The sequence below is a fragment of the Micromonospora sp. NPDC127501 genome, from assembly GCF_040302185.1.
Taxonomy (GTDB): domain Bacteria; phylum Actinomycetota; class Actinomycetes; order Mycobacteriales; family Micromonosporaceae; genus Micromonospora.
In genome coordinates this window covers 113,601-224,857 of sequence record NZ_JBEORJ010000010.1, presented here as the reverse complement: position 1 = coordinate 224,857, position 111,257 = coordinate 113,601, and the positions used below count along the sequence as shown (strand labels likewise).

At 70.8% G+C, this 111,257-nt stretch carries 112 protein-coding genes, 1 tRNA gene and 1 pseudogene (2 of these 114 cut by a window edge); 43 read left to right on the top strand and 71 right to left on the bottom strand.

Going from position 1 to position 111,257, the window contains the following annotated elements:
- Nucleotides 1–2,091: the 5' portion of a diguanylate cyclase gene (locus ABTW72_RS23105; protein ID WP_350861729.1), read on the bottom strand. 264 nt of this gene lie to the left of the window's left edge; only the first 2,091 of its 2,355 coding nucleotides appear in the window; the start codon lies at nt 2,089–2,091; the stop codon falls past the left edge of the window.
- Nucleotides 2,092–2,176: 85 nt separating this feature from the next.
- Here ABTW72_RS23105 and ABTW72_RS23100 point away from each other — a divergent pair, with 85 nt between their 5' ends.
- Both ABTW72_RS23100 and ABTW72_RS23095 read left to right on the top strand, forming a co-directional pair.
- Nucleotides 2,177–2,854, top strand: coding sequence for a 5-formyltetrahydrofolate cyclo-ligase (locus ABTW72_RS23100; protein ID WP_350861727.1), 678 nt, complete (start codon nt 2,177–2,179; stop codon nt 2,852–2,854).
- Nucleotides 2,851–3,057 (top strand): annotated as a pseudogene (locus ABTW72_RS23095) (FmdB family zinc ribbon protein); the annotation flags it as partial. The gene ABTW72_RS23100 and the pseudogene ABTW72_RS23095, both read left to right, overlap by 4 nt.
- Nucleotides 3,058–3,071: 14 nt before the next feature.
- Here the strand turns inward: ABTW72_RS23095 and ABTW72_RS23090 are convergent.
- Nucleotides 3,072–3,299 (bottom strand): hypothetical protein, encoded by a 228-nt coding sequence (locus ABTW72_RS23090; protein ID WP_350861846.1) that lies wholly within the window; start codon nt 3,297–3,299, stop codon nt 3,072–3,074.
- 364 nt (nt 3,300–3,663) lie between these two features.
- On the opposite strand from ABTW72_RS23090, the gene ABTW72_RS23085 reads away from it, so the two are divergent.
- Complete coding sequence (locus ABTW72_RS23085; RefSeq protein WP_350861725.1) at nt 3,664–3,897, top strand: hypothetical protein; 234 nt, start codon at nt 3,664–3,666, stop codon at nt 3,895–3,897.
- A 120-nt stretch (nt 3,898–4,017) separates the two neighbouring features.
- Here ABTW72_RS23085 and ABTW72_RS23080 read toward each other — a convergent pair whose 3' ends face one another.
- Nucleotides 4,018–4,200: a hypothetical protein gene (locus ABTW72_RS23080; RefSeq protein WP_124863025.1), complete on the bottom strand. Its 183-nt coding sequence runs from the start codon at nt 4,198–4,200 to the stop codon at nt 4,018–4,020.
- A gap of 143 nt (nt 4,201–4,343) precedes the next feature.
- On the opposite strand from ABTW72_RS23080, the gene ABTW72_RS23075 reads away from it, so the two are divergent.
- Entirely contained in the window at nt 4,344–4,865 is a 522-nt protein-coding gene (locus ABTW72_RS23075; protein ID WP_350861723.1) for a hypothetical protein, read from the top strand.
- A 31-nt stretch (nt 4,866–4,896) separates the two neighbouring features.
- Here ABTW72_RS23075 and ABTW72_RS23070 read toward each other — a convergent pair whose 3' ends face one another.
- Nucleotides 4,897–5,379: a DUF2231 domain-containing protein gene (locus tag ABTW72_RS23070; RefSeq protein ID WP_350861721.1), complete on the bottom strand. Its 483-nt coding sequence runs from the start codon at nt 5,377–5,379 to the stop codon at nt 4,897–4,899.
- Between the two features lie 202 nt (nt 5,380–5,581).
- Between ABTW72_RS23070 and ABTW72_RS23065 the strand changes: the two genes are divergently transcribed.
- Nucleotides 5,582–6,010, top strand: a complete 429-nt coding sequence (locus tag ABTW72_RS23065; protein WP_112581661.1) for a Fur family transcriptional regulator — start codon at nt 5,582–5,584, stop codon at nt 6,008–6,010.
- Nucleotides 6,011–6,069: 59 nt separating this feature from the next.
- Nucleotides 6,070–6,933: an oxygenase MpaB family protein gene (locus ABTW72_RS23060; RefSeq protein WP_350861719.1), complete on the top strand. Its 864-nt coding sequence runs from the start codon at nt 6,070–6,072 to the stop codon at nt 6,931–6,933.
- Nucleotides 6,934–6,954: 21 nt separating this feature from the next.
- Here ABTW72_RS23060 and ABTW72_RS23055 read toward each other — a convergent pair whose 3' ends face one another.
- From ABTW72_RS23055 to ABTW72_RS23005, 11 genes are all read right to left on the bottom strand, one after another.
- Nucleotides 6,955–7,905, bottom strand: coding sequence for a RecB family exonuclease (locus ABTW72_RS23055; protein WP_502892233.1), 951 nt, complete (start codon nt 7,903–7,905; stop codon nt 6,955–6,957).
- A gap of 13 nt (nt 7,906–7,918) precedes the next feature.
- On the bottom strand, nt 7,919–8,533 hold the full coding sequence (locus ABTW72_RS23050) for a MarC family protein (RefSeq protein WP_091394729.1): 615 nt from the start codon (nt 8,531–8,533) through the stop codon (nt 7,919–7,921).
- A 41-nt stretch (nt 8,534–8,574) separates the two neighbouring features.
- Entirely contained in the window at nt 8,575–9,447 is an 873-nt protein-coding gene (locus tag ABTW72_RS23045) for a PHP domain-containing protein (protein ID WP_350861715.1), read from the bottom strand.
- Nucleotides 9,448–9,500: 53 nt separating this feature from the next.
- Nucleotides 9,501–10,763 (bottom strand): hypothetical protein, encoded by a 1,263-nt coding sequence (locus tag ABTW72_RS23040; protein ID WP_350861713.1) that lies wholly within the window; start codon nt 10,761–10,763, stop codon nt 9,501–9,503.
- Nucleotides 10,760–11,542: a SigE family RNA polymerase sigma factor gene (locus ABTW72_RS23035; protein WP_350861711.1), complete on the bottom strand. Its 783-nt coding sequence runs from the start codon at nt 11,540–11,542 to the stop codon at nt 10,760–10,762. Before ABTW72_RS23035 ends, ABTW72_RS23040 begins: the two co-directional genes overlap by 4 nt.
- Before the next feature lie 103 nt (nt 11,543–11,645).
- Complete coding sequence (locus tag ABTW72_RS23030; protein ID WP_350861709.1) at nt 11,646–12,521, bottom strand: PH domain-containing protein; 876 nt, start codon at nt 12,519–12,521, stop codon at nt 11,646–11,648.
- 6 nt (nt 12,522–12,527) lie between these two features.
- Nucleotides 12,528–12,686 carry a hypothetical protein gene (locus ABTW72_RS23025; RefSeq protein ID WP_007455302.1) on the bottom strand — a complete coding sequence of 53 codons (159 nt, stop codon included), beginning with the start codon at nt 12,684–12,686 and terminating at the stop codon, nt 12,528–12,530.
- 116 nt (nt 12,687–12,802) lie between these two features.
- A complete protein-coding gene (locus ABTW72_RS23020; RefSeq protein WP_341866340.1) occupies nt 12,803–13,480 on the bottom strand; it encodes a DUF6758 family protein in 678 nt (225 codons plus the stop codon).
- 79 nt (nt 13,481–13,559) lie between these two features.
- Nucleotides 13,560–14,183 (bottom strand): TrmH family RNA methyltransferase, encoded by a 624-nt coding sequence (locus ABTW72_RS23015; RefSeq protein ID WP_350861839.1) that lies wholly within the window; start codon nt 14,181–14,183, stop codon nt 13,560–13,562.
- A 51-nt stretch (nt 14,184–14,234) separates the two neighbouring features.
- Entirely contained in the window at nt 14,235–14,771 is a 537-nt protein-coding gene (locus ABTW72_RS23010; protein ID WP_350861707.1) for a hypothetical protein, read from the bottom strand.
- 92 nt (nt 14,772–14,863) lie between these two features.
- Nucleotides 14,864–15,379, bottom strand: coding sequence for a MaoC family dehydratase (locus ABTW72_RS23005; protein ID WP_030486570.1), 516 nt, complete (start codon nt 15,377–15,379; stop codon nt 14,864–14,866).
- 548 nt (nt 15,380–15,927) lie between these two features.
- Here ABTW72_RS23005 and trxA point away from each other — a divergent pair.
- The 3 genes from trxA to ABTW72_RS22990 all read left to right on the top strand — a co-directional run bounded on the left by trxA (nt 15,928) and on the right by ABTW72_RS22990 (nt 17,853).
- Entirely contained in the window at nt 15,928–16,290 is a 363-nt protein-coding gene (gene trxA / locus ABTW72_RS23000) for a thioredoxin (protein WP_030329190.1), read from the top strand.
- 154 nt (nt 16,291–16,444) lie between these two features.
- Complete coding sequence (locus ABTW72_RS22995) at nt 16,445–16,885, top strand: hypothetical protein (protein ID WP_112673919.1); 441 nt, start codon at nt 16,445–16,447, stop codon at nt 16,883–16,885.
- Nucleotides 16,882–17,853, top strand: coding sequence for an HTTM domain-containing protein (locus ABTW72_RS22990; RefSeq protein WP_350861704.1), 972 nt, complete (start codon nt 16,882–16,884; stop codon nt 17,851–17,853). Before ABTW72_RS22995 ends, ABTW72_RS22990 begins: the two co-directional genes overlap by 4 nt.
- Here ABTW72_RS22990 and ABTW72_RS22985 read toward each other — a convergent pair.
- Entirely contained in the window at nt 17,817–18,236 is a 420-nt protein-coding gene (locus ABTW72_RS22985) for a thiol-disulfide oxidoreductase DCC family protein (protein ID WP_350861702.1), read from the bottom strand. The genes ABTW72_RS22990 and ABTW72_RS22985 overlap by 37 nt on opposite strands.
- Before the next feature lie 92 nt (nt 18,237–18,328).
- On the opposite strand from ABTW72_RS22985, the gene ABTW72_RS22980 reads away from it, so the two are divergent.
- Together ABTW72_RS22980 and ABTW72_RS22975 are read left to right on the top strand one after the other, a co-directional pair.
- A complete protein-coding gene (locus tag ABTW72_RS22980; protein ID WP_350861700.1) occupies nt 18,329–19,372 on the top strand; it encodes an Rv2578c family radical SAM protein in 1,044 nt (347 codons plus the stop codon).
- Nucleotides 19,373–19,391: 19 nt separating this feature from the next.
- Nucleotides 19,392–19,799 carry a CoA-binding protein gene (locus tag ABTW72_RS22975; RefSeq protein WP_151489547.1) on the top strand — a complete coding sequence of 136 codons (408 nt, stop codon included), beginning with the start codon at nt 19,392–19,394 and terminating at the stop codon, nt 19,797–19,799.
- Nucleotides 19,800–19,995: 196 nt separating this feature from the next.
- Here ABTW72_RS22975 and ABTW72_RS22970 read toward each other — a convergent pair whose 3' ends face one another.
- The gene (locus ABTW72_RS22970; protein ID WP_091394755.1) at nt 19,996–21,192 is read right to left on the bottom strand and encodes an acyl-CoA dehydrogenase family protein; all 1,197 of its coding nucleotides are present in this window, start codon (nt 21,190–21,192) and stop codon (nt 19,996–19,998) included.
- A 177-nt stretch (nt 21,193–21,369) separates the two neighbouring features.
- Between ABTW72_RS22970 and ABTW72_RS22965 the strand changes: the two genes are divergently transcribed.
- Nucleotides 21,370–21,909, top strand: coding sequence for a DUF4190 domain-containing protein (locus ABTW72_RS22965; protein ID WP_350861697.1), 540 nt, complete (start codon nt 21,370–21,372; stop codon nt 21,907–21,909).
- Nucleotides 21,910–21,936: 27 nt separating this feature from the next.
- Here the strand turns inward: ABTW72_RS22965 and ABTW72_RS22960 are convergent, their stop codons facing one another.
- Nucleotides 21,937–22,842, bottom strand: a complete 906-nt coding sequence (locus tag ABTW72_RS22960) for an SDR family NAD(P)-dependent oxidoreductase (RefSeq protein WP_091394758.1) — start codon at nt 22,840–22,842, stop codon at nt 21,937–21,939.
- A 117-nt stretch (nt 22,843–22,959) separates the two neighbouring features.
- On the opposite strand from ABTW72_RS22960, the gene ABTW72_RS22955 reads away from it, so the two are divergent.
- On the top strand, nt 22,960–23,505 hold the full coding sequence (locus tag ABTW72_RS22955; protein WP_350861695.1) for a DUF4190 domain-containing protein: 546 nt from the start codon (nt 22,960–22,962) through the stop codon (nt 23,503–23,505).
- A gap of 79 nt (nt 23,506–23,584) precedes the next feature.
- Here ABTW72_RS22955 and ABTW72_RS22950 read toward each other — a convergent pair whose 3' ends face one another.
- Nucleotides 23,585–24,541, bottom strand: coding sequence for an HpcH/HpaI aldolase/citrate lyase family protein (locus tag ABTW72_RS22950; protein WP_350861693.1), 957 nt, complete (start codon nt 24,539–24,541; stop codon nt 23,585–23,587).
- Nucleotides 24,542–24,671: 130 nt separating this feature from the next.
- On the opposite strand from ABTW72_RS22950, the gene ABTW72_RS22945 reads away from it, so the two are divergent.
- Together ABTW72_RS22945 and ABTW72_RS22940 are read left to right on the top strand one after the other, a co-directional pair.
- The gene (locus ABTW72_RS22945) at nt 24,672–25,496 is read left to right on the top strand and encodes an SDR family NAD(P)-dependent oxidoreductase (RefSeq protein WP_350861837.1); all 825 of its coding nucleotides are present in this window, start codon (nt 24,672–24,674) and stop codon (nt 25,494–25,496) included.
- Nucleotides 25,489–25,782: a DUF1330 domain-containing protein gene (locus ABTW72_RS22940; protein ID WP_350861691.1), complete on the top strand. Its 294-nt coding sequence runs from the start codon at nt 25,489–25,491 to the stop codon at nt 25,780–25,782. Before ABTW72_RS22945 ends, ABTW72_RS22940 begins: the two co-directional genes overlap by 8 nt.
- Before the next feature lie 42 nt (nt 25,783–25,824).
- On the opposite strand, the gene ABTW72_RS22935 is transcribed toward ABTW72_RS22940, so the two are convergent.
- The gene (locus ABTW72_RS22935) at nt 25,825–26,781 is read right to left on the bottom strand and encodes a DMT family transporter (protein WP_350861689.1); all 957 of its coding nucleotides are present in this window, start codon (nt 26,779–26,781) and stop codon (nt 25,825–25,827) included.
- Between the two features lie 106 nt (nt 26,782–26,887).
- On the opposite strand from ABTW72_RS22935, the gene ABTW72_RS22930 reads away from it, so the two are divergent.
- A complete protein-coding gene (locus ABTW72_RS22930) occupies nt 26,888–27,607 on the top strand; it encodes an HAD family hydrolase (protein WP_350861687.1) in 720 nt (239 codons plus the stop codon).
- Nucleotides 27,608–27,615: 8 nt separating this feature from the next.
- Here the strand turns inward: ABTW72_RS22930 and ABTW72_RS22925 are convergent, their stop codons facing one another.
- Complete coding sequence (locus tag ABTW72_RS22925; RefSeq protein WP_350861685.1) at nt 27,616–28,146, bottom strand: hypothetical protein; 531 nt, start codon at nt 28,144–28,146, stop codon at nt 27,616–27,618.
- A 12-nt stretch (nt 28,147–28,158) separates the two neighbouring features.
- Nucleotides 28,159–29,028, bottom strand: coding sequence for a PhzF family phenazine biosynthesis protein (locus ABTW72_RS22920; protein WP_350861683.1), 870 nt, complete (start codon nt 29,026–29,028; stop codon nt 28,159–28,161).
- Nucleotides 29,029–29,061: 33 nt separating this feature from the next.
- On the opposite strand from ABTW72_RS22920, the gene ABTW72_RS22915 reads away from it, so the two are divergent.
- The 3 genes from ABTW72_RS22915 to ABTW72_RS22905 all read left to right on the top strand — a co-directional run bounded on the left by ABTW72_RS22915 (nt 29,062) and on the right by ABTW72_RS22905 (nt 32,216).
- Nucleotides 29,062–30,348: a magnesium transporter MgtE N-terminal domain-containing protein gene (locus ABTW72_RS22915; RefSeq protein ID WP_091394782.1), complete on the top strand. Its 1,287-nt coding sequence runs from the start codon at nt 29,062–29,064 to the stop codon at nt 30,346–30,348.
- Nucleotides 30,341–30,991 carry a DUF1003 domain-containing protein gene (locus ABTW72_RS22910; protein ID WP_091394785.1) on the top strand — a complete coding sequence of 217 codons (651 nt, stop codon included), beginning with the start codon at nt 30,341–30,343 and terminating at the stop codon, nt 30,989–30,991. The genes ABTW72_RS22915 and ABTW72_RS22910 overlap by 8 nt, the downstream gene beginning before the upstream one ends.
- Before the next feature lie 76 nt (nt 30,992–31,067).
- Complete coding sequence (locus ABTW72_RS22905) at nt 31,068–32,216, top strand: Mrp/NBP35 family ATP-binding protein (RefSeq protein WP_145787534.1); 1,149 nt, start codon at nt 31,068–31,070, stop codon at nt 32,214–32,216.
- Nucleotides 32,217–32,310: 94 nt separating this feature from the next.
- Here the strand turns inward: ABTW72_RS22905 and ABTW72_RS22900 are convergent, their stop codons facing one another.
- Both ABTW72_RS22900 and ABTW72_RS22895 read right to left on the bottom strand, forming a co-directional pair.
- Nucleotides 32,311–32,733 carry a twin-arginine translocase TatA/TatE family subunit gene (locus ABTW72_RS22900; RefSeq protein ID WP_091394791.1) on the bottom strand — a complete coding sequence of 141 codons (423 nt, stop codon included), beginning with the start codon at nt 32,731–32,733 and terminating at the stop codon, nt 32,311–32,313.
- Nucleotides 32,734–32,830: 97 nt separating this feature from the next.
- Nucleotides 32,831–34,249, bottom strand: a complete 1,419-nt coding sequence (locus ABTW72_RS22895) for a S1C family serine protease (RefSeq protein WP_350861679.1) — start codon at nt 34,247–34,249, stop codon at nt 32,831–32,833.
- A gap of 332 nt (nt 34,250–34,581) precedes the next feature.
- On the opposite strand from ABTW72_RS22895, the gene ABTW72_RS22890 reads away from it, so the two are divergent.
- On the top strand, nt 34,582–35,133 hold the full coding sequence (locus ABTW72_RS22890) for an O-methyltransferase (protein ID WP_502892238.1): 552 nt from the start codon (nt 34,582–34,584) through the stop codon (nt 35,131–35,133).
- Between the two features lie 54 nt (nt 35,134–35,187).
- Here ABTW72_RS22890 and ABTW72_RS22885 read toward each other — a convergent pair whose 3' ends face one another.
- Together ABTW72_RS22885 and ABTW72_RS22880 are read right to left on the bottom strand one after the other, a co-directional pair.
- A complete protein-coding gene (locus ABTW72_RS22885) occupies nt 35,188–36,663 on the bottom strand; it encodes a leucyl aminopeptidase family protein (protein WP_350861675.1) in 1,476 nt (491 codons plus the stop codon).
- Nucleotides 36,664–36,809: 146 nt separating this feature from the next.
- Nucleotides 36,810–36,977 carry a DUF3117 domain-containing protein gene (locus ABTW72_RS22880; RefSeq protein WP_007455245.1) on the bottom strand — a complete coding sequence of 56 codons (168 nt, stop codon included), beginning with the start codon at nt 36,975–36,977 and terminating at the stop codon, nt 36,810–36,812.
- Nucleotides 36,978–37,167: 190 nt separating this feature from the next.
- Between ABTW72_RS22880 and ABTW72_RS22875 the strand changes: the two genes are divergently transcribed.
- From ABTW72_RS22875 to ABTW72_RS22860, 4 genes are read left to right on the top strand one after another with little or no spacing between them, the layout of a single operon-like run.
- Nucleotides 37,168–37,986 (top strand): PaaX family transcriptional regulator, encoded by an 819-nt coding sequence (locus ABTW72_RS22875; protein ID WP_091394799.1) that lies wholly within the window; start codon nt 37,168–37,170, stop codon nt 37,984–37,986.
- A gap of 4 nt (nt 37,987–37,990) precedes the next feature.
- Nucleotides 37,991–38,782, top strand: coding sequence for an enoyl-CoA hydratase-related protein (locus ABTW72_RS22870; RefSeq protein ID WP_350861673.1), 792 nt, complete (start codon nt 37,991–37,993; stop codon nt 38,780–38,782).
- A 59-nt stretch (nt 38,783–38,841) separates the two neighbouring features.
- The gene (locus ABTW72_RS22865; RefSeq protein WP_350861671.1) at nt 38,842–40,140 is read left to right on the top strand and encodes a DUF1800 domain-containing protein; all 1,299 of its coding nucleotides are present in this window, start codon (nt 38,842–38,844) and stop codon (nt 40,138–40,140) included.
- A 14-nt stretch (nt 40,141–40,154) separates the two neighbouring features.
- Entirely contained in the window at nt 40,155–41,396 is a 1,242-nt protein-coding gene (locus tag ABTW72_RS22860) for a DUF1501 domain-containing protein (RefSeq protein WP_350861669.1), read from the top strand.
- Here ABTW72_RS22860 and ABTW72_RS22855 read toward each other — a convergent pair.
- Together ABTW72_RS22855 and ABTW72_RS22850 are read right to left on the bottom strand one after the other, a co-directional pair.
- Entirely contained in the window at nt 41,393–42,016 is a 624-nt protein-coding gene (locus tag ABTW72_RS22855) for a hypothetical protein (protein WP_350861667.1), read from the bottom strand. The genes ABTW72_RS22860 and ABTW72_RS22855 overlap by 4 nt on opposite strands.
- Nucleotides 42,017–42,029: 13 nt before the next feature.
- Complete coding sequence (locus ABTW72_RS22850; RefSeq protein WP_350861665.1) at nt 42,030–42,611, bottom strand: DNA-3-methyladenine glycosylase I; 582 nt, start codon at nt 42,609–42,611, stop codon at nt 42,030–42,032.
- 113 nt (nt 42,612–42,724) lie between these two features.
- Between ABTW72_RS22850 and ABTW72_RS22845 the strand changes: the two genes are divergently transcribed.
- On the top strand, nt 42,725–43,645 hold the full coding sequence (locus ABTW72_RS22845; protein WP_350861663.1) for a sterol desaturase family protein: 921 nt from the start codon (nt 42,725–42,727) through the stop codon (nt 43,643–43,645).
- Here the strand turns inward: ABTW72_RS22845 and ABTW72_RS22840 are convergent.
- Together ABTW72_RS22840 and ABTW72_RS22835 are read right to left on the bottom strand one after the other, a co-directional pair.
- The gene (locus ABTW72_RS22840) at nt 43,590–44,087 is read right to left on the bottom strand and encodes an SRPBCC family protein (RefSeq protein ID WP_091394820.1); all 498 of its coding nucleotides are present in this window, start codon (nt 44,085–44,087) and stop codon (nt 43,590–43,592) included. The two genes, ABTW72_RS22845 and ABTW72_RS22840, sit on opposite strands and share 56 nt — an antisense overlap.
- A complete protein-coding gene (locus ABTW72_RS22835; protein WP_350861661.1) occupies nt 44,084–44,707 on the bottom strand; it encodes a DivIVA domain-containing protein in 624 nt (207 codons plus the stop codon). The genes ABTW72_RS22840 and ABTW72_RS22835 overlap by 4 nt, the downstream gene beginning before the upstream one ends.
- Before the next feature lie 156 nt (nt 44,708–44,863).
- Between ABTW72_RS22835 and folP the strand changes: the two genes are divergently transcribed.
- Nucleotides 44,864–45,733 (top strand): dihydropteroate synthase, encoded by an 870-nt coding sequence (folP, locus tag ABTW72_RS22830; RefSeq protein WP_350861659.1) that lies wholly within the window; start codon nt 44,864–44,866, stop codon nt 45,731–45,733.
- Between the two features lie 66 nt (nt 45,734–45,799).
- Here folP and ndhC read toward each other — a convergent pair whose 3' ends face one another.
- Complete coding sequence (ndhC, locus tag ABTW72_RS22825) at nt 45,800–46,177, bottom strand: NADH-quinone oxidoreductase subunit A (RefSeq protein ID WP_112673889.1); 378 nt, start codon at nt 46,175–46,177, stop codon at nt 45,800–45,802.
- A gap of 129 nt (nt 46,178–46,306) precedes the next feature.
- Here ndhC and ABTW72_RS22820 point away from each other — a divergent pair, with 129 nt between their 5' ends.
- From ABTW72_RS22820 to ABTW72_RS22810, 3 genes are all read left to right on the top strand, one after another.
- Nucleotides 46,307–47,785 (top strand): hypothetical protein, encoded by a 1,479-nt coding sequence (locus tag ABTW72_RS22820; protein WP_350861657.1) that lies wholly within the window; start codon nt 46,307–46,309, stop codon nt 47,783–47,785.
- 281 nt (nt 47,786–48,066) lie between these two features.
- Nucleotides 48,067–49,914, top strand: a complete 1,848-nt coding sequence (locus tag ABTW72_RS22815) for a 2-oxoacid:acceptor oxidoreductase subunit alpha (protein ID WP_112581690.1) — start codon at nt 48,067–48,069, stop codon at nt 49,912–49,914.
- Nucleotides 49,907–50,941, top strand: a complete 1,035-nt coding sequence (locus ABTW72_RS22810) for a 2-oxoacid:ferredoxin oxidoreductase subunit beta (RefSeq protein WP_124854264.1) — start codon at nt 49,907–49,909, stop codon at nt 50,939–50,941. The genes ABTW72_RS22815 and ABTW72_RS22810 overlap by 8 nt, the downstream gene beginning before the upstream one ends.
- 76 nt (nt 50,942–51,017) lie before the next feature.
- Here ABTW72_RS22810 and ABTW72_RS22805 read toward each other — a convergent pair whose 3' ends face one another.
- Both ABTW72_RS22805 and ABTW72_RS22800 read right to left on the bottom strand, forming a co-directional pair.
- Complete coding sequence (locus ABTW72_RS22805; RefSeq protein WP_350861655.1) at nt 51,018–52,775, bottom strand: trypsin-like serine protease; 1,758 nt, start codon at nt 52,773–52,775, stop codon at nt 51,018–51,020.
- A gap of 465 nt (nt 52,776–53,240) precedes the next feature.
- Nucleotides 53,241–53,885: an FMN-dependent NADH-azoreductase gene (locus ABTW72_RS22800; protein WP_350861653.1), complete on the bottom strand. Its 645-nt coding sequence runs from the start codon at nt 53,883–53,885 to the stop codon at nt 53,241–53,243.
- 82 nt (nt 53,886–53,967) lie between these two features.
- Here ABTW72_RS22800 and ABTW72_RS22795 point away from each other — a divergent pair, with 82 nt between their 5' ends.
- Nucleotides 53,968–54,447, top strand: a complete 480-nt coding sequence (locus ABTW72_RS22795; protein WP_350861651.1) for a MarR family winged helix-turn-helix transcriptional regulator — start codon at nt 53,968–53,970, stop codon at nt 54,445–54,447.
- A 69-nt stretch (nt 54,448–54,516) separates the two neighbouring features.
- On the opposite strand, the gene ABTW72_RS22790 is transcribed toward ABTW72_RS22795, so the two are convergent.
- Entirely contained in the window at nt 54,517–55,530 is a 1,014-nt protein-coding gene (locus tag ABTW72_RS22790) for a potassium channel family protein (protein WP_030329269.1), read from the bottom strand.
- Nucleotides 55,531–55,755: 225 nt separating this feature from the next.
- Here ABTW72_RS22790 and ABTW72_RS22785 point away from each other — a divergent pair, with 225 nt between their 5' ends.
- Nucleotides 55,756–56,253 carry a helix-turn-helix domain-containing protein gene (locus ABTW72_RS22785; RefSeq protein WP_350861649.1) on the top strand — a complete coding sequence of 166 codons (498 nt, stop codon included), beginning with the start codon at nt 55,756–55,758 and terminating at the stop codon, nt 56,251–56,253.
- Between the two features lie 137 nt (nt 56,254–56,390).
- Entirely contained in the window at nt 56,391–56,990 is a 600-nt protein-coding gene (locus ABTW72_RS22780; protein ID WP_350861647.1) for a ClpP family protease, read from the top strand.
- Nucleotides 56,991–57,055: 65 nt separating this feature from the next.
- Here ABTW72_RS22780 and ABTW72_RS22775 read toward each other — a convergent pair whose 3' ends face one another.
- Nucleotides 57,056–58,297, bottom strand: a complete 1,242-nt coding sequence (locus tag ABTW72_RS22775) for an MFS transporter (protein WP_350861645.1) — start codon at nt 58,295–58,297, stop codon at nt 57,056–57,058.
- 293 nt (nt 58,298–58,590) lie between these two features.
- A tRNA-Arg gene (locus ABTW72_RS22770) sits at nt 58,591–58,663 on the bottom strand.
- A gap of 308 nt (nt 58,664–58,971) precedes the next feature.
- Between ABTW72_RS22770 and ABTW72_RS22765 the strand changes: the two genes are divergently transcribed.
- Both ABTW72_RS22765 and ABTW72_RS22760 read left to right on the top strand, forming a co-directional pair.
- On the top strand, nt 58,972–59,541 hold the full coding sequence (locus ABTW72_RS22765) for an RNA polymerase sigma factor (RefSeq protein WP_350861643.1): 570 nt from the start codon (nt 58,972–58,974) through the stop codon (nt 59,539–59,541).
- Nucleotides 59,538–60,101 (top strand): hypothetical protein, encoded by a 564-nt coding sequence (locus ABTW72_RS22760; RefSeq protein WP_350861641.1) that lies wholly within the window; start codon nt 59,538–59,540, stop codon nt 60,099–60,101. Before ABTW72_RS22765 ends, ABTW72_RS22760 begins: the two co-directional genes overlap by 4 nt.
- 85 nt (nt 60,102–60,186) lie before the next feature.
- Here ABTW72_RS22760 and ABTW72_RS22755 read toward each other — a convergent pair whose 3' ends face one another.
- The gene (locus tag ABTW72_RS22755) at nt 60,187–60,885 is read right to left on the bottom strand and encodes a hypothetical protein (RefSeq protein ID WP_350861639.1); all 699 of its coding nucleotides are present in this window, start codon (nt 60,883–60,885) and stop codon (nt 60,187–60,189) included.
- 1,178 nt (nt 60,886–62,063) lie between these two features.
- Here ABTW72_RS22755 and ABTW72_RS22750 point away from each other — a divergent pair.
- Both ABTW72_RS22750 and ABTW72_RS22745 read left to right on the top strand, forming a co-directional pair.
- On the top strand, nt 62,064–62,597 hold the full coding sequence (locus ABTW72_RS22750; protein WP_244166043.1) for a hypothetical protein: 534 nt from the start codon (nt 62,064–62,066) through the stop codon (nt 62,595–62,597).
- Nucleotides 62,598–62,728: 131 nt separating this feature from the next.
- Nucleotides 62,729–63,331: a hypothetical protein gene (locus ABTW72_RS22745; RefSeq protein ID WP_350861638.1), complete on the top strand. Its 603-nt coding sequence runs from the start codon at nt 62,729–62,731 to the stop codon at nt 63,329–63,331.
- A gap of 148 nt (nt 63,332–63,479) precedes the next feature.
- On the opposite strand, the gene ABTW72_RS22740 is transcribed toward ABTW72_RS22745, so the two are convergent.
- The gene (locus tag ABTW72_RS22740) at nt 63,480–64,130 is read right to left on the bottom strand and encodes a CGNR zinc finger domain-containing protein (protein ID WP_350861636.1); all 651 of its coding nucleotides are present in this window, start codon (nt 64,128–64,130) and stop codon (nt 63,480–63,482) included.
- Between the two features lie 230 nt (nt 64,131–64,360).
- On the opposite strand from ABTW72_RS22740, the gene ABTW72_RS22735 reads away from it, so the two are divergent.
- Complete coding sequence (locus tag ABTW72_RS22735; protein WP_350861634.1) at nt 64,361–65,608, top strand: MFS transporter; 1,248 nt, start codon at nt 64,361–64,363, stop codon at nt 65,606–65,608.
- 109 nt (nt 65,609–65,717) lie between these two features.
- On the opposite strand, the gene ABTW72_RS22730 is transcribed toward ABTW72_RS22735, so the two are convergent.
- From ABTW72_RS22730 to ABTW72_RS22640, 19 genes are all read right to left on the bottom strand, one after another.
- Entirely contained in the window at nt 65,718–67,091 is a 1,374-nt protein-coding gene (locus ABTW72_RS22730) for a glycoside hydrolase family 6 protein (RefSeq protein WP_350861632.1), read from the bottom strand.
- A gap of 160 nt (nt 67,092–67,251) precedes the next feature.
- Nucleotides 67,252–70,131, bottom strand: a complete 2,880-nt coding sequence (locus tag ABTW72_RS22725) for an AfsR/SARP family transcriptional regulator (protein ID WP_350861630.1) — start codon at nt 70,129–70,131, stop codon at nt 67,252–67,254.
- 109 nt (nt 70,132–70,240) lie between these two features.
- Nucleotides 70,241–71,218, bottom strand: a complete 978-nt coding sequence (locus ABTW72_RS22720; protein ID WP_350861628.1) for a carbohydrate kinase family protein — start codon at nt 71,216–71,218, stop codon at nt 70,241–70,243.
- Nucleotides 71,219–71,232: 14 nt separating this feature from the next.
- Nucleotides 71,233–72,678, bottom strand: a complete 1,446-nt coding sequence (gene ahcY / locus ABTW72_RS22715; RefSeq protein WP_350861626.1) for an adenosylhomocysteinase — start codon at nt 72,676–72,678, stop codon at nt 71,233–71,235.
- Between the two features lie 116 nt (nt 72,679–72,794).
- Nucleotides 72,795–74,258, bottom strand: coding sequence for a peroxidase family protein (locus tag ABTW72_RS22710; protein WP_350861624.1), 1,464 nt, complete (start codon nt 74,256–74,258; stop codon nt 72,795–72,797).
- Between the two features lie 154 nt (nt 74,259–74,412).
- Nucleotides 74,413–75,798 (bottom strand): acetyl-CoA carboxylase biotin carboxylase subunit, encoded by a 1,386-nt coding sequence (locus tag ABTW72_RS22705; RefSeq protein ID WP_091394905.1) that lies wholly within the window; start codon nt 75,796–75,798, stop codon nt 74,413–74,415.
- Between the two features lie 4 nt (nt 75,799–75,802).
- A complete protein-coding gene (locus ABTW72_RS22700) occupies nt 75,803–76,240 on the bottom strand; it encodes an acetyl-CoA carboxylase biotin carboxyl carrier protein (protein WP_350861622.1) in 438 nt (145 codons plus the stop codon).
- Nucleotides 76,227–77,888 (bottom strand): acetyl-CoA carboxylase carboxyltransferase subunit alpha, encoded by a 1,662-nt coding sequence (locus ABTW72_RS22695; protein ID WP_350861620.1) that lies wholly within the window; start codon nt 77,886–77,888, stop codon nt 76,227–76,229. The genes ABTW72_RS22700 and ABTW72_RS22695 overlap by 14 nt, the downstream gene beginning before the upstream one ends.
- Entirely contained in the window at nt 77,885–78,355 is a 471-nt protein-coding gene (locus ABTW72_RS22690) for an SRPBCC family protein (RefSeq protein WP_210857530.1), read from the bottom strand. The genes ABTW72_RS22695 and ABTW72_RS22690 overlap by 4 nt, the downstream gene beginning before the upstream one ends.
- Nucleotides 78,356–78,359: 4 nt before the next feature.
- Nucleotides 78,360–78,617, bottom strand: a complete 258-nt coding sequence (locus ABTW72_RS22685) for an acyl carrier protein (protein WP_091394916.1) — start codon at nt 78,615–78,617, stop codon at nt 78,360–78,362.
- Nucleotides 78,614–79,075 (bottom strand): cupin domain-containing protein, encoded by a 462-nt coding sequence (locus ABTW72_RS22680; protein ID WP_350861618.1) that lies wholly within the window; start codon nt 79,073–79,075, stop codon nt 78,614–78,616. The genes ABTW72_RS22685 and ABTW72_RS22680 overlap by 4 nt, the downstream gene beginning before the upstream one ends.
- 2 nt (nt 79,076–79,077) lie before the next feature.
- The gene (locus ABTW72_RS22675) at nt 79,078–80,085 is read right to left on the bottom strand and encodes a class I SAM-dependent methyltransferase (RefSeq protein WP_350861616.1); all 1,008 of its coding nucleotides are present in this window, start codon (nt 80,083–80,085) and stop codon (nt 79,078–79,080) included.
- Complete coding sequence (locus tag ABTW72_RS22670; RefSeq protein WP_350861835.1) at nt 80,082–80,405, bottom strand: TcmI family type II polyketide cyclase; 324 nt, start codon at nt 80,403–80,405, stop codon at nt 80,082–80,084. Before ABTW72_RS22670 ends, ABTW72_RS22675 begins: the two co-directional genes overlap by 4 nt.
- 22 nt (nt 80,406–80,427) lie before the next feature.
- The gene (locus ABTW72_RS22665) at nt 80,428–82,050 is read right to left on the bottom strand and encodes an FAD-dependent oxidoreductase (RefSeq protein WP_350861614.1); all 1,623 of its coding nucleotides are present in this window, start codon (nt 82,048–82,050) and stop codon (nt 80,428–80,430) included.
- Nucleotides 82,043–82,369 (bottom strand): antibiotic biosynthesis monooxygenase family protein, encoded by a 327-nt coding sequence (locus ABTW72_RS22660; protein WP_210781784.1) that lies wholly within the window; start codon nt 82,367–82,369, stop codon nt 82,043–82,045. The genes ABTW72_RS22665 and ABTW72_RS22660 overlap by 8 nt, the downstream gene beginning before the upstream one ends.
- 15 nt (nt 82,370–82,384) lie before the next feature.
- Nucleotides 82,385–83,443, bottom strand: coding sequence for a methyltransferase (locus tag ABTW72_RS22655; protein ID WP_350861612.1), 1,059 nt, complete (start codon nt 83,441–83,443; stop codon nt 82,385–82,387).
- Entirely contained in the window at nt 83,440–84,660 is a 1,221-nt protein-coding gene (locus ABTW72_RS22650; RefSeq protein ID WP_350861610.1) for a ketosynthase chain-length factor, read from the bottom strand. The genes ABTW72_RS22655 and ABTW72_RS22650 overlap by 4 nt, the downstream gene beginning before the upstream one ends.
- Nucleotides 84,657–85,919: a beta-ketoacyl-[acyl-carrier-protein] synthase family protein gene (locus ABTW72_RS22645; RefSeq protein ID WP_350861608.1), complete on the bottom strand. Its 1,263-nt coding sequence runs from the start codon at nt 85,917–85,919 to the stop codon at nt 84,657–84,659. The genes ABTW72_RS22650 and ABTW72_RS22645 overlap by 4 nt, the downstream gene beginning before the upstream one ends.
- 81 nt (nt 85,920–86,000) lie before the next feature.
- Nucleotides 86,001–86,789, bottom strand: a complete 789-nt coding sequence (locus tag ABTW72_RS22640) for an AfsR/SARP family transcriptional regulator (protein WP_091397314.1) — start codon at nt 86,787–86,789, stop codon at nt 86,001–86,003.
- 232 nt (nt 86,790–87,021) lie between these two features.
- Between ABTW72_RS22640 and metK the strand changes: the two genes are divergently transcribed.
- A complete protein-coding gene (metK, locus tag ABTW72_RS22635; protein ID WP_091394940.1) occupies nt 87,022–88,209 on the top strand; it encodes a methionine adenosyltransferase in 1,188 nt (395 codons plus the stop codon).
- 16 nt (nt 88,210–88,225) lie between these two features.
- Here metK and ABTW72_RS22630 read toward each other — a convergent pair whose 3' ends face one another.
- The 6 genes from ABTW72_RS22630 to ABTW72_RS22605 form a co-directional block, all read right to left on the bottom strand.
- On the bottom strand, nt 88,226–88,924 hold the full coding sequence (locus ABTW72_RS22630) for a response regulator (protein ID WP_350861605.1): 699 nt from the start codon (nt 88,922–88,924) through the stop codon (nt 88,226–88,228).
- A gap of 129 nt (nt 88,925–89,053) precedes the next feature.
- Nucleotides 89,054–90,175: a ScyD/ScyE family protein gene (locus tag ABTW72_RS22625; protein ID WP_350861603.1), complete on the bottom strand. Its 1,122-nt coding sequence runs from the start codon at nt 90,173–90,175 to the stop codon at nt 89,054–89,056.
- Between the two features lie 88 nt (nt 90,176–90,263).
- On the bottom strand, nt 90,264–92,339 hold the full coding sequence (locus ABTW72_RS22620; RefSeq protein WP_350861601.1) for a multicopper oxidase family protein: 2,076 nt from the start codon (nt 92,337–92,339) through the stop codon (nt 90,264–90,266).
- 105 nt (nt 92,340–92,444) lie between these two features.
- Nucleotides 92,445–93,104, bottom strand: a complete 660-nt coding sequence (locus tag ABTW72_RS22615; protein ID WP_350861600.1) for a response regulator — start codon at nt 93,102–93,104, stop codon at nt 92,445–92,447.
- Complete coding sequence (locus tag ABTW72_RS22610; RefSeq protein WP_350861598.1) at nt 93,101–94,219, bottom strand: sensor histidine kinase; 1,119 nt, start codon at nt 94,217–94,219, stop codon at nt 93,101–93,103. The genes ABTW72_RS22615 and ABTW72_RS22610 overlap by 4 nt, the downstream gene beginning before the upstream one ends.
- Nucleotides 94,220–94,301: 82 nt before the next feature.
- Entirely contained in the window at nt 94,302–95,327 is a 1,026-nt protein-coding gene (locus tag ABTW72_RS22605) for a methyltransferase (RefSeq protein WP_350861596.1), read from the bottom strand.
- Nucleotides 95,328–95,454: 127 nt separating this feature from the next.
- Here ABTW72_RS22605 and ABTW72_RS22600 point away from each other — a divergent pair, with 127 nt between their 5' ends.
- Both ABTW72_RS22600 and ABTW72_RS22595 read left to right on the top strand, forming a co-directional pair.
- Nucleotides 95,455–96,993 carry an aminotransferase class III-fold pyridoxal phosphate-dependent enzyme gene (locus tag ABTW72_RS22600; protein ID WP_350861595.1) on the top strand — a complete coding sequence of 513 codons (1,539 nt, stop codon included), beginning with the start codon at nt 95,455–95,457 and terminating at the stop codon, nt 96,991–96,993.
- A 162-nt stretch (nt 96,994–97,155) separates the two neighbouring features.
- Complete coding sequence (locus tag ABTW72_RS22595) at nt 97,156–98,853, top strand: MFS transporter (RefSeq protein WP_112603701.1); 1,698 nt, start codon at nt 97,156–97,158, stop codon at nt 98,851–98,853.
- A 52-nt stretch (nt 98,854–98,905) separates the two neighbouring features.
- On the opposite strand, the gene ABTW72_RS22590 is transcribed toward ABTW72_RS22595, so the two are convergent.
- The 3 genes from ABTW72_RS22590 to ABTW72_RS22580 form a co-directional block, all read right to left on the bottom strand.
- On the bottom strand, nt 98,906–99,472 hold the full coding sequence (locus ABTW72_RS22590; protein WP_112581719.1) for a PadR family transcriptional regulator: 567 nt from the start codon (nt 99,470–99,472) through the stop codon (nt 98,906–98,908).
- A gap of 65 nt (nt 99,473–99,537) precedes the next feature.
- Nucleotides 99,538–100,215, bottom strand: coding sequence for a response regulator (locus tag ABTW72_RS22585; protein ID WP_350861592.1), 678 nt, complete (start codon nt 100,213–100,215; stop codon nt 99,538–99,540).
- Entirely contained in the window at nt 100,212–101,396 is a 1,185-nt protein-coding gene (locus ABTW72_RS22580) for a sensor histidine kinase (protein ID WP_350861590.1), read from the bottom strand. The genes ABTW72_RS22585 and ABTW72_RS22580 overlap by 4 nt, the downstream gene beginning before the upstream one ends.
- 224 nt (nt 101,397–101,620) lie before the next feature.
- On the opposite strand from ABTW72_RS22580, the gene ABTW72_RS22575 reads away from it, so the two are divergent.
- Together ABTW72_RS22575 and ABTW72_RS22570 are read left to right on the top strand one after the other, a co-directional pair.
- On the top strand, nt 101,621–103,084 hold the full coding sequence (locus ABTW72_RS22575) for a multicopper oxidase family protein (protein WP_350861588.1): 1,464 nt from the start codon (nt 101,621–101,623) through the stop codon (nt 103,082–103,084).
- A gap of 20 nt (nt 103,085–103,104) precedes the next feature.
- Nucleotides 103,105–103,539 carry an SRPBCC family protein gene (locus ABTW72_RS22570; RefSeq protein WP_350861586.1) on the top strand — a complete coding sequence of 145 codons (435 nt, stop codon included), beginning with the start codon at nt 103,105–103,107 and terminating at the stop codon, nt 103,537–103,539.
- Nucleotides 103,540–103,805: 266 nt separating this feature from the next.
- Here the strand turns inward: ABTW72_RS22570 and ABTW72_RS22565 are convergent, their stop codons facing one another.
- Nucleotides 103,806–104,792 carry an aldo/keto reductase gene (locus ABTW72_RS22565; RefSeq protein WP_350861584.1) on the bottom strand — a complete coding sequence of 329 codons (987 nt, stop codon included), beginning with the start codon at nt 104,790–104,792 and terminating at the stop codon, nt 103,806–103,808.
- Nucleotides 104,793–104,921: 129 nt separating this feature from the next.
- Here ABTW72_RS22565 and ABTW72_RS22560 point away from each other — a divergent pair, with 129 nt between their 5' ends.
- Nucleotides 104,922–105,770: a helix-turn-helix transcriptional regulator gene (locus ABTW72_RS22560; RefSeq protein ID WP_350861582.1), complete on the top strand. Its 849-nt coding sequence runs from the start codon at nt 104,922–104,924 to the stop codon at nt 105,768–105,770.
- A 51-nt stretch (nt 105,771–105,821) separates the two neighbouring features.
- Here the strand turns inward: ABTW72_RS22560 and ABTW72_RS22555 are convergent, their stop codons facing one another.
- From ABTW72_RS22555 to ABTW72_RS22540, 4 genes are all read right to left on the bottom strand, one after another.
- Nucleotides 105,822–107,126, bottom strand: coding sequence for a CE1 family esterase (locus ABTW72_RS22555; RefSeq protein WP_350861580.1), 1,305 nt, complete (start codon nt 107,124–107,126; stop codon nt 105,822–105,824).
- A gap of 211 nt (nt 107,127–107,337) precedes the next feature.
- Nucleotides 107,338–108,483, bottom strand: a complete 1,146-nt coding sequence (locus ABTW72_RS22550; protein WP_350861578.1) for an alanine racemase — start codon at nt 108,481–108,483, stop codon at nt 107,338–107,340.
- Nucleotides 108,480–110,078 (bottom strand): IucA/IucC family protein, encoded by a 1,599-nt coding sequence (locus ABTW72_RS22545; RefSeq protein WP_350861576.1) that lies wholly within the window; start codon nt 110,076–110,078, stop codon nt 108,480–108,482. Before ABTW72_RS22545 ends, ABTW72_RS22550 begins: the two co-directional genes overlap by 4 nt.
- Nucleotides 110,075–111,257, bottom strand: the 3' portion of a protein-coding gene (locus ABTW72_RS22540) for an IucA/IucC family protein (RefSeq protein ID WP_350861574.1). It continues 446 nt past the right edge of the window; the window shows 1,183 of its 1,629 coding nt (coding positions 447–1,629); its start codon lies beyond the right edge, outside the window; its stop codon occupies nt 110,075–110,077. Before ABTW72_RS22540 ends, ABTW72_RS22545 begins: the two co-directional genes overlap by 4 nt.

Genomic DNA, 111,257 nt, shown 5'->3' with positions numbered 1-111,257 from the left:
CGCACACGCGAGCACCGGAATCTCCCGGGTCGGCAGATCCGAGCGCACCTCGGCGACCCGGTACGTGTCGCGGCCCGCCGCCTTGGCCGCGTAGAGCGCGTCGTCGGCGGCCTCCAGCACCTCCCGCCCGGTGCTGCCGTGGTCCGGGAACACGGCGATGCCCACCGACACGGTCACCAGGACCGGCCCGGCGTACGCCTCGACGGCGATGGGTGTGTCGCGCACCGCCGCGCCGAGCCGCTCGGCCACGATCGCCGCGCCCCGCGCGTCGGTCTCCGGCAGCAGCAGCACGAACTCCTCACCACCCTGGCGGAAGGCCAGGTCGACCTCACGGATCTCCCCGCGCACCCGTCGGGCGAACTCGGCCAGGACGGTGTCCCCCGCGGCGTGCCCGTAGGTGTCGTTGACGTCCTTGAACCGGTCCAGGTCCAACGCGAGGACGCTGAGCATCCGCCCGAAGCGGCTGGCCCGTTCCACCTCCCGCCGAATCGACTCGCGCAGGTAGCGGTAGTTCCACAGCCCGGTGAGCGGGTCGGTGAGGGAGAGCCGCTGCGCCTCCTCGTGCACCCGCACGTTGTCCACCGCCACGGCCGCGTGGCCGGCGAAGGTGCGCAGGGTGGCCAGGTCGTCGTCGTCGAACTCGTCGGCGCCCAGCCGGTCGTAGAGGGCCAGCACGCCGAGCGCGGCCGCCGCGCCCGCCTCGTCGACCGATCCCGAGGGTCCGCCGAGGGTGGCCGTGGCACCGCCGGCCGGGGCGGCGAACGGAACCGCGACGTAGGTGCGGCAGCGTGGCTCACCCGTCGGCGCCTCGGTCGGCTCCGTCCTGCCCCGCTGCGGTTCCCCGGTGGCCGCGACCTCACCGACCACGCCCACGCCGACCGGCACCCGGAGCGTCTGCGACCCGTCCGCCTCCTCGGCCGGCCAGCGCCCGTCCAGCCCCTCGGTGCACTGCGCGACGAGCACCCCGCCGGTCTCCACCAGCAGCACGGCACCGGCACGCGCGCCGGTGGCCCCGATGGCACTGCGCAGGATCACCCGCAGGATGCGTTGCAGGTCGTGCGTGCTGGCCAGGGTGTCGCCGAGCACCGCGAGGTGCCCGCGCAGCTGGTCCCGGTTGCTGGTCAACGCCGCGACGTAGGAGCCGGTCTCCCGGGTCATCCGGTTGAACGCGGCGGCCAACCGTCCCAACTCGTCGCGACTGCGTACCGGCACCCGGGCGGTCAGGTCACCCTGGGCCACCCGGTCGACCGCACCGGCCAGCTCCGCCAGCGGCCGCGTGGTCACCCGGGCCAGCCGCCAGGCGGTCAGCACGGCGAGCAGCCCGGCCAGCACGACCACCCCGAGCAGCGTGGCGTGCAGCCCCGGTGGCCGTTCACTGGGCACGGAGAGCACCAGTGGCAGCGGCTGCGCGTCGGAGGGCCCGAGCCTGCGCACGTACCGGCCCTCGTTGGTCTCGGTGACCTGCTCGCCCCGTACGCCGACGGCGGCGGCCAGCACCGCGTCGCGGACGTCACGGGACTCGGTCGTGTGGGTGACCCGCGCGGCGCTCGCCCCACTGTCGAGCAGTGTGACCGCCACCCCGGTCACCGCCGCCAGTCGGGCCACGAAGGCCGGGTCGACCAGTTGCGCGGCGGTCACCGTGCCCAGCCGGGCGCCGGCGCGATCGTGCAGGTCGACCTGGGCGGCCAACGCACGGACCGGGCCGGCCGAGCCTGGGTTCGAGCCCCCGTTCGTGCCCGCGGTCGAGCCGGCGCAGTCCTGCCACGGGGTCGACGGAGCACCGGGCGAGATGTAGGTGACCTGGCCGGCCATGTCGGTGATCAGCACCGCGGCGGCCAGACCCCGGCCGACCAGTTGCGCGGCGGCGACGGCCGGATCGGCGGTGAGCGCCACCGCGTCGGCGGTGGCGCGTAGCTGCTGGCAGAGCGCGTCGACCGAGGTACGAACGGTGGACGCCGCCACCGCCAGGCGCTCGGTGGAGCGGCTGCGGTCGACCGCCGCGAGGGTGGAGGCGACGAAGAGCGCGCCGAGCAGGACCGGCCCGAGCACCACCACGAGGAAGGCTGCCGTCAACCGCCCGCGTAGCGTCACTCGGTCCCCCCGGAAGTTCCGCCTCCGTTGCTTGCGATGCTGACACAGTGCAACCGTGGGAGAGGCGTTGCGTCAGGAGTGTTGCGTGCCGGAATTTTCTGATGAAGCGGAAGTGACCCGGATGGCGAAGCGGGACACCCGCGTCGAGCTGCTCGCTCGCCGCCGGTCGCTGCCCGCCGCCACCCGGGCAGCCGCCGCCGGGCGCGTGCAGGCCGAGCTGGTCACCCTGGTACGCCGGCTGCGCCCACGCCGGGTGACGGCGTACGTGCCGGTCGGCTCCGAACCGGGCGGCGCCGACCTGCCCGAGGTGCTGCGGGCGGCGCTGCCGGCGGACGCCGAGTTGCTGCTGCCGGTGCTTCTCGCCGACCTGGATCTGGACTGGGCGGTGTATACCGGGCCGGATGCCTTGATCGCGGCGGGACGGGGTATCCGAGAGCCGGTCGGTGCCTGTCTCGGTGTGACCGCCGTGGCGCACGCGGAACTCGTGGTCGTACCGGCTCTCGCGGTCGACCGTCACGGACGGCGGCTCGGCCGCGGCGGCGGCTCGTACGACCGCGCACTCGCCCGGGTACCCGACGCGGCCCTGACGGTGGTACCACTGCACGACGGTGAGCTGGTCGAGGCGCTGCCGGCGGAGCCCCACGACCGTCGGGTGCGCGCGGTCGTCACTCCCGCCGACGGGATGCGTACGCTTGACGGCGACCCGGGAGCGGCGCACGGTGTCGCGCCCCACACGTCCGCTGGACGAACCCGGGGCGAATGACGCACCATTGGCACTCGAATAGGTCGAGTGCCAACTGGCTGAGCCCAGATCCGGAGGAGAACGTGCCCACGTACCAGTACGCCTGCACCACGTGCGGTCAGCAGCTCGAGGCGGTGCAGTCCTTCTCTGACGAGCCGCTGACCGAGTGCCCGGCGTGTCAGGGGCGGCTGCGCAAGGTCTTCAACTCGGTCGGCATCGTCTTCAAGGGTTCGGGCTTCTACCGCACCGACTCCCGGGCTTCCGGTTCCGAGACGACCGCCGGCGGTACGGCCACCAAGCCAGCGAAGTCCGAGTCGTCCTCCGGTGACAGCTCCTCGTCCTCGTCGTCCTCGTCGGGGTCCTCGTCCTCGTCCGGGTCGTCCTCGGGCTCGTCCTCCTCGGGGTCGTCTTCCGGGTCGTCCTCGGGTGGATCGAGCGGCGGCAAGGCGGCGGCGGCCAGTTCCACGTCCTGATCACCGAAGGCCCGACCCCACCACGGGTCGGGCCTCGATCAACTCGTGAGTCGGCCCCTCCTCACGGTGCCGACGACCCGACTTCCCACCGGACCCGACCGGTCGGCCGGTTGGGTCTTGATCCACTCGGGTTCCAGAGAGTCGGCCTGTCCCCGCCGCCCTGACCGCTCGGACTCCTTGATCTCGAGTCGATCAGGTCGGCTGCCATAGCAAATCGCGCCGACGGATGCGCGTTTTCCACAGGCCGGGCGGTTGTCCAAAGGCCTCGGCCGTGGGTCGGCCGAGGCGGCCGGAACTGCCTAGCCTCCCGGACGTGGGTGCCACTGCGGCGCTCGCGGACGGAAGGCGGCAGAGGCGATGGTCGATCCGGATTCCGCGCGGGCGTTGCGCCCGCTGCGCCAGCTCACTTCGCCCGGCGGGCGCACCCTGCTCCGGGCCGGTCTGGTCGCCGCGCTGCTCGGCCTGGCCGCCGCAGTCCTGCACACCCCGGCCGGATGCCCGCCGGCCGCCGTGCCCTCGGACGCACCATCGGTGGCAGACCGAACCCCGCCAGCACAGGCTCCACCGCCGTCAGCGGAGGCCCGGGGCTGACCCGCTCACCGACGGGTACGACCACGACGGGGCAGCTTCCGCTTCGAAGCCGTCCTGGCCGGTCATCGCGCGGTCGGCTGACGGATCGACGTCGTGGGGGTCTGGCCGAGCCACCCGGGGTCAGTCCCAGTGTGGGGGGCGTTCGGCGAGCAACCAGTCGTCGTTGCCGCCCGACCGCTCGCCCCAACCACGGTCGGTGTCGTCAGAGGTCTGCTCGGGCAACACCACGAAGTCTTCGCTCAGGTCGACGGCGCGGTCATCGTCTCCACGTGCGCCGTGCGTGCCAGGGTCCTCGGTGCTCACGAGCGGCAAGACTAGCGCAGCCGACGGCGGTGGACCGGGCCATCGGCGGTGGGCACGCCGGCCAGAGCCGGCCGGACCGCCGACCGTGGGCGCGCCGGCTAGAAGCGACCGAGCCGCCGGTGGCGTTGGTAGCGTCGGACGGCGTGACGACCCCCAGCGGTGGCAGCACCCCGGACGACTACTGGCGACGGCCCGACACCGGTGACGGCGCGGTGCCGGATGAACCTCCCGCCGCGCCCGCGGCCACACCACCGACCGGGCCTACCAACCCACCGCAGACCGGGCAGAGCGGTCCAGCGCCGACCGGCGGTACTGCCAGCGGACACCCCGGGCCGCCGCCGGCCGGGCAGACCGGTCCAGCGCCGACCGGCGGTACTGCCGGCGGACACCCCGGGCCGCCGCCGGCCGGGCGGACCGGTCCAGCGCCGACCGGCGGTACCGCCAGTGGGTACTCCGGCCCGCCGCCGAGCGTGCCGCCGCCGTCGGGTTGGCGTCCACCCGTACATCTGCAGCCGGCGCCGCCGCGACAGCTGCCACCGCAGGACATGGCCGACCTGGACGCGGCCGAGCAGCGCTCGCAGCGGGTCACCTACGGTTTCGGCGCTGCGGCCGGCGTGGTGCTTCTGGTACTGCTCTGTCTGCTCTGCTCACGAGTCATCTTCTGATGCCACCCCGGGTGCACCGAGCAGCACCAGCTCACAGGGTGGTGCCCCAAACCGTCTCGGCACCGGAGTGGCCGGTCAGGTAGACGTAGACCAGGGCGGCAATGGAAAGCCCCACGGCCGCTACCGCCAGCACCGGGATGACCAGCGCGGGCAGTTGCGGCACCCGGGGGTGCCCACTCGTCGCCACGAGCAGCAGGATGGCCACGATCCCGAGCGGCACCACGACGCGTAACAGGATGTCACCGTATCGGGAGTGCTCGAAGATCTGATCGAGGATCGGCCCCTGGAAGCCCCGGGCCACCAGCGCGTCGGTGAGTGCCTCGCCCGACTTGACCGCGACGTAGGCGGTCACCGGCGCGGCCACGGCGAGGAGGCCCAGGGCCCAGTCCAGCCGGTGCCGCCACCGCGGTAGCCCCACGTATCCGATGGCCAGCACCGCCAGCAGCGGCACGAACACGACGACCGCGTGGATTACCAGGACGTGCACCGGTAGACCCAGGATCTCCTCGAACATCGAACCCTCCAGGTGGATCATGGTCAGGGGTGGCCAGCCTATGGTCCGCCGATCGTCCCCAGGCTCTCGACCGGTGACACGCGCGCCGCGTCGATAGGGTTCATCCTCTGGGCCCGTACTCCCGATCTTGCCTGGCTGTGTCGGTGGCCACCCGGAGCGGGCGACGGTTGTCGATGCGGGTCGGGCGTGTTGTCATTGGCCAATGTCCGGTGCCGAGGAGCTGCTGCGGTCGAGGGGCCTGCGTGTCACGCGGCCACGCCTCGCGGTGCTCGACGTGCTGGCCGGCGGCGGCCACCTGGAGGTCGACGAGATCACCCGGCGGGTTCGCGAACGCCTCGACTCGGTCTCCACCCAGGCGGTCTACGACGTGCTGGGCGCGCTGTCCCGGGCCGGGCTGTCACGCCGGATCGAGCCGGCGGGTAGTCCCGCCCGCTATGAGGCGCGGGTGGGCGACAACCACCACCACGTGGTCTGCCGGGGCTGCGGCGAGATCGCCGACATCGACTGCGCGGTGGGCAGCGCCCCGTGCCTGGAGCCGAACAGCGCGCACGGGTTCGAGGTGGACGAGGCCGAGGTGACCTTCTGGGGTCTCTGCCCGGGCTGCCGGGCCCGCCGCTCCGCCGACGTCTGATCAGCGGCACCGGCGAGACGTGACCGGCGAGGCCGGCCCGACCGTGGCACTCTTGTGCGGTGGACTCCGATGACCTCGGCCTTTTCGGTCCGGGTTCGGTCACGTGGAAGGTGCACGAGGAGCCGATCCTGATCGTCGCCGGCCTGCGCTCGCTCTACCTCCAGGCGTTGCACCCCCGGGCCATGGCCGGGGTCGCGCAGAACAGCAACTACCGCACCGACGCCTGGGGTCGCCTGGTTCGCACGGCCACCTACGTGGCGACCACCGTCTATGGGACCACCGCCGAAGCGGAGGCCGCCGGGGCCCGGCTGCGTCGCCTGCACGACCGGCTGCGGGCCACCGACACGCTCACCGGTGAGCAGTTCCGGATCGACGAACCGGACCTGCTGCTCTGGGTGCACGTGACCGAGGTCGAGTCGTTCCTGAGCACGGCCCGACGCGCCGGGCTGCCGCTGAGCGACGACGAGGTGGACGGCTACTACACCGAGCAGCGCCGCGCCGCCGCCCTGGTCGGCCTGGACCAGGCCACCGTCCCGGGGACCGCCGCCGAGGTCGCGGACTACTACGAGGCAGTACGGCCACAGTTGCGGATGACCCGGGAGGCCGCCGAGACGGCGGTGTTCCTCACCGCCCCGCCGCTGCCGTGGAAGCTCAGCCTGCCGGTCCGGTTGGGGCTCACGCTGGGCCCGCCACGCTGGGCGTACCTGGGGATCGCCAGCACCGCGTTCGCGCTGCTGCCGACGTGGGCACGCCGGATGTACGGAGGCCTCGGTCTACCGACCACCGCGCTGTCGGCGGACCTGACCGTGCGCGCGCTGCGGCTCGCGTTCGCCGCCGTCCCCCGCCGCTACCTGGAGGGGCCGTTGATACAGGCAGCCAAGGAGCGGGCCGCGCGGCACGCCGCCGCCTCGCTGGCCGGCTGACCCGACCCTCGGCGGGGGCGATCAGCCGTCGGCGGGCCGGTCCATGGCCGCCCACGGCTCCTTGCCCGGGGCCTGCGCGCCCGTCGGGCAGTGCCGCCGGAAGTCGCACCAGCCACAGCGCGGGCCGGGTGCCACCGGGAAAGCCTCGTCCGCGTCGGCGCCGTCGGCGACTGCTCGCTCGGCGGCCATGATGTCGCGGGCTGTCTCTTCCGCGCGGGTCAGTTGTCGGGCCAGCGACTCGACGGTGTGGTCGTGGCCGGCGACCGTGCCGGTCGGCAGGTGGTGCAGCTCCACCCGGCGGCACGGCCGACGGAACACCCGCTCGGCGGCGTACGCGTAGAGCGCCAGCGCCTGCGAGCCCCGGGCGTCGTCGGTGTCCAGCCCGGTACGGCCGGTCTTGTAGTCGACGATGACCAGCTCCGGCCCCTCCGGGCCGGGCCGCGAGTCGATCCGGTCGGCGCGACCGTTGAACGCCAACACCGCGGTCTTGACCGCCACCACCCGCTCCACGCCGAGCGGGTCGGAATCCGGCTCCAGCGTCTCGACGTACGCCTCCAGCCATCCCAACGCCCGCCGGTAGGCGGCCCGCTCCTGCTCATCGTCGCGGTAGCCCTCGCGGACCCAGGTGCCCTTGAGCAGCGTGGCCAGCACCTCGGGACGCCGCCGGTCGGCGGGCAGCGCATACCAGTTCTTCAGTGCGGTGTGCACGCTGGCGCCGAGCGAGTTGTGCGCCCACGGCGGGCCCTTGGGTGGGGCGGGCCGGTCGACGTAGGAGTAGCGGTAGCGACGCGGGCAGTCCGCGTACGCGCCGAGCTTGCTCGGGGTGCAGACGAACAGCCGCTCCGGCATGCCCTCGAAGCCGAGCTGCTCGGCGTCGCCGGCGCGCTGCCGTGGGGCCCGGCCGCCAGCGGCCGGCCGCCCCGCTGATGAGGATCGTCGCACGCCTGCGATCCTGCCATCCACCTCCGACATCGCGCGCGTGCCGTCAGGCCATGTTCACGTACTGCGTGACGAAGGCGGCCACCGCGTCGGCGATGAGCTGCACGGCGATCGCGGCCAGCAGCAGGCCGGCGATCCGGGTCAGCACCTCGATCCCGCCCGGCCGGAGGATCTTCACGATGCCGCCGGAGAAGCGTAGGACGATCCAGACGGCGACCATCACGGCGAGGATCGCCACGGCGATGGCGCTGAACTCCCCCAGCCCGTCGGCCTGCTGGACGAAGAGCATGGTGGCCACGATGGCGCCCGGGCCGGCCAGCAACGGCGTGCCCAGCGGCACCAACGCGATGTTGGAGGTGACCTGCTGGCTCGGGTCGTCGGCCTTGCCGGTCAGCAGCTCCAGGGCGACGAGCACGAGCAGCAGCCCACCGGCCGCCTGCAACGCCGGCAGGTCCACGTGCAGGTAGTCGAGCAGTGTCTGCCCCGCCACCGCGAAGATCACGATGACGCCGAGCGCCAACGCGACGGCCTGCCAGGCTGCCCGGTTGCGGTCGCGGGCGGGCAGCGGGCCGGTCAGCGCCAGGAAGATCGGCATCATGCCCGGCGGGTCGGTGATCACCAGCAGGGTCACGAAAACCTCGCCGAACAGCTTCAGATCCACGTGATCAACCTAGCCGCGCCGGGATGGGCGAAATACCCGGATCAGCCCGAAGCGACCTCGGTCACCCCCTCGGCGATGATCCGCTCGTACGCCTCGACGCTGGTGCTGAAAGCACCGAGTTGGACGGTCTTGTGGGTGCCGTGAAAATCCGAGGAGCCGGTGACGAGCAGACCCAGCTCGGCGGCGAGCGCCCGCACGTGTTCCCGCTCGGCCGGGCTGTGGTCCTCGTGGTCCGTTTCGAGCCCGGCGAGCCCGGCGGCGGCCAGCTCGGCGATCAGCTCGTCGGGCACCACCCGGCCGCGTCGGGTGGCTCGCGGGTGGGCGAAGACCGGCACGCCTCCGGCCTCCCGGACCAGCCGAACGGCCCGGAACACGTCGATGTCCTCCTTGGGCAGCCGGTACCGCTCGCCCAACCAGTCCGGGCCGAACGCCTCCCGGACGCTGTCGACCAGGCCGGCGCGGATGAGTGCCTGCGCGATGTGCGGGCGTCCCACGGTGCCGCCACCCGCGCCGGCCAGGATGTCCGGCCAGTTCACGTCGATGCCGTCGGCCCGCAGGAGGCCGACCATCCGTTCGCCACGCTCTTCCCGGGCGGCCCGCACCCGCGCCAGCTCGGCCACCAGCTCAGGGTGGTCCGGGTCGAACAGGTACGCGAGCAGGTGCAGGGGCACCGCCGGCTGCGCACCGGACCAGCGACACGACAATTCCGCACCCCGGATCAGACGCAGACCTGGCCGGAGCGCGCCCACGGCCGGCGCCCAGCCGGCCGTGGTGTCGTGGTCGGTGATCGCCAGCACGTCCAGCCCGGCGTCGAAGGCCGCACCGACCAGCTCGGCCGGGGTCAGCGTGCCGTCGCTGGCCGTCGAGTGGGCGTGCAGGTCGATCCGGGGGGCGGAGCCGGTACGCGAGGTCACCGCCCGACGTTACCGAGGAAACAACGAGCCCGGCTCACATGGGCCACCCGGGGTCAGAAGCCCTGCACCAGGATCGGCCGCTCTCCGGCTGGCACGCCAGGCACCGCAGCGGGGCTGGCGGGCTTTCCCGCCCGCACCCTGCCGACGTCGACCCGGACCAGCTCGCCGGTGCCGTCGAGGTAGGAGGCCTGGGCCTCGTCGCTCCACACGACCGCCCCGGTCATCGGCGGCCCGGCCGCAACGGCTGTCGCACCCGGCCCGAGCCGTTGCAGGTCGACCAGCAGGGATCGACCGGCCGAGCCCCTCCCACCGTTGACCAGCAGCCACCGCCCGTCCGGCGAGACCCCACCGATGCCGTCCCGACTCAGGTCTGGGCCGCAGCCGGTGCGTACCGGGTCCAGGCGACGTGTCGGGGCGAGGATGGCGACGCAGGTCCGGCCCGGATCGGTAGTGGTGACCTGCCCGACGAGCCGCCCGTCGGGCAGCCGCCCGTAGACGTTGAGGCTCTTCTGGTCGAGAGCCTCGGGCAGTGGCCCCGCACCGGGCCGCCAGAGGGTGTGACCGGCGTTGGCCGGGTCCAGTCGGACCAGCACGCTGTCAGCGACGAACCGGACGGGCTCCGCCGCCGCCGGCACCGGGGTGCGCACCGCACCGATGAGTTGGGTGCCGACCACGCCCGCCACCAGGAGATCGTCCCCGTCGCGCCAGGCCACCTGGAGGCTGTCCGGGGCCAGGACGATCCCACCGGCACCGGCCAGCAGCACCTGCACCAGGCCGTCGTCCTGCACCACCCACAGGGAGCGTCCTGCGGTGCTCGGCGCGCCGACCACCAGCCAACCGCCGCCGCTGGGCAGCGGCTGGACGTGTTCGGCCGGCCCGACGTCGGGCAGCACCAGCCGCCGCCCTTCGGTGTTGACCAGCGTCTCGCTGTAGTGGAGGGAGGTCGACGTCCTGGGCGAGGGGGCCGAGCCGGGAACGCTGGCCGTCGGGAGCGGTCGGTTGGTCGGGTCCGGGTCGCCGATCACGACGATGGGTGAGCCGTCCCGCCTGGTCTCGGCACCGAGCTGGACCATGCCGGCGCTGAGCAGCACTGTGGTGACCGCCGCGAGGGCGAGGCCGACGGCGCTGCGTCGACGCCGGATGCGGTTCGCGCGGCGGATCGCCTGGCCGGCCGGATCGACGCTCAGTGGGCGGGCAAGGGCGACCTGGTGCGAGAGTGTCTCCCGCACCGCACCTTCCAACTCGTCAGGCCGCACCTGGTATGAACGCTGCGGGCCGTCCGTCAGGTTGTCGCGCCGGCCCGGGAACTGACTCACTGCTGTTCCCCGGAGCCCGTGCCGACGGGCACGGCCGCCGGGGCGGTGGGCAGCACGACCTGCGGGGTGATCGCACGCGGCACGGTGGGGCGCGGAGCGGCCGGGCGGGGCACTGCTCGGCCAGCCGCCCGTTCAGGACGGGGTGTGGCAGCGGCACCGGTGGCCGGGGTTCGCCCGGTCCGGGAACCCGAGCCCGCCGTCCGGCCGACGGCACCGGTCGCGGCCCCCGCACCGGCGGCAGCGGCCGGCCGGCCGGCGATGCCGGCGGCGGCTGCGAGCTCCGGTGCGTCCGCGCCCAGTCGCCGACGCAGCGTGGCGAGCGCCCGGGACGCCTGGCTCTTCACCGTGCCCGGTGAGATGTCCAGCATCGCGGCGGTCTGCGCCTCCGACATGTCCTCGTAGTAGCGCAGCACCAGCACCGCCCGCTGCCGGTTGGGCAACTCCCGGAGGTGCCGCCAGAGCAGGTCACGGTCAAGTTGCTGCTCGATCTCGTCGACGCCGGCCCGCTCGGGCAGGACCTCGGTCGGGCGTTCGCCGTGCCAGCGCCGCCGCCACCAACTGGTCGACGTGTTGACCATCACACGCCGGGCGTACGGCTCGACCGCCTCGATTCCGCCGAGCCGCTTCCACGCGAGGTAGGTCTTGGTCAGCGCCGTCTGGAGCAGGTCCTCGGCCGTGGCCCAGTCGCCGGTGAGCAGATAAGCGGTGCGTAGGAGCGCGGCGGAGCGGGCCGCGACGAACTCGCGGAACTGCTCCTCCAACGAGTCCTTGCTCGCCACCGCCCACCTCCACACCCCTGCCGTCCTGGCAGAGTGCCACGTCAGGGGCGCTCTGGTCCATGACGAAAGGTGCGCACTTGCTCCGATGTTCGGTCGAAAACCTTCACGCCCCGTCGTCGGCCTTGGCCTCGTCGGCCTCCTTGCCGAGCCGCGCCTCGACGGCCTGAGGCTCGTACATCTCCTCGACGACGCGCAGGTAGAGCTCGTTCGGGTTGGGCAGGTTCTTGATCTCGCGAAGCGCCTGCTCCTGGCCGGCGGACTCCAGCACGAAGGTGCCGTAGTTGAGCGCTCGGCCGGTCGGGGTCTGCTCGTACTTCATGTCGGTGACCCGGACCAGCGGCATCATCGCCACCTTGCGGGTGACGATGCCGTTGACCACCATGACCCGCTTGTTGGTCAGGATGAACCGGTCATACCACCAGTCGGCGACCTTCCACGCCACCCAGCCCATCACCGCGAACCACAGCAGCACGGCGATGGTGGTCAACGCGCCGACGTCCTGGCCGGCGAGGAAGCCGGAGAGGTAGCCGAGCACGAAGGTCGCCGCGACGCCGATCAACAGCGGGTTGGTGAGGTGGATCCAGTGTCGCTTCCACTCGCCCCGGTAGCGCTCGGTGGGGAAGAGGTAGCGAGCCACCAGCGAACTGGGCTCGTCTTCCAGGGGCAGCACCCGCCGAGGGGTCGAGCCGGCCGCGTCGGCGCGCAACCCGGCCAGCTCGTCCTCGGAGATCTGCGGCGGCTGGTAACTGGCCTCCGGATCACGGATCCACCCCCGGCCGGAACGACCCTGGCCGGCATAGCCGGGCCCGTCGCCGTAGCCGACGTCGTCCGAAAGGGACGGACCGTCGGACAGGCCGGGACCGGCCCCGTAGCCCGGGCCGTCATCAGGCCCGATCCGCGGGATCGGCTCGGTGTCTCGCTCGCGACGTTCCCGGTCGGGGTCGTCCGGGTCGAAGGGTGGACCGGAGGGGCTGCCCATCGGCGGCTAGGCGACGAGGCTGGTGAAGAAGTCGCCAAACCCCTGGGCGATATCCATGATCCCGCCGCCGAGCGACTTGAACACGTCCGCCGCAGAGTTTGGCCGGTAGGCGACGAAGAAGATCAAGAATGCGATTCCGGCCCAGGTGAGGACCTTCTTGACCATGGCGGGCCATCCTCTCGCGCGGCGCCGGGTCCCATTACCGCAGCGGCACCCAGAGTATCAGTGTGGTGTCGTACAGTGAATATCTGCGTCCGTTCTCCGTCAATCCGGAAGAGTTGTCAAGCTCTACCGGGTAGATACGGGGACGGTGCGCCGTACACGAGCTCGGGCGGAGTCCACTCGGTCAGGTCGTGCAGCACGACGTCTTCCGCGAGCAGGTGACCCGCACTCGCCGGCCAGGCTATCGCATGGAGCCACATTCCCCGAGCCTCGCCGGCGTACGCGCTTCGATCCGTCGGCGAATTCACCAACCACAGTGGAGTGGGGTGCCCGCCGACCTTGATCTTCGCCTGTCCGACGTGGTCGGGGTGACCCGAGCCCGGGTCGGTCAGTGCGTCCACCAACTCCGGTCCCGGATCAGGGCCGGTCAGACCGGCGAGCCGGGTGCCCAGGCCGACACCGGGTTCCTCGGCCACGAAGACCAGATCGGCCGGACCACCACCGAGCGGCGCCGGGCCCGCGCAGGCCACCACCGTCGCCCGTACGCCCGTCCGGTCGTCCCCGGCGTACGCCACGCCGGTGAGTGTCCAACCGGGCGGCAGCGGCCACGGGCACCACAACGGCGTCACCGGCGGATCGCCGGTCGCGGTGATCCGTTCCACCACGCTCGCCACGATGTCCGCTCCGATGTGCTCGGGCACGTGCAACGGCGGCACCGGGCCGCAGCGCACACACCTCGAGTCGGTGTTCATCAGATCCGGCGCCCTTACCGGGCCCCCGCATCTCGGACAACTCACCGCGACACTCACATCCCCACCGTCTCCCCGGACCGCCGGCACGTCAAGCCGGAACGTCCGATTCGGCACCGTACGTGGGTCAGTCCGGCGGCGTACCGGCGTGCGCACGGATCCAGGCGTGCATGGCGATTCCGCTGGCCACGCCCGCGTTGATCGACCTCGTCGAGCCGTACTGGGCGATGGAGTAGAGCTGGTCGCAGGCGGCACGGGCCGGCGCGGAGAGGCCGGGTCCCTCCTGGCCGAACAGCAGCACGCAGTCCCGCGGCAGGGTGCCGGTCTCCAGCGGACGCGACCCGGGCAGGTTGTCGATGCCGAACACCGGCAGCTGCCGCTCGGCGGCCCAGGCGACGAACTCCTCGATCGTCTCGTGGCGTCGTACGTGCTGGTACCGGTCGGTCACCATCGCGCCGCGCCGGTTCCACCGTCGCCGTCCGACGATGTGCACCTCGGCGGCGTTGAACGCGTTGGCGTTGCGCACCACAGTGCCGATGTTGAAGTCGTGCTGCCAGTTCTCGATCGCGACGTGGAAGCCGTGGCGGTGCCGGTCCAGGTCGGCGACGATCGCCTCGTGCCGCCAGTAGCGGTAGCGGTCGACGACGTTGCGCCGGTCCCCCTCCGCCAGCAGTTGCGGGTCGTAACGGGGGTCGTCCGGTGGGTCCCCCGGCCAGGGGCCCACGCCCACCTCGAGCTGCTCGTCGGTCACGGTCATCAGAGGGTACGGACCACGTCGGCGCCCGCCGCGACGACCTGCCGGTCAGCCCAGGTCGAGGGCGGCACCGAGCCGGTCCAGGAAGCGCAGGTCCGCCGGGCTGGCCGGTGGGTGCACCTGGCGCGCGCCGGTGCCGGGCACCGCGCGACAGACCCGGGCCGCGACCGACTGCACCCACTGGCGGTACGCGGCCGAGTCGGCGGGGTCGGCCCGTCGCCGGAGGACCCGGCTCGCCGCACGGCAGGCGGCCAGCAGGTCCACCAGGTCGGTGAGCCGCTCGGCGGGTTGCGGGGTGCCGTCGTGGCGGGCGTAGATCGTGGCGACCACCGCGCGGACCAGATCGCTGTCGGAGGCTCGGCCCGCGGCAACGGCATCCAGACCGGCCAGGCCGGCCATCACTCCACGCTCCGTCCGGCCAGGACCGGGTGCCGCGGCGGCCACGAGGACCCGACCGGGCAGGCCGGTGAGCAGATCCCACTCGGCTGCGGAGTAGACAGCGGTGGTCAAGGGTGCGGCTCGGCGGCCGGCAGAGGACGGCTCTCCCGCTACGGAGTGGCTCATCGGAACCTCCGGCGTCAGCATATGCCCCGCGACGGGAACAGGGCCCCTTCCCCAGCAGACCCGCGGTGGGGAAGGAGCCCGGTGTCCGTCGACGGTCGAGCCCGCCGCGACTGTCAGCGCGGCTCGGGGAAGCTGGGCCGCTCCGGATCCACTCCGTCGGGCACCGCAGCGGCCGCGTACTCCCGCTTCGGGACCATGACCTTGCGCCGGAAGACGCAGACCATCGTGCCGTCCTGGTTGTAGCCGCGAGTCTCCACCGACACCACACCCCGGTCGGGTTTCGAGCCTGACTCGCGCTTGTCCAGCACCGTGGTCTCGCCGTAGATCGTGTCGCCGTGGAAGGTCGGCGCGACGTGCCGCAGCGACTCGACCTCCAGGTTGGCGATCGCCTTGCCACTCACATCGGGCACGGACATGCCGAGCAGCAGCGAGTAGATGTAGTTGCCGACCACGACGTTGCGCTTGAACTGGCTCGCCGTCGCGGCGTAGTGCGCGTCCATGTGCAGCGGGTGGTGGTTCATGGTGAGCAGGCAGAAGAGGTGGTCGTCGTACTCGGTGACGGTCTTGCCCGGCCAGTGCCGGTAGACCGCGCCGACCTCGAACTCCTCGTAGTAGCGACCGAACTGCATGCTGGTCCCTTCGACGGGCGGCGATGGAGTTCGGCACAGCATGCCTTACCGATGGTTAAGGCGACCGGCGGGGCGCGACGGCGGCGGAAATGTCACACCGGTCACTCGCCTGGGGGGAGACGCAATGAGCGGCGGGGCCCTCCCCGGCACCCGCCGCCCACGCTCTGATGTGAGGAATTCTGCCCTACGCCTGCGTAGGTTCAACAGAGATCGCGGTCACATTTATCTTTTTGTAACACTACTGTGCGTGACGAAGCGCAGGTTGATCAGCGATCTCCGCAGGCCGGATACCTCCTTGTCAAGGCCCAAGTTACCGATTCGTAGTGCTCAATCGCGTGGATCTCCCTGGAAACGCTCCCATTACGGCAGGTCACGCAAGTGCGTCGTGCACTTGCGTTCCGCAGGTCAGGTGTGAACAGACGTGCATCGATGACCCGCAGCGCCCCCCGGCAGCCCCGGGCACGTTTCGTGCCCCACCCCCCGGGAATTCGATACGGTCAGCCCTGGTTCTACGGGACGTAGATAAACCGCGGTGATCGGAGAGTGCAATGGCAACCGTTGAGCTGACCTCGGCGAACTTCGACGAGGTGACCGGCAACGACGGCATCGTCCTGGTCGACTTCTGGGCCGACTGGTGTGGTCCGTGCAAGCGGTTCGCCCCGGTCTACGAGCGCTCCTCGGAGAAGCACCAGAACATCGTCTTCGGCAAGGTCGACACGGAGGCTCAGCAGGAGCTGGGCGCGAAGTTCGACATTCGCTCGATCCCGACGATCATGGCCATCCGTGACGGCGTCATCGTCTTCGCCCAGCCGGGCGCCCTTCCCGAGTCCGCGTTGGAGAACCTGATCGAGCAGGTCGAGGCGCTGGACATGGACGACGTCCGCAAGCAGCTGGCCGAGCACAACCACTGAGTCGTCCGCACGACGACACGCGAGGCCGGGCCCGATGCGGGCCCGGCCTTCGTCGTACCCCCACCAACTCCCGCATGATCACCTGCCTGGTCAGGCCGAACTGGCCGTCGGAGGGACCCGGGGCCGTCGGTACATCCCGTATCGTCACGACCCGATGGAGAACCTGACCACCCGCGGGCGCGTGACCCGGCTGGGCGCGACCGCACTCGGCCTCGTCCTGCTCGTCGTCGGCACCTTCTGGGGCAGCGACGACGACTTCCCGTTCGGCCCGTTCCGGATGTACTCCACCTCCAACCCGCCGAACGCACCCGCGCCCGACACCCGCGTCGAGGGGGTGAACAGCTCCGGGGCGGTGATCGACCTCGACCAGAACGCGACAGGCATCCGCCGCGCCGAGATCGAGGGGCAGCAGGCCCGATACGCCGCCGACCCGACACTGCTCACCGAGGTCGCCGACGCGTACGCCGAACGCCACCCGGACGCCCCCGCGCTGGTCGAGGTCCGCATCGTCATCCGCTGGCACGGCATCCGCGCCGGCCGACCGACCGGCCAGCACACCGACCAGACCGTCGTCCGCTGGCAGGCCACCCGATGAACCGCTGGCTGACCGAGGCCGTACCCCGGGGCCGGGTGGCCGCCTTCCGCACCCTGATCTACCTGTTCGTCGCCGCCGACCTGGTGATCTTCACCCCCTGGGTACGCACCCGGGTCAGCGTTCCCGGCGACCTGTACCAGCCACTCCTGATCGGCCGCGTGCTCCCACTGCCGACGCCAACCGAGACGCTGGTGACGGTGATCTTCTGGGCGTTGCTGCTGCTCGCCCTCCTCGCCGCCACCGGACGAGCGCCCCGGCTGCTCGGCTGGGCGGTGTGTGCGCTGTACCTCGAGTGGATGATCATCGCGATGAGCTACGGGAAGGTCGACCACGACCGGTTCGGGCTGCTCGTCGCACTGGCCGTGCTGCCCACCGCCGGTCGCGCCCGACACGGCGACACCGCCCGCACCGAGGCCGGTGGCTGGGCGCTACGCGTCACCCAGATCGCGGTGATCTGCACGTACTTCCTGGCCGCCTTCGCCAAGCTGCGCTTCGGCGGTCTGGACTGGCTGACCGGCTCGGTCCTGGCCCGCGCGATCATCCGGCGCGGCACCGACCTGGCGGACCTCATCGCCCAGGTGCCGTACCTGCTGATCGTCGCCCAGTTCGGCATCGTGGCGTTCGAGCTGCTGAGCCCGATGGTCTTCCTGCTGCCACCCCGCTGGCGACTCGCCATGGTCGGCTTCTTCTACTCGTTCCACGCGGTCACCATCGCGACCATCACGATCTCGTTCGCGCCGCACCTGGCCGCGATGACCAGCTTCCTACCGCTGGAGCGGGTGCGCCCGCTGGTCTGGGCACGCCGGCTGATCCGGCGTGACCCTTCCGAGGCGGCCACGACGGATGCGCCGGAACCGTGCCCGGACGACGTCGACCCGGTGCCGGCCGACCAGGGCCCGGTGGCAGCCGGCGCGGGGCCGGCGCTCGACGATCAGGCGTCGGTGGTCGGGCGACCGGCCGGCCCGTAGAGCCGCTCCCGGGCCTCCTGAGGCAGCGAGCAGGCCGCCGTGCCACCGGGAAGTCGGTGCCGGTTGCGCGCCACCCAGCGGTACAACGGCCAGGCGGCGAGGCGAACCGGAGGAATCCGCAGGCCGGCGCCGGCGATCCGCCAGAGCGGACCACTCGCGGCGAGCAGCTTCGCGATGGCGTCCGGACCGGCCGCGCGCGAGCCGTCCGCGCCGACCCACTGCACGGCCTCCTCGCACTCGGCCACGGTGAGGTCGAGCGCGTCCAGGTCGGCGAACTGCCAGGGCACCACCCGTGCGGCGGTCGGGATGCGGCGCTCGATGAACTCCGCACAGCTCGTGCAGAACGCGCAGTCCCCGTCGTAGACGAAGGTCGACGTCTCCATGGCGTCCATCCTCCCCTCTCCGACCACCCGGACGCCCACGGTGTACGGCGGGTCACTTGCGCTTACCTCGTACACGTGTTCGAATGATGGCCATGCGCTGGGACAACCTCACCGCTCCCCCGGTCGAGGGAGACCCCGAGCGGGCAGCGCCAGCGACGCCACCCCTGCCGCTGGCGCTGCCCGGCGCCGTCGCCCGCACCTTCGACACCCCCGAGTTCGCCGGGATGACCTTCTACGAGGTGCAGGCCAAGTCCATCCTCAACCGGGTGCCCGGGCAGTCCCGCGTCCCGTTCGAGTGGACGATCAACCCGTACCGGGGCTGCTCTCATGCCTGCACGTACTGTTTCGCGAGAAATACTCACACTTACCTCGATCTCGACGCCGGTGCGGACTTCGACCGGAAGGTGATCGTCAAGGTGAACGCCGGTGAGCTGGTCCGGCGGGAGTTGGCCGCGCCGCGCTGGCGGGGCGCGCACGTGGCGATGGGCACCAACGTGGACTGCTACCAGCGCGCCGAGGGTCGTTACCGGCTGATGCCGCAGATCATCGGCGCCCTGCGAGATTTCGCCAACCCGTTCTCGATCCTCACGAAGGGCACGCTGATCCTGCGCGATCTGCCGCTGCTACGCGAGGCCGCCGAGGTGACCACCGTGGGCATCTCCTTCTCGGTGGGGTTCGTCGACGAACACCTCTGGCGCACCGTCGAGGCGGGCACACCACACCCACGCCGCCGACTGGACGCCGTCCGGGCACTCGCCGACGCCGGCTTCTCCGTCGGGGTGCTGATGGCCCCGATCCTGCCCGGCCTCAGCGACAGCGACGAGTCGATCGACGCCACCGTCTCAGCCATCGCCGCCGCCGGCGCGACGAGCGTGACCGCCCTGCCCCTGCATCTGCGTCCGGGTGCCCGGGAGTGGTACGCGCACTGGCTCGCCCGCGAGCACCCACACCTCGTCCCCCGCTACCGCGAGCTCTACCGGGCCGGTGCGTACGCGCCGCAGGCGTACCAGCGGGAGTTGACCGCGCGGGTACGGATCGCCGCCCGCCGGCACGGGCTGCACCGCGGGGAGCGGGGCGACAACCGCAGCCTGCCCGAGCCGCAGCCGCCTACGGCCGAGCAGCTGACGCTGCTGTAGTCGGAGCTACAGTCGGCGGGTGCGTACCGCTCAGCAGATCCTCGCCGATTCCGCCGTGATCGCCGTCGTGGGCGCGTCCCGCGACCCGTTCAAGGCCGCGCACGGCGTGCCGTTGCAGATGCAGCAGTACGGCTGGCGCATCATCCCGGTCAACCCGACGGTCGACGAACTGTTCGGGGAACGGGCCTACAAGACCCTCGCCGACATTCCGCACCCCGTCGACCTGGTCGATGTGTTCCGACCGGCGGCCGACGCCGTGCAGGTGGTCCGGGACGCGGCGGCGATCGGCGCGCCCGCGGTCTGGCTGCAACTCGGCATCGTCTCGGCCGAGGCGCGGCAAATCGCCGAGGAGGCCGGCATGGACTACGTCGAAGACCGTTGCCTCATCGTCGAACGAGCCGCCGCCAACCTGACCCGCCTGACCTGACCTGCCTCGCCCTCGCCCTCGCCCCGCTCCCGCTCCCGCCCCGCTCCCGCGATCTTGCACTTACTGTCCCGGCATAGCCCACAAAAGGGTCAATCGGGCAACCGAAAGTGCAAGATCGCGGGGGCGGGGGCGGAGGGCGGGGGCGGAGCGGGGGGCGGAGCGGGGGGCGGAGCGGGGGGCGGAGCGGGGGGCGGGGTTAGAGCTTGTACTCCTTGAGGAGGCCTCGGCTGATGATGGTCTTCTGGATCTCCGAGGTGCCCTCGCCGATGAGCAGGAACGGGGCTTCCCGCATCAGCCGCTCGATCTCGTACTCCTTGGAGTAGCCGTAGCCGCCGTGGATGCGGAACGCCTCCTGGACGACCTCGGCGCAGTATTCCGAGGCGAGCAGCTTGGCCATCCCGGCCTCCACGTCGTTGCGCTGGCCGGCGTCCTTGAGCCGGGCGGCGTTGACCATGAGGGCGTGCGCGGCCTCGATCTTCGTGCCCATCTCGGCGAGCTTGAAGGCGATCGCCTGGTGCTTGGCGAGCGGCTGACCGAAGGTCTTGCGCTGCTGGGCGTAGCTCACGGCCAACTCGAAGGCGCGGATCGAGATGCCGCAGGCACGGGCGGCCACGTTGACCCGGCCCACCTCGATGCCGTCCATCATCTGGTAGAAGCCGCGGCCCACCTGGTCGGCGCCGCCGAGGATCGCGGAGTCCGGCACGGTCACGCCGTCGAGCACCATCTCGGTGGTCTCGACGCCCTTGTAACCCATCTTCTCGATCTTGCCGGGGATGGTGAGGCCGGGGGCGGTCTCGCCGAAGCCCGGCTCCTTCTCCAGCAGGAAGGTGCTCATGTTGCCGTAGACGGACTCCGCGCCGGTGTCGGTCTTGACCAGGGTGGCCACCACCGAGGAGTACGCCCCGTTGGTGAGCCACATCTTCTGCCCGTTGAGCACGTAGCGGTCGCCGTCGCGGACGGCCCGGGACTTGATCGCCGAGACGTCGGAGCCGGTCTCGGGCTCGGACATGGAGAACGCCCCGCGCACCTCGCCGGTGGCCATCTTCGGCAGCAGCCGGGCCTTCTGCTCGGCGGAGCCGTGCTGGGAGATCAGGTACGCCACGATGAAGTGGGTGTTGACGATGCCGGAGATCGACATCCAGCCTCGGGACAGTTGCTCCACCACCAGCGCGTAGGTGAGCAGCGATTCACCGAGGCCGCCGTACTCCTCGTCGATGGTGAGACCGAACAGCCCCATCTCGCGCATGCCGTCGAGGATGTCGGTGGGGTACTCGTCGGCGTGCTCCAGCCGCTGCGCGTGCGGGATGATCTCCTTGTCGGCGAAGTCCCGAACGGTCTCCAGGATCGACTGTTGCACATCGGTCAGGCCGGGCGTCTGGGCGAGTCGGGCCATCTCAGCCTCCGGGGATCCGCGCACTACTCATGGGTAACTGAACGCTGGGTCAGTATCGGCCCCTCGGGTCGACGAGGCCAAGGTGACCAGTCCACACAACCGCTGTGAAAAGGTTCACCGCTGCGGGTAGCGTCCGGCAAGAGGGACTTTTCCGGCACCGGCAGGAGGAGGACAGCTGTGAGCTACCCGCCGCCGTCGGGACCGCCCGAGGACGAGCCGCCGCCGTCACCCTACGAGCCACCGAAGGACCAGTCGCCGTACGCGCCACCGCCGGCCGGCCAGTCGCCGTACGCGCCGCAGCCGGACCAGCCGGCGTACGAGCTGCCGGCGGAACGCTCACCGTACGGGCCGCCGGCGGGTGAACCGTCGCCGTACGGCCACCAGGGGCCGCAGCAGTCGGCGCACTGGAGCCAGCAACCGCCGTACCCTCCGCAGGGCCCCTACGGTCAGTACGGCCCACCGCCGTCCGGGCCGGGTCGGGGCACCAACGTGCTGGCGATCCTGTCGCTGGTGTTCGCCTTCGTCTTTCCGCCGGCCGGCGCCGTCCTCGGCCACGTGGCCAAGCGGCAGATCCGCACCAGCGGCGAGGAGGGCGACCAACTCGCCACCTGGGGGCTGATCCTTGGCTACGTCTTCACCGGGCTCACCGTGCTGGCCTGCTGTGGTTGGCTGGCGCTGGTGGCCTTCGGCAACGCCGGCGACAGTGGCGGCTACTGACGAACGGGCCGGTGCGGGCCGGCACCGTCAGCGGAAGCGGGCTTCGCGCACGCTGTTGCCGCCGTCCACCACGAGCATCTGCCCGGTGATGTACGAGGCGGCCGGCGAGCAGAGGAAGCTGATCGCCGCGGCGACCTCGTCCGGAGTGCCCGGTCGCCCCACCGGGGTGCCCAACCCCTGCTTGATCTCGGCCATGGTGGACGCCGCGGTGTAGATGGTGCCGGGCGCCACCGCGTTGACGGTCACCCCGTCGGCGATCATCTCCATGGCGAGGGCCCGGGTCAGCCCGACGACCCCGGCCTTCGCCGCGGCGTACGCGGCCTCGGTGGGCAGGGCGTTGACCGGGCCGGCGGTGGCCGCCAGGTTGACGATCCGACCCCAACCCCGCTCGGCCATCCCCCCGATGAACGCCCGGCTGCACAGGAACGCGGTGGAGAGGTTGCGGTCGATCTCACCGCGCCACTCGTCGTAGGTCAGCTGCGCTACCGGTCGCAGCACCCCCTGGCTGGCGCGACTGGCCAGGCCTGCGTTGTTGACCAGCACCTCGACGTCACCCAACTGCTCGGCGACCGCATCGGCCAATGCGCCGACCTCGGACTCGTCGGTCAGGTCCGCGACGAAGCCGGTCACCCCCAACTCGGTCGCCCGCTCGTGGATGCGTCGGGTGGTGGAGACGATGGCCACCCGCGCGCCCAGGTCGGCGAGTCGCCGGGCGGTGGCGTACCCGATGCCGTCCGGGCTGCCCGCCCCGGTGACCAGGGCGACCCGCCCGTCGAGGCGCATGGTGACCGGGTCGGTCAGCGCGACCGGCTCGTCGGGGCCGGGGCTACCCGCCGGGGCGGCCGTCCGGGCGCGCCGGGCAGCGCCGGGGCGGCTGACGTCCCGTCGGGGTCGACTGCCGGAGCGGTCCGCGGCGCGCGCGTCGTATGCCATGTCAGGGATCCTGCCCGTTACGACCGGCCCGAGCAACGCGGCACCCGGAAGCAGGGGCGTCGGGTTTGGGCGGCGCTGGCTACCCTGTCTCCGCACCCAACCCGACGGAGAGTTCGCATGACCAATCCCCCGCCGCCCGGCAACTGGAGCGACCCCACGTGGTCGGCCCAGCCGTCGAGCCCCGCACCGGACCCGACCCTGGTGGCCGGTCAGCCGGTGCCCGCGCAACCTGGCCCGGTCGACCCGTACGCCCCCGGTCCGTACGCCCCGGACCCGTACGCCCCGGTCGACCCGTACGCCGGCGCGAAGCAGCCAGCGGCCCAGCCGATGCCCGGATACGCCCCGCCCGGTTACCCGCCGCAGTACCCCGGCTACGGCTACCCGCAGCCCCCGAAGACCAACGGGATGGCCATCGCCGCGTTCGTGCTGGCCCTGCTCGGTTTCACGTCCTGCATCACCGCGCCGATCGGCGCGATCCTCGGCCACGTGGCGCAGAAGCAGATCCGGCTCAGCGGCGAGGGCGGGGCGGGGATGGCGAAGGCGGCCATCATCGTCGGCTGGATTCTCACCGGGTTCCTGGTGCTGGTGATCGCCATCTACGCCGCCGCGATCATCTACGCGATCGCGAACAGCGACAACAGCAGCAGCACCAGTAGCTACTGACCGGCCCGCGGGCGGGTCGGCGTACCGCCGATTGTCGGGCCGGACCGACAGTCGACGGCGGTCGTCCCGGCCCGGCCGGTCACTGCGCCGGTAGGGTGAACGACGAGGTACGGCTCATCCCGGCGGCCCGGCCCTTGGCCGCGACCACCAGCGCCATCTTGCGGGACGCTTCGTCGATCATCTCGTCACCGAGCATCACGGCGCCGACCCGGCCGCCGGCCTCCGAGGTGTAGTGCTCGTACGCGTCGAGGATCAGCTCGGCGTGGTCGTAGTCGGCCTGCGCGGGCTGGTAGACCTCGTTGGCGGCGTCGATCTGGCCCGGGTGCAGCACCCACTTGCCGTCGAAGCCCAGCGCGGCCGAGCGCTTGGCCACCTCGCGGAACGCGTCGACGTCGCGGATCTGCAGGAACGGGCCGTCGATGGCCTGCTTGTCGTGCATCCGGGCGGCCATCAGGATCCGCATCAGGATGTAGTGGTACGGGTCGCCCGGGTAGTCCGGGATCAGGCCGCCGACCACCATCGACTTCATGTTGATCGACGCCATGAAGTCGGCCGGGCCGAAGATGATGGTCTCCACGCGCGGCGAGGCGGCGGCGATCGCGTCCACGTTGACCAGACCGGCGGCGTTCTCGATCTGCGCCTCGATGCCGATCCGACCGACCTCCAGGCCGATCGTCTTCTCGATCTGGGTGAGCGTCAGGTCCAGCCACTGCACCTGGGCTGCGGTCTGCACCTTCGGCAGCATGATGCAGTCCAGGTTGGCACCGGCGCCCTCGACGACCTCGATGACGTCCCGGTAGGTCCACGGGGTGGTCAGGTCGTTGACCCGGACCACCCGGGTCTTGCCGGCCCAGTCACCCTCGTTGAGGGCGGCCACGATGTTCTTGCGCGCGTCCGGCTTGGCCAGCGGGGCGACGGCGTCCTCCAGGTCGAGGAAGACCTGGTCGGCCGGGAGGCCCTGGGCCTTGCCGAGCATCTTCACGCTGGAACCCGGCACGGCGAGGCAGGACCTGCGGGGGCGACCGACTGCGGCCATGGGGATGCGCTCCTTCCAGCGTCCGGCGGGCATGCCGACGCCACCTGACGACAGAGTTGAGAACTTAACGATCCCAAAGGGCGTTGTGACGCCACGGTAACCTCGCGCCATGACCGGGGTGAATGGACCTGTGGAAGATCTCACTGGGCGTCGGCTGGTGGTGGTGACCGGGGCCAGCTCCGGCATCGGGTTGGCCGCCGCCGTGGACCTGGCCTGCCGCGGTGACCAGGTTGTGCTGGTCGGGCGGGACCCGGCGCGCCTCCAGGCCGCAGCGGAGCGGGTACGGGAGAACTCGGGCGAGCGTCCGGAGTTGTTCCGCGCCGACTTCGCGATCCTCGACGACGTACGCCGACTGGCCGAGCAGCTCCGGGCCGCGTACGACCGGATCGACGTGCTCGCCAACAACGCCGGCGCGATCGCGCTGCAACCACTGAGCACTGTCGACGGCTTCGAGATGTCGATCCAGGCCAACCACCTGGCCCCGTTCCTGCTGACCAACCTGCTCGCCGACCGGGTGGGTCGGGTCGTGGTGACCGCCTCCGGCGCGCACCGCTTCGGTGCACTGGACCCGGACGACCTGAACAAGCCACTGCGTGACTACCGGCCGATGGGCGCGTACGGCACCAGCAAGCAGGCGAACGTCCTGTTCACCGCCGAGGCAGCCCGGCGCTGGCCGGACGTTACCGCGTACAGCTTCCACCCCGGGGTCGTCCGCACCCGGTTCGCCAACGACAGCAGGCTGGTCGCTTTCGGCATGCGGTTCATGCCGTTCCGCAGCCCGGAGAAGGGCGCCGAGACCCTGGTGTGGTTGGCCAACCAGGAGCGCTCCCGGCTGATCGACGGGGGTTACTACGTCGACCGTCGACCGCGTCGACCGCTCCGGAAGGCAGCCGATCCGCAGCTCGCCGCCCGGCTGTGGGCGGCGAGCGCCAAGGCCGTCGGTCTCGATGGCTGACCGGGCCGATGTGCTGACACTCGTCGCGATCGTCGAGTTCACCGTCGGGGCCGAGGCCGCCGGGCAGCGCTACGAGGACGCCGTGTTGGCCCTGCTCGAACGGCACGGCGGCCGGCTGGAGCGGCGACTGCGGGGCACCGACGGGAAGGCCGAGGTGCACGTGATCCGGTTCGACGGGCGGGCCGGCTACGAGTCGTTCCTCGCCGACCCCGACCGCGCGGCCCTGCGTACCGCCCTCGGTGAAGCCGCGCCGACGACCCGGGTCATCGAGGTGCACGAGGGCTGACCCGGTAGGCGGGTGGGGCCTCGGTCCGCCCGCGTGAGGCGATCAGTCGGCCAGCGGGGTCGGGTCGGTCGGCAGCGCGCTGGGTGCCGCCCGGCGAGCGGCCCGACCGCCGCCGAGCACCACCACCGCCACGCCGGCCAGCAGCAACGCCATGCCGAGCAGCGCGTACGGGCGGGGAACCTGACCCAGCCAGGCCCAGCCGAGCAGGGCCGCGCCGGGCGCCTCCAGCAGGATCAGCACGCTCACCGTGGTCGCCGGGATCTTCCGCAGGGCGTAGTTGAACATCGAGTGCCCGAGCAGTTGTGCGCCGGCCACCAGGGCCAGGATGGCCAGCCAGGTACGCCCGTCGAAGCCGGTCAGCCGTACGCCGCCGATCAGGCACATGACCAGCAGGAGCAGTGCACAGATCCCGTAGCAGATCGTGGTGTAGGTGGTGGTGCTGATGCTGACCCGGGCCCGTTCCCCGAAGGCGGTGTAGACGGCGGCGAACATGGCGCCGATCAGCGCCAGCACGTCGCCGAGGACGGCCCGGCCGGAGACGCCAACGTCCACTCCGGTGGCGACCACTGCGCCGCCGACCGCCACCGCGATGCCGATCCACACCACCCGGGGCAGCGGACGCCCCTGGACGCGGGCGATCAGCCCCTGCCAGACCGGCTGGGTGGCGACCAGCGCGGTGGACGTGGCGACCGAGGTGAGCTGGGCGCTCGGCACCCAGGTCGCGAAGTGCCCGGCCAGGGCGACCCCGGACAGAACGCAGAACAGGCCCTCCCGCCGGCCCGCGCCCACTGTCAGTCTGCGGAACTCGGCGCGGCGTCTCGCCAGCGCGAAGGGGCTCAGCACGGCCACCGCGAGCAGGTTGCGCCAGAACGCGATGGCCAGAGCGGGGGCGGCGGCGTACGCGATCAGCGGCGCGGACGACGACACGGCGACCACGGCCAGCCCGACCGCGCCGGTGGTCAGCGGATCCAGTGACGGCCGGGGTGAAGGTGGGGGCACGGGACGTAATCCTCACACGTGTGATGGCCAGCACGGACGGTCATCGCTCCGTTACGATCACGCGGGTTCGCGCCGACGACCCTCGACCGCCCGGAGGCGCTCCCCCATGCCCAGCTACCAGGCGGTGCTGTTCGACTTCTTCGGCACCCTGACCCGTTCGGTACAACGCGGTGTCGCGCACGTCGGCACCGCTGAGCTGCTCGGGTGTCCCACCGAGATCTTGACCGAGGTGCTGAACCGCACCTACTACGAACGGGCCACCGGCCGGCTCGGCGACGCGGAGGCGACCCTGCGCTGGGTGTGCGCCCAGGCCGGCGTACACCCGAGCGACCACGCGGTACGGGCAGCGGTGGCGTCCCGGCACCGGGCCGTCCGCGCCGACACCTGGCTGCGAGCCGACGCGGTGCCGGTGCTGGCGGCTCTGCGCCAGCGCGGCCTGCGCACCGGCGTGATCAGCGACTGTACGCACGAACTGCCGGCCTTCCTGCCGCAACTCGCGGTCGCCCCCCTGCTCGACGTACGGGTCTTCTCGGTGCAGGTCGGGCGGTGCAAACCGGATCCGACGCTCTACCTGACGGCCTGCCAGCGGCTCGGGCTCGCGCCGTCCGACTGCCTCTACGTCGGTGACGGCGGCAGTCAGGAGTTGACCGGGGCCGAGCGGGCCGGGATGACCGCCGTCCGGCTCGCCGCACCGGATCTGGCCACGCACATGGTGTTCAACGCCGACCGGGACTGGCGCGGCCCCACGGTCGGCACCCTGGGCGAGGTGCTCGCGCTCGTCGACACCGACGCCGCGGTGGCGGGCGTCGGCGGTCGGACCGGCTGATCAACCGATCAGCGGCGGCGGACCCGGTGCAGGCGGAACGGCTTACGGGTGGCCCGGACCGCCGGAGTCGCCCGGGGTGGCTCGGCCTGCGCGTCGGCCGGCAACTCCGTTCCGGCCAGCGGCGTACCGGCCGGGGCGAGGCGGTTCACCGCGCATCCGTCGGCGGCCCATCGGGCCACCAGGTCAGCGGTCGGACCGGGCGCGTTGAGGCGCTTCGCCGCCACCAGCGGCGCGGTGACGTCCCACGCCTCGGTGCCCGGCTGCACCCGGCTCACCCGGGCCGGCCAGGTGACGATCCGACCGCCGTGGTCGCCGCGCAGGGTGACCTGGGCCTCCGTCGCGCCGGCCAGACCCGGCGCTGCCTGCTCGCCCGGCCCGCTGACCACCAGCAGCGCGCCCTCCAGCGGGGCGCACCAGAGCGCGAGCGCCGGCCCGCCGGCAACGCTGACCCAGGCCACGGCGGCCTTCTTCATCGCCTCGTCGACCAGTGGGGTGCCCCCGGGGGCGTCCTCGTCCGTCACACCCGCATCCTCCCGCATCGGCGCCTCCGCTCAGCCCACGAACGGCGGTACGGCGATCTCACCGCGCGCCACCGGCATCACCTGACCGGCGACGGTCGCGCCGACCGCCACACCGTTCGCCGCGGTGACCGTGCAGGCCAGCGAGGACGGGCGGTTCATCTCCACACCCTGACGGACCGCGTAACGGGACAGCCCCTCGGCCGGCAGCAGACCGCTCGCCACCAGCCAGACACCGAGGCCGAGGGCCGCCGAGCCGGTCGCCGGGTCCTCCGGGACACCCATCCCCGGCACGAAGACCCGGGCGTGCGCGGTTTGCGTGGCGGCGTCCCAGGAGAAGACGCTGACGTGCGACACCCCATAACGCTGCGCCGCTGTCGCGTTCACCCGCGCGCGGGCCACCGACTCCGGACGCACCGGGAGGTACGGGAACTCCAACCCGCAACCGGCGACGCGGGGAGCGGGCCCGATGTGGTCGTCCGCGACCAGCCCGGCGATCTCCAGCAACGGCTCCGGGTCCAACTCCGGCCCGAGTGTCGGCGTGCCCCCGGTCAGCGTCGCCCCCGACGCGGTCACCTCGATCGGCAGCACCCCGGCCACGCACTCCTGCGTGACCTGCCCCACACCGAACATTCCCCGCCGGCTGGCGGTGACCGCCGCGCCGACGCTCGGGTGCCCGGCGAACGGCAACTCCTCCACCGGGGTGAAGATCCGGGCCCGGTAGGTGATGCCGACCTGGGTCGGCGGCAGCACGAACACCGTCTCGGACAGGTTGAACTCCAACGCGAGCGCCTGCATCTGCTCGGTGGCCAGCGCCTCCGCGCCGAACACCACGGCCAGCGGGTTGCCGGCGAAGGGGCGATCGGTGAAGACGTCCACGATCTCGTAGGCCAAGGTCGACATGTTGATAAACACTAGGCGCTTAGGCTGGTGCCCGTGAGTACGCCGACCCGGGTCTACATCGCCCGCCTCGCCGGAGTCGCCGTCTTCGACCCGAACGGCGATCAGGTGGGCCGGGTTCGTGACGCCGTGGCACGGCTGCGGGCGACGAAGCGTCCGCCGGAGGTGGTGGGCCTCGTCGCCGAGATGCCGATGCGTCGCCGGATCTTCCTGTCCATCAACCGGATCACCTCCATCGACGCGGACGCCGTCGTGCTCGGCTCCGGCACCCTCAACCTGCGCCGGTTCGAGAAGCGCCCGAACGAGCTGCTGGTGCTCCAGGAACTGCTCGACCGGCGGGTGCAACTCGACCCGGGCGGCCAGCCCGGCGCGGTCGTGGATGTCGCGATGGAGTGCAGCCGGGGTGGCGAGTGGTCGCTGACCCGTGTCGCCGTACGCGAGCAGACCGGTCGGCTCAGCCGCCGCGGCCACCTGCACCAGGTCGAGTGGGACCGGGTGCGCGGGCTCAGCGGCATCGCCGACAACCGGGGTACGGCGAACCTGCTCGCCGTCCTGGAGGACATGCGCCCCGCCGACCTGGCCAACGCGTTGCAGGATCTGCCCGACGCGCGGCGCAACGAGGTGGCGGCCGCGCTGGACGACGAGCGACTGGCCGACGTGCTCAGCGAGCTGCCGGAGCACGACCAGGTGGAGATCCTCGCCGCCCTCGACCGGGAGCGGGCCGCCGACGTCCTGGAGGAGATGGACCCGGACGACGCCGCTGACCTGCTCAACGAACTGCCCCCACCGGAGCAGGACGTGCTGCTGGACCTGATGGAGCCGGACGAGGCCGACCCGGTACGCCAACTGCTGAAGTACACCCCCGGCACGGCAGGCAGTGTGATGACCTCGGAGCCGGTCATCCTGCCGCCGGACGCCACCGTCGCCGAGGCGCTGGCGCGGATCCGGGAGCCTCAGCTCTCCCCCGCCGTCGCCGCGCAGGTCTTCGTGACCCGGGCACCGCAGAACACGCCGACCGGCCGCTACCTGGGCATGGTGCACTTCCAGGCGCTCCTGCGCGAACCGCCGGCCGACCTGCTGGGCAAGGTGGTGGTCAACGACATCGACCCGCTGCGCCCCACCACCCCGTTGCCGGAGATCACCCGTCGGATGGCCACCTACGACCTGGTCGCGATGCCGGTGATCGACCGGAGCAACCGGCTGGTCGGCGCCGTGACAGTGGACGACGTGCTGGACCACTCGCTACCCCGGGACTGGCGGGACCGCGACGCCCTGGCCGCCCCGGGCACCACCGACGCGGCGCTGGACGGCGCGGATGGCTGAGCAGCGGCGGAACGAGCGGCTCGACCAGCCGCGCGAGCCCCGGGGCATCAAGCTGCCCCGGTTCGACGCGGAGGCGTTCGGCCGGTGGTCCGAGGGCATCGCCCGGGGCATGGGCACCGCGAACTTCATCGTCGTCATGACGGTGGTGATCACGATCTGGTTCGTCTGGAACACCCTGGCCCCGGCGGACCTGCGCTTCGACCCGTACACCTTCACGTTCCTGACCCTGGTGCTGTCGTTGCAGGCCAGCTACGCGGCGCCGCTGATCCTGCTGGCCCAGAACCGACAGGCCGACCGGGACCGCGTGGCCCTGGAGGAGGACCGGCGGCGAGCCACCGCGCAGAAGGCGGACACCGAGTACCTGGCCCGGGAGATCGCAGCCCTGCGGATCGCGCTGGGTGAGGTCGCCACCCGGGACTTCCTCCGCTCCGAGCTGGCCCGCCTGGCCGAGGAACTGGACGAGATGGGGCAGCGCCGGCAAAGGCTGGAACGCCGCCAGCAGGAGAAGGACAGCCGGCAGGAGCGACGTGGCCAGCGGCCGACCGACGGCGTCGGCCTGGAAGAACCGCGTGACGACCTGGACGGCGACTTCACCCGGGACGCCCGGCCGGACGGCACCGGCCCGCGCCGGTCGGAGAGCTGACCGACGGGTCATCGATTGGCTCACACCGCCCCGGGCAGCGGCGGCAACGGATGCCCCGCGACGTAGCATTGCGGGCATGTCAGCACCCGTGAGCACCGTCGAGGACGCGATCCAGGCCGCCCTGGCCACCGTCAACGACCCGGAGATCCGCCGGCCCATCACCGAGCTGGGCATGGTCCGCTCCGCCACGATCGGTGCCAGCGGCGTCGTCCGCGTCGAGCTGCTGCTCACCGTCGCCGGCTGCCCGCTGAAGGACAAGCTGCGTACGGACATCACCGCCGCCGTCGCCGCGGTGCCCGGCGTCACCGGAGTGGAGATCGACTTTGGGGTGATGACCCCCGAGCAGCGGCAGTCGTTGCAGTCGCAGCTGCGCGGCGGCGGCGCCACCGAGGAGCCCGTCATCCCGTTCGCCCAGCCCGGCTCGCGCACCCGCGTGTACGCGGTGGCCAGCGGCAAGGGTGGCGTCGGCAAGTCCAGCGTCACGGTCAACCTGGCGGCGGCGCTCGCCGCCCGTGGGCTCTCCGTCGGCGTGGTCGACGCGGACATCTACGGCCACTCGGTGCCCCGGATGCTCGGCACGGAGGCCCGGCCCACCCGGGTCGAAGACATGATCATGCCGCCGCAGTCGCACGGCGTGAAGGTGATCTCCATTGGCATGTTCACGTCCGGCAACGCCGCCGTCGTGTGGCGCGGCCCGATGCTGCACCGGGCACTGCAGCAGTTCCTGGCGGACGTCTACTGGGGCGACCTGGACGTGCTCCTGCTCGACCTGCCGCCGGGCACTGGTGACGTGGCCATCTCGCTGGCCCAGTTGCTGCCCAACTCGGAGATCCTGATCGTCACCACCCCGCAGACCGCCGCCGCCGAGGTGGCGGAGCGGGCCGGGGCGATCGCCCTGCAGACCCACCAGCGGGTGGTCGGCGTCATCGAGAACATGTCCTGGCTGGAGCTGCCGGACGGCTCTCGGATGGAGATCTTCGGCGCTGGCGGTGGTGAGGCGGTGGCCGAGTCGCTGAGCCGGACCATCGGTGCCCAGGTGCCGCTGCTCGGTCAGATCCCACTGGACACCCGGGTCCGCGAGGCCGGCGACGCCGGCAACCCGATCGTGCTGGCCGAGCCGGAGTCCCCGGCCGCTCAGGCGCTCGGCACGATCGCCGACCGGCTCGCCCTGCGTCGCGAGTCACTGCTCGGCAAGCCACTCGGTCTCAAGCCCGCTGGGCGCTGACCACCCGGAACACCATCAGCCCGTCGGCCACTGTTGGCCGGCGGGCTGAGTTGCTGGCCGGTCGCGGGCACCAACCGGTCGGAGTACGGGTCGGTCAGGTGGCGTCGTCGTAGCTGGCACGGGGGGCCGGAGCCGAGGGGCTGCTGGTGGCCGTGCCGGACCGGGCCTCGTTCGACCGCAGGTCTGCGGCGTTGGCCACGTCCTTCAGGTCGTTGTGCACGCCGCTGACGTCAGCGCGCAGGTTGTCGTAGACGCCCTGCAACGGCTTGCGGATCGCCGCCTCGTCCTCCTCGCTGAGGAGGTGCTTGCGGATGAACGCCTTGGGGTGCAGGTCTTCCAGCTGGATGTCGGTGCCCAGCTCGCGGCTCAGGTCGCCGGTGGCGTTGCGGGCCATGTTGCGCAGGTTGCGCACCAACCGCAGGCCGTCGGTGATCACGGCGGGGAGTCGGTCGCCGAAGATCAACAGCGCCAGGAGCAGCAGCGCACCGATCTCCCACCAGTTCAGGTTGTCGAGCATCCCGCGGGCCTCCTCTCGGCGTCAGCAGCAAGACTACGCACGGCGGACGGCTTTCGGGCAAGGGGTGCGCCGCTGTTCACTTCGCTTCCGGGGTGAGTCACTTCGCGTCCGCGGCGAGAGTTACCGAGGTGTTCTGCCGGGCGGAGCCCCGCCGATACTCGACGGTCACGACCGAGCCCGGCGCGTACTTGCGGACCAACGCGGTCAGATCCGTCGGCTCGGTCATCGGCCGCCCGTTGATCTTGAGGATCACGTCGCCGACCTTCAGTCCGGCGCCGTCCGCGGGGCCGGACGGCTCCACCTCGGCCAGCCGCAGGCCACCCCCGACGACCCCGGTCGGGCCGTCCGCCCGGGCGCCGATCACCGTACGTCGGGCCTTGCCGGTGCCGATGATGTCCTGGGTCACCCGCTTGGCCTGGTTGATCGGGATGGCGAAGGCGAGCCCGATGTTGCCCGCCTCCTGCCCCTCGGCGACAAGTGACTTGATGGTGGAGTTCACTCCGACCACCCGGCCGGCGCCGTCGACAAGTGGGCCGCCCGAGTTGCCGTGGTTGACGGCGGCGTCGGTCTGGATGGCGGCGTAGTAACGCACCGGGCCGCCCGGCTCGCCGGCCTGCATCGTCCGGTCCAGCGCACTCACGATGCCGGCGGTGACCGTGTTGGCCAGCGACAACGGCGAGCCGATGGCGAGCACGGGGTCGCCGACCGCCAGCGCGTCGGAGTCGCCGAACTCCACCGGCCGCAACCCGGGACGACTCACCTTGATCACCGCGATGTCCGACTCCGCGTCCTGACCGACGATGGTCGCCGGCGCGGTGCTGCCGTCGTTGAAGACCACCGAGGCCTTGCCGGTGCCGCCGGCCACCACATGGTCATTGGTGATCACATGGCCGTCGGCGGTGGCGACGAAGCCGGAGCCCTCACTGGTCCCACCGAGGCTGCTCACCCGGACGGTGACCACGCTGGGCAGGACCCGTTCGGCTACCCCGGCCAGCGACTCCGGTTTGCGCTGCGCCAGCGCCGGCACCTCCGCGGGCGCACCGCCGAGGACCGCCGCACCAGCGCCGCCGCGCACCGCGAACGCGTAGCCCAACGCACCGCCGAGGGTGCCGGCCAGCAGCGCGGTGATCACGGGAATGAGCAACAGGTGGCGCAGTGTCGGCCGACCCGGCGCGTCGGGGTCGGTGACCGGCTCGGGCTCGGTGCCGGGAGCCACCACCCCGGGCACCACCACCGCGGTCGGGGCCGCCGGGTCGCGCCAGGGGTCGGCGAGCGCGTCCGACCACCAGGCCGACGCGTCGGTCGAGTTGGGCCCGCCCGCAGCCGGTGCGCCGTAAGACGCCGGCCCGACGGGATACGCCGGCCAGCCCGGTGTCGGTCCGCCGCCTGGCGAGGCGGGGGGCGTGGGGTCAGCCCCCGGCATGGTCGGCGGCCCCACCGGCGGGGCTCCTGCCCCGGGCGGTCGCGCCGGAGCCGGAGTCTCACCGCCCCGGCGCCAGTCCCAGCCGTCGGTCACGTCGGTGCCTCCCAGTCCGTCCCCGGATCCCGCGCCGCGTCGCCCGGCCACGGGCCGGTCTGGTCGCGGCTGACGGGATACCGCCTCCAGGATTGCACGGATGGACGCGGTGCAGTCAGCGGTTGCCCCGGTGATCGCTTCCGGCGGAGGCGCGGCTGCGCCCCACGACGGTCGCCTCTACGCTCACAGTGCCAACCCGCCCCCGCACAACGCACCGCCCCCGGAGGTGCCCCATCGCCACGGTCGCCGGTTCCGGCAGTTCGACGACACAGGCCCAGCATTTCGCCGAGTCGTACGTCACCGAGGATCTCGTTCTTCGTACCGCCCGCAGCCTGGCCCGGGAGGTGGGCCTCGACGCGGTCACCCCCGGCGCGGGGGCGGCGCTGCGGCTGCTGGCCGCCGCCGGCAACGCCCGTGCGGTGGTGGAGATCGGCACCGGCACCGGGGTGAGCGGTGTGTGGTTGCTGCGCGGCATGCGCGTGGACGGCGTACTCACCACCATCGACGTGGAGGTGGAGCATCAGCGGATCGCCCGACGGATCTTCGCCGAGGCGGGTTTCCCGGCCGGGCGTACCCGGATCATCACCGGGCGGGCGCTCGACGTGCTGCCCCGGCTCGCCGACGGCGCGTACGACCTGGTCTTCGTGGACGCCGAGGCGACCGGCTTCCACGCCTGTGTGGAGGCGGCGCTGCGGCTGCTGCGCCCAGGGGGCGTGCTGGCGCTCAACGGTGTGCTGGCCAGCGACCGGATCGGCGACCCGGCCGCCCGGGACGCGGAGACGGTGACGGTTCGCGAGACGATCAAGGCGGTCCGGGAGTCGGAGCACTGGATCCCCGCGCTGCTTCCGGTCGGGCACGGGCTGCTCGCTGCGGTGAAGTGCTGATTCGCGCGCAGGACGGGTCAGAGCCTCGATCAAGCCGAGGCTCTGACCCACGTCCTAGTTGACGTCGGCGAGCCAGCGCAGCAACGACCGGACGCCCCAACCGGTGGCGCCACGGCTGACCTCGGCCTGGTCGCCGTCGGCCCAGGACGGGGCCGACATGTCCAGGTGCAGCCAGCGGTCTCGTAGGTCGCCGGTGAACTCGCGCAGGTAGAGCGCGGCCAGCACCGAGCCGGCACCCTGCGTGGGTGCGCTGTAGAGGTCGGCGATCTCGCTGCCGAGGTACTCGACGTAGTCGGTGTGCAGAGGCATCCGCCACGCCGACTCGCCGGCCGCCTCGGCCGCGGCCAGCACGCCGGCGGCCAGCTCGTCGTTCTCGCTGTACAGGGCGGCGGTGCGCTTGCCCAGCGCCACCGAGTTGGCGCCGGTGAGCGTGGCCAGGTCGAGCAGCAGGTCCGGTTTGAGCTGCTGCACCGCGTACGCCAGCGCGTCGGCGAGGACCAGCCGACCCTCGGCGTCGGAGTTGGTCGTCTCGCTGGTCGTGCCGCCGTAGTGCCGGATCACGTCGCCGGGGCGGAACGCCGAGCCGCTGACCATGTTCTCGGCCAGCGGGGTCAATGTGGTGATCCGGACCGGCAGCCGCAGCGCGGCGGCACCGAGGGTGGCGGCGACGACCGCGGCCGCGCCGGCCATGTCCTTGCGCATCAACTTCATCGACGCCACCGGCTTGATCGAGATGCCACCGGTGTCGAAGGTGATGCCCTTGCCGATCAGCACCACGTGGGTGCGCGCGTTGGCGGGGTACCAGTCCAGTTCGACCAGCCGGGGTCCGCTGGCGGAGCCACCGCCCACGGCGAGGATCCCGCCGAAGCCCTCGGTGGTCAGCTCGGCCGGGCCACGGACCCGCAGCCGCAGGTCCGGAAGGTCGGCTGCGGCGGAGGCCACCTGGTCGGCGAACCACTGCGGGGTCTTCACCGAGGAGGGAGTGTTGGTCAGGTCCCGGGCGAGGTGGGTCATCGCGGCCGTGGTCCGGGCCGTGGCGACGGTGTCCTCGTACCCGGTCGGGTCGTCGAGCAGCAGGTCGACGCCGGTGAGTGCCGGTCGGTCGCCGGCCTCGGTGAGTCGGAACCGGTACGGGGCGAGCAGCAGCCCCTCGGTCAACCCCCGGACCGCAGCCGCTGTCACCTCGGCCGGCAGCGCGATGGTGATATGCGTCTCAGCTGAAGCTGAGCGGGCCAGGGCCGCGCCGGACGTCCGCCAAGCCGCCTCGCCGCCGTCACCGATGCCGAGCAGCAGCAGCCGGCCGGGAGTACGCCCGGGGCGCAACTGAGTGTGGATCTCGCCGGCTCGGCCCGTCAGCCGGGCCGCTGACGCCAGCGCGGCAGCCTCGTCGGCCGTGCCGTCCGGGCCCGGCACGGCGGTCGACACGGGCTCGGCCGAGGTCTCACCTTCCGCCGTCGAATCGGCGGAGCGGACGGGCAGGACGAGGACGTCGAGCCGGTCAGGCTCGGCGATCAGACGGATGGCGAGCACGCGGAACCGAACCTCCAGGAAAGTGTCGCGGACCGGCGGAAACCCACCTGACCGCAGCATTGAAGACCCTGAGCCACCGGCGATTCCGGTGGCTCAGGGTCCAAAGAACGTTCCGGGCGGCGTGAGCCGCCCGGAGCACTCCTTACTCAGCCGGCCGCTGCCTTCAGTGCGTCACCGAGCGCGTTGGCCTCGTCGGGAGTCATCTCGACGACGAGCCGGCCACCGCCCTCCAGCGGGACCCGCATGACGATGCCCCGCCCCTCCTTGGTGACTTCCAGCGGACCGTCGCCCGTCCGCGGCTTCATCGCCGCCATGTTGTCTCCCCTCAGACCTACACCAGGGTCGGTGGGTTGCCCCACAGCCACTTCGTCACGACCACCCGCAACGGTCACGGGGGTGTCGACCAACGATTTTCCCTGATGAACACCGCCGGACCCAAACCGGAGCAGCATTGATGTAACAGCATCTAGCTTATCTTGAGAAGGCCTGTCACAATGTGCGGTCATGCAGGCACGGTCGGCACTCTTCGACCTGTACGGCGACCACCTCCGTCCGAGGGGTGGCCGGGCACCGGTTGCTGCCCTGGTCAAGCTACTGGCACCGCTGGGAATCGCACCGCCAGCAGTTCGCACCGCCGTCTCCCGGATGGTGCGTCAAGGCTGGCTCGAGCCCCTCCGGTTGGTCTCCGGACCGGGATATTCGATCACACCGAAAGCTGCCCGCCGACTCGACGAGGCAGCGGCCCGGATCTACCGGACCGGCCGGGTCACCTGGGACGGCCGGTTCGATCTGCTGGTGTTGGAGGCCCCGGGCTCCCGGCGGGACCGCCAGCGCCTCGCCGCCAACCTGAGTTTCCTCGGCTACGGGACGCTCGACGAGCAGACCTGGGTCGCCACCCGCCCCGCCGAGGATGTCGACCTGCTCCTCGCCGAGACCGGCATCCGGTTCGAGCGGTTCACCGCCTCGCACTTCTCCGGCACCCCCGGCGCGATGGGCGTGGTCCGGCGCGCCTGGAATCTCGCCGAGATCGGCCGCGCCTACGAGCGGTTCGTCGCGGACCAGCGCCCGCTGCTCGCCGCGGTCACCGTGCGCAGCAGCGACGAGGAGGCGTACGCGACGCGGTTCCGCCTCGTGCACGCGTGGCGTACGTTCCTCTTCCAGGATCCGCAGCTGCCCCCGGCGCTGCTGCCCGAGCGGTGGCCCGGCACCGCCGCGGCCAGTTTCTTCGACCGGCACGCGGCCCGCCTGCGTCCGGCCGCCGACCGGTACGTCGAACAGTGCCTCGACGCCGGCAACCGCATCGTCCGACAGAAGGGTCGTTAGACACGTGACCGAGCCGCTGCTGGTCGACCGGACCGATGCCGTCGTCACCCTCACGCTGAACCGGCCGAACGCGATGAACGCGCTCGACGTGGCGCTCAAGGAGGCGCTGCGGGACGCCCTCGCGGAGCTGGAGACCGACCGGTCCTGCCGCGCGGTCGTCCTTGCCGGGGCCGGCGGGTCGTTCAGCGCCGGTCAGGACCTGCGCGAGCACGTGGCCACCCTGGAAAACTCCGCCAGTGACCCGCTGGGCACCGTGCGGGCGCACTACAACCCGATCGCCGCCCGGCTCGCCAACCTGCCCAAGCCGGTGATCGCGGCGGTCCGCGGGATGGCCGCCGGGGCGGGCGCGTCGCTGGCGTTCCTGGCCGACATCCGCATCGGCGGTCCGAGCACCAGTTTTCTGATGGCCTTCGCCAAGGTCGGTCTCGCCGCCGACACCGGCGCCTCCTGGACGCTGCCCCGACTGGTCGGGCACGCCAAGGCGGTGGAGCTGCTGCTGCTGGCCGAGCCGGTCCGCGCCGAGGAGGCCTGCCGACTGGGCCTGCTCAACCGGTTGACGGACGACGACGAGCAGGTGTTGCCCGTCGCCCAGGAGTTGGCCGCCCGTCTCGCCGCCGGCCCGACCGTCGCGTACGGGGCGATCAAGCGCCAGCTCTCCATCGCCGACGCCGGCACCCTCGCCGACGCCCTCGCCGCCGAGGCGCAGGCCCAGTCGATCTGCGGCGCCACCGCCGACCACCGGGCGGCCACCCTCGCCTTCGTCGGCAAGCAGAAACCGGTCTTCGAGGGACGCTGAACGCGATCCGGACGCCGCCCTTACCGTCCTCGAACACGGGACGCCTAGCGTCGGCCGGTATGAGCGATCGTGAATCGGTGGCGCACCTGCTGCGCCGAGCCACCTTCGGGCCGACCGCCGACGAGGTGGACGCGGCCGAGCGGGCCGGGCCGGCGGCGACCCTGGACCGGCTGCTCACCCCGCCCGCGACGGACCGGGGTGCGGCGGCCACGCCGGTTCCGACGCTGCCCCCGGACCCGTACGCCGGGCTGACCAAGGACTCCACCCGCGAACAACGGCAGCAGGCCAACGCGGAGCGCCGCAAGCAACTCCAGCAGGTCACCGAGTGGTGGCTGGACCGGATGGTGGCCGCCGAGGACGGGCTGACCGAGAAGTTGCTCTTCTTCTGGCACGGGCACTGGGCCACCAGCGCGCAGAAGGTCAAGTCGGCGCGGCTGATGGTGGGCCAGTTGGAGACGCTGCGCCGGCACGGTCGTGGGCCGTTGGGCCCACTGGTCGCCGCGATGGTGCGCGACCCCGCCCTGATCGTGTGGTTGGACGGGCAGAAGAACACCCGCAAGGCGCCGAACGAGAATCTGGCCCGCGAGCTGATGGAGCTGTTCACCCTCGGCATCGGCGCCTACGGCGAGGCCGATGTGAAGGCCGGCGCGCGGGCCCTGACCGGCTGGGTGGTCGACCGGCGTACCGGGATGGTCCGCTTCGAAAGCAAGCGGCACGACCCTGGCGAGAAGAGCATCCTCGGGCAGAGCGGCCGGTTCGACGCCGAGGCGTACGCCGGTCTGCTGGCGGCCCAACCGGCGGCGGCGACCTTCGTGGCCGGTCGGCTCTGGTTCCGCTACGCCGGCACCGAGACCCCTGCGCCGGACGGCCTGGCCGGCGCGGACACCATCGCGACAATGCGCGCGCTCTTCTCCGCACCGGCCTTCGCCCAGACCCGGGGCACGTTGGTGAAGCAGCCGGTGGAGTGGTTGGTCGGTGCGCTGCGACAGCTCGGTATCCGACCGTCCGCGCTGCCCGAGCAGCAACGCAAACAACTGCTGGCCGGTCTGAACGCGCTCGACCAGGTGCCGTTGCGCCCACCGAGCGTGGGCGGTTGGCCGGCCGGGTCCGCCTGGCTGACCACCTCGTCGTTGCAGGCCCGGCTGCGTACGGCCGGGGTGCTCGCCGCCGCCACGGCACCGGCGGTGCTGGCCCGACTGACCGCCGCGCCCGCCGCCGGCCGACCGGACGCGCTGGCCCGACTGCTGGTGGTCGACGGCTGGGGAGCGCGCACCCGCGCCGCTCTCACCCCGCTGACCGGTGAGCCCCGCAAACTGCTGGCCGCCGGCCTGGTCAGCCCCGAATACACAGTCAGCTGAGCGGAGGAGTCGACATGGACACCCTGACCCGACGCAGGTTCCTACTGACCAGCGGGGTGGTCGGCGCGGGGGCGTTGGCCGCCGGGGCCGGCGCGTACAGCCTGCGCGACCTGCTGGACACCAGCGGGGACCGGGACCCGCAGTCGCGCACGCTGGTGCTGGTGACCCTCTACGGCGGCAATGACGGTCTCAACACGGTCATTCCGTACGGCGACCCGGCCTACCGGGCGGCTCGCCCGGAGCTGGCGTACCCGGACGGGGAGGTGCGGCGGTTGGACGACGACTTCGGCCTCAACCCGGCGCTGGCCGGCCTGCACCAGCGCTGGTCCGGCGGTGGGTTGGCGATCGTGCGCGGAGTCGGCTACCCGAAACCGGACCGCAGCCACTTCCGTTCGATGGACATCTGGCACACCGCGCAACCGGACCGGCCCGGCAACACCGGCTGGCTCGGGCGGTGGCTGGACCGCGCCGGTGGCGACCCCCGGCTGGCGGTCTCCTTCGAGCCGGCGCTGCCGCCGCTGCTGGCCGGGGCGCAGAGCGCCGGTGCGGCCGTGCCGGTGACCGACCGGAAGGCCGCGAAGGGGCTTCCCGCGGCGACACTGACCGCCTTCGCCGCCGCCGAGGCGGGCGAGTCGGCGGCCCGGGGTCGGGCCGCCGCCTGCTTCGCCGACCTGCGGTCGGTGGACGAGATGATCCGCCAGGTACGCGACTCCGCCGACCCGGACACGGCGGATCCGGACGGCGAGCAGGCCCCCGCGACGGCCACCGGCGGGGCCCGCACCCCACTGGACGCGCAGCTCGACCTGGTCGCGCAGTGCGTCGAGGCGGGAGTGTCCACCCGGGTCTTCTCGGTGTCGCTGGGCGGCTTCGACACGCACGCCGACGAGAAGCAGTTGCAGGCCGTGCTGCTGGGTCAGCTGGACCGGGCGTTGACCGGGTTCGCCGACCGGATGGGTCGCACCGAGGCGGGCCGGAAGGTCGTGGTGGCGGTCTACTCCGAGTTCGGCCGTCGGGTACGGGCCAACGCCTCGGACGGCACCGACCACGGCACCGCCTCGGACGTGCTGCTGCTCGGCGCGGGCGTCCGGGGCGGCTGGCACGGCGCACCACCGAGCCTCACCGACCTCGACGACGGCGACCTGAAATACACCACCGACTTCCGGGACGTCTACGCCACGCTGCTGGAGCGGGTGCTGGACACCGACCCGGGCCCGGTCCTCGCCGACTGGCGGGGACGAGTGGACAAGCTCTTCTAGTCGTCCTCTTCCGGGTCCTGGTTGGCCTGCTCGCCCAGCACGAACGCCTGCATGGCCAGCTCGTCGCCGGCCGGCGAGACGAAGGCGGGCAGCTCACGCGGGCCCAACTCCTGCACGTAGGACCAGAACAGCCGAACCGCCTCGGCTGGCGTGCCGGCCTCGATCGGCAGGTCGAGGCTGACCAGCCAGGTGCGCCGCACCGGGGGCGGGCGGAGCTGGTCGACCAGCGCCCGGAAGGCCGCCGGATCCACCGCGGTGACCGGCCCGTCGAGCGTCAGCAGGTCGGCCGGCACCGGCTCGTCGAAGGCCCGACGGGTGTACGCGACGACGAGCGTGCCCGGCTCGGTCGGCGACTGCGGGTCGTCCGGGTCTTCGCGGTGGCGTCGACCCGGCGCGGAGACCCGGCCGAGGGCCACCAGCCGTGGCGGCCCGTCGACCAGCACGGCGACCTGGTCGCCCAGCCCTGGCCGGGCGACGTCGGTCAGCCCGGTCAGCTCCAGCGTGTCGTGGTGCACGAGCCGCTCGGCCTCGTACCGTTCGGCGGGCAGCAGCACCGCCCAGGTGCCCACCCCGTCGGCGTTGCCGGCCGCACCGGCCCGGTGCGCGGTCTCGGTCGTCATGCCTGCCATCTCATCACGCCGCCGGCGCAACGGTGACGTGACAGCCGACGATGTGATCGTCGACCATCCCGGTGGCCTGCATCAGCGCGTACGCGGTGGTCGGGCCGACGAACCGGAAGCCGCGCTTCTTGAGTGCCTTGGCCATCGCCGTCGACTCCGGGGTGATCGGCGCCAGCTCGGCGAACGAGGCGGGACGAGTTGGCCGGGGCTCCGGCGCGAAGGACCAGAGCAGCGCGGACAGGCCCTCCGGCAGTTCCAGTGCGGCGCGCGCGTTGGCGATCGCCGCCTCGATCTTGGCCCGGTTGCGGACGATGCCGGCGTCGGCGAGCAGCCGGGTCACGTCGGAGTCGTCGTAGCGGGCGACGGTCGGGATGTGGAAGTCGTCGAAGGCCAGTCGGAACGCCGGACGCTTGCGCAGGATGGTCAGCCAGGACAGCCCGGACTGGAACGCCTCCAGCGTCATCCGCTCGTAGAGCGCGTCGTCGCCGTGCAGCGGCCGCCCCCACTCGGTGTCGTGGTAGATGGCGTAGTCGGGGGTGCTCGACCCCCAAGCGCAGCGAGCCAGCCCATCGGCGCCGATCACCAGGTCAGTCACGTCGTACACGCTAGGGCATCGGTCCGACGGCCCATTGCCACCGGCCGCCCGGCTGCCTATGGTGCTTGTTACCGACCGGTAGGCCGGGGGCACCCGACGGTGCGCCCCGACCGGTGACGGCGAGCGGAGGCCGCACGGTGAAGGAGTTCCCGGACGTCATCGCCTGGTCGATCCCGGCCTTCGTGCTGCTCATCGTGTTGGAGCGGGTCTCCTACCTGCTGCACCGCGACGACGACGAGGTCGGCTACGGCGGCGCCGACACCGCGACCAGCCTGACGATGGGGCTGGGCAGCATCTTCGCCGACCTGCTCTGGAAGGTGCCGATCGCCGCCGCGTACGCGCTGCTCTACGCTCTCACCCCGCTGCGGATCGCCGAGCTCTGGTGGACCTGGCCGCTGATCCTGCTCGCGCAGGACTTCTGCTACTACTGGTCGCACCGCGGCCACCACGTGATCCGCATCCTCTGGGCCTCACACGTGGTGCACCACTCGTCGCAGCGGTTCAACCTCTCCACCGCCCTGCGCCAGCCCTGGACCGGCCTGACCAGTTGGGTGTTCTACATCCCGCTGATCGTGGCCGGCGTCCACCCGGCCGTTGTCGCGTTCTGCGGCTCGGTCAACCTGCTCTACCAGTTCTGGATCCACACCGAGCGGATCGACAGGATGCCGCGCTGGTACGAGGCGGTGTTCAACACCCCGTCGCACCACCGGGTGCACCACGCGTCGCAGGGCAGCTACCTGGACCGCAACTTCGGCGGCATCCTGATCGTCTGGGACCGGCTCTTCAAGTCGTTCGCGCCGGAACGGGAGCGTTGCGTGTACGGCCTGACCAAGAACGTCGGCAGCTACAACCCGGTCCGGGTGGCCTTCCACGAGTACGCCTCGATCGCCCGGGACCTGCGCGCCGCGGTGACCTGGCGGCACCGGGTCGGGCATCTCTTCCGCGCACCGGGCTGGCAGCCGGCACCGGGCTCCCCGGTCAGGGCAGCCGGCCCTGCTCGACCAGACGGGCAAACCTCTTCAGCGCCTGGGTGAGGCCGAGCTTGGAGCCGGGCCAGAGCACCGGCCACGCCAGTCGACCGGCCCGGCCGCCCGGCAGGTGGAACCACTCGTGCCAGACCACCTGGGTGCGGTCCCGGTCCAGCTGGGTGCAGCGCAGCACTCCCGGGCCGCGCAGCAGCTGGCCGTGGTGGACGACGCCGATCTCGTACGGCTCGTCGACCCGGACCACCCGCATCTCGTCGCGCAGCGTCGCCCGGCCGAGCGCGGTCACCGCCTCGATCCGGCTGCCCTCGCGCCCGTCGCCCTCGACGACCCGGACGCGGGTGAACGGGATCCAGTCGGACTGACGTTCCCAGGCGAGCAGCGCGGCGAACACCCGCTCCGCCGGGGCCTCGACGATCACCGTGGCGGTCACCTCACCGGCGCCGGGTCGGGCCGCCTCGCGAAGATCGTCAGCGCCCTCCGGCTCGGTCACGCCGACTCCGACCGAACCACCGCGTCGCGCTGCTCGGTGTCGGCGGCCTGCTCACGATCGGCCGACTCGTCGTCGGCGGGCGCGGCGGCAGGCGCCACCCCGTCGGAATCCGCCGGGGACGAGCTGGCAGCGGGCAGCGGGCCTGGAGTCGTTGAACCGACCGGGGCCGAGCCCGCCTCGCCGGTCAGCGACGCGTCCTTGCCCGGCTCCGCCGCCTCGCCCGGCTCCGCTTCCTCGGCCGCGTTGGTGGTGGTCACCTTGCTGGCGGACTGCTCGCGGGCCTGCCGCAGCACGTCCGCGTCGTCGGTGCGCCCTTCACGCAAGGCGATGACCTCCGACTCCAGTACGCCGATCAGCTCGGACTTGTAACCGATGTCGTAGGCGGCACGGCGCAACGCCTGATCGACCTGGTCCATCCGGTACCCGCGCAACCCGGTGTCGAAACGGACCGCCCCCACGTCGGATTCGCGCAACGGGCGGGTGCCCGGCAACGCCACGGCCTGCGAATCCGGCTCGGCCGGCACCAGGCCGGGATCACGCCCGCTGACCAGCACCGTCACGCCGAATATCACCGCCGCGACGGTCAACGCCACGACCAGGAGGAGCAGAAGCTGACCCATGTACTGATCGTGGCATGGCAACCGGCCGGGAGCGACCCCGCCACCCGCCTCGATCACGATCGGTGCCGACGCCCGCCCGGAATCGTGGACAGGCGACCGACTAGCGTCGGGACCGGCCGACGCGGCGGCGACGGCGCGAACTTCCAGGAGGCGGGCATGGCCGGGGCGCTTCGGCTGGGTGGGCACACGTTCGCCCCCGGCGAGCTGGTGGTGATGGCGATCATCAACCGCACGCCGGACTCGTTCTTCGACCGCGGGGCCACCTACGCCGCCGACAGCGCTCTGCGCGCGGTGGAGCGGGCGGTGGACGAGGGCGCGGCCATCATCGACATCGGTGGCGTCAAGGCCGGCCCCGGCGCGGACGTGGACGTGGCTGAGGAGATCCGGCGGACGGTGGACACCATCGCCGCCGTCCGAGCCGCGTTTCCGGAGGTGGTGATCTCCATCGACACCTGGCGGGCCGAGGTGGCGATCGAGGCCGTGGCGGCCGGGGCCGACCTCCTCAACGACACCTGGTCGGGCGTCGACCCCGCGTTGGTCCAGGTGGCCGCGCGGACCGGCGCCGGCCTGGTCTGTTCGCACGCCGGCGGGCTCACACCGCGGACCAGGCCGCACCGGGCCGCCTTCACCGACGTGGTCGCCGACGTGGTGGCGACGGTGACCGGGCTCGCCGAGCGCGCGGTGGCGGCAGGGGTACGCCCCGACGGCATCCTCATCGACCCGGCGCACGACTTCGGCAAGAACACCCGGCACTCGCTGGAGATCACCCGCCGACTGGACGAGCTGACCGCGACCGGCTGGCCGGTGCTGGTGGCGCTCTCCAACAAGGACTTCATCGGTGAGACGTTGGGCCTGCCGGTTGCCGAACGACTGGAGGGGACGCTCGCCGCGACGGCCGTCTCGGCGTGGTTGGGCGCACGGGTGTTCCGGGCCCACCAGGTCGGCCCGACCCGCCGGGTGCTGGACATGGTGGCCTCGATCCGAGGCGACCGCCCGCCCACGGCCACCCGCCGGGGACTCGCCTGACCGGTCGTCGCCGTAACCGACAGCGAACGGCCGGACGGCCGACACGATCGCCGGAGGCAGTAGCGCTCAGGTCCAGCGGAGGATGTTCCTACGCCAGGCGTAGAGGATGCCGAGCGCGAGCACGGCCACGAACACCGCCATCTCCACCACCGTCACCAGTCCGAAGCCCGGCCGGTCGAAGACCACCGCCCAGGGGAAGAGGAACACCGCCTCGACCGCGAACAGCACGTACAGGTAGGCGTACACGTAGTAGCGGATCTGCATCTGCGCCCAGTCGGCACCGACCGGGTCGAGCCCGCACTCGTAGCTGGCCCGCTTGCCCGGCGGGTCGGCCGGACGCGCCGGGCGTAACACCCGGTTGGCCGAGAACGCCGTAACGAAGAAGAGAACGCTGACGAGCAGCAGGAGCCCGAGCGTCGCGTACGAGCCCAGGTATCCGTTCACAGTCGGCAGCCTACCGTCCGCCCGGACGGGCCGTCCCAAACACGTTACGGATTTGTTTCCGGATGGGACTAGTGCACAGGGGCAACTGTTACCGAATATTGGACACCCACCCATGTCACCGGAGGACAGATGGCCCGCGTGAAGGCATCGCCCGGTAACCGGGCGGAGGGGCGACGTTCCACGCCCCTGCTGGCGACCGCGCTCGCGCTCGGCCTACTCACGGCGCTCGCCGTCGGGCCGGCCTGGGCCAGCGCGGCCGCACCGGACGCGGACCCGGTCGCGACCTCGGCCGAGCCGGTCAACGAGCCGGGCGGCGAGGAGCCCCCGACCACACCGGCGGAGGAGCCCACCCCTACCGAAGACCCGGGCGGCGAACCGGAGCCGACCGAGCCGGCACCGGAGACCACCGCACCACCACCGGAGACGACGCCGCCGGCACCGGTGACCACCGCCCCGGAGGTTCCGCCAGCGCCGACCACCAGCGCGCCCGCACCGGGCGGCACCACCCGACCGCCCAGCCCGGCTCCCCCGGTGCCACCGACGGCGCCCCCCGCCCCGCCAACACCGCCGGGGCCGACGGTCCGCCCGCCCGCGCCGGGTTCGGCGCCGCCGCCGCAGAGCCCGCTGGGCGTGCAGGTCACCACCGGCGACGTCACCCTCACCGAGGCGTACTGGAACACGCCGAGCACCGCCGCCACCCTCCAGGTCACGGTGCACAACACCGGTACCACCACGGAACAGATCCGACTCTCGTACACGCTGCCCGCCGGGCTGACCGACGTCGGCACGAAGGGCTGCGCGGCCGCCGGTGGTGGGACGTACCGCTGCGGGGCCTGGACCGCCGGAGCGGGCGTCCGGTTCAGCACCGTGCTGCGGCTGCGGGTCGCCGGCACGGCGTGGAAGCAGATGCCGCTCAGCGGCTCGGTCCAGGTCATCGCGGACGCGCCGGGAGCGGCCGGGGAGGCGACCGACGACCAGGGCTTCGCGGTGCTCTTCCCTGCCGGCCCGCCGGTGCCCGGGATCGCACTCGCCGCCGACGAGGTGGCCTTCGACATCAGCGGCGGCCCCAGCACCCTCACGCTCCGACTGGGCAACACCGGCGCGGTGGACGCCGCCGGCCGGGTCGAGGTCGTCCTCCCGGCCGGGGTGACCGTGCCGGCCCCACCGATCGGCTGCGTGGCGGTCGACCCGACGCGTACCCGCTGCGACGCCGGTCTGGTGCTGGCGGGCACGACCGCCGAGATGCAACTGCCGGTGGAGGCGACGCCGCAGGCGCAGCGGGAAGCGCCGCTGTCCGGGGCCGTGATCGGTCAACTCGATCCACGCAGCGGCCCCACCCGTCGGGTGCAGATGAGCTTCCGGATCACCGCGGCGGCCGCACTGGCCACGCCGGTGGTCTCCCCGCCCGCACCGACCGGCTCGCAGGGCGTACTGCCCGCCGGTGCCGCGACCGGAGACGGCGGGTTGACCTCGGTGCAGCGCACCGCGGTGATCCTGATCGCGGTCTCCACGCTGCTGGTGGTGCTGGCTCTCACACTGGCCACGACCTCGCTGCGCCGCCGGCTCGGCGGCCCGCCGCCCGAGCCCGCGCCCAACCCCACCGACTGATCGACGGACGACCCCGGCGCCGCGCGGCCGGGGTCGTCGGTGCGACCCGGTTGGTGATCTGAATTACGGCGGGCGGGGCGTAACACCGCAAATGTGGGCGTTTCGCGACCACTTCGGGTCCCAGTCGGCGGACCTCCGGGGATGGTTAGGGCTCCCTTAGACGTAGGCTCTCAGGTGAGGAACGACAGCGGCCGGACCAGCCTGGGGCGGTGCGGTGAAGCGTTGCGTCAAGGAGGTTCCGTGGCCGGGCAAGCCCCGCAGTCGCGAACGAAGGTGGCACAGTGACCAAGCAGATCCGTCAACTCGACCGCGTGGTCATCCGGTTCGCCGGTGACTCCGGCGACGGCATGCAGCTGACCGGCGACCGGTTCACCTCGGAGACGGCGCAGCTCGGCAACGACATCTCCACGCTGCCAAACTTCCCCGCCGAGATCCGGGCTCCCGCCGGCACCCTGCCCGGCGTGTCGAGCTTCCAGGTGCACTTCGCCGACTACGACATCCTCACGCCGGGCGACGCGCCCAACGTGCTGGTGGCGATGAACCCGGCGGCGCTCAAGGCCAACCTGGCCGATCTGCCGCGCGGCGCGGACATCATCGTCAACACCGACGAGTTCACCAAGCGCAACCTCGCCAAGGTCGGTTACCAGACCAGCCCGCTGGACGACGACTCGCTGGCCGGTTACGTCGTGCACCCGGTGGCGCTGACCTCGATGACGGTCGGCGCGCTCGCCGCCCATCAGGTGTCCAAGAAGGACGCCGAGCGGTCGAAGAACATGTTCGCGCTCGGCCTGCTCTCCTGGATGTACTCCCGGCCCTACGAGTCGACGCTGCGCTTCCTGGAGCGCAAGTTCGCGGCCCGTCCGGAGCTGGTCGCCGCGAACGTCGCCGCCTTCAAGGCCGGCTGGAACTTCGGCGAGACCACCGAGGACTTCGCGGTCCGCTACGAGGTCAAGCCGGCCAAGATGAAGCCGGGCACGTACCGCAACATCACCGGCAACGCGGCGCTCTCGCTGGGGTTGGTCGCCGCCGGGGTCCGCTCCGGGCTGCCGGTCTTCCTCGGCGCGTACCCGATCACGCCCGCGTCGGACATCCTGCACGAGCTGAGCAAGCACAAGCGCTTCGGCGTTCTCACCGTGCAGGCCGAGGACGAGATCGCCGCCGTCGGCGCCGCACTGGGCGCCTCCTACGGCGGGTCGCTCGGCGTGACCACCACCAGCGGCCCCGGCGTGGCGCTCAAGAGCGAGACGATCTCGCTCGCGGTGGCGCTGGAGCTGCCGCTGGTGATCGTGGACGTGCAGCGCGCCGGCCCGTCGACCGGCATGCCGACCAAGACCGAGCAGGCCGACCTCAACATGGCCCTCTACGGTCGGCACGGTGAGGCGCCGGTCGCGGTGATCGCGCCCCGGTCACCGTCGGACTGCTTCTTCGCGGCGCTGGAGGCGGCCCGGATCGCGCTCACCTACCGCACCCCGGTGATCCTGCTGTCCGACAACTACGTCGCCAACGGCTCCGAGCCGTGGCTGCTGCCGGACGTGGAGTCGCTGCCCGACCTGCGGGTCGAGTTCGCCACCAAGCCCAACGGCGAGGACGGCACCACCTTCCTGCCCTACCTGCGTGACCCGGAGACCCTGGCCCGGCCGTGGGCGATCCCCGGCACCGCGGGCCTGGAGCACCGGATCGGCGGTCTGGAGAAGGCCGACAAGACCGGGGACATCTCCTACGACCCGGCCAACCACGACTTCATGGTGCGCACCCGGGCCGCCCGGATCGAGACCATCCCGGTGCCGGACATCGAGGTGGAGGACCCGGACGGCGACGCCCGGGTGCTGGTCCTCGGCTGGGGCTCGACGTACGGGCCGATCGGCGCGGCGTGCCGCGGGGTCCGCCAGCGTGGCCTCTCCATCGCCCAGGCGCACCTGCGGCACCTGGCACCGATGCCGGCCAACCTCGGTGAGGTGCTCCGCTCGTACGACAAGGTGGTCATCCCGGAGATGAACCTGGGCCAGTTGGCCCACGTCATCCGGGCCCGCTACCTGGTCGACGCGATCAGCTACAACCAGGTCCGCGGCCTTCCGTTCACCGCCGCGGAGCTGGAGACGACGCTGGAAGAGGTGCTGAAGAATGTCTGAGCCCGTCGCCGTCAAGCTCACCGCCAAGGACTTCAAGTCCGACCAGGAGGTGCGCTGGTGCCCCGGCTGCGGTGACTACGCGATCCTGGCAGCCATCCAGCAGTTCATGCCGGAGCTGAACATCCCCCGGGAGCGCACCGTCTTCGTCTCCGGGATCGGCTGCTCGTCCCGCTTCCCGTACTACATGAACACGTACGGGATGCACTCGATCCACGGTCGGGCCCCGGCGATCGCGACCGGTCTATCCGTGTCCCGGCCGGACCTGTCGGTCTGGGTGGTCACCGGCGACGGCGACGCGCTCTCCATCGGTGGTAACCACCTGATCCACGCGCTGCGGCGCAACGTCAACCTCAAGATCCTGCTGTTCAACAACCGGATCTACGGCCTGACCAAGGGCCAGTATTCTCCGACGTCCGAGGTCGGCAAGATCACCAAGTCGACGCCGGCCGGTTCGGCGGACGCCCCGTTCAACCCGCTCTCGCTCGCTCTCGGGGCGGAGGCCAGCTTCGTGGGCCGCACCATCGACTCCGACCGCAAGCACCTCCAGTCGGTGCTTCGGGCCGCCGCGGAGCACGAGGGCTCGGCCTTCGTGGAGATCTACCAGAACTGCAACATCTTCAACGATGGGGCGTTCGACCAGCTCAAGGACCCGTCCACCCGGGACGACTACCTGATCCGCCTGGAGCACGGGCAGCCGATCACCTTCGGCGCCGACGGGCAGTTCTGTGTGGTGCACCCGCCGGGCGGCTTCGGCCTGGAGGTCCGGGACACCAACTCGGTCCGCCCGGAGGAGATCGTCGTGCACGACGCGACGGTGACCGACCCTGCTTACGCCTTCGCGCTGTCCCGGCTGCCCGGCCTGGACCTGCGCAACACTCCGATCGGGGTGTTCCGCTCGGTGGACCGACCGTCCTACGACAGCGTGGTGCAGGCTCAGCTCGCGGCCGCCAAGGCGAAGGTCACCGAGACCCCCGAGCAGCAGCTCGCCGGCCTGCTGGGCAGCGGCGACACCTGGACGATCATCTGACGTTCGGAACTGAAAGGGACAGGGCCCGCAACCGTTCGGTTGCGGGCCCTTCCCGTTACTGCTGTGAACAGCCTGATCAGAAGACCAGGTTGAAGGCACCCCAGCCGGTGCCGATGACCGCGCCGCTCGAGTCGATCCACTGGCCGTAGCCGTTGGTCGTGTAGAGCCGCATCCGGCCACTGCCGTCAACGCCGAGCATGTCCATCATGTTGTCGCCGCTCCAGTCGCCCGGAACCATGATGTTCTTGAAGCCGCCCCAGCCGCTACCGATCTTGGTACCGAGCGGGTTGGTCCAGCCGCCCTTGCTGTCGGACTGGTACATCTTCAGGTCGCCGGTCGAGGTACGACCGATCAGCACCTCACGCCCGTCGCCCTTCCAGGCCCCAGGGGTGAGGAACAGGTTGAAGCCGTTCCAGCCGGTGCCGATCTTGGTGCCGAGGGGGTTCTCCCAGCCGCCCGCACCATTGCTGGTGTAGCGGACCAGGTCGCCGTTGGACTTGCGCACCAGCAGGCTCGGCCGGTTGTTGCCCAGCCAGTTGTTCGTCACCATGAGCGCGGTGAAGCCCTGCCATCCGGTGCCGATCTTCTGGGCGCCGCCGACGAAGTTGCCCCGGCCATCGGTCTCGTAGAGGAACAGATCACCGTTGGGCTTCATCGCCATGATGGAGGGCTTCTTGTCGCCCTTCCAGTTGTAGACGCGGAACACCCGGCTGTAGATGCCCCAGCCCGCGCCGATCTGCTGGCTCCCGTAGAAGCCGCCGTACCCGTCGTTGGAGAAGCCACTGCCGTAGAACAACCCCAGGTTGCCGGCGGCGTCACGGGCGAGCAGGTCGGTGTGACCGTCGCCAGTCCAGTCCGCGTTGACTAGCGGCGGACGGGTCAGGTCCGCCTTGATGGAGTTGTTGTAGTAGCTCAACCGCTCGTAGTAGCCGGGCGACGAGCCACACGGCTGGAAGCCCCAGTCGGTGATGCCGACCTGGACCCCGTTGACGAGCAGCGGACCGCCCGAGTCACCCCCGCAGGTGTCGCTGCTCGGCGCGGTGTCGGTGCCCGAGCCAGCGCAGATCATGCGATCGGCGAGGTAGAGCCCGGGGACGTTGCAGTCTTCGTTGGACCGCATCGGAACGGTCGCCTTGCGCAGCCGACTGTCCGGCTCCAGCTCGTCGGACGTGGTGACGCCGTAGCCCGCGATCTGGGCCTGCGTGCCAGCCACGTACGGAGTCTGGTCACCCTGGGCGCTCAACGGCACCGCGGTGTAGGCGCTGGGCAGGTTCTGCTTCAGCGTGAGGACCGAGACGTCGTCCACGATGGGCGCGGTGTCGGGGTTCTCGTACTGCTGGGCGATGTTCCAGCCCGGGTGGGTCCAGGTCGAACCGACCTCGGCGACAAACCCGCTGCCACCGACGAGCTGGCCGTTGCTGTCGACCAGCCGGTCGTTGCCGGCGATGACCCGAGTGGTGCCGGGCCCGTCGGCGGTGCAGTGGGCTGCCGTCAGCACCTTGTTACGGGCGATGATGGTGCCGGTGCACCAGTACCAGTAGAAGTCCGGGCCGTCCTGGAGGGTGGTGACGATACCCACGATGTACGGAAACTCGGAGGCGCTCGCCAGGGTCCCCTGGAAGACCTTGGGAGAGGCACCCGTACCGGACTGGAAGGTCCGGCCCTGGGCGCCCGGCTTGGGAAGCGTGAGCTTCCCCTTGTGCAGGTTCGGCAGCTTGCTCAACCGGTCCGGTCGCGAGCTGCTCGCCACGTCGTACGCGCCGCCGGCTGGGGCGGCGCTAGCACTGGTCGTGGGTGCCACGGCCGCCACGCCCGTGAGAGCGAGGCCCGCCACGACACCGGCGTACCACCGCCGTCGGGCTCCTGCGGATGTTGCCACTTCAGCCACTGATTGCTTCCCGTCGTTCGATTAACGAGGCACTCGGAACTGCCCGGGATGACCTGCGTGGGACGCGACGGGTGAACGACAAACCACACCAGGGCGAGTCCGCCGAAATTGAAGATTTCCCCGTCGTGCCTGCGCCAACGACGCTGCACCGGCAAGCCCCGGCAGCGACACCCATTGACAGCTCTAAGCCGAGACACCGTAGCAAGGGTTCGATCGGGAAGCTGCCCTGCGACGAGGTTTTTCCATGATCCGCAACCGGACCGCGATAAAGCGACGGGGTCAGCGCAGCCGCGCCTCATCCGGACGGTTGTGGCGTCAAGCCGCCTGGTGTTCAGAAACTGGATGTCCCGCCCCCGAGGGATGGCCGTTCCGCTGTGGATCGGCCTCCCCCGGACGACGAGGGACAAGCGGTCAGCGGGCGGCGCCGGCTGGCACCCAGAGATTGTCGATCTCCTTCTCGGCCGCCGCGAGACTCGCCTCGTGCAGCGGGATCAGCTCGGCCATCGCCGGCACCGACGGTGCCAGGGTCAGCTCGGCGCTGATGAAGCGCGGCTGCATGCCGGTCATCGACAGGCCGTGCGGGAGCCACGGCTCGGCGTGGTCCCAGCCGTAGCGAGGGGTGCCCTCGCCGTAGCCACCGCCCCGGGTGGCCAGCACCACGAACTCGCGCCCGCCGAGCAGGCCCTCCTGCGTCGTCGGGTCGTACGCCAGCCCGGGAACGATCAGGTGGTCCACCCAGGATTTGACGCTGCTGGGCGCACCGAAGTTGTAGAGCGGCAGGCCGAGCAGCACCACGTCGGCCCGCTTCACCTCGTCGACGAGCCGCTCGCTGAGCTGCCAGGACTCACGCTGGGCCGGCGTGTGCTGGTCCGGAGGGGTCATTCGCGCCAGCCCACCCTCCGCGTCCAGGTGCGGCAGCGGCTCGGCGCCCAGGTCCCGGTAGGCCACGGTGCCGTCCGGGTGGGCCGCACGCCATGCGTCGACCGCGCGGGCGGTGAGCCGCCGGCTGACCGACCAGTCACCGCGGATACTCGAGTCGATATGCAGTAGATGCATCATTCCTCCTTCAGGGATCGTTCGTGAAGCACCAACTATTTATAGCAGGCCGATGTTCCGCGGAGTCGGTAGACTGGGTCACATGTCCGCGCAGCCGCTCGACTCCTCAGAGCACCGCTCGGGCGCACTCCTGGACCATCTGGCCCGGCGGATGCGACTGCGGTCGGAGTCGGTGCTGGCGCCGCTGGGGCTACGCCCCCGGCATCTGGTCGCGCTCACCGTGCTGCGTGCCGGCGGCGGCACCGGGCAACAGGCGCTCGCCACCATCCTGGAAATGGACAGCACCAACATCGTCGGGCTGCTCAACGACCTGGAGGCGAAGCAGCTGATCGAGCGTCGGCGCTCACCCGAGGATCGCCGCCGACACGTCGTCGAACTCACCGAAGATGGGGCAAAACGCCTCAGTGAGGCCGAATGCGCCCTGGCCGGTGCCGAGGACGAGGTGCTGGGCGCACTGGATCCCGCCGAGCGGGAGACGCTCTACAAACTGCTCAGCCGGGCTTCCAGCGGCACGGCGGTCAACTGCACCGAGGCGATCTGCGTCGCAGACGACACCTGCTGACGCCGCCCCAGCACAGCGGCGACAGCGGCGGGATGCCAGCGCTCACATCAGCCGGCGGCGGTAGGACGGTCAGGCGGTGGTGGCCGACTGGGGCCGGTCGTCGCGTACGTGCACCAACATGTCGCCGGTCTCGATCACCGCGCCGGCCCGGTCGGCCAGGGTGACCACCTTGCCCCGCCGCACCAGGGCGATCACCAACGACTCCAGCTCGCGCGGCGAGCGACCCACCTCGTCCCGCTCGGCGGAACGCATCGCCAGCGCCATGCCCTGGCCGGGAGTGAGCAGGTCCTCCACCACGTCGATCAGCGGCGGTGCCGAGGTGGACAGGCCGAGCAGCCGGCCGGCCGTGGCCGAGGAGACGATCACATGGTGCGCGCCACTCTGCTTGAGCAACGGGGCGTTCTCCGCCTCCCGTGCCGCCGCGATGATGCGGACCTGCCCGGCGGTGAGCTGCCGAACCGTCAGCGCGACCAGCACCGACGCGTCATCGCTGTCGGTCGCGATGATCACGGCCTTGGCGCTCTTGACGTGCGCCTCGTTCAGCACCGACGAGCGGGTCGCCGAGCCTTCGATCGCCACCAGGCCGGCGGAGGTGGCCTGCCGCAGGGCGGCGGCGCTGCGCTCCACCACCACGATCCGCGAGCGGTCCAGACCGTTCTCCATCAGGGCGGAGACAGCGCTGCGCCCCTTGGTGCCATAGCCGCAGATGATGACGTGGTCCTTCACGGCTCTCCTCCACCGCGACAGGCGACGGCCGGTCCGGTACTGCTCGGTCAGAACTTCCAGAGTGGTGCCGACCAGGATGATAAGGAAGATCACTCGGGCCGGGGTGATGAAGAGGACGTTGACCAGCCGGGCCGACGGCGCGGCAGGCGTGATGTCCCCGTAGCCGGTGGTCGAGAGCGACACGACCGCGTAGTAGAAGCAGTCGAGGAGGGTGAGGCCGTCCTCGTTGACATCGCGGTAGCCGTCCCGGCCCAGGTAGACCGCGGCGACCACGGCGAAGACCAGGCCCAGGGCGGCGGCGAGCCGAAGGCTCAGCGCGCTCAGTGGGCCCCGACGCTGTGCGGGAAAATGGATCACCGTCGAACCTGCTCCCCCGCCGTCGCCTGCACGCCCACAACATAGCGGGTACACGGGCGACCGCACGTCGGGGTCGCACAGCGGCGAGGCGCACACCCACCTGCACCGGTGAGAGCCTCGGGTCCGCGCCGTCGGAGCGGCGCGGACCCGGACGGGTCGGCCCGAAGGGCCGAGGGCGGGCATGATGAGGGTGTTCCCGACGACGACCGCGAGAGTGAGGCCGGCATGTCGTTACTGCGACGAGTGATCGGCGGGGTGCTGCGCCGCCACCGCCAGCGTCAGGGCCGCACGTTGCGCGAGGTGGCCGCGTCGGCCGACGTCTCCGTGCCCTACCTCTCGGAGGTCGAGCGGGGCCGGAAGGAAGCCTCGTCGGAGGTGCTGGCGGCGATCTGCCGAGCGCTCGGCATCAGCCTCGCCGACCTGCTCGGCGAAGCCCGCGACGACATGCGCCGGGTCGAGCCGCGCCTCCCGGCCGCGCCGCGCGCCGCGCTCACCCACCTGGAGCGGGTCGATGCGACTCGGCGGGAGATCGGCAACGCCACCCTGCTGGTGGGTCCACGTGTCGGCGGGTTCGTCCTGCACCGCGGGCCGGTGGCGAGCGAGCCGACCCTCAGCGTCGATGGAAAAGTCTCCGCTGGTGGCTCTCGCCCCGGTCCGCGTACCGCCGCCCTGGCTGACTGCGCACAGACCCGGCTGGGCCTGCGGCGGCTGACCGTCGCGTAGGCCGCGTGGGTTCTGCCGTCGGCGGATCTGCCGGCGGCAGAATCACTGGGCCAGCCACCGCCGTCGCCCGCACGCTGAAGGGGCCGGTCCACCGGGTGGTCCCCACCGTCCGCCGGCACGGCGGAAGGCGGCGGCACATGATCGGGTACCACGTGCGGATGCTGGAGGGCGGGCAGCCGTCCTTCGGTGACCAGGTGTTCGAGCGGCTGCTGCGGGAGCGGATCGTATTCCTCGGCACCGAGGTGACGGAGGAGTCGGCCAACCAGATCTGCGCTCAGATCCTGCTGCTCGCCGCCGAGGACGACGACCGCGACATCTACCTCTACATCAACTCGCCGGGCGGTTCGGTGAGCGCGGGAATGGCTGTCTACGACACGATGCGCTACGTCCGCAACGACGTGGCGACGCTGGCGCTCGGGTTCGCCGGCTCGATGGGGCAGTTCCTGCTCTGCGCGGGTACGGCCGGCAAGCGGTACGCGCTGCCGCACTCGCGGATCATGATGCACCAGCCGTCCGGCGGGATGGGCGGAACCGCCGCTGACATCACCATCCAGGCGGAGAACATGCTGCACGTGAAGCGGACGATGCAGGAGCTGATCGCCCAACACAGTGGACGAACCCTCGACGAGATCCAGCGCGACTGGGACCGGGACCGGTGGTTCACCGCCGAGCAGGCCCGGGAGTACGGCCTCATCGACCAGGTGGTCACCCGAGCCGAACAGCTGCCAACGCTCTGATCAACGTCTGGTGGCTCCGGTACCACCAGACTTGAGAAGCCGAAGAGGCGCTCATCGAACAGTGATCACGATCCTCGGCTGGAGTAGGAGCGGGCGAGCTCGTCCTCAACGAACGCGGGCTTGGCCAGCGTGAACGCCGGGATGGCCGCCACGAGGGCGACGGCGAGCAGAAACAGCAGCGGCAGGGTCCATCCGCCGCTCAGGTCGTGCAGCAGCCCGACGATCAGAGGACCGAGCGCGCCGAGCGCGTACGCGATCCCCTGCGCGAAGCCGCTCAGCGCGACGGTGCCGCCCTGGGTTCGGGTGCGTACGTTGATGAGTACGAGGCTGACCGGGAACAGGATCGAGCCCGAGCCGATGAGCAGCACCCAGAGCGGTGTGAGTGTCCTGGGCGCGAGCAGCAGGCCGAGGTAGCCGAGCACGAAGCTGGCGGTACCGGCGGCGATCAGCTGGCTGACAGCGCGCAGCCGCGCGACGAGCAGGGGTGCGATGAGCGCGATAGGGGCGCTGATGAGGCCGGTGAGGGCGAGCAGCACACCGGCTTCGGTCGGCGTCGAGCCGGCGATGTCGCCGAGGATCTCGGGCAGCCACGCGAAACACGCGTAGGTAAGGATCGTGCTGGTCGAGAACACGACGGTGATCGACAGGGCCACGCGTGACCGCCACAGTCGCGTGACGAGGGTGGTGGGCGGAGGCTCGACGGCGTCGGCGTCCGAGAGTCGTCCGCGGCGCTCCCGCGTGATGATGACGAGCCACGGAACGAGCGCGACTACCGAGGTCGCCGCCCATATGCCGAGCGAGAACCGCCATCCGACCTGCTCGGCGACCGGGGCGGCGACCGCGGCGGGCAGGGCCGTGCTCACGCCCAGGATGCAGACGTAGATGGCGGTCAGCAGCGCTGTCCGGTCGGGGAAGTAGCGCCGCACGACCGGCGGCAGCAGCACATTGCCGATGCCCGTGCCGGCGAGCGCGACGACACTGCCGACGAGCAGCACCGCGTAGCCCGGGGCGACTGCGCGCACGAGATGGCCGACGGTCATGAGCAGCAGCGCCAGCACGATGCCGCCGTCGAGGCCGATTCCGCGGGCGACGCGCGGCGCGACGAACCCCGATACCGCCAGCAGGATCGGTGGCAACGTGCCGAGCAGCCCGACGCCGATGTTCGATATCGGGATGTCCACCCGGATGTCGCCGAGGATCGGCGACATCACCGCAACCGTCTGCCGCAGGGTGAGCGCGACAAGCACGATGCCCAGCAGCGCCGCCACGCGTCCCGCCCACAAGGTAAGGGGTTTATCGGCAGACATCCCCTTACCATAGTGCTCCAGGCGGGATTGTGATCATTACGGTTCGATGAGCGCCTGGCAGGCGAAATGGCTGTTCAATTGAGCGCCGCGGCCCCCGGCGGCTCAACCAAAGACAAGATCCCCGGGCTGGAGTACCAGGCGAAGACCCATGCTGACTGCTCGGGCAGGACACGGGATCAGGGGATGCAGCGGGAAGGGCCGAACGACGCTGCTGCTCAAGATCTTGCTAGACAGCTTCGCTCGCGCCAGACCGATCGGTCACCGCGAGGTCGTCGCCGTCCTTCGCGATTGCGTGCCCCCGGCAGGATTCGAACCTGCGACACACGGTTTAGGAAACCGATGCTCTATCCCCTGAGCTACGGGGGCGCGAGGGCACAGTCTAGCGACCTGGGCGCCCAGCGGGGGTGGCAGGGAGTGGCCGACGTTCACCCCGTCACCCGGGCCCGCGTCTGCCCAGTTCATGACCACGGCTTGAGCACACGACCCCGGTTGCGACCGGCCCGGACGGTACGTTGGCCAGCCAGGCGTACGACGCGGCGGGCTGCGCACTGGTGCCTGTCCACGCGAGCGCGACGTCCGAACGGGTCGTCGGCGCGCGAGAATTTTCAAGTCTGCGGTAAGAAAGTCGGCGCGCGACGACAAGTACTGGTGTGAGACCACCACCTGGAGGAATGGTGCCGGACGCCGACACAACCGCCGCGGACCACCAACGCCTTACCGACCTGTTTCGACGACACGGCAATGCCATCTACGCCTACGCCAGCGATCGACTGAGCGGGGACGACGCCCAGGATCTCGTGGCTGAGGTCTTCGTCGTGGCCTGGCGGCGACTAGAAACCATCCGAGTGGGCGAGGAGCGCCCGTGGCTGTTCGGCGTCGCGCGGCGCCTCCTACTGCAGCAGCACAGGCACCGCGCAGACCAGTCGGCACTGCAGGATCGCCTGAATTCGACTGCCGAGCACTACCCCGGTCCTGGCGGTGGCCCCCTGTGGGAGGGGCGGACCGAGGTCGTGGCGGCCCTGGCGAAGCTGCCCGAAGCCGACCGCGAGGCGCTGCTCCTGCGGTACTGGTACGACCTCAGCGGCGGGGAGTCGGCGAAGGTGCTGGGGTGCACCGCGGCAACGTTCGCGGTGCGGCTGCACCGGGCGCGTCGCCGGTTCAAGAAACTATATGAGGCCCACTCGGTCGATACGCGCCTGGTGCCGGACAACAGCCTGACGGCGTACATGAGGGGATTGCAGTGAAGCGGCAGGGTAGCGAGACCGAAGAGCTGATCACTCGTGCGCGGCCGGTTGCCCGGGTCGACTTCACGACGAGCCCACAGGGAGAGAGAATGCTCGCCCGGATCCTGGAAGTGCCTCGGCAGCCGGAGAAGCGTTCGCGGAAGCGAATCCCGATTATCGCGGCGATGGTCGCTGCTGGAGCGATCTTCGCAGGTGGCGCGACCGCAGCGGTTGGCGGCTTCCACGCGCCGGTCGCACCGCCGGAAGCACAGCCAGCCAACGGCGACGCGTTCGTCTGCGGGACGGCGGGCATGCGTCGAATGGGTGAAGCCGTGGCTCGGGATGGCGAAACTCCTGTCGACGCCTGCCGCCGATCCTGGGAACGGATCTTCAGCGACGAGGCGCCCGCTCACCTGTACGCCTGCGTCCAGCGCGTCGACCCGAGCCCGTCACCGGGTGGCACTGAGTCCCCGGCTCCGACGTGGGGCAAGCTCGTCTACGTTCTCGACGGTCAACAGTTCAAGAACGCGCCCGAGACCTGCGGTTCCGTGAAAATGCTTGTCGCTCCGACTGGCAACTGAGAGACCGCTGGCCTTCCCGGTGAGCATGCCGGGAAGGCCAGCGGAACTTCGCTGTCAAGGATGCCGATGCCCTATCGGAGGACGATCACGGGTAGTTCGGCTTCCAAGGCGAGGGGACCGAGCCGCAGACGTGAACTCCGTCGATCTTGTCATTCGGGCTTCCGGAGACGCCGTCCTCCCTCGTGTCCAAGGCGAGGTTCGACCGATACTGCTTCGATCCAACGGTCACCATCTTGCTCCAGTTACCCGAACCGTTGTAGTTGTAGAAGTACGAGGTGGTGCCGGAGGACTGCTGGTTCGTGATGGACGAGATCCGGTCGTTCCAGTAGCCGCCGCCAGAGTAGGCGTAGTTACCCAGGTTCCATTCGCGACCGCAGACGGAGAAAACAAGTTCCTCGCCGCCGTACTGCCGGTCCGTGTAGACGCAGACGTAGTAGATGTTGCAGGAGGCCAAGGGGACGATCGGCGAGTCAGCCTGCCTGGCACCGTCCTTGACCGGGCTGCGGAATCGCATGGTGAGACCGGGTGCCATTTCGACGGTGGTCTGGTCGATCTGGCGCGCGCCAGGCGTGCGTGAAATGACATCGTCGATGCCCTGCTGCAGCTGGGCCTTGGTCGGTGCGACCGTGGCGTTGTTCCAGTCGTAGGCGCCCACGTTCACCTTGTCGGCAGGCGTCGGTGAGGTCCCTGCGCTCGGCGCCGCCGAGGCGGCGATGGGCGACGCGAGGAGTGCGGCAGTCGTCAACAGAGCGGTCAGCCCCGTCCGGAACATAGAAATGCGCACAGTGGAGTCCTTTCACCAAGCATTGTGTGCCAGCATGAGGAATCGCTTCTCGGTTGTGACCTCTTAGAGGTAACCCGAGGTCCTGCGGCCGATTGATCGCAGGATGATCATCGCCTGTTGATACGACAGCAGGCGTGGCAGTGTTCTTCTCAGTGACGTTCCGTTGAAACCTCCCCCGTTTCACGGCTGCGCAGGCAAGATGGCCAAAAAAGCTGGCATCAATCTCGCGTTGACAATTTCTACCACAGGCGAGTGGACTCCGGTTGCCCGTTGATTGCCAGCTGCCACCACGAGCGGAGCAACCCAATGCAACAAATGTCCGATTGAAAGGTGACGATCCGTGCTGGCCCCAGCAGAAGAACCTGCTGACCGACGTTGTGCGTCGTGGACAGTGAGTGAGCTAGCGACAGAAGTGCGATTCGCAGAATCTGGATCACACGCGATGCGCGGCACCCGCCGGGTTCCCCTAGCGGCCTCGGCGGCACTCGTCGGCTTGGCCAATCCTCGCCGCCAACAGCGCCCGCGCCGCCACGCGCTCGTCCGCAGCGCCGGCTTTCACCTGGTCTGCCGGGGCTTCTCGCAGCGCTGGCTGATTCACCCGTGGGGCACTTCGGCCCGAGCAGCAGCACCGGCCCGAGCAGCAGGATCGCCGGCCACCTGGCGCCCCGGTCTCGTCGGGCGGCGACAACCACCCCGGCGACGATGAGCGCCAGGACGCCGAGGAGCGAACTCCGTCAGATTGCCGACCCACCTGAACGACGCCGGCCCGCGGCGTATCCGCGCAAGGGGTCGGCGCCCACCTGCCTCACGGACAGCGACAAGAACATTCACCGGGAGGAATGGGGCGGAACCCTCCCCGCGCGCCCTGCAATGGATGCCCGGAACAGGCCGGCACCAGATCTCGAAGCCGGCCGTCGAATGCACGATTGCCAGTTCCATTGACGGCAGTTTTTGCCCAATTCCAGGCTTTTGGCAGGTAATGATCACTGCGGGTCCCGCCCCAGCCGCGATCGGGATAACGTCGGCCGACCAAGTCGCGGAACGGGGGCGCCCCGCAATTGTGGGTCGTGCGCTGCATTTCCACGACACAGATGCACCTCAGGTGTTGAAAGGAAAGCATCTTGTCGCATCGCAGAAGTCTGTCCGAAAGAATGTTGGACGCACTACTGGTCATCGGAGTGGCCGTCACCCTGATCGCAACCGGCGGGTCGGCACCCGCGCTGGCCTACACCGAGGCGGTTCAGGGAACCGGCAACTCCGCTCCGTGGTTCGACTTCGACAAGAATCCATCAAGCGCGTTGAACAGCACGCTCACGGCGTACGTCAGCGTGGGTGGCGTGCGTTACCGCATCAGCCAGCGTGCCGGCAGCGGCAACGGGAGCACCAACGAATGCCTGTCCAATCAGGGATGGCTGCCCAACGGCTACTACTGGGCAGACGGAAGGGACAGCACCCGCTTCGAGCACATCAACAAGACCTGGGGCAACGAGGTCGTCCGCGGCTGGGTCTGGAACCTCGGATCGAAGAAGTGCTCGGGTTCCACCACCCGCACCGAACTGTTCATCCACTCGCAAGGAACGTCCGGATGGACGAACTCCAACTACGCGTCCAACGGGTGCATCAAGATTAACCAGACCGACCGCACCCATCTGCACAACCGGTTCAACGCCGCATACGACAAGTCCAACGGCTTCCTCCAAGTAGTCAGCTGAGAGATCGGACCTCTGACATGGACAACTCGAATCGTCGTAACCGTGCATTGCTGTCGGTAGCCGCACTCATCGCGGCCACAATCGGCGCCTCCGTCATCCTTCAACCAGCGGCCCACAGCGAACAGCCCAGCTTGATCCGCGATCAGGTACTTCGCCACGAGCAGTTGGTGGCGGACTGCATGAAGGAGCGGGGCTTCGAATACGAGGTGACCGTTCCGGGCGACCTCCTGGTCGAGGAGGCGCGCGCCGCAGCTGAGGCTGACGGCCGCGACATCAGGGCCGCAGTGGAGCAGGCATCCGCCGCGCGTGGCACGTCGCCCAGTCCGAACGAGCTGTTGGTGGCCGGGCTGGAGCCCCGGCAGCAGCAGGCCTGGGGGGATGCTCTCTGGGGCACGGACGCCGCCGCCGGTTGCATGGACAGCACGTTGCAAGCCGCCGCTCGGGTCGACGTGGACGCCGGGCTTCGACGCGCGGAGGCCATCCTCGCCCAGGCCAAGTCCGACCCCACGGTCCAGTCAGCCGAGAAGGCGTACGTCGCCTGCATGACGACCCAGGGATACGGCGTCACATCGGTCGACGGCATCCACGAGTACGTGGGCAAGCGCGCCGAGGCGCTCAGCGACGAGGCCGGGCAGAAGCTGGAGGACAAGGCGTACGCCCGACACGACGCCTGCGTGCGGCCGTACAACCAGACGTTCAACGCCACCCATCTCCGGCTTCTCGGTGGTAAGTGACGCTGTCGCGACAGCCCGGCTGACCAGGTGATCACACGATCAGCTGACAGCGGCATCGTCCGGTGACGGTCTCGTAGGCGGGGTGGTTGGGCCGGTGTCGGTCCAACCACCCCGCCGCCGTGCGTGGTGGTCGAAGACGGTCGACCTGCTACGAGTTGGCAGGCCGGGCGGCGCGACGACGTTCGGTGAGCCGTCGCGCCTTCACCGCGTTGCCGCAGTCGGCCATGCGACACCAGCGGCGGGAACCGTTGCGGCTCTGATCGAGGAACAGCCAGCCACAGCCACCTTCGAGCACCGGGCAGCGGCGCACCCGGGTCAGGTCGGCCGTCAGCATGACGTCGAGGGCGGACTCGGCGATCCGGTCCGACACCAGCATGGCCGGCACCGTGCCGTAGACCAGCCGTACCTGCGACGAGTCGAGCACGAATCTCGCTCGAACGGCCGCGCCGGACCAGCGCTGATGTAGAGCGACCAGCGCGGCACCGGCGGCGATGGGGTCACCCGCCGTTCCACCGTCCGCGTCGGTGATCGCCGCGAGCAGCACGAGACACAGCCCTTCACGGATGTCCCGTACGGCGGCCAGCCCCGCCTGGGCCGCCGCAGGCTCGTCGTGCCACGCCCGGCCCACCTGGTCGGCCTCCGCGTCGCTGACCACGCCCACCCGACCCGACCAGCGCAGCAGAGCGGAACTGTCGGTCAGGAAGTCGTGCGGCGACTCGCCCCCTCGCTCCAGCGTGTTGACCAGATCGAGTGCTGGGTGGCCGCCGACCAACGGTAGCTGACACACGTCAAGTGGCATACCAGCGATGCTACCACTGAAACTATCTAAGGCGGTTGGCTCTGCGCCGACGCCTGCCCCGCTGTGCCACCCTGCATCCCAACCAGCGCGACGATTTGGGTCCTCAGCGCGAAAAGAGCGAGGGATGCACAACTGCCTATGCTACCGTCAAAACCCAGTTAGGCGGGATCACGGTGCCTCAGCCGTGGCGGCCGATCGCTACACCTCGTTCAGAACCTGGAGGTAGCCAAATGGCGCACGAACGACGCGCGGTCTATGCCCTCGCCGCGTTGTCCGCCGCCACTTTCTGTTACGTCACCACCGAAGTGCTTCCGATCGGCTTGCTCACGCTGATCGCGCCAGACCTGGGACGCTCCAGGTCCGAGGCCGGTCTGCTGGTGACCGGGTACGCCGTGGTGGTCATGATTGTGGCGCTCCCGCTGACCCGGGTCACTCGGCGTGTGCCCCGGCGCCCACTGCTCGCCGGCGCCCTCGGTGTGTTCGCCGCGGCGACGGCGGTGTCGGCCTTCGCAACCTCCTACGAGGTGCTACTCGCCGCGCGGCTGGTGTCCGCCACCACCAACGGTGTCTTCTGGGCGGTGGTGTTCCCGGTGGCGATCTCGATGTTCCCCGCAAACGTCCGAGGCCGCATCGTGGCTCGACTGTCGATCGGTAACGCGCTCGGCCCGGTTCTCGGGGTGCCGCTGAGCACCTGGTTGGGCGGGCAGGCCGGATGGCGGGCGGCCTTCGTCGCGATGGCCGTCTTCGGCTTCGTCACCTGCGTCGCGGTCGCCCTGCTCCTCCCGAGCGTCACACCGCAACAACAGAGTGCCGGCGACACCGGGCCGATACCGGACCGGCCCCGCTTCGTCGTGCTCCTCCTCGCCACCATCCTCGCGGTCACCGGCGCCATGGGCGCGTTCACCTACATGACCGTCTTCCTCCTCGACGTCAGTGGGTTCGCCGCAGCGTCTCTCGGCCTGCTGCTCTTCGTTCAAGGCTCGTTCGGCGTCGCCGGCACCTGGGCGGTCGGCCGTGTCCTGGACCGGTTTCCGCTCGGTGTCGTGCTGGTGCTACTCGGGCTCCTTACCGCCGCGATGCTCGGCCTCTATGGAGTCGGCGCGAGCAAGGCATTGACGGTCCCGCTGCTCGCCGTGGCGGGGATGTCGTTCAGTTCGCTGATCGCGGGAATCCAGCACCGCGTCATGCAGGTGGCCCCGTCGACAACCGACATGGCGTCGGCCAGCCTCAGCGTCGCGTTCAACTTCGGCCTCGCGGCCGGCTCGTTGATCGGCGCGGGTCTGCTGGCGACGGCCGGGGTGCGCGTCATTCCACTGTTCGGTGGCCTGCTGACGGCCGTGGCGATCGCGTTGCTCGCCGGCCACGAGATGTCCCGCAGGAGGGGAAGGAACCACAAGTTCGACCACAGCAGTTGGTCGGTGCGACCGATCCCCAGCCGCGATGCCGAGAAGCCGCCGGCCAGCAGCGTGCGGACATAGCTGGTGCGGCGTCCCCTGAGCTACTGGTGCGCGAGCACGACCTGGGGTGGCAAAGAGCGGCCCGGCGCGGAGAGTGGTCCTCCGCGCCGGGCCGCCGCATCGGCTGGGGTCAGCTGGTCACACAGTCGGCCAACACGCCCGGGCCGGTGCCGGTGCCCTGGAAGCCGAAGGTGGTCGACTGCCGGCCGAGAACTCGTCCGTTGTAGCTCACGTTGGTGAACCCTACGGTTCCGCTGGTGCCGCTGACCTGCGCGTTCCAGGCGCTGGTGACCGCGCCGCCGGGCAGCGGGACGGTCACGGTCCAGCCATTGATGTCCGACTTGCCGGCGGTGACCGTCACGCTCGCGGTGAAACCGCCAGCCCACTGGTTGACCGCGATCGACGCGTAGCAGCCGTCACCGGCCGGCGGAGTGGTGGTCGGCGGAGGGGTGGTCGGCGGAGTGGTCGTGGGCGGGGTCGTGGTCGGCGGAGTGGTCGTCGGCGGAGTGGTGGTGGGCGGGTTGGGCGCGCCGTTGGCCAGGCTGAAGGCCAGGTCGGGCTGGAACGAACCGGCCGTGAAGCGGCAGCCGTCCGCCTCTCCCGGCGGCTTCACCCACAGGTACGCGTCGATGTTGGCATCGCCGGTGTTTGTCGTCGGGTACTGCCCGATGCGCCGGTCGGTGTTGTCGTCGCCGCACCAGTCCCCGCTGGCGCCCCCGTTGCGGCTGGTGTCGATGACCTGGCGCTTGCCGGAGATCCCCATGCCGTTGAGGGAGGAGATGACCGCCCGACCGAAGTTCGCCTCGCTGGAGGTCGAGTTGTAGTTCGACACGTTGGTGAAGAAGCCGTCGGCGTACTGCACGCCGGCCGCCCGGAGCCGGTTTGCCGTCTCACCCGCGCTGTTCCAGGTGGAGTGGCCGCCGTCGAGGTACACCTTGGCGTTGGGGTTGCCCGACTTGATGGTCCGGGTGGCCGTCGAGATCGCCTGGTTGCGCGCGTCGATCTCGGCGGCGCTCAGGCACGTCAGCAGAGCGAGCGAGTCGGTTTCCAGAATGATGATGACGGTCTGGTTGCCCAGTCCCCTGGCGAAGTTGGACACCCACGTCTGGTACTGGTTGAGGTCCGGCGCCCCACCGGCGCTGGCCCCGCCGCAGTCCCGGTTGGGGATCTCGTAGACGGCCAGGACCGGGATCTGCTGCGCCGCGTTGGCGGCGCCGATGTATCCGGAGACCTCGGACTGCACGGTCGAGGGGTTGAAGTTGGCGAACCAGCGCGCCTGCGGCTGACTCGCGATCTTGTCGCGGATGACGGCCGTACGCGAGTCGCCGGGGTTGGCGGCCACCCAGCGGACGACGGCCGAACTCGGGTCACGGTAGAGCGACCCGGACAGCGTGCCGGCGGAGGCGCTGCTGACGGCGAGGCAGACGCCGACGGCGGTGGCGCCCGCGACGGCCGCCACGCTGATGGCCGCCGATCTGCGGCGGAGCGAGGAGAGGATAGCCACGACGTGTTGCCTCCAGATCACATAGATGTATCTAAGTTCATGGGAGCGTTCCCAAGGACGTTAGCGGAGGCACGCACCGCTGCCAAGGTGTGGGCACTCGTCGATGAGTCAGATGCCCGTGTTTGGGGGTCCGTGTCTGGATGTCACGACTGGTAGGCAGTCAGGAGCCGTAGATGCTGACCTTCAGCTTTTCTCGAATGGCTGCCGCCTGCACCTCGTCACGTCCGTCATAGACATCCAAGGCCTGATGCCACACCTTCCACGCGGAGGCCAGGTCACCCGCGGCTTCGTAGGTGTCGCCGAGGCGGGCCAGCGCGCTGGCCTGGAGGGTGGTCTCGCCGACCTCCGCAGAAAGGTTGACCGCACGCCGCCCACAGGAGAGTGCCTGGGCGTGGTCGCCCCGTTGGTGGTGGACATGCGCCAGGCTGTCCCACACGTACGCCTCACCGTGGCGGTCGCCCAAGCGTTGCATGAGAGCAACGGCCCGTCCGCAGTAGTCAAGAGCGCGGGTGTGGTCGCCCAGCAGGCTGTGATACCACCCGACCGCGTTGAGTGCGCTGGCCTCACCAGATTCGGGGCCCGCATGCCGATGGAGGTGCAGCATCTGTTCGGCGTGTGCCAGCGCGTCACGGTAGCTTCCCTGGCGCTCGGCCAACCAGGACAAATTGCTGTGGACCTGCGCCTGTCCGGTCCGGTCCCTGATCTCGACGTACAGCTTCAAGGCAGACCCGTGGTGCTGGCGGGCACGTTCGTAGTGCCCCAGGCGGGTGTGGGCGTTGGCGAGGCCGCGATGGCAGCGGGCCTCGGCCCTGCGGTCCTTCAGTCGCTGCGCAGCGACGAGACCGGTGGCCTCGACCGCAGCCCACTCGTGCCACCACCCGCATCGGTTGAGAAAGGTGGTCAGTGTCCAGCCCAGTTGCCAAGCGTGCGCATCGAACCCGTTCGAGGCTGCCATGTCGACGGCCGCGACGAGTGCCCGCCGTTCGTGCGTGTACCAGGCGAACGCCGCGTCGCTGTCGGTGAGAACCTCCGTTGTCACGCCGGGCCGCGGCGCTGCGAGGTCTATCGAGTCACGCCGGTGCGGATAGATCAGGCGATCGGCGACATGGGCGGTGTGCAGGTAGTGATCGAGCATCCGATGCCGCGCGGCGCGCAGATCGCGCTCGGTCTCGTGCACGTTGACGAGTTCGCGCGCGTATGCGCGCAGGAGATCGTGGAGCGCGTACCGGTCGGTCGAACGCCGCTCGACCATGTGGACGGCTACGAGGTCGGCCAGCAGTCGGCTGGTCTGGTCCAGCGGCAGGCCGGCCAGGCTGGCGCAGGTCGAGACGGCCATCTCCAGGCCGTGGTGCAGGCCGAGCAGGCGAAACAGTCGGGCGTGTTCGGGGCCGAGAGCGCGGTAGGAGCCGGAGAGAACAGTCCGGAGGTCGGACCGCGGATCGTCGCCGGCAAGGACGTCCAGGTCCCCGCCGCTCCCGAGGCGACTGGCGAGGACCTCGATCGAGAGCTGGGCGTCGGTGGCGGCACGCGCCGCGACGATGGCCAGCGCCAGGGGTAGTCCTGCGCACCGGCGGATGATCTCGTCGACGGCTCCCGCGTCCCGCACGACCCGGGCGACGCCGAGTCGGCGGGTGAGCAACTCGTGCGCTTCCACCTCGGTCAGCATGCCGAGCGAGACGGGTTGAGCTCCTTCGTTCACGACGAGTCCGGTGAGCCGGTTCCGGCTGGTGACCACGACCAGGCAGGACGGGCTGCCCGGCAGCAGCGGGCGCACCTGTGCCGCATCGTGGGCGTTGTCCAGGACGACCAGTACCCGTCGGTCGGCCAGGACACTGCGGTAGAGACCCACCTGGGCGTTGAGCCCGGGAGGTATCCGGTCTGGTGGAACGTGCAACGCTTCCAGGAAGTCTCGCAGGACGTCGGTGGGCTTGAGGGCCGCCGTTCCGTCCGGGCCGAACCCGTCCAGGTTCACAAAGAGTTGCCCGTCCGGGAAACGGTCGCGGACCCGATGTGCCCAACGGACGGCCAGCGCGGTCTTGCCGACACCGGCATGGCCCACGATGGACAGGACCGTCGGGTGCGGCTGGTCAGTGGGATCGGTCGCCAGCGCCGCATCCAACTCGGCCAGACTGGCGGAACGGCCGACGAACAGGGCCCCTTGCAGAGGAAGTTGAGCTGGGCGAACAGGTGTCGTACCGGCGCCGGACGCAAGGGTGACGCTCTCGGGACGCGTCGACGGGTCGAGGGCCCGGTCTTGCCGAAGAATCGCCTCGTACCTCTTACGCAGCTCGTCGCCCGGGTCGACGCCCAGTTCATCGGCGAGCGTGGCGGCGACGCGCTGGTACGCCTCGATCGCCTCGGCCTGCCGCCCGGACTGGTAGAGGCCGGTCATCAGCATGGCCGCGAGCCGCTCGCGCAGCGGATGTCTCGCCACCAGATCAGTCAGTTCGGCGACCACGGCGGCCCCGCCGCCAAAGGTCAGCTCGCACTCCAGACACTCTTCGAGAACCGCGATGCGCATCTCCTCCAACACGGCCGCCTCGCGCTCCAGCACGATTCCGTTCAGATCCGCGAGCGCGGCACCCCGCCACATCGACACCGCCTGACGTAGCACGACGGCGGCCTTGCGCTTGTCATCGAGCGCCACGAGGCGTCGCCCCTCGGACACGGCGTCCTTGAATCGGGCGAGGTCCAGCTGACTCGCGTCGACCCGAAGCCGGTAGTTGGCGCGCTCACCATCCAGCAGGTGCGCCGCACCGTAGCGATCAAGTGTGCGACGCAGCTGCCAAATTCCGCTGTGGATCTGGTTGCGAGCTGTGGCGGGCGGATCCCCGCTCCAGGCGACGGCGATCAGGTCCGCGGCGGACACCAGCTGACCGTGGCGGAGGAGCAGACCGGCCAGCAGCCTTCGCTGCCGCTCGCCGCCCAGCTCAACGCGTCGGCCGCCAGCGCGAACCTCCAGGGGCCCGAGCACCATGAAGTCGATCGGCACCGCCACGATGACACCCCCGTTGTGCAGATCGGCCCGTAGGGTAGTCATCTGGTATCAGAGTGTCAAGATCGCGCTTTACTGGTCGTCGTACATCTCCTGAAGACCGCTCGGGGACGGGCCACCGCAGGAACAGTGGCTCGCCCTCCGACTGGCCCGGTCAGACCCGAGCCAGCCCCAGCGCCCGCACGTCGACCGCGACGTCCGGGCCGTAGGAGTCGGCGATGCGGCGTTCGAAAGCGTCGGCGTCGACCGTGTATTCCTGCGGGCCCTCGACCTCCAGCACGTGCGCCGCCAGTACGCAGCCCACCTGCGCCGCGCGCTCGATGGGCAGGTCGGCGGCGAGCGCGGCGAAGAAGCCGGCCCGGAAGCCGTCGCCGACACCGGTCGGGTCGACGATGCGGCCCACCCGCGCCGCCGGGACCAGGAAGTCACCCTCCTGCCCGGTGACGCGTACCCCGTTGGCACCCAGGGTCACGACCCGCACGCCCACGCGGCGCAGGATGTCGTCTTCGCTCAGCCCGGTCTTCGACTCCAGCAGCGCCGCCTCGTACTCGTTGGTCAAGAGGTAGTGAGCACCGCTGATCATCGCCTCGATGTCGGCCGAGGGCATCCGGGCCAGCTGCTGTGACGGGTCGGCGGCGAAGGGCAGGCCCAGCCGGCGGCAGGCGGCGGCGCGGGCGAGCATCGTGTCCGGGTTCTCCGCGGCGACGATGACGAGCCCGAGCCCGCCGGCCCGCGCGGCGACACCGTCGAGGCTGATCCGGTCGGGCTCACCCATCGCGCCGGGATAGAACGACGCGATCTGGCAGAGGTCGGTGTCGGTGGTGCAGATGAACCGGGCGGTGTGTGCGACGGAGCTGACCTGCACCTCCGAGCAGTCGACCCCGTGCCGTTCCAGCCAGCTGCGGTAGTCGCCGAAGTCGCCACCGACCGCGCCGAGCAGCACCGGCCGGTGCCCGAGTTGAGCGAGCCCGAAGGCGATGTTGGCCGCGACCCCGCCGCGCCGGACGACCAGGTCGTCGACGAGGAACGAGAGCGAGACGGTGTCGAGGCTGCCGGCGATGAGTTGCTCGGCGAACCGCCCCGGAAAACGCATCAGATGGTCGGTCGCGATCGAGCCGGATACGGCGATCATGCGGACGGGCCCTCTCAGTAGCGGTAGTGGTCGGGCTTGTAGGGCCCTTCGACCGGGACGCCAAGGTAGTTGGCTTGTTCCTTGGTCAGTTCGGTGAGGCGGACACCCAGCGCGGAGAGGTGGAGTCGGGCCACCTTCTCGTCCAGGTGCTTGGGGAGAGTGTGCACGCCGACCGGGTACTGGTCGGTGCTGGTGAACAGCTCGATCTGCGCGATGGTCTGGTTGGCGAAGCTGTTCGACATCACGAAGCTCGGATGCCCGGTGGCGTTGCCCAGGTTCAACAGCCGGCCCTCGGACAGCACGATGATCGAGTGGCCGTCCGCGAACCGCCATTCATCCACCTGGGGCTTCACGGTGATCCGCTCGACGTCCCCGCGTCTGGCGAGACCGGCCATGTCGATCTCGTTGTCGAAGTGGCCGATGTTTCCCACGATCGCCTGGTGCTTCATCCGTGCCATGTGCTCGTTGGTGATCACGCTGAAGCAGCCGGTGGCGGTCACGAAGATGTCCGCGGTCTCGACCACGTCGTCGATTGTCGCGACCTGGTAGCCGTCCATCGCCGCCTGGAGGGCGCAGATCGGATCCACCTCGGTCACGATGACCCGCGCACCCTGACCGCGCAGGCTCTCGGCGCAGCCCTTGCCGACGTCGCCGTAGCCGAACACCACGGCGACCTTCCCGCCGATCAGCACATCGGTGGCCCGGTTGATCCCGTCGATCAGCGAGTGCCGGCAACCGTACTTGTTGTCGAACTTGCTCTTCGTCACCGAGTCGTTCACGTTGATCGCCGGGAACAGCAGGCTCCCTGCCTGCTGCATCTCGTACAGCCGGTGCACGCCGGTCGTGGTCTCCTCGGTCACGCCCTTGATCCCGGCGGCGACCCGCGTCCAGCGGCGGTTGTCCTCCCGCAGCGACCGCGTCAACACACCGAGGATGACCTCGTACTCCTCCGAGTCGGCGCTCTCCGGCGACGGTACCGCGCCGATGGCCTCGAACTCGGCGCCCTTGTGCACCAGCAGTGTGGCGTCACCACCATCGTCGAGGATCATGTTCGGGCCCTGCCCGTCCGGCCAGAGCAGCACCTGCTGGGTGCACCACCAGTACTCGTCGAGGGACTCGCCCTTCCAGGCGTAGACCGGGACACCCGCCGGGGCGTCCGGGGTGCCGGTCGGGCCGACCACGATCGCCGCCGCCGCGTGGTCCTGGGTGGAGAAGATGTTGCAGGACGCCCAACGGACCTGCGCGCCGAGCGCCACCAACGTCTCGATCAACACTGCCGTCTGGATCGTCATGTGCAGCGAGCCGGTGATCCGCGCACCCTTCAACGGCTGCCGCGAGGCGAACTCCCTCCGGATCGACATCAGACCCGGCATCTCATGCTCGGCCAGCTCGATCTCCTTACGCCCGAAGGCCGCCAACGACAGATCCGCCACCTTGAAATCGCTGAAGTCGCCAGTCATGCCCGCACCCTCCCCCACCCGCGTCGAGGACCGTTGGAGGCCCGTTCAACCGGGCTCATGCTCCGCACACCGAGCCACGCCCGGCCACGGCGGGCCCGGGTGCGGAGCAGGCGCCGTCAGGAGTTGCGGCTGGCCGGGTCGACCCGGGCGTACGTCAGCAGGTCGGCCATCGTGAACTGGCCCGAGAAGCGGGCAGGCAGGGTCGGACGCCAGTTGGGCTGCACCTTCAGGTAGCTCGCCGGGTCGAGCTGGGCGATGCCGATGAGCACCTCTGCCACGATTCGCCCACCTACCGCGCCCAACGAACCTCCGCCGGCCTGGAGCTGTGCCTCCTTGAGGATGTAGTAGAAGAGCGGGGTGTTGGAGTCCAGGCCGAGGCCGTACCCACTGAGCTCCGGGAAGTTGAAGCTGCCCAGTGCGGGCGCCCCGATGTGGGCGGCGATCCGCTGGCCCGACGGGATGCCGAAGGTGAGCTGACGGAGCAGGTCGCGTCCGAGCAGGTTGGCCGACGGCGAGCCGGACGGTGGCGGGGGCAGCGGGAAGCCGAACAGCGGCGTCGAGTTGCGGACGTCGATCCACTTGCTCCAGCGCACCTGGCCGTCGAAGAACTGGAACCAGAACTGGTAGTCGAGGTAGCGACGGGCGGCCCGCTTCCCGCCGCGCAGGTCGGCCGGGTCGGCGCCGCTCAGCGCCGGGTCGAAGAGCATGGCGTAGAACTCGTCGCCACCGTTGCCGGTGCGGTTGACCAGGTAGGCCGGTCGTGGCTGGCTGTGGCCGAAGCGGAACGCCGCCGCGGTGAACTCGACCGGGATGAACGTCGCGTTCGGCTCCGGCCGGTAGAAGCGGCGACCTCCGTTGAGCACTGTGGAGACCGTGCCCGGGCCGGCGATCAGCGGAAGGAACTCGTTGAGCACGATCCACTGGTAGTGCCAGGTGACGAGTTGCCGGGCGGCACCGAAGACCTGCGCCGCCGGTGTGCCCTGTGCGCGCACCAGGTCGACCACCCGGTTGTGGAAGAGGATGAACGCGGCCGTGATCTGCGCGATCGGCAGGTTCTCGTCGTTGCGGGGGTCGAAGACGATCGCCCTGCCGCTGGAGTTGCGCGGCAGGTCTTCGAAGCGCCCGCCCGACTCGATCTTGAGTTTGGCGGGATCGGCGGAGTTGTACAGCTCCGGGTTCCCGGTCGGCCCGCCACCGTAGAGCGAGTCGAGGTCGAGGGCCGGCGTCCGTGGGTTCGGCACCGTGGTCGGGTCGACCGGCGTACCCAGCGGCGCCGTCGTCTCGAAGGCCAGATCGTGGTCGACGAACTGCCCGAAGTACGTCATGCCCTGCGGGATCGAGAAGTTGTCGGGGTTGTTGATGCTGTGCTGCTGCTGGTCGGCGAGCGCCTCCGCACCGACGTTGAGCGGGTCGCGGGCGTCCATCGGGCCGCCGACGCGCGACAGGTCGATCAGCGCGTTCCGCATCTGGGTCGTCGCGGACCCGAACGCCGGCAGCGACGGGAACATCCGGCCGAACCGGTTGGAGAACGCGGCCGCCGCGGGCGTCGCGTCGAGCAGGGCTCCCCCGGTGCCGGCCACGAGCGCCCCCGCGCCGACTCCGGCCAATAATCGCCGTCGGCTGACACCTCGAGAAGCGTTGTCAATTGCCATGTCGGCCACCTTCCGTCCGCGGGCGCCCGCGTGGACGCACGGGCCGCGAACCCGCGAACCGGCAGCAGTGTGAACCCTTCGGTTAGTGGCGCCCTGGAGCTTCGGTGGTGTCCGGCTGGAGGCCGGTGAGCATGGTGTCGACCAGCGAGGTGTCGTGTTTCGCGGCGCGGAACAGCGGGTGGTCGAGCGTCGATCGGAGGAAGTCGCGGGTGGTGGCCACACCTGGCCCTTCGACGGCGCACTCGTCGAGGGCGCGGGCCATCCGGGCCAGGGCCTGGGTGCGGTCGGGCGCCCAGACGACCACCTTCGCGAGGAGGGAGTCGTAGTCGGCCGGAACCCGGTAGCCGGCGTACCCGTGCGTGTCGACCCGGACGAACGGGCCGGCGGGCAGGTCGAAGCGGGTCAGCTCACCCGGCGTCGGTACGAAGCCGCGCGCCGGATCTTCGACGTTGAGGCGACACTCGATCGCGGTGCCGCGCGGCGTCACGTCGGCCTGGGTCAGCGCGAGCCGTTCGCCGGCCGCGACGAGGATCTGTTGCCGCACCAGGTCGACGCCGGTCACCAGCTCGGAGACCGGGTGTTCGACCTGGAGCCGGCAGTTGACCTCCATGAGGTGGAAGTCGTCCCCACCGCCGACCAGGAACTCGAAGGTGCCCGCGCCCACGTAGCCGACACCGAGCGCGCCGGTGACCGCGGCGGCGGTCATCCGGTCGACCATGTGTTGCGGCAACCCGGGCGCTGGCGACTCCTCGATCAGCTTCTGGTGACGCCGCTGCACCGAGCAGTCGCGCTCGCCGAGGTGGATGCCGTTGCCGTAGCGGTCGGTGAGCACCTGCACCTCGACGTGGCGGGCCGACTCGAGGTAACGCTCGATGTAGACCCGGTTGTCGCCGAAGAGCAGCTGCGCCTCGGCCCGCGCGGCGGCGAACTCGCCCAGGAACGAGGCCGGGTCGCGGACCACCCGTACGCCCCGACCGCCGCCACCGGCGACCGCCTTGATGATCAGCGGGAAGCCGATCTCCTCGGCGACAGCGCGGGCGTGGGCCGCCGACTCGACGGCGTCGGTCGTGCCGGGGAGTACGGGCAGGCCGAGGCCCGCCATGATGCCCCGCGTCCGGGCCTTGTCGCCCAGCGCGGCCATCACGGCGGGCGGCGGCCCGATGAACGTGATCCCGTCGGCCTCGCAGATCTCGGCGAAGTCCGGGTCCTCGGAGAGGAATCCGTAGCCCGGGTGGATGGCGTCGGCCCCCGTACGGCGGGCCGCCTCGATGATGGCCGGGGCGCTCAAGTAGCTGCGCCGACTGGGACCCGGCCCGATCTGGACGGCTTCGTCGGCCAGCCGCACCACCGCCGAGTCCCGGTCGACGGTCGAGTAGACCGCCACGGTACGCAGCCCCATCTCCCGGCAGGTCCGGGCGATCCGGACCGCGATCTCGCCCCGGTTGGCGATCAGCACCGACTCGAACACTGGGTCAGCCCTCCGACACAGCTAAGGCGATCAACCGTTCGCCGTACTCGACCGGGGTCGCGTTGGGCACCAGCACCTTCACGACCTCGCCCGCGCGGTCGGCTTCGACCGGGATCATCATCTTCATCGCTTCGAGGATCGCGACCTGCTGGCCGGGCACGACCTGGTCGCCCTCACGGACGAACGGGTCAGCGCCGGGCGACGGCGCGAGGTAGAGCGTCGCGACCATCGGCGCGCACACGTAGTGCAGACCGGCGTCGGCCTCCACCGGTGGGACCGCCGGGACCGCCGCCACTCCGGGTGGCCCGTCCGGCCACTCCACCTCGACCACCAGATCGCCGTGCTGGAGCCGGGCGCGGCGGACCGGACCTGGCGTCGACCCGATCAGCCGCGCGAGACTGCGGACCGCGGCATCCAGCGGGTCGGCGTTACCCTCCGGCATTCGTCAAACCTCCGATCTGTCGGAAGCGGGCCCGGCGATGGGCCCGCACCTCCTCGCGGTTGAGACCGGCCAACTCCGCGAACGCGTCGACAACCGCCCGGTGTACGGCCGACGCGGTCGCCCCGGGATCGGCCGGTGCCCCGCCGGGTGGTTCCGGAACCACCCCGTCGACGATGCCGAGCGCCAGCAGGTCACCGGCCTGGAGCTTGAGCTGCGCGGCGGCCTCGTCGGCCCGACCGGAGTCGTTCCAGAGGATCGCGGCGCAGCCTTCCGGGCTGATCACCGAGTACGTCGCGTTGGCGAGCATCAGCACCCGGTTGCCGACGCCGAGGGCGAGCGCGCCTCCACTGCCGCCCTCACCGGTCACGATGGCGACGACGGGAACCGTCAGCCCGGCCATCAGCCGGATGCTGTCGGCGATGGCGAGGGCCTGCCCGTTCTCCTCCGCCGAGATGCCGTGGTAGGCGCCGGGCGTGTCGATCAGCGTCACGATCGGCGTGCCGAGCTTCTCGGCCAGGCGCATCAGTCGGGCCGCCTTGCGATAGCCGGCCGGTGTCGCCATGCCGAAGTTGCGGCTGGCCACCTCGGCGACCGTGTGGCCCTTCTGGTGGCCGATCACCACTGTGGGCCGGCCGTCGATCAGACCGACGCCGCCGACGATCGCCGGGCAGTCACTGGCCAGCCGGTCGCCGTGCAGTTCCACGAAACCGTCCACGAAGTGGCCGATGTAGTCGAGTGTGGAGGGTCGGCCGAGATCGCGGGACAGCGCCACGACCGCCCACGGGTCCGCCGACTGCGGGGGCGTGGTGGCCCGTACCGGGTAGGGATCCGGCACGGACCGGTCGGCCCCCGCGAAGGCCAGCAGCCGGCCGATCGTCGACCGCAGGTTCGACCGGGGCACCAGGTCGTCGAGCATGCCGCGGGCGAAGAGGTACTCGGCGGTCTGGAAGCCGGCCGGCAGCGGCTGACGCAGCGTCTGCTGGATGACCCTCGGCCCGGCGAAGCCGAGGCGCGCCCCGGGCTCGGCGAGAATGACGTCGCAAAGCGTCGCGAACGATGCCGCGACGCCACCGTAGGTCGGGTCGCTGACCAGCGAGATCGTCAACACCCCGGCCTCGTCGAGGGCTCCGAGCGCCGCGCTCGTCTTGGCCATCTGCATGAGCGACAGCGCGCCCTCCTGCATCCGGGCGCCGCCGGAGGCGCTGACGATCAGCAGCGGCGTACGGGTTTCGAGCGCCAACTCGGCGGCCCGGGTGATCCGCTCGCCGACGCCCGCGCCGAGGCTGCCGCCGAGGAACCGGAAGTCCATGACCGCCGCTATCAACGGCTGCCCCTCGACAGTGCCGCGGACGCAGACGACCGCCTCGTCGAGCCCGGTGCGCCGACGGGCCGCCTCGATCCGTTGCGGGTAGGGCCTGGTGTCGACGAACCCGAGCGGATCACCGACGGCATCGACCGGTGGCAGCTCCTCGACCGAGTCGAGATCGAAGAGCTGCTCGATCCGCTGGTGCGCGGTGACCTGGTCGTGGTGGTCGCACTCCGGGCAGACGCCCAGGTTGCGCTCGACCCGACGCTGGTAGAGCAGCGCCCGGCAGCCCGGGCAGACAAGCCAGCTCTTGCCGACGGGCGTGTTGACGGTGGCGGTCATGACTGCCCGCGTTCGGCCGCGGCCTTCTCCACGATCTCCCGGATGCGTGCCTGCTGCTCACGTGTGGTCCGGTTGAGGTGGGCGGTCATGCCCTCGTCGTCGGCGTGCCCGCCCGGCCGCATCTCGAAGTCCTGTACCCATCGCATCCGCACGCCGCCGTCCGGGATCTCGGTGTATTCCCAGAACAGGTTCATGTACTTGAAGGCGCCCGTCTCCAGCCGCCGTGCCCGCACCACCCGGTCGGCACGGTCGGGCACCCGCTCGGAGACCCAGCTCCAGACCCGGCCGGCCGGGTCGGGGTGCATGGTCAGGCGGAAGACGACGGCCCCGTCGGCGGACGTCGAGAGCACTTCGGTGCTGGCGTACTCGCTGAACAGGGAGGGCCAGTTGGGGATGTCGTTGGTCAGGTCCCAGACGAGGTCGAACGGTGCGTTGATGACGACCGCGTTGTCCGTGTGTCCGGCCATGGGGTCACCGATCCGCGAGTCGTTGGTTGACGTAGTCGACGGCAAGTCGCGGCGTCTTCATGATCGACACGGCGTCGTCGGGGATGCGCACCTCGTACTCCTGCTGCACCCGCGCCGCCAGCTCCAACAGCGCGAGCGAGTCGTAGCCGAGGTCGTCGAACGGCGCGTCGAGCGTCGCCGGATCGGCCCAGTCGGTCTGCTCGACCACACCGGAACTGGTCTCCAGGATCCGACGCAGGTCGTCGAGGGTCAGCTGGCTCATGAGTTTCCTCCCGTCGGTCGTTGCCACCCGTCGCGCACGCCGCCGACCTGCGGCACCGGCGACTCGGGGTGCGGGACCTCCTCGGTGTCGACGTGGCCCAGCTCGGGACGCGGCGCGAGCGGGCTGATCTGGAACACGATCAGCGCGGTCTCGGCACCGGCGTTGACGATGCGGTGCCGCTGGCCGCGACGGACCATGAGAGCCTCGTCGGCCGCGAGCTTGACCTCTGCGCCGTCGACCCGGATCACGACCTCGCCGCGCACCAGATAACAGAACTTGTCGGAGTACGGGTTGTACTGCTCCGCCAGGAACTCGCCCGGCTCCAGGCGCACCGTGCCCATGAAGCCCTCCGTCGCGTCGACGGTCTTCGGGCTGAGCAGGATCCGCACCTCGCCGCCGATCCGGTTGATGCCGGGCACGTCGGTGGCGGCGACCTTCACGATCGGTTGCCGATGCATTGTCATCCCTTCTCTGCGACGAGCACTCGGAACGGCAGGTCCGTCGGATGGACGGTGGCCGGGCCGAAGCCCGCCGCGGCGAGGGCCCGGTTGTAGGCGGCGACGGAGTGCGACTCCCCCTCGAAGGTCCAGACCAACATCAGCACCGAGAAGAGGTACGGCGCCGGGTCCAGTGCCGGCGACTCGTCGCCCGTGGTGAAGCCGACGATGACCAACCGTCCACCCGGCTTGACCACGGAACCGAGCCGGTTCACCAGCTCGTGCACCCGCTCCTCGGAGAAGTGGTGGGTGACGTTGGTGAGCAGAACGACGTCGTAGGGGCCACCGAGATCGGTGGTGAACATGTCACCCGGCAGGAACGACGCCCGGTCGCGTACGCCGAGCCGCTCGGCGTGCTTCTCCGTCACGGCGAGCACGTTGGGCCAGTCCAGCGAGGTCACCGCCGCCTGCGGGTTGTGCTGCGCGAGCGTGTAGCCGTAGACGCCGTGGCCGCAGGCGACATCGAGGATGTCGAGCTCGGCGCGCTCCTTCGTCCACGGCGCGAGCGCCTCGGCCATCACCTCGGCGGTCGGCTGGGCGACCTTCGTCGCGTACGCGGCGAAGTCCTCCCAGTAGGTGTACTCCGGGGTCTCGGCGTGCACGTCGAGCACGGTGCCGCCGGCCCGTACGGCGGCGCTGAGGTCGCGCAGCGCATCCCACTCCCAGTCGCTCGACATCACCTTGACCATTCCGCCCAGGTAGTCGGGACGGGTGCTGACCAGGTGGTCGGCGGCCGCCGGGGTGAGCGAGAAGTGCTCGCCGGTCCGGTCCGTGAGGCGGATCGCGGTGAGCGCGTCGAGCAGGATGCGCGCGCCCCGCGGGTGGATGCCGAGCTTCGGAGCGAGCTCGCCGGCCGTGGCCGGGCCCCCAGCGAGCGCGTCGAAAACGCCCAGCTCGACCCCGGTACGCAGCAGGCTCGTCTTCTTGTATGCCTGCATCATGTCGTTGATGTCGCGGCGGGTCAGCGTCACGTGATGCTCCCTGTCTCGGGGCTCCAGGTGTAGAAGGGCGTGGCCAACGAGTCCTGCAACTCGGTCATGCTGTCCGGCGCGTAGCGCTGCAGGTAGGCCGAGAGGCGCCGGTTGACCTCCTGGAAGTCCGCACGGGCTCGGGCCGCGAGGAGTTTGTCGAAGACGTCGGTGTCGGCCTCGAGCAGGTGCATGTAGAGGTCCTGGTAGCGGAAGAGCGTGCGCCGCGAGATGCCGACGACGTAGGGCATGTCGCCCTTGTCGTGCTCGGCGAAGAGCTCGGCGACCGCGTCGGCGTGGCTGGGTGCCATCCGCATGACCATGAGGGCGCGGTAGGACATGTGCTCACGCCCCCCGCAGGATCGTGGCCAGGGCGGCGGTCAGGGTCTGCGCCTGGTCGTCGACCGGGCCGGCGCTGCGCCAGGCCACGATGCCGTCGGGGCGTACCAGCAGTGCCCCGCCGGGGCCGACGCCACAGCTCGCGAGCCACGACCCGTCGTCGGCGAGGTCACCGTCGGGGCCGGCGGTCAGCGCCTTGATCGGAAGCCCGGTCTCCGCCGAGACGGCCTCGGCCGCCGCGAGCCAGGTGTCGTCGCCGGGAGCGGTGGCCAACGTCCAGCCCTCGGTCAGCACGTCGATCGTGGAGACCCGAGCGCCGTCGCGGTCGACCCAGCCGTGCGGGGCACGCGATCCGGGTTGGCCGGTGAAGGTCAGCTCGCGGGGCAGCAGCTCGGTGTCGGCGGGCGCGCCGACGATCGCGTTCGAGGTGTACCGGTAGCCCATCGTCACGATGACGAAGTCCCGATAGGCCGCCTTGTCCTCGTCGGCGAGCTGACCCCGGGTGCGGAAGAGCATCCACGCCTGGTCGGCGGTCGCCGCGCCGACCGGACGACGCTCGGCTTCGTAGGAGTCGAGCAGGCTCTCGTCGGCGTGCCCGTGAAGCACGTCGGCGAGCTTCCACGCCAGGTTGTGCGCGTCCTGGATGCCCGCGTTGACGCCGAAGCCGCCGGCCGGCGGGTGGGCGTGACAGGCGTCGCCGGCGAGGAAGACCCGCCCCGACTGGTACGCGTCGGCGACCATGTGCCGCGCGTCCCAGGGCTGGGCCGACTCGACCTCGACCTCCAGCTCGGGGTCACCGGCCGCGATCCGGGCCAGCTCGACGCAGCGTTCCGGCGTGAAGTCGGCCGGCGACTGACCCCGCTCGGGGTAGTAGTTGACGCCGAACATCCACCGCCCCGGCTCGATGAAGAGCAGCAGACCCTGGGCCAGCTGGTTCATCAGGTAGATCAGCGTGAACCGGGGTGCCGACTCGGGCAGGTCGACCTTGGCGCGGAAGATGATGCTGACGAAGTTCCCGGCGACGCCGTTGCTGCGGTTTCCGATCTGAAGCAGGTCGCGGACGGGGCTCTTCACGCCGTCGGCGGCGACGACGTAGCGCGCCCGGATGGTGCGTGTCGTGCCGTTGTCGTTGACGGTGGCGGTCACCCCGTCCTGGTCCTGGGTCAGCCCGACCAGCTCGTTCTGGAAGCGGATCTCCGCCCCCGCCTCGACGGCGGCGTCGTGGAGCAGCGGCTCGTAGTGGTCCTGGCCGCACCAGATCGGCCAGCTCGGCGTGAACTTGTCGTAGTCGACGTCGTGCGCCTCCATGACGAAGGACTTGTGGAGGTCGGCCAGCGACTGGGCGCCGAGCATGACCAGTGGCGTGGCGCGGCCGGCGCGGACGAGGTCGAGTTCGGCACCCGGCCCGACGATCTTCATGCCGGCCTGCTGCACGGCCGGCTCCAGGCCGACGGTGCGGAAGATCTCCACGGTGCGGGCGTGCAGACCGGTCGCGCGGGGGATCGTCGACAGCCGGGGCCGACGTTCGACCAGGATCGGCCGGATCCCCTTGCGGGCCAGGAAGAGCGCGGTCGACAAGCCGACCGGGCCGCCGCCGACGATCAGGACGTCGGTGCTTCCGTCAGACATGAGCGTCCTCCGTGTAGACGACTTTGTAGAGGTGGCGTTCCGGCGTGGCGATCGCGCGTACCTCGCCGAAGTGGGGGTGGACCTCGGGGTTCTGGAGCATCGCGGTGAAGTGCTCTTCGCTCTTCCACTGCGCGTAGTTGACGACCCGGGTCCCGTCGAGGCTGGCGTGGATGTTCGCCGACACGAACCCGTCGACCTTGGACATCACCGCGTCGGTCGCCTCGATCAGGATGTCGACGAGCTTCTGCTGGTTGGCCGGCTCGACGGTGAAGACGTTGACCATCGTCACGACCGGCTGGTCGATGCCGATGTGTGCCATTGCGGGCTTCCTTTCCTAGATCGGACGCGCTTCGAGCAGGGCCCAGCCGCGGGACGCGGGGGTGTTGACCAGCTCGAAACCGGACGCGGTGAACAGCGCCTGCCATTCGCGGAGGTCGCGCTCCTTGCCGCCGAAGAGCACCAGCATGTCGATGTCGATGATCTTGGCGTGGTCCCACTGGTTGCGCGGCGGCACGATCTGGTCGATCGCGATGAGGCGGGAGTCGGCGTCGCCGATCGCCGCGCGGATCCGACGCAGCAGCGTGACGCAGGTGTCGTCCGGCCAGTTGTGGATGATCGACTTCAGGATGTACGCGTCGGCACCCGCCGGTAGCTCGTCGGTGAAGAAGTCGCCACCCCGCACCTCGACCCGCTCGGTGACACCGTGCTCCTTGAGCAGCGCTTCGGCGTCGGCCACGACCTCGGGCAGGTCGAAGAGGACACCGGTGCCCTCGGGATGACGCTGGAGCATCTTGGCCAGGAAGTAGCCGTTGCTGCCGCCGATGTCGGCGATCCGGCCGAATCGCTCGGGCGCCAACTCCGCCGCGAACCGGTCGGCGAGCCGCCGGCTCCAGTGGGCCATGAAGCCCTCGAAGAACCGGTTGGCCTCCGGGTGGGCCTGGAGGTAGTCGTAGAAGCCCATGCCGAAGACCTTGTTGAAGGCCGGCTCGCCGGTGCGGACGCTGTGCAGGATCTCCGCGTACGGGAGGCGGTTGAAGTCGGCCCCGCTGAACTGCACCATCGGTCGCAGCCCGCCGATCCGGGCCGACGTCAGCCCCTCGCCGAGCGGGGTCAGCGCGAACGACCCGTCCTCCTGCTCGTCGAAGATGCCGACAGCGGAGGCCGCGCGCAGGATCCGCCGCAGCGCGTCCTCGTGCGACTCGGTCGCCGCCGCCAGCTCGGCGACCGGCAGCGGTCCGTCGACGAGCAGGTCGGCGACGCCGAGTTCGGTGACCACGTAGATCACGTTGGCGATCTGTTTGGCGCTTCCCAGCACCGCGATCTGCCGTTCACGCAGGTCAAGCGCCTGCTGCTCGTCGAAGTTCGCGACGGCGGCGAGGCTGGCGTCGGTCATCGTCCATTCCTTTCGTCGGTCACGACCATGGCCGCGTTGAACCCGCCGTAGCCCCTGGCGAGGACGAGCGCCGCGCGTACGGGTGTCTCCCGCGCGACGTCGCGCACCAGGTCGAGGTGCAGGCCTTCGGCCGGCTGGCGGATGTTGGTGGTGGGCGGGATGACACCGTGCCGGATCGACAGCAGCGCGGAGACGAGGTCGAGCGCCGCCCCGCCCGAGTAGAGCCGGCCGGTCATCGTCTTGGGCGCGGTCACCGGCACCCCGTGTGGGCCGAAGACCGCGGCGATCGCCTCGGCCTCGACGCGGTCGAGCTCCGCGACACCGGCGCCGTCGGCGAAGACGACGTCGATGTCGGCCGGTGTGAGACCGGCGTCGGACACTGCCATCTCGGCCGCGCGACGCAGTCCCGGCGGGCGGCCGGAGCCGGGCCGTGGGTCGAACGTCGCGCCGTATCCGGCGATCACCCCGTAGACGGCGGCCCCGCGCCGGGCAGCGGCGTGTTCGTCCTCCAACACGAGGATCGCCCCGCCCTCGCCCGGCACGTAACCCGACGCGTTGGCGTCGAACGGCAGGAACGCCGTGGCCGGATCGCGCCCGGTGCTGAGGAGGCCGTTGGCGAGCTGGGCCGTCCAGCCCCACGGGCAGAGCGACGCGTCGACACCGCCGGTCATCACGAGCTGCACGCCCTTGCGCACCTGGCGTCGGGCCTGCGCCACCGCGTCGAGCCCACCCGCCTGCTCGGTGACGAGCACCCCGGTCGGCCCACGCATGCCGTGGCGGATCGAGATCTGGCCGGTGTTGACAGCGTAGAACCAGGCGAACGACTGGTAGGCACTGACGTGCTCGGAGCCCTTGCTCCAGAGCTTCTCCAGCTCACGGTGGCCGAACTCGAAGCCGCCCGACGCGCTGGCCGTGACGACACCCATGCCGAACTCGGGCAGCGCCGACGGGTCGACCGACGCATCGGCCAGCGCCCACTGCGCCGCCGTCAACGACAGCCGGGTCATGTGGTCGGTCTGCGCCATCAGCCGGCTCGGGATGTGATCGGCTGCCTCGTATCCGGGAACCTCGCCGGCCAACTGGGCCGGGTAGCCCGAGGGGTCGAAACGGCTGATCGGCCCGATGCCACCCACCCCGGCGACGGTGGCCGCCCAGAAGGCGTCGCGGCCCAACCCGTTGGGCGCGGCCACCCCGACCCCGGTGACGACAGTGGTCATGCCACACGCGCCAGGAGCATCGCGCTCTGGAAGCCGCCGAACCCGCTGCCCACGCTCAACACCACGTCGGTCTGCTGCTCGCGGGCGGTGAGCGGCACGTAGTCGAGGTCGCACTCCGGGTCGCGTTCGTGCAGGTTGGCCGTTGGTGGCACCGCCCCGTGCTTGATCGCCAAAGCCGACGCCGCGATCTCGATCGAGCCGATGGCGCCGAGCGAGTGGCCGATCATCGACTTGATCGAGCTGACCGGGGTGCGGTACGCGTGGTCGCCGAGGCTCCGCTTGAACGCCGCCGTCTCGTGCCTGTCGTTCTGCTTCGTACCCGAGCCGTGCGCGTTGATGTAGTCGACGGCGTCGCCGGGCAGCCGGGCGTCGGCGAGTGCGACCCGGATCGCCTCGGCCATCTCCCGCCCGTCGGGCCGCAGGCCGGTCATGTGGAAGGCGTTGGAGCGCGAGGCGAACCCGACCAGCTCGGCGTAGATCTGCGCACCTCGCCGGCGGGCGTGCTCGAGCTCTTCGAGGACGAACATCGCCGAGCCCTCGCCGAGAACGAACCCGTCGCGACTGTTGTCGAACGGACGCGAGGCGTGCGTCGGATCGTCGTTGCGGGCCGTGGTCGCCTTGATCGCGTCGAAGCAGGCCACCGTGATCGGCGAGATCGGGGCGTCGGTCGCGCCGGCGATCATCACGTCGGCCGAGCCCTCCCGGATCAGCTCCCGGGCGTGGCCGACCGAGTCGAGGCCCGACGTGCAGCCGGTGGAGACCACCGTCGCCGGACCTTCCGCCCCGACCGACCACGCCACCTCGCGGGCGAACGAGCTCGGCACCAGATAGTCGTAGAGGTGCGGGGTGGCGTACCGGTGGTCGGTCAGCCATTTCCGGCCGCCGTCGCTGACCACGACGTACTCCTCTTCGAGGCTCATCGTGGCCCCGACCGCCGTGCCGACGCTGACGCCGACCCGGGTCGGGTCGGCGACCTCGAAGCCGCTGTCGGCCAGCGCCTCCCGGGTGCAGACCACGGCCATCTGGGCCGCCCGGTCCATCCGGCGGACCTCCTGCGGCGACAGGCCCTCGGCGACCGGGTCGAAGTCGGCCTCCGCGGCCACCCGCGACCGGAAGGGGGTGGCGTCGAAGAACGACAGGGTACGGGTGGCCGTGCGGCCAGCGGTCAACAGTTCCCAGAACGCCTTGGTGCCCAGTCCACCGGGGGCGATGACGCCAATCCCGGTGATGACCACCCGACGGTCGGTTGTGCTCGTCATGGAAGACCTCCTGGCCGCGATGTCCGTGTGAAAGCTAGGGACGGCCGGTCGAACGGCGCTGGAGCGTCGGTCGAGGGCCTGTCACGAGGCCCTGGCCAGCCCCGGGCGCAGTGGTCCGCCGGCGGCCAACACCTCCCGCTGGAGCCGCTGGAGGTCAGGCGAAGGGTCCAGGCCCAACTCCTCACTGAGCACCCGGCGCAGGTGGTGGTACGCCTGCAACGCCTCGCCACGGCGCCCCGAGCGGCTGAGCGCCACGATGAGCTGGCGGTGGAACCACTCGTTGAGCGGGTACGTGCCCACGAGATAGCGCAGCTCGCCGATCAGCTCGCGGTGGCGGCCGAGCGTGATGTCGGCCTGGATGCGCAGCTCCAGCGCGCGGATCCACTGCTCCTGCAGGTGGATCGCGTGCGCCTCCAACGCCGGCCCGAACGTCACGTTGGCGCCCACCGGCCCCGTCCACATGGCCAGCGCCCGCCGCAGCACCTCGGCGCCCTCCTCGGGCCGGTCCGACTCGATGTGCGAGCGGCCCTGGTCGAGCATCGTCTCGAACACCTCGGCGTCGAGCTGGCCCGGCTCCACCCTGAGCAGGTAGCCGCGGGCACGGCTCTCCAGCACGGTCCGGTCCGGGGTCTCGATCCCCTCTTTCGCGAACAGCTTGCGCAGGTGGTAGATGTAGGTCTGCACGGTGGTGACGGCGCTGCGCGCCGGATCGTCACCCCACAGCTCCCGGATTATCGAGTCGACCAGAACGACCCGATTGGCCCGCATCACCAGCAACGCCAACACGGTCCGCACCTTCGGCGGCGTCGGCGTGCAGATCCGGCCCTCGTGGATCACTTCCAGCGACCCGAGGATCTCGTACCTGACCACAGTGGTCCCCCCATTCCCCATAGCACTCGTCGAGACGCTCTCAAGCTATGGATGAGCGGGGCGTGTCGGAACGACCGCAGGTAGCGACATCGCGGGTTCTTCCGAGGATCGATGCGTGTCGAAAGTTGTACGGCGCGTACCCCTTTGATCGCTCGATGCTTCCTCCAGGCAATCTCCACCAGGGGCGGGAAGACTCGCCGGGCCCCCACGCCCCTCGGGTTAGGAGTCACACATGTCGCGCCGCCTCTTCACCTCCGAGTCGGTCACCGAAGGTCATCCCGACAAGATCGCCGATCAGATCAGCGACGGGATCCTCGACGCGCTACTGGCGCAGGACCCGCACAGCCGGGTCGCCGTCGAAAGCCTGATCACCACCGGCCAGGTCCACGTCGCGGGCGAGGTCACCACGCAGGCCTACGCCGACATCCCGCGCATCGTGCGGGAAACGGTCCTGGGCATCGGGTACGACTCGTCGAAGAAGGGCTTCGACGGCGCCTCCTGCGGCGTCAGCATCTCGATCGGTGCCCAGTCGCCCGACATCGCGCAGGGCGTCGACACGGCGATCGAGCTGCGCGACGGTTCGTCCGGCGGTGGGCTCGACGCCCAGGGCGCCGGCGACCAGGGCATGATGTTCGGCTTCGCCTGCTCGGAGACGCCGGAGCTGATGCCGCTGCCGATCGCGCTGGCCCATCGGCTGGCCCGTCGGCTGGCCGCCGTCCGCAAGGACGGCACGGTGCCCTACCTGCGGCCGGACGGCAAGACCCAGGTCACCGTCGAGTACGACGGCCTACGCCCGGTCCGGCTCGACACCGTCGTGGTCTCCACGCAGCACGCCGCCCACATCTCCCTCGACGAACTGCTCGCTCCCGACATCCGGGACCACGTGATCACGCCGGAGCTGGAGGCGCTCGACCTCGACACCGAGGGTTACCGACTGCTGGTCAACCCGACGGGGCGGTTCGAGATCGGTGGCCCGATGGGCGACGCCGGCCTGACCGGACGGAAGATCATCGTCGACACCTACGGCGGGTACGCCCGGCACGGTGGTGGCGCGTTCTCGGGCAAGGACCCGTCGAAGGTCGACCGCTCGGCGGCGTACGCGATGCGGTGGGTGGCGAAGAACGTGGTCGCCGCAGGCCTGGCCGAACGGTGCGAGGCGCAGGTGGCGTACGCGATCGGCAAGGCCCACCCGGTGAGCCTGTTCGTGGAGACGTTCGGGACGGAGACGGTGCCGCTCGACCGGATCGAGAAGGCGATCGGTGAGGTCTTCGACCTGCGCCCGGCGGCGATCATCCGCGATCTGGACCTCCTGCGTCCGATCTACCAGCAGACGGCCGCCTACGGCCACTTCGGCCGTGAACTCCCGGACCTGACCTGGGAGCGCACGGACCGCGCCGCCGACCTCAAGGCCGCTTGTTGAGGTACGTCGCCGACCGCTAGAACGGCGGACGGCGCGGGCGTGGCACCAACCGGTCGTGTGGCAGCGTCACCAGTGACGCTGCCACCGCCTTGTTGACCGCGTCGATGCGGGAGACCGCGCCGAGCTTCGCGAAGATGCGACGCAGGTGGCTCTTGACCGTGGCCTCGGTCAGGTCGAGTCGCCGCGCGATCTGGGCATTGGTCATCGCCTCGGCCGCGAGTTGGAGGATCTCCAGCTCGACGGGGGACAGAATCGTGGACTCCGCGTTCTGCACCTGCACCAGGCTCTGGCCGGAGACCGAGAGCAGCACCGAGCCGCTGCCGTCGCGCGCCTTGCGGATCGCGGCGACCAGCTCCTCACGACCCACGCTCTTGAGCAGGTAGGCGCGCACCCCGGCGGCGATCAGCCGGCGCAGCAGGTCGGGGCTGTCATACATGCTGAGGATGACGACTGCGCTGTCGGGCGACACCTCACGGATGCGGCGCACCGTGACCACCGGGTCGTCGCCGGGAATCTCGACGTCGAGCAACACCACGTCGGGACGCTCCGACGCCGCCTTGGCGACCGCGGTGGCCGAGTCGCCCGCCTCGTCGACCACGTCGAGGTCGGCGTGCACCTCGAGCACCCAGCGCAGCCCCTCGCGGACGAGAGCGTGGTCGTCGACTATGAGGATGGTGGTGGCGCCGGCGGGAGACCCGCCGTCGGACCGCGTCAACCTAACCCCCAGACCCCATCCCCCGCAGCCAGCGTGCACACGATTGGCACCGTATCGCGGACGTGTGACGCCACAGCCATCGTGGCGTCCTCCCGACACGAAGAACGCCACGATCGCCGCGCGATTCTGTCAGTCTCGTGTGGACAGACGGACCAACTCGCCGATGCCGAGGCCCTTGTTGGCGATGTAGAAGCTGCCGTCGGAGGCGATGGCAAACGACATCGGGGAGTCCAGGCCGGTGCTCGCCAGCTCCCGGTGGCTACCGTCGCGCTCCACCCGGATCAACGCACCGGTGGAGTCCCCGGAGCTGAGCCCGTTCTTCGCGATCTCCAGCACGACCAGTCGACCCCGCTTGTCGAACGCGATGTCGATGATGTTGGTGAAGCCGGTCGCGAAGATGGTCGGCTCCTGCCCGGGCACCAGCCGCCACACCCGGGCGCCGCCGTTCGGGAAGGGGTGGCCGGTCAGCTGTCCGATGTAGAGGGCGCCGTCCGGCCCGCGGGTGATGGTGACCGGCACGAACTGGATCGGCGTCGTCGAGCCGGGCGGCAGGCCCCACTCCGGCGGCGCGGGAACCTGCTCCTGTGGCCACACGTGTTCGGCCGTGACCACGCCACGGCGGTCGATCCTGAGCACGTCGTTGGCGGCGGCGTCGAGCGCGTAGACGTCACGTCCGTCGGCGATGACGGCGTACGGCTGGCTCTCCGGAATGACCCCGTCGGGGTTGTTCTGCCCCTCGAAGGCGGAGAGGTCGCCGACGACCGACCAGCGGCGCTTCCCCTCGACCCGGAGGATCGTCCCCATCGTGGCCCCGGCCGCACCGAGCAGGTCGCGCGAGACCGGGTCGGTGCTGTAGCCCATCGCCACCAGCAGCTTGCCCTGCCGGTCGAAGGCCAGGTCGTGGGCGCCGTAGACGGAGAAGCCGCCGCCGGTGCTCCGCAGCGACGGCAGACCCGTCACGACTCGCTTCTGCCAGCCGTGACGGACCGCCGTGATCGCACCGGTCGAGCCGTAGCAGAGGTTGGTGCCGAACGTGCCGGGGATGCACACGTCGTCGCCGCCGAGCCCGGCCTCGGCGACGTAGACGGTGCCGGCCCGGTCGATGGCGACACCGCGAGGGTTGTCGAGGTTGCGGGCGACGACGGTCAGTCGCCCGGTGGTCGAGGTGGCCGCGGTGGCGGGCGCGGCAATGCCGGCCACCAGTACCAGCGGCACGGCCAGCGACAACGTTCGTCGCATCGCGTCGAGCATGGGTTCTCCTCAGCATGCGGGGTTCGGATGCGAACGACGCTGCCGTCGTTGCCTCGAGGCCCGGTGGAGGAAGGCTCGACAGGTCCGCCTACTCCGGCTGATTGGGAGTGCCGCGCCCCAGCTCATAGGGGGATGTCACGCCCTCGTAGGCGAGGTGCATCACCATGCCGTTGGCCGCGTGGTCGAGGTTGTGGCAGTGGTCCATCCAGAGCCCCGGATTGTCCGCCTTGAAGCCAATTTCGTAGATCTCACCGGGGATCACGTCGAGGCTGTCGATCCACCACGGTGACCCGGTCGCGCGGACCCCGTTGCGGGACAGCACCAACGCGTGATGGCCGTGCAGATGCATCGGGTGGTTCTGGTGGCTGCGGTTGACGATCCGAACCTTGACCACGTCGTCCATCCGAACCATCAGCGTCGGCGTGTCGGGAAAGCTGTGCCCGTTGATGATCGGCACCAGGTGCAGCCCCCCGTTGTAGAACGACAGCCGGTCGTCGAGGAGCTGGGTGAACGAGCGGTCGTACGACGAGCCGGCGTCGAAGGGCCGGGAGCCGCCAGAGCCGTACGAGAGCGGGTCGAAGTGGTCCCCGTCGTCGACGATCTTCGGCGTCGAGGTGTCACCCGGTGGCGCCAGGACCAGCCCGCCGTCGCGGTTGGCGAGGTCGGTCAGGCGCACCGGGCCCGCCGGCATCGTGAACGTCACGTCGTAGCGTCCGCCGGTCGCCAGCCCGAACCGCGGGTCGGTCAGCGGGGTCGGACCGTTGACGTCGACCCCGTCGATCGCCGCCACCCGCACCGGCGTGCCGTTGACCGTCAGAGCCCGCGGGCGACTGTCGGTGGACGGGTTGTTGTCGGTGTTGATTAGACGCAGCCGCACCGGCGTGCCCGGGGCGACCTCCTGGCGCTGCAACGTGTCGCTGGTGCCGAACGAGACGATGTTGTCGTCCGGCGTACGCCACTCGTGGGCCTGCACGACGAAGTCCCGCTCGCCGGGCGGTGGGCCGTCACGCGGCTCGACGATCAGAGCGCCGAACAGACCCCGCCGGATCGCCTCGAGCGGGTTCTGGTGGGTGTGGTACCAGAAGGTGCCGACCTGCTCGGCGATGAACCGGTAGGTGAAGGTGCCGCCCGGCTCCACCGCGTTCTGCGTCGCGCCGGCCACGCCGTCCTCACCGTTGGGGACGTCGAGGCCGTGCCAGTGGATGGTCACGTTCTCGTCGGGAATCTCGTTGTGCAGCGTCACCTCGACGAGGTCACCCTCGCGGACCCGCAGCTCCGGCCCGGGCGACTGTCCGTTGTACGTCAGCGCCTTGATCTCGGTGCCCGACGAGAGCCGTACCGTGGCGTTCTTCGCGGTCAGCGTGAAGGCCTTGTTGGGCTTGCCGGTCCGCGGCCCACGCAGGTCGTCGACGGACGTCCCGCCGTGACCACCGTGACCGATCGAGGGGCCGCCGCCGTAGTCGACGTTGTCGTGGGACGTCATGGACATGCGGTCGGGCAGCCTGCTGCTCTGGGCCACGTAGGTGATGCCGGCGGCGACGACCAGCACCACGACGGCGGCCTGCGCGGTGGCGCGCAGGGCGCTGGCACGTCGGCCACGGCGTGCGAAGTCGGTCGCGGTGACGACCCGCAGGCGACGCCCCTGCCAGAACCACAGCACCACCACCGACAGCAGGATCGGCGCGGCGTGGGTCGCGATGTCGTCGAGGTAGGACGGGACCGGGCGGGACACGTACGCGAAGTAGACGCCAATGACCGTCGCCACGGCCGTCACCTGGACCGGCACGACGAACCGGGGGTCGGCGGCGGCGGAGCGCGTCTCGACGTCCACCGGTGCGTCGTCGCGGTTGGCCAGGGCGCGCAGGCGCGGCACGGTCCAGATGACGACGGCCAGCATCGGCAGCAGCAGGAGCGGCATCTGCACGATGACGCGGTTGTCGGCAAAGATCCAGTCGACGGCGAGCATCAGCCCGATCGCGACGCACTTGACGACCAGCACCACCAGCGCGGCGACGAGCAGACGCAGCAACCGACGGGCGCTCTTGCGCAGCGCCTCGGGCGTCGGCCGCCAGGCCAGCCGCGTGGCGAGGATCGCCGCGGACAGCCAGATCAGGAACAGGACCCCGGCCAGGATCCCATCGGCGTTCTCTCCGACCTCAAACATGACGCCAACATACGAAGGATGCGCACCATCCGGCATCCGTTGAGGAACGGCCGGTGCGTACGGCGATCGCCGTAGCCGGCACCGCCTGCGAAACAGGTGCCGTAGTCAGCTGCCGGGCGCGACGAGCCCCGTCTGGTAGGCGAGGACGACGAGTTGCGCGCGGTCGCGAACGCGGAGCTTGACCATGGCCCGGTGGACGTGGGTACGGGCCGTGGCCGGGCTCATCGACAGCCGGCGCCCGATCTCCTCGTTCGTCAGCCCGCTGGCCACCAGGCTCATCACCTCGCGCTCGCGGTCGGTCAACACCGCCAGCCGGCCGCCGTCGACCGGCGTCGGCGCGACCTTGCTGACGAACGCGCTCACCAGCCGGCTCGTCACCCGCGGCGAAATCAACATGTCGCCGCCGGCCACCACCCGCACCGCCTGGCGCAGCTCGTCGGGCTCGATGTCCTTGAGCAGGAACCCGCTCGCGCCGGCGCGCAGCGCCTCGAAGACGTACTCGTCGAGCTCGAAGGTGGTCAGGACGATGACCCGCACGGCCGGGAACCGCTCGACGATCGCGGCCGTGGCCCGCACGCCGTCGAGCACCGGCATTCGCACGTCCATCAGCACGATGTCCGGCCGGGTGGCTGCGACCATATCGACAGCCTGGGCGCCGTTGGATGCCTCACCGACCACCTCCAGGTCGTCGCTGTGGTCGAGCAGGCCCCGGAAGCCGGCCCGCACGAGTGTCTGGTCGTCCGCCAGCACCATCCGGATCGTCACGCTGTCTCCTCCACCTCGACCGGCAGCCTCGCGGCCACTCGGAACCCCCCGCCCTGCGGCCGGGGTCCGGCCTCGAGCGACCCACCGGCGGCCGTGGCCCGTTCCCGCATGCCGGCCACCCCGTGCCCCCGCCGGCTCGCCCCGGCCCCGACCCCGTCGTCGACGATCTCCACAGTGACGGCGTCACCCGCGTAGGCGATGGTGACGTCGACGGTCGTCGCTTCGGCGTGTTTGACCGTGTTGGTGATCGACTCCTGCACGATCCGGTAGACCGAGAGCGCCACCTCCGGCGGGATCGGGCGCGGGGTGCCGGCGATCCCCGACCGCACCTTCACGCCGGCCTGTTCGGCGACCGCGAAGACGCGGGCCAGATCGGGCACCTCCCCGGCGTCGCGGAGCATGCCGATCGCCGAGCGGACCTCGTGCATGGCGTCGCGTGCCGCGCCCCGGATGCTCCGCAGCGCGGCCCGCGCCTCGGCCGGTTTGCTGTCGAAGATGTCGTCGGCGAGGCTCGCCTGCACGCTGATCGCGGCAATCGTGTGACCGAGTACGTCGTGGACCTCGCGGGCGATGCGGAGCCGCTCCTGGGCGACCTCGTGTTGACGCTCCTGGCGCATCACGGCGAGACGCTGCTGTGCCTCGGCCAGCCGGACCCGGCGGGTGCGGATCGTCTCGGCGAGCAGCACCACGGCCGCGAGCAGCGAGCCCTCTTCGAGGGTGGCCGAGAGGGCGGGAAAGAAACCCTCGCCGAGCAGCGTGTACCGCATGATCAGCTCAAGGACGACGAAGAACCCGGCGACGACGAGCGCCCAGGTGAACCGGCCGGCGGCCGCGACGGAGAAGAGCGCGGCGGCCAGCGGGAGGGCGGGCGGGATGCCCGGGTACTCGAGCGCGTAGTAGATCATCAGCGCGGTGACCGAGCCGACCAGCACCAGCAGCGGCCAGCGGCGTCGGAAGACCAGCAGCAGCCCGATCACCGCGCCGATCGCGTAGGCGCGCGCGTCCGGCGGCCGGGCACCGGGTTCGTCGGCGACCCGGATCGCCACCGCCACCACGGCCGCGACGACGACCGCGACGAGGGCATCGATCGCGATTCGTCGGATGGCCGGGTTCATGTCCGCAACGGTACGACGCGCGTACGGTCCGTTAGCGAGGGCCCCTTCCCGACCGGAAACCGTCGGCAAGGGGCCCGTCGGCTCAGCCGCGGCGAAGCGAGAGCAGGGTCTGCCCGGTGGGGATCACCGTGCTGTCCGCCACCTGGAGCCCGGCCTTCTCGCCCAGTTCGGCGTACTCGCGCCAGGTCCTCGCCTTGCCCGCCATGAGCGAGAGGAGGCGCAGGTCCATCTGGGTGATGAACATCAGCCGGGCCGGGTCGTCGGGGAAGTTGTCGTTCTCGTCCTTCACGAGGATCTGCACGATCAGCACCTTGCCGGTGGTGCCGATCGCGTCCGCCGCCCGCTGGAGGATCTTCTCGGCGGCGCTGTCGTTCCAGTCGTGCAAAACGTTCGACAGGATGTAGACGTCGGCGCCGGCCGGGAGCGGGTCGAAGATGCTCCCGCTGACCACCTCGGCGCGGTCGGCGATGCCCGCCGCCTCGAACCGGGCCCGGCCCTGCTCGACGACGCCCGGCAGGTCGACCACGGTGCCGCGCAGGTGCGGCTGGGCCTTGAGGATCTCGGTGAGCAGGGCACCGGTGCCGCCGCCGACGTCGACGACGTGGTTGACGGTGCTCCAGTCGTAGCCCTGGACGACCTGGTCGAAGTAGCTCGCGTGGGTGGCCATCAGCGCGCCGAACGACGTGGCCCGGTCGGGGTTGGTGGCCAGGTCGTCCCAGAACTCGATGCCGTAACGCACGGGGTACGCCGCGTCGCCGGTGCGGATCGAGTGGGTCAGCGAGCTGAACGTGCCCTCGATCCGGCCGGCCATCGAGTCGACGTCGAGCCAGGGACGCTGGGCGGCGGGGTGGTCGGTCTTGAGGAACTCGGCGGCTTCCGTCAGGGCGTACACCCGCGGCTCGGTCTCCTTGAAGACGCCGCGGACCGAGAGGTAGCGCAGCAGCCGGTGCAGCGCGTCGGGATTGGCCTTCGTCGCCGCGGCGAGCTCGTCGAGCGTGGTGGTGCCCGCGGCGATCAGGTCGGCGAGGCCGAGCGTCGCCGCGGCCCGCACTGCCCACGGCGTGATCGTGTCGGTCAGCGAGTAGAGATTGACCCGATTTTCCGTCATGGCGGCGAGCTTCGACGACGGCGCTCGAGACCGGCTCGAAGCCGCGTCGATCGACCGGTTCTCCAGCCGGGTTCGAGTGGGCGGGCGCAGGCTGCGCCTGTCACGGCCGCCATGCGAAGGGGACACGATGGGCGCCAGCCACCAGGAGCGCGGAGCGATCGAGGTCATTCAGGACCTCATGCAGCAGAAGTGGGTCTACGAGCTGTTCGGCGAGATCGGCGCGCGCCAGGGTGCCTCGGCCGCGCACGTCGAGCAACTGAGGGCGGTCGACGCCGCCGCGCACGTGTTCTGGCCGTTCCAGGCACCGCCGTTTCCGGTCATCGCGGCCACCGCGAGCGGATCGACGTTGACCGACATCGACGGCAACGACTACCTCGACTGCCACATGGGATACGGCGCTCAGGCGCTGCACGGGCACAACCCGGCGCCGGTCGTCGACTTCGTCCGCGAGCACCTTGGCAAGGGCACCGGCAACGGCTACACCAACGCGTTGGAGCTGGAGCTGGCGACGCTGCTGCGGGAGATCCTCCCGCACAACGAGAAGTTCGCCTTCCAACACTCGGGTACGGGTGCCACCCAGTCGGCGATCCGGCTCTGCCGTGCGCACACCGGGCGGCGGATGGTCGCCAAGTTCGAGGGCACCCTGCACGGGTCCCACGACCTGGCCGTCCACAACACCGCGCCCTGGTATCACGGGCATCCCGCGGTGCCGTTTCCGGAGATCGGCAAGGACGGCATTCCGCTGGTCTCGGCGTTCGCCGGCGTCACCCCGGCCGAGCCGCGCGACCTGCTGATCCTGCCCAACGACACCGCGCTCGCGGTCGAGTTGATCGAGCGCCACGCGGGCGAGTTGGCCTGCATCCTGGCCGAGCCGGCCGCCTCGTCGTTCCCGTTCGAGGAGACGACGATCCCGATGATCCGCGAGGTGGCGGTGGCCGCCCGGCGGCTCGGGGTGCCGTTCATCCTCGACGAGGTGCTGACGGGCTTCCGTTCGGGGCTCGGCGGCGCCGCGCAGAAGTTCGACATCCCGACCGACCTCGTCACCTACGGCAAGGTGATCAGCGGGCTCGGGCTGCCGCTGTCGGCGATCGGTGGTCGGGCCGACATCCTCGACATCTCGCAGACCAGTGGGCAGTCGTGGACCGACTTCGGCCAGAAGACCGGCCTCCAGGGCAGCCACACCGGCAACTACCTGTCGGTGGCGGCGTCGCTGGCCACACTCCAACTGCTTCGCGACAAGGGGCCCGCCTACTACACCGACCTGCGGGCCAAGGTCGACCGGGTCCAGGCACGGCTGGCCGCGTTCCGGGCGGCCGAGGGGATCCCGCTGCGCATGGTGGGGTTCGGCGACTACATCGGGTGCTTCCAGTTCCTTCCGGAAGACTCCTACACCGACTACCGGGTCTACTCGCGGGCACTCAACCCGGCGACGTTCATCCTCACGCTGCTGCTGCGCAAGCGCGGCATCTACACGCTCGGCATGCCGATGTTCTTCGCCGGCGGCGCGCACAGCGACGCCGACGTCGACCGGCTGACCGACGCCGTGCTGGAGAGCACGCTGGAGCTTCGCGCCAACGACTTCCCCTTCGACCTGGCGTGGCCGGCGACGTCCGCGTGGGGCTCCGGTTCCTCCGAGTGGGGTTCGGGTTCCTCCGACTGGTCGTAGCCACCTCTGCGTCACCGGGCCCGGGTCAGCTCCTGACCCGGGCCCTCCTCATGTGCCGTACAGGTCATACGCAAATAGCCGTACTTGACTAATCGTACGCGACAGCGTGTAGTCGAAGAGTGGGTCCGCTGTCGACCCCCGTCCGACTTCAGGAGGAACGCGATGACGGAGAGCTGGACCGACGAACGCAGCGCCGCCCCACCCAACCCGCGCCGATGGCTGATCCTGGCCGTCATCCTGGCCGGGGCATTCATGATTCTGCTCGCAACGACGATCGTCAATGTGGCCGTCGCGCCGATCCAGCGCGACCTCCGGTCGACCTACACGGCGATGGAGTGGGTCATCGCCGGCTACGCGCTCGGCTACGGCCTGCTGCTCATCCCCGCCGGCCGGATCGGCGACCGCTTCGGCCACCGCAAGCTGTTCCTCATCGGCGTCGCGGGGTTCACGCTCGCGTCGGCGGCCTCGGCGCTCGCGGCCACACCCGGCCAGCTGATCGCGTTCCAGGTGGTGCAGGGCATGATGGCCGGCATCCTCAATCCGCCTGTGCTGGCACTGATCCAGACCACGTTCCCGGCGAAGGAGACCGGCAAGGCGTACGGGATCTACGGCGCGATCGGCGGCATCGCGACCGCCAGCGGCCCGCTCCTCGGCGGCCTGCTGATCGCGTGGGACCTCAACGGCTGGGACTGGCGGCCGGTGTTCCTGCTCAACGTGCCGATCGGTCTGGCCACGTTCGTCGCCGCGCTGATCCTGGTGCCCGAGTCGCGAGGCCGCCGCGGTGGTCTCGACGTGATCGGCATGCTGCTCGTCTCGGCCGCCGTCCTGCTGCTGGCCGTCCCTCTGGTCGAGGGCCAGCGCCTGGGTTGGCCGGCGTGGACGTTCGTCTCGATGGCAGCGGCGCTGCCCGCGCTGGCCGTCTTCGCGGTGTGGGAGTTGCGCCGCGCCCGACGCGCCCAGGTCCCGCTGGTGAGCATGCGCCTGTTCGCGCACCGTTCGTTCTCCGCCGGCGTCGGCATCAGCCTCTGCTACTTCGCGGGCTTCATCGGCCTGCTCTTCGCGCTCTCGCTGCACCTGCAGATCGGCCTGGAGAAGTCCGCCCTGACCACGGGCCTGATCCTGCTGCCGTTCTCGTTCGGCACACTGGTCGGCGCGGCCATCTCCGACAACGTCGCCCGGGCGCTCGGTCGTGGCGTCCTGATGCTCGGCGCGGGCATCGTGATCGTCGGCATGGTGGGCATCATCGCCACGATCCACTGGTGGGGCTCCGGCCTGGAGCTACTGCCGGCCCTGCTCTTCGCCGGCTTCGGCTCGGGCCTGGTGATCGCGCCGAGCGTCGAGATCGTGCTGGCCGGCGTGCCCTGGCAGGACGCGGGCGCGGCCAGCGGCGTGCTCGGCACCGCCCAGCGTCTCGGCCAGGCGATCGGCGTCGCGGTGGCCGGCGTGGTCCTGTTCGGGACGCTCGGCTCCTACTCGGGGACGGCCGCGGAGAAGGCGAGCCCGGAGCTCCAGGCATCGCTCGTGGCGGCGGGACTGCCGCCGGCCGAGGCGAGCGCGGCGACGACCACCTTCGCCGACTGTTTCATCCGCCAGTCGCGCGCGTCGGATCCGACGGCCACGCCGCCCGGCTGCGCGGACTCGGCGCCGGGTCCGGTCGGCGCGGCCTTCGACAGCGCGGCCACGTCGGCGCTGGAGACCAACTTCAACCGGGCGGTCCAGTGGACCGTCGGCGCCGTCCTGGTCGGCGTGATCCTCACGTTCCTGCTCGTCTACCTGCTGCCCCGCCGACCCGAAGAGCCCTGGGCCGAGGCGAGCAAGCCCGATTGGAACGTGACCACCCAGCCCGAGCCCGCTCAGTGACAAGCCGCCAGCCCCGGCCCCGGAGATGCCACCGGGGCCGGGGCTGGCACCGTCACGAGGTCGTCATCGAGGTCGGTTGGTTGGCCATCAGCTTGGGCAACTGGTCGAGCAGCTCGTCGTGCCAGGCGAGCTCGGTACGGAGGCGGAGCTCGGTATGACGGAAGGTCGTCCACTCCAGACCCCGGATGTGCGGCGCCGCCAGCTCCCGGAGCGCGAGCCACGAGTCGAGCTGCTCGGCGAGGGCCTTCCGGCGCGCCACGATGATCGCGCGCAGCGCGTCCTCGCCGAGGTCGATCACGTTTTGCAGGGCCAGGTCGACCGGGTCGTGACGGAGCTTGGTGTCGCGCAGCGCCTCGTCGCGGTGGTCGATCAGCTCCGCCGCGCCGGCCGAGGTGAGCGCGTAGATCGTGCGGGCGGGCCGGTTGCCCTCCTGCTCGGTCCGGACCGCCTCGATGACGCCCTCGACCTGCATTCGGTGCAGCGCGCCGTAGAGCGACCCCGGCTTGACGTCGCTCCACAGCTCGGTACGGTCGACCTGGGCCGCCCGGCGGATCTGGTGCCCGTGCATGGGGCCCCCGCGCGCGAGCGCTCCGAGTACGAACAGGCGAGTGCTATTCACGGCATTAGTCCAACACGAGTGCCCGTTTGCGGGCAAGTTACCCAGCGCAATCCTTGAGCGGCCTGCTATCCGTGAAACGTCGGGTCGACGCAGAGCCTCGGCAGGACGATCAGGGAGGCCGCGATGGCCCTGTTGACCGCGTCGATCCGGGACACCGCACCGAGCTTGGCGAAGATGTTGCGCAGGTGGCGCTTGACCGTCGCCTCCGACAGGCAGAGCCGACCGGCGATCTGGGCGTTGCTCATCGCCTGACCGACCAACTGCAGCACCTCGCGCTCACGGTCCGACAGCGTGCTGTGCACCGGCCCCTGCACCTGGGTCAGGCTCTCCCGCGACACCGCCAGCATCACCGGCGCGTCATCGGCACGGGCGCTGCGGATCGCCGCCACCAACTCCTGACGCGTCGAGTTCTTCAGCAGGTAACCGCAGATGCCAAGGGTCAGCAACTCGCGCAACAGCGTCGGGCCGTCGAACATGCTGAGGATGATGACCCGGCTCGCCGGCGCGACGTCACGGATCCGGCGGACCGTGGTGGTCACCCCGTCGCCGGGGATCTGCACGTCGAGCAGCACGATGTCGGGCTGGCGGACTCGAATCTCGTTGATGGCGGCGCCGCTGTCGCCGGCCTCACCGACGACCACGAGGTCGCGCTGGGCGTCGAGGATCTCCCGGAGGCCGTCGCGCACCACGACGTGGTCGTCGACCAGCACGATGCGGGTCGGCTCGATCATCGTGACGGTCACCGGCCGACCCCCGCCCCGACGGCGAGCAGCGGCACGACGAGCTCGACCGAAGCGCCCTGGTGGCCCGCCGCGCACACCGCGAGTCGACCACCGACGACGGCCGCGCGCTCAGCCATCGCGCGCAGGCCGGAGCCGTCGCGCACCGTAGCGGGGTCGAAGCCCACCCCGTCGTCGGCGACGGTCGCCCGAAGCTCGTGCGGGGTGATGTCGATGACCGCATGGATCACCCGAGCGCCGGCGTGGGCCACCGCGTTACGCAGCGCTTCGCGGACGACCAGGAACACCTCGTCGAGCACCTCGGGCGGCACCCACGACTCGTCGCCGTTGATCTCGGTGTGCAGACGTGTCTCGCCCGTCTCGACCGTGGACAGGAAGTTGGCCAGCGCCTCGTCGAGTGACCCGAGCGGCTGGGAGAGTCGAAGGTCGGCGATGAGCACACGCAGATAGCCGACCGCGTCGTGGAGCGACTCCCGGGCGATGACGATCCGGCGGTCCACGTCGTCGTGGCGTCGTTCCTGGGCGAGCTCGTGGGCCTCCAGGTTGCGGTACGCCGCGCTGAGGCTGTGGCCCAGCCGGTCGTGCAGCTCGCGCGCGATCAGCGAACGCTCGGCGATCTGCGCCTGGTGGACCTCGTTCATCAGGCCGGCGGCATAGCGCGAACTCGCGTCGGCCAACCGGGTCAGTGTCGTACGGGTCAGCGCGTCGGCGACCAGCGCCAGGATCGCGCCCTGGTCGGGCTCGCCGACCAACTGCTCGAGCGCGTCGGCCAGCACGATGTCGGCCAGCGCGACGACCGCGCGAAAGCACTCGCGCGGGTGAAGCTCGACGTCCTCTATGGACACCGCCGACGGCGGTGTCGACAGAGGGTCGGTCGCCTCACGACGAATCTCGGCCATCGTTTGCCGGAGCAGGGCATCGGCCTGCGCGGTGTAGCTGTCGATCAGGTCAGCGGCCCCTTCGAAGTCGTCACTCGCAGCGCCGAGACGCTGACGGTAGGCGGCAAGAATCGGTTGATGCCTGCGTTCGAGGACCTCGGCAGCGGTCCTCCGCAGCGCATCGTTTCCAACAACCATTGCGGATCCCCCGGTGTGTGCCCTATTGCTCCCCAGGTGCGGGCACGAACGGCTCTCCCCAGCGCCGCTGCCCGCCGTGTCGCCGACTCCCCCCGTCGTGGGCGACAAAGCACTCAGATCGGATCGGCCTTTTACGAGTTGTCACGGCCGACTACTCGCACGAGTCTACGGTCTCACCGCGCGCCGTTGGAAGCATCGAAGCTTAGCTTTTGGTAGTCACATCAAAACTTAAGGTGAAATCCACATTTGGCCGCGATCAGTTTTCGACGGCGCGTCGAGGGACCTCCCTGACAGTTCACCCGAGACCTCGACCACCAGGAGTGGAGCGACCAATGGTGAGCAGACGCAACGTCATGAAGGCCGGTGCCACCGCGGGAGCAGCCGCGCTGGTCACGACCACCGCGGCGGCGGCGGCCCGCGGTTCCACCCCGTCCGCGACACCGGCCCACGGCACCCACACCGGCCATGGGAAGACGGCACACGTGGCGGCCGTCACCGCCCCGTTCGCTGTCCGGATGCCGATACCGCCCGTGCAGCAGCCCATCGCCTCGGTAGCCAACACCGACTTCTACGTCGTTTCCACCCGTAAGGCTCAAGTGGAGATCCTGCCCGGGACGCGTACCGAAGTGTTGACGTATGACGGGCTGTTTCCCGGCCCGACGTTCCGGGTCAAGACCGGCCGGCTCGCGGTCATCGCCCACAGCAACCACCTCGACATGCCGACTGCGGTGCACGTGCACGGAGGCCACACACCGTCGAGCAGCGACGGGTTCCCGACCGACGTGCTGGAACCGGGGAAGAGCCGGATCTACAGCTATCCCAACAAGCAGCGGGCAGCCACGCTCTGGTACCACGACCACGCCCATCACATGGAGGCCGAGCACGTGTTCCGCGGGCTCGCCGGCTTCTTCCTGATCGACGACCCAGCCCAGGCCGAACTTCGGTTGCCCACCGGCAACTACGACATCCCGATCATGTTGCGCGACGCGCGGTTCGCCGACGACGCGAGCCTGATCTTCGAACACGACGACTTCCAGTTCCGCAACACGATCCTCGTCAACGGCAAGCCGCAGCCCTACTTCCCGGTGGCCGCCCGCAAGTACCGGCTGCGCTTCGTCAACGCGTCCAACCTCCGCACGTTCACCCTGCGGCTCGGCAACGACGCCGAGGTCGCCCAGATCGCGAGTGACGGCGGGCTGCTCGCCGGGCCGACGCCGATCCGCTCGTGGAGCCTGACGCCCGGCGAGCGGGTCGAGATCGTCGTCGACTTCGGCGCGTTCCCGGTCGGCAGCCAGGTCTTCCTCGACGACGCGGTGGCCGGGCCGGTGCTGCGCTTCGACGTCAACCGGGCCGCTGCCGACACCAGCCGGGTGCCCGACCGGCTGAGCACCATCCCCGCGCTACCGGCGGCCACGAAGGAGCGGGCGTTCACGCTCAACTTCAACCCGTCGACCGGCCAGTTCCTCATCAACGGGCAGCAGTTCGATGCCGAACGGGTCGACACCGAGATCAAACGCAACACGACCGAGGTGTGGACGGTGACGAACGGCGACACGCTCTTCGGCATCCCGCACAACTTCCACCCCCACCTGGTCCAGTTCCGGGTGCTGGACCGCAACGGTCAGCCGCCGGCGCCGGGCGAGGCCGGGGTGAAGGACACCATCTCGGTGGGGCCGGGCGAGACGGTCCGACTCCAGGCGACATTCGGCCCGTACCTTGGCCGATATGTCTACCATTGCCACATGATCGACCACTCCGCGAGTGGGATGATGGCACAGATGAAGATCGTTCCCTGACCCCTGAGAAAGGGTTTCTTGTGCCCTCGGCAGAGAAGACTGTGCAAATTGGACGCACTCCTGAGGTCGTCTTCGCCTTTCTCGCCCGTGGCGAGAACGACGCGCGCTGGCGTCCCAACGTGCTCGACGTCGCGCGCGTCTCCGGCGAGGGGGTCGGCGCTCGCTACAAACAGGGACTCAAGGGCCCCGGTGGGAGCCGCATCCCGGCCGATTACGAGGTGACCGGGTTCGAGCCGGGTCGACGACTGGCGTTCCAGGCGACCGGCAGCGTGGTACGCACCCAGGGCGAATACACGCTCCGGCCGACCCACGGCGGCGGGACCCAACTCACCCTGAAGCTGGCGTGGCAGCCGAGCGGGCTGTCACGCTTCCTCGGCCCGGTCGTCGGCAAGACGTTCGAGGAGGAGATCGCCGCACTCGACGCCCTTCGCGACCTGCTCGAGCGCGAAGGCTAGTCGCGCGCAGACGAGCATCGAGGCCTTGACCAGCACACCGCTGGTCAAGGCCTCGTGCGAGCACCACCGCTGCCCACCCGGTACGACTACCGCCATCTACGCCCGAGACCAGGGCATACGACACATGATCGCCGCCCTCTACCTGCCCACCGGCAAGCTGCACTACCGCATCCGCGACCGGAGACGACGCGCGAGTTCCTCAGCTTCCTCAAGAACCTGCGCCGCCGCTGGCCCCGGACCACCCGTTCAGGCTGCGTGATGAGGCACTAGTTGCCGACGCCGAGGCTCGACATGAACGCCGCCGGGTAACGGTCACCGCGCGCGGCACCCTTCGGCACGGCCGCCTCGATCTCTTCGAGATCATCGGCCGACAGCTTCACGTCCAGCGCCGGCAACGCCTCGGCCAGCCGCCGCCGGGTACGCGCACCGACCAGCGGAACGATGGACGGGTCCTGCGCCGCCACCCACGCGATCGCCAACTGCGCCACCGTGCACCCCTTCGCGTCGGCGACCCGGCGCAACGCCTCCACCAGGGCAAGGTTGTGCGACGCGTTCTCGGCGGAGAAACGGGGACTGTGGTTGCGCGGATCGTCCGCCCGACCGGGCACCCAGTTTCCCGAGAGCAGGCCACGGCTCAGCACCCCGTACGCGGTCAGCCCGATGCCCAGCTCCCGCAGCGTGGGCAGCACGTCGGCCTCGACCGCCCGCGACAGCAGCGAGTACTCAATTTGAAGATCAGCAACCGGATGTACGGCGTGCGCCCGCCGGACGGTCTCCGCGTCAACCTCGGAGAGCCCCACATACCGCACGTAACCGGCGTCGATCATTTCCTTGATCGCGCCGATCGTGTCCTCGATCGGCACCGACCGGTCGAGCCGGGCCGGCCGGTAGATGTCCACGTGGTCGACGCCGAGCCGGGTCAGCGAGTAGCTCAGGAAGTTCCGCACCGAAGCCGGGCGGGAGTCCTGACCGGCGAACCGCATGCCCGGCCCCACCTGCTGCCCGAACTTCACACTCAGCAGATAGCTGTCCCGGTCGCGTCCCCGCAACGCCTCCGACAGCAGCAGCTCGTTGTGACCCATGCCATAGAAGTCACCGGTGTCGACCAGCGTGACCCCCGCGTCCAGCGCGGCCCGTACGGTGGCGATGCTCTCCTCGCGATCGGCCGGGCCGTACGTGCCTGACATGCTCATCGCCCCCAGCCCCACCGCGGAAACCTTGGGACCCGTGTTGCCCAGAGTGCGTGTCTGCATCGAAACTCTCCCTCATCGGTCGATCTCGGCTCCACCCTGCGCCGCTTTCCGGCCCGCCGGCAGCGGAGCGCTTATCGTGGGAGCGCCGCTCCCTGGCTCGGCGCCCAGTCCCCGGGGCAACATGGAGGCATGCAGCGTGAGCAGCTCGCCGACTTCCTGCGGCGCCGGCGCGAGGTCATCCGCCCCGCCGAGGTCGGCATCGCCGACGGCCCCCGCCGCCGCACCGCCGGCCTGCGCCGCGAGGAGGTCGCCATGCTCGCCGGCATGTCCGTCGACTACGTCGTCCGCCTCGAGCAGGGCCGCAGCAGCCAGCCGTCGACCCAGCTGCTCGGTGCGCTGGCCCGGGCCCTGCGCCTGACCGACGACGAGCGAAGCCACCTGTTCCACCTGGCCGGCCACCAGCCGCCGCCCGCCGACGGCATCGCCCGCCTGGCCCGGGCCGGCCTGGTCCGCCTGCTCGACCTGGTAGGCGACGCCCCCGCCATGGTCCTGTCCGACCTCGGCGAGGTCCTGGCGCAGAACCGCATGTCGATCCTGCTCACCGGCGACCACACCGGGCTGACCGGCGACCGCCGCTACGTCGCCTACCGCTACTTCACCGACCCGGTCATCCGCGACCTCCACGGCCCCGAGGAATGGCAGCGGCACGCCCGCCAGCAGGTCGCCGACCTGCGCGCGGTGGCCGGTCGGCGGGCCGGCGACCCGGCCGTGACCGGCCTGATCGAGCGGTTGCGGGCCGCGAGCGACGACTTCCGGCGGCTGTGGGCCGAGCACGAGGTGGCGGTGCGCCGGGCCGACCGCAAGACGTTCATGCATCCGCGCGTGGGCCGCGTCACGATGGACTGCGAAACCCTGGTCACCCCCGACCTCGGCCAGCAGCTGCTGGTGCTGACCCCGGCCGACGCCGAGGCCCGGGAGAAGCTTGAGCTGCTGCGCGTGCTGGGGGTCGAGGAGTTCCCGGCCGGCGCGCCTCACTGACGGTGCCGCGGGCCCGGAGCCAGTTGGCTCCGGGCCCTCATCCTGCCCCGGTCAGGGGCTGGTGCAGGTGACGTTGCTGGGTGCGGTGGCACCGTTGCCCGTGGCGGTGAACCCGAAGGTGGTTGAGGCGCTCGGGCCAACTGTGCCGTTGTAGGCGGCGTTCCTGACGGTGACGCTGCCGGTGGTGCCCGTGTTGGTGCCGCTCCAGAGACTGCTGATGGCCTGACCACTGGCCAGGGTCAGACCCACCGTCCAGCCGTTCAGGGGCGCGGTGGAGTTGTTGGCCACCGTCACCTCAGCCTGGAAGCCGCCGGGCCAGGTGTTGATCGTCCGGTAGGTGGCAGCGCAGGTGCCGGGCTCCCCGGTCGGCGGCGGGGTGGTCGGCGGCGGGTCGGTGGGCGGCGGGTCGGTGGGCGGCGGGTCGGTCGGCGGCGGGGTCGTCGGAGGCGTGGTCGACTCGAACTGGCTGAAGAACCTCCAGATCTCGGCCGAGGTCCAGGTCCGCGAGTCGTTGGGGCTGCCCGACCCGTCCACCGGACTGGGGGTGTGGTCCCCGTCGAACGCCGCCCACTGCACCGGGTAGCCGGCCCGGCAACCCGAGTAGGCGGTGGTGATGTGGGTGAGGCTGCCCCGGCTCGGCTCACGCGGGCTCTGCGCGGTGCAGCCGTTGTTTCGCACGAACGTGTCGCGCAACTGCCGACCCTGGGAGATGTTCAGCACGCTGTCGTAGATGCCGTGGATGCCGAAGTAGGCGACCGGCTGCGTGCCCCCGTTGCATCCGCTGAGGTTGGCACCGGATATGACGGTGACCGCGCGGATGACCGTGGGCCGGGCACAGGCCACCGCGTAGCTCATCGCCCCGCCGTAGCTCCAGCCCAGGGCGAAGCGCTGGGTGGTGTCCACGCACAGGTCGTTCTCGATCTGCCGGGAGATGTCGTCGAAGAGGGTCAGGTCCCGACCGTTGGTGTTGGCCCAGCCGGCGTTGAGACCCTGCGGAGCAACGAAGATCGTGCTGTTGTTCGACAGCGGCTGGAGCCCGTAGTAACCGGCCGAGGTGACGTTGTTGGCCGAGCCGTTCAACCAGTGGAAGCCGAAAATCAGCCGGTAGGGGTGGTTCCGGTCGTACCCGTCCGGGATCCGCAGGTTGTACGTACGACTCTGTCCGCTGCTCTGAATCGTCCGCGTCCCGCTGGCGAGTGTGGGGGCCTTGCCGCAGCCAGCGGTCGCCGCGAGGGTGCCGTTGGTGGCGGCCACCGCCGTCGCACCGAAGCCGCCGCTCACCACGCCGCCGGTGGTGGCCGCGAGGAGAAGTGCCGCGGCCGTGATGGATGGGAGGAAGAACCTACGTCTGAGCATTGCTTGGGCTCCTTGCCGTTCGGCGACCGACCATGGTCGCCTGGCATCAACGGGGGCCCGGACTGGTCACCGACCGGGAAGGCGACGGGAGGGGCGGGCCCCTCGGCGCGTCTTCGCCGACTGGCTCGGGTGACCGGGAGCGTGCCCTTCACTCCCGGGTGAAAGATATCATGTTATCGATAACATGCCGAGCCGACCGAGCCTCTCTGGCTCACGTCCCGAGCGGTCGTGCCGCCCACTCGGCGGCCACTCCGCGCAGGTCACCGGTGCGAAAATGCGGGGGCTCGTGCAGCAGGAAGTCGCGGTGGCTGATGTTCCAGGCGTACGCCCCGGCCATGGCGAAGGCCAGCACGTCGCCCACGCCGATCGGCCCCGCGGTGGCCGACCGGGACAGCACGTCCTTCGGGGTGCAGAGCTGCCCGACCACGGTGACCGGGCCGCCGTCGGTGCGAGGGCCGACGGCACCCTGTCGCGGGTGCACGGTGAACGGCTGCGCGTGCCCCTTCGCCGCCGGAGTCCGCAGGTGGTGCGTCCCGCCGGCCACCACCACGAACCACTCGCCGTAGGAGCGCTTCACATCGACGACCTCGGTGAGGTACGCCCCGCAGTAGGCCGTGACCGACCGGCCCGGCTCGATGCGCAGCCGCACGCCCGAGTGCCTGTCGAGGACGTCCGCCAGGGCCTGGCCGTAGACCTCCCAGTCGAACCGCGCGTCCGGGTCGGTGTAGTCGACGGTCATACCGCCGCCGACGTCGACCTCGGCGGCGTCGACCTCGGCCACCGCCCAGCCGACCACGGCGGCGGCGACCGTCGCGGCGAGCGGCGCGTCCAGTCCGCTGGCCAGGTGGGCGTGGATTCCCCGTACGTCGATGCCGGCCGGCGGACGGCGGGCGCACGCGACCGCGTCGGCCGGGTCCATGCCGAACGGGCTGGGTCCACCGCCCATGATCAGGCTCGCGCCCGGCGCGTCGACCGGCAGGTTCACCCGCAGCAGCACCTGGGCCGACCGGCCCGCCGCGGTGGCCAGCGCACCGAGTCGCGCCAGTTCGCTGGGTGACTCGACGTGGATGCGGTGCACCCCGGCGGCGAGAGCGGCGGCGAGGTCCGCGTCGGTCTTGCCCGGCCCGGCGTACGCGGCCGGGGCCCGTCCCGGCAGCACCTCGGCCAGCCTGCGCAGCTCGCCCCGGCTGGCGGCCTCGAACCCGTCGACGATCGGGGCGAGGGTTCGCAGCACACCAGCGTCCGGGTTGGCCTTGACCGCGTAGAGCAGCTCGACCTGCCGGGGCAGCGCCGCCCGGATGGCTCGGGCCTGCCCGGCCAGCGCGTCGAGGTCGTGGACGTAGATCGGTCGGGTCATCGTGGCCCACCCATCGGGTTCGGCACCGGCACGAACGGTGCGGCCCGGTCGGCGTCGCGCCGCCACCGGACCAGCAGGTTCGCCTTGGCCAGCAGCGGCTCCCCGGTCAGCAGCGCGCGAAGCTCCGCCGGCTCACCGAGGTCGGCGGCCACCGCCTCGACGACGGCGCGCAACTCCTGCCACAGCCGCCGTTCGATTCCCGGCCGCGCGTCGGCGAGAGCCCCGCTGATCCCACCGAGGTGGTTGACGAACAGGCAGTAGACGATCCGGCGGTGGGCGGCCCGGGGACCGTAGCGGACCTGCGCCGGGACGCCGTCCGGCCAGGTGCCCCACCGATCGGCGTCCAGCTTCACTCCCTCCAGGTCGCGCAGCAGCATGCGCACCGGACGGCGATCCCGGTCGAGCACGACGACCACGTTCTGCAGGTGCGCCTCGTGCACGACGCCGTGGCTGAGCCAGCTACGCAGCACCGCCGGCACCAGCAGGCCGACGTACGCGCGCCACCAGGCCACCGGATCCGGTGTCACCAGAGGCGTTGCGGCCAGCGCCGCCGCCAGCACCGGGGTGTCGCCGGGACGCAGGTGCGGGCGCAGACCGTCGCGCAGGATCGTTCCGTACGCCTCGTCCGGGCCGGGGACGTCAACCGTGCGGTAGGCGGGCTCGGCCAGCAGCCCGACCCCGTCCGGCAGCGGCACCCGGGCCAGCAGGTCGGTCAGCGCCACCGCGCCGGTGAGTTCGTAACGGGCGTTCTTGCGCAGGCAGTTGGTGATCCGCACGTGCAGGCTGGTCTTCACGAACAGGTCGGCCTCGGGGGCGTAGAGGGTACGGACGCTCGCCGTGGGTCGTACCGGCACACCGGCCGCCCCCAGGTCGCGCAGCCGTGGGTGGGTGGGCGGGATCAGCGACAGCTGCCAGGGGTGCACCGGCAGGACGCGGTGCCCGCGCGGGGGCCGTGGCGGGTCGAGCGCGGCCACCAGCGGATCGAACGGCCCGGCGTCGGCGATCAGGTCGTCCGGTACGGCCAGCCAGTGCAGCCGGAACGCGGTGCGCAGCTCGGGCGCGTACGCCCGCCAGCTGTCCGGGTCACCGCTGCGCCACTTCGGGGTGGGGTGGTGCGGGTGGCCGAACACGAGCGACTGCTCGGAGTCGACGTACGCGTCGATGGCGGGCTCACCGGTGGGGGTCGGATCCTCGGCCGGTCGGTCGGCCAGCAGCCGGGCCACGGTCTCCCGGCTGGCCCGGACCTGCTCGGCGAACTCGTCGTTGACCAGGCCGGTACGGGTGGTGAGCTCCGCCGCGACCAGGGCGGCCAACCCGTCCGCGTCCAGGTCTTCCCACCGTCCGCCGTCGGTCCCGCGTTGGACCGGGCCGGTGTAGCGGTGCGCGCCGAGCGGCGAGGCTCGCAAGACCTCGCAGCGCACTGTCACGTCGAGGTGCCGCAGCAGCAGCCGGACGGCGCCGTCGACCACGGTCGGGGTGCCGTCCGACGGCGCCAGCTCGCGCAGCAGGCAGCCGAAGACGGCGTGGGCGGCGGCCAGGTCGGCGCGCTGACCGGTGTCGATGGCCGGCCGGGAGCGCAACTGCGCGCTCGTCATCGTGTCTCCCGGAGGTAGTTCGGGCCGGTACGCAGGTAGTACTTGTTGATGTCGGCGCAGCCCAGCCGCTGTTTGGGCAGCAGGGTGCCGGCGGTGAGCATCGCCTTGATGGGCAACCGGGTGGCGTGCAGGACCCGCTCGGTGAAGGTCCGCGCCGCCGGTCCGTCGCCCCACCGGCCGCGGGCGGCGTCGAGCCGGGGCACCAGCGCCTCGGCGGGTGTCGGCACGGGCAGTCCCCGGGCGGCCAGGGCGATGAGGGGCGCGGCGGCGGCCAGGTGCAGGGTGATGGTGATGAACACGTCGGCCAACTCGTGCGGGTCGCGCGCCCACATCCGGTCGTCGTGCAGGGCGAGCCCGTTCGTGCCGTCGTGTCGCCTGTCGAGCCGGGCGCCGTCGTTGTCCTTGTAGAGCAGGCCGACAGCGCCGTCCGGGTGCACCAGCAGGTGGATGTTCTGCGGGTGCGCCTCCAGGGCGATCCCCTGGCGTAGCCAGAGGAAGACGTGCCAGTCGAGCAGCAGGTCCAGGTAGGACTCCAGCAGCCCGACGGGCCGGTGCGGGCTGATCCGTTCGAGGACCGTGCCCGCCACCGGGTCGGCGGCGGCGAGGGCCGCGACCGGCACCACCTGGACGCCGGCCAGGTCGTGCGGAAATCGGCGCAGCAGGAAACCGCGCCGCTCGTCGCCGTCGACGTGCGCCCAGGTGCTCTCGTCGGTGTGCCGGATCCGGCCGGCGAAGCCGGGTTCGGCGGCGGCGATCCGGTCGAGCAGTGCGGCGACGGCCGCGCCGTCGGCGAGCGAGCCCGGTTGCAGGGTGCGGCGGTTGCGCGCGCCGAGACTCGCGGTCGGCAGCGGCAGTTTGAGATGCAGGTACGGGTCGTGGTCGAGCGCCACCGTCCGCATGGACAGGGTGGGTCGCACCGGGGTCACCGGCAGGTCGACCACCGGGAGCGCGTCGCGGGCCACGGTGATCGGATGCGCTGGCAGCAGCAGCTGATCCGGTCGCGGTGCGCGCGGCCACCACGCTGGCAGCTCGCCCGCGAGCCGGACGTCGTCGGCCGGGGCGGCGTACCAGCGCAGCGCGAAACGTGGGGCGTGCTCCGGGGCGTACCGGAGCAGTTCGTCGTCGCGCAGACCGTGCCGGCACCGGTCGGTGGGGTAGACGGGGTGGCCGTGGTGGGCG

What these genes read in the sequence shown, in the direction of transcription:
- ABTW72_RS23085 (WP_350861725.1), top strand. Translation starts at nt 3,664, where the DNA reads ATGGTCGATCCGGATTCCGCGCGGGCGTTGCGCCCGCTGCGCCAGCTC.
- ABTW72_RS23070 (WP_350861721.1), bottom strand. Translation starts at nt 5,379, where the DNA reads ATGTTCGAGGAGATCCTGGGTCTACCGGTGCACGTCCTGGTAATCCAC.
- ABTW72_RS23065 (WP_112581661.1), top strand. Translation starts at nt 5,582, where the DNA reads ATGTCCGGTGCCGAGGAGCTGCTGCGGTCGAGGGGCCTGCGTGTCACG.
- ABTW72_RS23055 (WP_502892233.1), bottom strand. Translation starts at nt 7,905, where the DNA reads ATGTCGGAGGTGGATGGCAGGATCGCAGGCGTGCGACGATCCTCATCA.
- ABTW72_RS23030 (WP_350861709.1), bottom strand. Translation starts at nt 12,521, where the DNA reads ATGGGCAGCCCCTCCGGTCCACCCTTCGACCCGGACGACCCCGACCGG.
- ABTW72_RS23025 (WP_007455302.1), bottom strand. Translation starts at nt 12,686, where the DNA reads ATGGTCAAGAAGGTCCTCACCTGGGCCGGAATCGCATTCTTGATCTTC.
- ABTW72_RS23010 (WP_350861707.1), bottom strand. Translation starts at nt 14,771, where the DNA reads ATGCTGACGCCGGAGGTTCCGATGAGCCACTCCGTAGCGGGAGAGCCG.
- ABTW72_RS23005 (WP_030486570.1), bottom strand. Translation starts at nt 15,379, where the DNA reads ATGCAGTTCGGTCGCTACTACGAGGAGTTCGAGGTCGGCGCGGTCTAC.
- trxA (WP_030329190.1), top strand. Translation starts at nt 15,928, where the DNA reads ATGGCAACCGTTGAGCTGACCTCGGCGAACTTCGACGAGGTGACCGGC.
- ABTW72_RS22995 (WP_112673919.1), top strand. Translation starts at nt 16,445, where the DNA reads ATGGAGAACCTGACCACCCGCGGGCGCGTGACCCGGCTGGGCGCGACC.
- ABTW72_RS22990 (WP_350861704.1), top strand. Translation starts at nt 16,882, where the DNA reads ATGAACCGCTGGCTGACCGAGGCCGTACCCCGGGGCCGGGTGGCCGCC.
- ABTW72_RS22985 (WP_350861702.1), bottom strand. Translation starts at nt 18,236, where the DNA reads ATGGAGACGTCGACCTTCGTCTACGACGGGGACTGCGCGTTCTGCACG.
- ABTW72_RS22980 (WP_350861700.1), top strand. Translation starts at nt 18,329, where the DNA reads ATGCGCTGGGACAACCTCACCGCTCCCCCGGTCGAGGGAGACCCCGAG.
- ABTW72_RS22970 (WP_091394755.1), bottom strand. Translation starts at nt 21,192, where the DNA reads ATGGCCCGACTCGCCCAGACGCCCGGCCTGACCGATGTGCAACAGTCG.
- ABTW72_RS22960 (WP_091394758.1), bottom strand. Translation starts at nt 22,842, where the DNA reads ATGGCATACGACGCGCGCGCCGCGGACCGCTCCGGCAGTCGACCCCGA.
- ABTW72_RS22955 (WP_350861695.1), top strand. Translation starts at nt 22,960, where the DNA reads ATGACCAATCCCCCGCCGCCCGGCAACTGGAGCGACCCCACGTGGTCG.
- ABTW72_RS22950 (WP_350861693.1), bottom strand. Translation starts at nt 24,541, where the DNA reads ATGGCCGCAGTCGGTCGCCCCCGCAGGTCCTGCCTCGCCGTGCCGGGT.
- ABTW72_RS22940 (WP_350861691.1), top strand. Translation starts at nt 25,489, where the DNA reads ATGGCTGACCGGGCCGATGTGCTGACACTCGTCGCGATCGTCGAGTTC.
- ABTW72_RS22930 (WP_350861687.1), top strand. Translation starts at nt 26,888, where the DNA reads ATGCCCAGCTACCAGGCGGTGCTGTTCGACTTCTTCGGCACCCTGACC.
- ABTW72_RS22925 (WP_350861685.1), bottom strand. Translation starts at nt 28,146, where the DNA reads ATGCGGGAGGATGCGGGTGTGACGGACGAGGACGCCCCCGGGGGCACC.
- ABTW72_RS22920 (WP_350861683.1), bottom strand. Translation starts at nt 29,028, where the DNA reads ATGTCGACCTTGGCCTACGAGATCGTGGACGTCTTCACCGATCGCCCC.
- ABTW72_RS22910 (WP_091394785.1), top strand. Translation starts at nt 30,341, where the DNA reads ATGGCTGAGCAGCGGCGGAACGAGCGGCTCGACCAGCCGCGCGAGCCC.
- ABTW72_RS22905 (WP_145787534.1), top strand. Translation starts at nt 31,068, where the DNA reads ATGTCAGCACCCGTGAGCACCGTCGAGGACGCGATCCAGGCCGCCCTG.
- ABTW72_RS22900 (WP_091394791.1), bottom strand. Translation starts at nt 32,733, where the DNA reads ATGCTCGACAACCTGAACTGGTGGGAGATCGGTGCGCTGCTGCTCCTG.
- ABTW72_RS22880 (WP_007455245.1), bottom strand. Translation starts at nt 36,977, where the DNA reads ATGGCGGCGATGAAGCCGCGGACGGGCGACGGTCCGCTGGAAGTCACC.
- ABTW72_RS22875 (WP_091394799.1), top strand. Translation starts at nt 37,168, where the DNA reads ATGCAGGCACGGTCGGCACTCTTCGACCTGTACGGCGACCACCTCCGT.
- ABTW72_RS22865 (WP_350861671.1), top strand. Translation starts at nt 38,842, where the DNA reads ATGAGCGATCGTGAATCGGTGGCGCACCTGCTGCGCCGAGCCACCTTC.
- ABTW72_RS22860 (WP_350861669.1), top strand. Translation starts at nt 40,155, where the DNA reads ATGGACACCCTGACCCGACGCAGGTTCCTACTGACCAGCGGGGTGGTC.
- ABTW72_RS22855 (WP_350861667.1), bottom strand. Translation starts at nt 42,016, where the DNA reads ATGACGACCGAGACCGCGCACCGGGCCGGTGCGGCCGGCAACGCCGAC.
- ABTW72_RS22835 (WP_350861661.1), bottom strand. Translation starts at nt 44,707, where the DNA reads ATGGGTCAGCTTCTGCTCCTCCTGGTCGTGGCGTTGACCGTCGCGGCG.
- folP (WP_350861659.1), top strand. Translation starts at nt 44,864, where the DNA reads ATGGCCGGGGCGCTTCGGCTGGGTGGGCACACGTTCGCCCCCGGCGAG.
- ABTW72_RS22820 (WP_350861657.1), top strand. Translation starts at nt 46,307, where the DNA reads ATGGCCCGCGTGAAGGCATCGCCCGGTAACCGGGCGGAGGGGCGACGT.
- ABTW72_RS22810 (WP_124854264.1), top strand. Translation starts at nt 49,907, where the DNA reads ATGTCTGAGCCCGTCGCCGTCAAGCTCACCGCCAAGGACTTCAAGTCC.
- ABTW72_RS22800 (WP_350861653.1), bottom strand. Translation starts at nt 53,885, where the DNA reads ATGCATCTACTGCATATCGACTCGAGTATCCGCGGTGACTGGTCGGTC.
- ABTW72_RS22795 (WP_350861651.1), top strand. Translation starts at nt 53,968, where the DNA reads ATGTCCGCGCAGCCGCTCGACTCCTCAGAGCACCGCTCGGGCGCACTC.
- ABTW72_RS22785 (WP_350861649.1), top strand. Translation starts at nt 55,756, where the DNA reads ATGTCGTTACTGCGACGAGTGATCGGCGGGGTGCTGCGCCGCCACCGC.
- ABTW72_RS22780 (WP_350861647.1), top strand. Translation starts at nt 56,391, where the DNA reads ATGATCGGGTACCACGTGCGGATGCTGGAGGGCGGGCAGCCGTCCTTC.
- ABTW72_RS22775 (WP_350861645.1), bottom strand. Translation starts at nt 58,297, where the DNA reads ATGTCTGCCGATAAACCCCTTACCTTGTGGGCGGGACGCGTGGCGGCG.
- ABTW72_RS22740 (WP_350861636.1), bottom strand. Translation starts at nt 64,130, where the DNA reads ATGCCACTTGACGTGTGTCAGCTACCGTTGGTCGGCGGCCACCCAGCA.
- ABTW72_RS22735 (WP_350861634.1), top strand. Translation starts at nt 64,361, where the DNA reads ATGGCGCACGAACGACGCGCGGTCTATGCCCTCGCCGCGTTGTCCGCC.
- ABTW72_RS22725 (WP_350861630.1), bottom strand. Translation starts at nt 70,131, where the DNA reads ATGACTACCCTACGGGCCGATCTGCACAACGGGGGTGTCATCGTGGCG.
- ABTW72_RS22720 (WP_350861628.1), bottom strand. Translation starts at nt 71,218, where the DNA reads ATGATCGCCGTATCCGGCTCGATCGCGACCGACCATCTGATGCGTTTT.
- ahcY (WP_350861626.1), bottom strand. Translation starts at nt 72,678, where the DNA reads ATGACTGGCGACTTCAGCGATTTCAAGGTGGCGGATCTGTCGTTGGCG.
- ABTW72_RS22700 (WP_350861622.1), bottom strand. Translation starts at nt 76,240, where the DNA reads ATGCCGGAGGGTAACGCCGACCCGCTGGATGCCGCGGTCCGCAGTCTC.
- ABTW72_RS22695 (WP_350861620.1), bottom strand. Translation starts at nt 77,888, where the DNA reads ATGACCGCCACCGTCAACACGCCCGTCGGCAAGAGCTGGCTTGTCTGC.
- ABTW72_RS22690 (WP_210857530.1), bottom strand. Translation starts at nt 78,355, where the DNA reads ATGGCCGGACACACGGACAACGCGGTCGTCATCAACGCACCGTTCGAC.
- ABTW72_RS22685 (WP_091394916.1), bottom strand. Translation starts at nt 78,617, where the DNA reads ATGAGCCAGCTGACCCTCGACGACCTGCGTCGGATCCTGGAGACCAGT.
- ABTW72_RS22680 (WP_350861618.1), bottom strand. Translation starts at nt 79,075, where the DNA reads ATGCATCGGCAACCGATCGTGAAGGTCGCCGCCACCGACGTGCCCGGC.
- ABTW72_RS22670 (WP_350861835.1), bottom strand. Translation starts at nt 80,405, where the DNA reads ATGGTCATGCGGATGGCACCCAGCCACGCCGACGCGGTCGCCGAGCTC.
- ABTW72_RS22665 (WP_350861614.1), bottom strand. Translation starts at nt 82,050, where the DNA reads ATGTCTGACGGAAGCACCGACGTCCTGATCGTCGGCGGCGGCCCGGTC.
- ABTW72_RS22660 (WP_210781784.1), bottom strand. Translation starts at nt 82,369, where the DNA reads ATGGCACACATCGGCATCGACCAGCCGGTCGTGACGATGGTCAACGTC.
- ABTW72_RS22655 (WP_350861612.1), bottom strand. Translation starts at nt 83,443, where the DNA reads ATGACCGACGCCAGCCTCGCCGCCGTCGCGAACTTCGACGAGCAGCAG.
- ABTW72_RS22650 (WP_350861610.1), bottom strand. Translation starts at nt 84,660, where the DNA reads ATGACCACTGTCGTCACCGGGGTCGGGGTGGCCGCGCCCAACGGGTTG.
- ABTW72_RS22645 (WP_350861608.1), bottom strand. Translation starts at nt 85,919, where the DNA reads ATGACGAGCACAACCGACCGTCGGGTGGTCATCACCGGGATTGGCGTC.
- metK (WP_091394940.1), top strand. Translation starts at nt 87,022, where the DNA reads ATGTCGCGCCGCCTCTTCACCTCCGAGTCGGTCACCGAAGGTCATCCC.
- ABTW72_RS22625 (WP_350861603.1), bottom strand. Translation starts at nt 90,175, where the DNA reads ATGCTCGACGCGATGCGACGAACGTTGTCGCTGGCCGTGCCGCTGGTA.
- ABTW72_RS22620 (WP_350861601.1), bottom strand. Translation starts at nt 92,339, where the DNA reads ATGTTTGAGGTCGGAGAGAACGCCGATGGGATCCTGGCCGGGGTCCTG.
- ABTW72_RS22610 (WP_350861598.1), bottom strand. Translation starts at nt 94,219, where the DNA reads ATGAACCCGGCCATCCGACGAATCGCGATCGATGCCCTCGTCGCGGTC.
- ABTW72_RS22605 (WP_350861596.1), bottom strand. Translation starts at nt 95,327, where the DNA reads ATGACGGAAAATCGGGTCAATCTCTACTCGCTGACCGACACGATCACG.
- ABTW72_RS22600 (WP_350861595.1), top strand. Translation starts at nt 95,455, where the DNA reads ATGGGCGCCAGCCACCAGGAGCGCGGAGCGATCGAGGTCATTCAGGAC.
- ABTW72_RS22595 (WP_112603701.1), top strand. Translation starts at nt 97,156, where the DNA reads ATGACGGAGAGCTGGACCGACGAACGCAGCGCCGCCCCACCCAACCCG.
- ABTW72_RS22575 (WP_350861588.1), top strand. Translation starts at nt 101,621, where the DNA reads ATGGTGAGCAGACGCAACGTCATGAAGGCCGGTGCCACCGCGGGAGCA.
- ABTW72_RS22565 (WP_350861584.1), bottom strand. Translation starts at nt 104,792, where the DNA reads ATGCAGACACGCACTCTGGGCAACACGGGTCCCAAGGTTTCCGCGGTG.
- ABTW72_RS22560 (WP_350861582.1), top strand. Translation starts at nt 104,922, where the DNA reads ATGCAGCGTGAGCAGCTCGCCGACTTCCTGCGGCGCCGGCGCGAGGTC.
- ABTW72_RS22555 (WP_350861580.1), bottom strand. Translation starts at nt 107,126, where the DNA reads ATGCTCAGACGTAGGTTCTTCCTCCCATCCATCACGGCCGCGGCACTT.
- ABTW72_RS22550 (WP_350861578.1), bottom strand. Translation starts at nt 108,483, where the DNA reads ATGACCCGACCGATCTACGTCCACGACCTCGACGCGCTGGCCGGGCAG.
- ABTW72_RS22545 (WP_350861576.1), bottom strand. Translation starts at nt 110,078, where the DNA reads ATGACGAGCGCGCAGTTGCGCTCCCGGCCGGCCATCGACACCGGTCAG.